Consider the following 111178-nt stretch of genomic DNA (forward strand, 5'->3'; position numbering starts at 1 on the left):
TCTGGGAGTTGACGATGATGTCGACCACATCCATGCCCTTGACCACTTTGGCGAACACCGCATAACCGGCATCGCGACCCGGGTCGAGGAAGGCGTTGTCAGCCACGTTGATGAAGAACTGGCTGGTGGCCGAATCCGGGTTCGAGGTGCGGGCCATCGACAGCGTGCCACGCACGTTATGCAGGCCATTGCTGGCTTCGTTCTTGATCGGCGCCTCGGTCGGCTTTTGCGACATCTGCTGGGTGAACCCGCCACCCTGGACCATGAAGCCCGGGATCACGCGGTGGAAGATCGTGTTGGTGTAGAAGCCTTTGTCGACATAGGCGAGGAAATTCTTGGTACTGATCGGCGCCTTGACCGGGTCCAGTTCGATTTCAATGTCGCCGTTGGTGGTGGAGATCAATACGTGTGGCGCCTTGGAAGGCTCGGCGGCCATCAGGTTGGCAGCGAACAGAACGGAACCGGCAAAAAAGGCGATTTTTTTCAGCATGGGTCAGTGATCCTGGGTAGTGGTTTCGACTGTCTCTAGAAAATCGAGCAGGGTGGTATTAAAGACTTCGGGTTGGTCCAAGGGCGTGGCATGGCGGGAATCCTCGATCACCACCAGTCGCGCATCGGGCAGCAGTTTTACATAGTTTTCTTTCTGGGCCACGGGGGTGTAGTCGTGGTCGGCGCTGATGACCAGGGTTGGACAGGTAATCCTCGAAAGTCGTTCCTGTACGCCCCAGCCCACAATCGCATCGAAGCTGGCGAGATAAGCACGTTTGTCGTTTTTTGCCCAGCGTTCGGCCATCTTGCGGCGCAGGTCGGCCTGTGCCGGTTTTGGGAACAGCCGGTCGCCGAGTGCCTTGCCGATGGTGGCGAGGCTGAGCACACGGGCGAGCGTCCAGCGCCTGGCCCACCACCAGTACTCCTGGGCACTGCGTACCTTGACCTGTGGCGCGCTGTTGACGATGCACAGGCTCTTGACCCGGCCGGGTTCGTCCACCGCCAGCTGGAACGCGATCATGCCGCCCATGGACAAACCCACCACATGGGCGGGCGGCAGATCCAGGTGCTCGATCAGGGCGACCAGGTCGTAGGTGAACCCTTCGATGCTATAGCGCTCCCGAGGCTTGTCCGAGCGCCCATGACCGCGCACATCCACCACGATCAGGCGGTAGTGGCGGGCCAGCGCTGGCACCTGCAGTTCCCAATCCTGGCTGCTGGAGCCCAGGCCGTGGATCAGGATCAGCGGCGTGCCGTGGCCGTATTCCTCATAGTGCAGGCTGCAGCCTTCGTGGTCGAACCAGGCCATGCATGAACTCCGTTTCAGGCTTGCTGGGGGGCGGCGAAGGGCGCGTCCAGAGGGGCGGTGTCAAAGGTGCGCAACAGCTCCACGAGGATCTGCGTCGCCGGCCCCAAGGGTTTGTCCTTGTTTGAATACAGGTAGAACGTGGGGTGGCGGCTGCCGCCCTGTTCCAAGGGTAGCTGCTTGAGCACGCCTTCGGCGAGTTCACGCTCGATCATGTGCCGTGGCAGCCAGGCAAAGCCCAGGCCGCTGCCGACAAACGCGGCGGCGGTGGCCAGGCTGCCGACGGTCCAGCGTTGTTCGGCGCCGAGCCAGCCTACATCCCGGGGTTGCTGGCGGCCGGAGTCGCGGATCACCACCTGCATCTGGCTTTCCAGGTCCTGGAAGTTCAACTCGCGGTTCATGCGGTGCAAGGCGTGCTCGGGGTGGGCCACGGCGACGAACTCCACGTCGCTCATTTCGGTGCCCAGGTAGCCGGGGATGCTGAAGCCGCAAATCGCCAGGTCGGCCACGCCTTCCATCAACAGCTCTTCGACGCCGGACAGCACCTCTTCACGCAAACGCACCCGGCAACCACGGCTCTGCGGCATGAACGCGGTGAGTGCGCGTACCAGGCGCGCGTTGGGGTAGGCCGCATCGACGACCAGCCGCACTTCGGCTTCCCAGCCCTGTTCCATATGGTGGGCGAGGTCTTCCAGCTGGCTGGCGTTTTTCACCAGTTGCCGGGAGCGGCGCAGCAGCACTTCACCTGCGTCGGTGAGTACCGCCTTGCGCCCGTCGATGCGCAGCAGCGGCACGCCGAGTTGGTCTTGCATACGGGCCACGGTGTAGCTCACCGAGGACTGCGAACGGTGCAGCGCTTCCGCTGCCTGGGCGAAGCCGCCGTGGTCGACGACGGCTTGCAGCGTGCGCCATTGATCGAGGGTAACGCGGGGCGCTTTCAAGATGTGTTCCTCTTGTCCTAAGCTGGCGGTCCCTATTGGAGACTGCCGAATGAGAAAATTCTGTTGTGTGTTGCTGACGCTGCTGCCGATGAGCGCGTTTGCCTACCCCATCGACGTGACGAAAAAGATCGACGGCGTGAGCATCGATTACACCGCCTCCGACGTGGACGGCGATATCAGCTCGATCCAGCTGAATAACTACGGCACCCAGGACGCCGTGTGTTCGGTAACGTTCACCAACGGCCCGGAATCGCCGCGTCGTCGCACGGTTACGGTGCCGGCGGGGAAAAGCACCAACACCACGGTCAAGTTCAACCGCGCCATTATCAAGATGCGTATCGCGTTGGCCTGCGCGCCGAAATAACACAGCAGCGGAGCATGCCCATCGGGATACTCCGCTTATAAACAAATTTATAGATGGGTTATAGCAGTTTTTTGCGCTTTTTTATCGAATTGGCTCTGTCTAATCTCCACTCCATCGACTTACAGCAATTACAGATGGAGCCTACGAAGCCATGTCCAATGTTCTGATCATCGAAAGCAGCGCCCGCCAGCAGGATTCGATCTCCCGCCAACTGACCCAGCAGTTCATCAGCCAATGGCAGGCCGCCCACCCGATGGACCGGATCACGGTACGTGACGTGGCGCTCAACCCGGTTCCGCACCTGGACGCCAACCTGCTCGGCGGCTGGATGAAACCGGCGGATCAGCGCAACGGTAACGAACAGGCTTCCCTCGACCGCTCCAACGAGTTGACCGACGAACTGCTGGCCGCCGACGTGCTGGTGATGGCCGCACCGATGTACAACTTCGCCATCCCCAGCACCCTCAAGGCCTGGCTGGATCACGTGTTGCGGGCGGGTGTGACCTTCAAGTACACCCCCACCGGGCCGCAAGGTTTGTTGACCGGCAAGCGTGCCATTGTGTTGACCGCGCGGGGTGGCATCCACACCGGCGCCAGTTCCGATCACCAGGAACCGTACCTGCGCCAGGTCATGGCCTTTATCGGCATCCACGATGTCACTTTCATTCACGCCGAAGGGGTGAACCTGAGCGGGGACTTCCAGGAAAAGGGCATCAACCACGCCAAGGCCCAGCTGGTACAGCTCGTGGCATGAGGTGGTTGATCCTTTAATCGTCAGATAATCGCGCGGTGTTTATATCGCTCCACGCCAACCCTTCAAGTACGCGTACGAACCTCCCTTTGCACTTGTTGCTCCTGAGTGCTCCTGCCCGACTGCCGCTTTAGCGAGGTCGGGTTTTTTTTGCCCCGAGTTTCTTCAATCGCCGAAAACCTTTAATGTCCCGCCCATTCGATGCGAGGCGCACATGGGCTATCTACTGGTTGTCACCCTGATTCAGGCATTTTCCTTCAGCTTGATCGGCGAATACCTCGCCGGTCACGTCGACAGCTACTTCGCGGTGCTGGTGCGTGTCGTGCTGGCCGGGCTGGTATTTATCCCGCTGACCCGCTGGCGCTCGGTCGAACCTGCCTTTATGCGCGGCCTGCTGGTGATCGGCGCGCTGCAGTTTGGCGTGACCTATGTGTGCCTGTACCTGAGCTTTCGTGTGCTCACGGTGCCGGAGGTGCTGCTGTTCACCATTCTCACGCCGTTACACGTGACCTTGATCGAGGATGCACTCAACCGGCGCTTCAACCCGTGGGCACTGGTTGCTGCCCTGGTGGCAGTGGCGGGGGCGGCGGTGATTCGCTTCGACCAGATCACCCCGCACTTCCTGATGGGCTTCCTGCTGCTGCAACTGGCTAACTTCACCTACGCCGCCGGGCAAGTGATGTACAAGCACCTGGTGGCACGCTACCCGAGTGACCTGCCGCACTACCGGCGTTTCGGTTATTTCTACCTCGGTGCGTTGCTGGTGGTGTTGCCGGCGTTCCTGATGTTCGGCAAGGCCAACTTCCTGCCCGAAGCACCGCTGCAGTGGGGCGTGCTGGTGTTCCTCGGGCTGGTCAGCACCGCGCTGGGGATGTACTGGTGGAACAAGGGTGCCTGCCTGGTGCATGGCGGCACGTTGGCGGTGATGAACAACCTGCATGTGCCGGTAGGATTGTTGCTGAACCTGCTGATCTGGAACCAGCACGAGCCGTTGGGTCGCCTGGCCTTGGGTGGCCTGGTGATCCTGGGGGCGGTGTGGATAAGTCGATTGGGCGTAAAGCCCGCGCCTGGCGTACAGTCTGCGACGTGATCGGTCGAAGGCAAGCGTGAGCGGCAATGAAAGTCTGCTATCGAAAAGAACGGTGTGGGGGCGGCAGAGTGGACAAGATTGATGAACTGATCATTGCAGCCTTGAAGGATGACTCCCGAGTCAGCCTGGCGCAATTGGCGCGGCAAGTTCATAAGTCTCGAACCGCAGTGGAGTCGCGTGTTCAAAAGCTGATTGAGAAAGGCATCATCCTGGGCTTCACCATCAACGTCGCCGAGGGCGATGAGACCCTGCAAGCGGCGTTCTTGATGCTGACGCTCAATGGCAGCAACTGCCATCTGGTGTTTCCGAAGATCCAGCAGTTCAGCCAGGTGGTGCATGCCTATTCACTGTTTGGCGACGTGGACATGATGCTCGACGTTCGGTACAGGAGCTTTGAAGAGCTGATGGTCTTCAAGGACAGCCTGCTGAAGATCGAGCATGTGAAGGAAGTGGTGGTCAACCCGGTGCTGAAGGCCTGGCGCTAGGCGCCGGCCAGCCCTTCATGTGCTGGCTTCAGGCGTGGTCGCGCACGGTTTCAAGAAAATGATGGCTCAGGTTCGGCATTTTCTGGCGCAGGGTGTCCACGAGTTCTTCGATGACCGCCTGGTTGAACTGGAACGATGTGTCGTCGTGCCCCAGGATCACCACCAACAACCTCGACGAGTCTTTTGTCAGCCGGAAGTCATGTGCATCGGCATCCACCTTGCCGATGCTCGCCAACGGCACATCACCGCAGGTATAGACGATATCGCCGACGGGAATCGTGATGGCCTTCTTGGCGAACAGGGGGCGTAGCACCCTCGGCTTTTCCGACCGCATCACGTAGATGTCATCCTTCTGATGATAGGTGTGCACGCCGATGCTGACCCCATGTCGGATCGCGACCGCGTTATAGGCGTCGACGATGTTGTTGATGGGGTACACGCCTTTGGCGATGAAGCGGCGCAGCAGCTTTTCGTTGGCACTCACGGTATTTTCGTAGCCGAGTTTCTTGAGCTGTTTGGCAAACCCTTCGTACACGACGTTCGAGTCCAGCTCGTTAAGGCGCGAGGCCACGTGGTTCAGGTTACTTTGCAGTACCCCGACGAAGCTCTGGTCATCCGACACGGTGATGTCTTCGATCACGGCGGCGCACGCATTATTGATGCCCAGCTCACAGGCTGACTTTCTGATGATCAAACGACTTTTCATAACCTTAGCCCCACAGTTTTTTTCGCAGGTTGGCGGTACTGGTGTCCAGTTGCTGCGCCGAAGGGCTTTGCAGCCAGAACAGCCCTGGACAGGTGGCGAAGTCGATCGTGACCGGCGTGGTATCGCCGGCGCTGATGAAATAACGGTGCCCGCAATAGGCCTCGTCCGCCTGGGCGCTTTGTATGGCCTGGGGTGAGGGAGGAGCGAAGGCATGGCGTTCATCGGAACAGAAGAAACCGATCCGGCCATGGCTGATCTGGCTGACCGCATCGGCCTGGGGGCGTGGGTGGCCGAGGTAGCTGTCGATCGACAGTGACAGCAAGTCGGGGTGATACACCTGCTGGAACAGCAGGGGCGCGATGCCGCCGTGCAAGCGACCGCCGGCCTCGATCATCACCGGCCCGGCCTCTGACCAGATGATTTCCATATGAATCGGCCCGACCCGCACGCCCAGGGCCGCTGCCGCCTGGCGCGCGTAATCGGTCAGCGGTTGCAGTTCTTCAGCCCGCGGGTCGAGGGTGTCGAGGCTTTCGTAGACAAACATGCTGCCGTTCTTCTGGATCTTGGTGTACTTGCAGACGCTGGCAACGACGTAGGTGCCGTCAAAGGCGACCATATCCACCACGTACTCCGGTCCCGCTATGAACGACTGCACGATAAAACCGAGGTTGACTTCGCCCAGGTCGTTTTTCTGCTGCCAGGCCGCGTTTTTCAAGGCGGTCTCCACTTCGCGCTTGCCTTGGGCAAACACCACGCCTTCGGTGGCGGCCGAGTTCAGCGGCTTGACCACATAGGTGGCCGCCTCGTCGAGTTTGGCCAACACTTCGCCGATGCGGCTCGGTGAGCTCAGCAAGTGCGAATCGATGTGGGCCAACTGGTATTTTTTCAGCGCCTGCTGCATGGAGAACTTGTTGCGTCGCAGGTCGCTGGTGATACGGCTATTGCCCGGGATGTCGAGCAGCTCCGTCAGGTAGTCCGTGAGGTAGATCGCGGTTTCGCAACCGGCGATCACGGCGCTCGGTGACAAGGCTTCCAGGGTAATCAACAGGCTCTCTTCCCAGGCATACACCTCATGGAAGTTCTCTGTGATCAGGTCGTTGGTGAAGTGTTCAGGCAAGGCGCGTGTGGAGATCACGGCGATGCACCGTATGCCCTGTGCGTTGAGCAAGGGCGCGTAGAGTTTGCCCGTGGAGAACGGGTCAACGATCAGTACGGTTTTCACGTCGTGCATTCCTTATTCCGTGGTGGCGGTGGGCGCGGCGGCCGGGGTCAGGTTCCACGCCAGTACGGCGGTGGCCAACAGGCCGGCGGAGACGATCATCAACAGGCGGGCGCCTTCGAGTCCGAGAAATCCCGAGGTGGTGAAGAACGTCAGGATCATCGGTGCCGAGCCACTGACCAGCAGGTAGTAGAGCGAACTCTTGGCCGCGATCACATCGGCTACCCGGGCGTTGGGCGCCGACTCGATCAGGGTTTTACGCAGCTGGATCCGCAGGCTGTTGATGCAAAAACCCAGCAGGAAGGCCGCAGCCATCATCACGTAGAGGTTCTGGAAGTAGACGATTGCCACGTCCGCCAGTATCACCAGCGAGATGGCCCCATAGCTGTTGAGCTTGATGCGCGGCAACACGGCGGCGCTGAAGGCGCCCAGGCCGGCCAGGCCACTGGCGACGCCGAACAGGGTGGCATTCCACTCATTGAGCTTTTGAAAAACGATGGGCACCAGGCTGTTGAACGCGCCGATATGGAAGCCGATCATGCTCAACACGATGATCAGAATGTAGAGGTTGCGCGGCAGGTCCAGCGGCCGCGCAGTGGAGGGCCCTGTGGCCTGTTCGGCGGTGTGTTCGTTGGGGTTGTCGGCCACCAGGAGGATGGCCGCGAGCGAGAGGATCGCCGCCAGGCTGATGATCTGCAGTGTCTGGTTGACCGAGAACACATCCACGATCAACCCGCCCAGCAGCGCACCGCCGAAAGCACCGATCTGGATGGAGGTTTGCATCAACCGCGCGCAGGTATCGCTGTCGGTGAGGCCGGCCAGCACCAGCTTGGTATTTTTCGATTCCAGGGTGCTGATGGTGAAGTAGTCGGTGACGCCCACCACGAACGCGATGGCCAGGAAGCCGATCGGCAGCAAGGCGGCCTGGGTAAACGACAGCCCCAGTACTGCGGCGAAGGCCGCCAGGCGAATGTACAGCAGTCGTTTCAGGCTGAGTTCAATGGTAAAGAACTTGCCGATGTACTGTTCGCACAAATAGGGCACCACGGTCGCCACGCACAAGGTGGCGCCGACCAGGAATGTTGAACCGGTGGTCTCCAGGCCGAACCAGACCATCGCGATGACAATCGCCATGTCGAGGCCGGTGAACAGGGTCACGATTGAATAGAACGCGGTCAATGTCGATTTAGTATTCATGGGCTTCATCAGTTGTAGCGGGAGATTTTAAGCAGCGGCACACAGCGCTCGGTGTCGCCGACGACGGTGCTGATCTGGTTCCTGACGCGCACCGTGGGCAGTGCTTTCTTTTCCAGGTTGCAGACCTTGTAGGCGTTGTCGTGCCAGGGACAGATCACGCTTTGGCCGTCGCCTGTCACTTCGCCCATGTGCAGCGGGCCGCCACGATGGGGGCATGCGGTGGGCAGTAATTGCGTCGAATACGCATGACGCTTGAGAAAGTAGGTTCTTTCCCCCACGGCCACATAGTTGGCGTGGGTGATATTCAGGCTGATGGCTTTCATTGGGTTGCCTACTCAGATGGCGGTGACGGTGTACGTGCAGGACGGGCTGGTGATGCGGGTGCCGTGCAGCATTCCCTTGGGAATTACCACGCCTTCGCCGGCCTTGAGGCGCACCGTCAGTTCGGGGCTGGCGACGAACTCCAGCTCGCCTGATTCGACCCAGAACAGTTCGTCATTCGGGTGGGTATGCAGCACCGACAGCTCGTGTTCGGTCTCGGTAATCCTCAGGTCCACCGGTTTGTGGCCCTGGAGCGCCGCTGCCTGTGCGCGATGCTCATCGAACGCGTCATGCCAGTTGATATGGGCATACAACTCTTCGTCGGCGATGTCCTGAAGCAGCCTGAACTCTTCAAAGCCGCGAATAAGGTCGGGGATGATCTGGGGGCCGAACTGCTTGATCATGGGAATGATCAGGCGCTGGAGGGCCATTCTTCCGTGGTGCACATCGATGTGGGCATGCTCATCGAAATAGCCCGTGGAGACGCTGCCGTTGAAGATGGTCTTGATCGCGCGTGACTGGTGCTTGGTGGTCAGCGCCAATGTAGCTTCGGTGTAGTACATGGCGCCGATATAGCGGAAAAGCTCGCCATGGTTGGCCGATACGTAGTGGAAGTAGTTGGTGAGCGACAGCGACGCCGGCGTATAGAACTGCCAGTAGTGGTGCACGTGATGGGACATGCCCATGTCCTGGAGCATGTCTTCAAAAATGGTGCTGTGCTTCTTTTTGTCGACGCCGTAGCCATACTCGTCGATCAGGATCTTGAACAATTCGCTGGTGTACACACCGCTGTTGCCCAGTACGTTGCGGGCCATGGCCGATGCTTCACTGAGGAAGTCTCCCGCACATTGCGTCATGAAAAACCTGGCGGCTCGCTCGGGATGGCGGCTGGTGGTCAGCACTTCATGGAGTTTGGACTCGGATCGGGCGACGTCATCCAATACTTTATCGGTGTGGGCGATAAAAGAGTCCAGGCACCAAGGGCCATTGATATGTACTTCTTCCTTGAGCCAGTTGTACAAGTAGTGTTCCAGCAACGGGCGGATCTTTTTGCCACTGGCCGCGTGCTGCGGATCATAGAAACGCTTGAACGCCTTGAAGTCCAGTTCCAATGGCGGCTTGGGCAAGAAGACCAGGTCTTGTTCGTAGATATTCAATAACAACCGCTGTGCCAATAGATGCTGGCTGTTTGAAAGCTGGTCGCTGGTCAGGCAGGTGGTGATGATTGAATCGGTTACGTCCTGCGGCCGCGAAGGGCGCTGGTAGGGGTTTTGGGTATAAAAATCGTGGGGTTGAGCAAAGGCGCCAGCACCACAATAGTGGGTCAATGCTTCGGCATTCGAACTTAATACAAAGTCTGCTGCATTATCGGAAAGCTGAGTTGTCCATAACATGAGGGGGGCCTTTTGCTGGCGTTGTTTGATGGCCAGATGCTAAGGCGTGGATTTTTTTTAAAACAGATTAGAAATAGTGCGCGCAAGTAGTGAAATTCACTAAAGGCGTAGGAGAAATTTTCTTTATGGGGTGGGCCCGTTGAATAATCGGCAGCAGCGGCTATACATAGACGCTGGCTTTTATCGGTCGTGTTTAGATGAATACGGTTGCGCCCATCGTCCTATATAGCGACGAGGCGCTTGCCAGCCCCTCGTCGATATCGTTGTCACTACGCCGGGGTTTCCAAGGTTCGGGCAGTGCCTGCCAGGGCCAGTATCCCGGTGCGCAAGTCGGTGCCGCTGGGTTGCTGGTACAGGTTCAATCCGAACTCCGGCAACACGGCCAGCAGGTAGTCGAAAATATCCCCCTGGATCCGCTCGTAATCGGCCCACACGGTGGTGCGGGTAAAGCAGTAGATCTCCAGCGGCACGCCCTCGGCGGTGGTTTGCATCTGGCGCACCATGCAGGTCATGTTCGGCTGGATATCCGGATGGCTTTTGAGGTAGGCCAGGGCATACGCGCGGAAGGTGCCGAGGTTGGTCATGCGCCGGCGGTTCGCCGACAGTTGCGCGCTGTGGCCCTGGGCTTCGTTCCAGGCCTTGAGTTCGGCCTGCTTGCGCCCGATGTAGTCGGTGAGCAGGTGCACCTGGGTCATGCGCACTTCTTCATCGTCACGCAAAAAGCGCACGCCGCTGGCATCGATAAACAGGCTGCGCTTGATGCGTCGCCCACCCGAGGCCTGCATGCCGCGCCAGTTCTTGAACGATTCCGACATCAGGCGCCAGGTCGGGATGGAGACGATGGTCTTGTCGAAGTTCTGCACCTTGACCGTGTGCAGGGTGATGTCCACCACATCGCCATCGGCGCCGACCTGGGGCATTTCGATCCAGTCGCCGACACGCAGCATGTCGTTGCTGGTCAACTGCACGCTGGCGACGAACGACAACAGCGTGTCCTTGTAGACCAACAGGATCACCGCCGACATCGCACCCAGGCCCGACAGCAGCAACAGTGGCGAACGGTCAATCAGGGTCGCGACGATGATGATCGCGCCAAACACGTACAGCACCATCTTCGCCAACTGCACGTAGCCCTTGATCGAGCGGGTACGCGCGTGTTCGGTGCGCGCATAGATGTCCAGCAGGGCGTTGAGCAGGGCGCTCATGGCCAGCATCAGGAACAGGATGGTCAGGGCCAGGGCCACATTGCCGATGAACAGGATGGCGGTCTTGCTCAGGTCCGGCACCAAGTACAGGCCGAACTGGATCACCAGCGACGGCGTCATCTGCGCCAGGCGGTGGAAGACTTTGTTGTGCCGCAGGTCGTTGAGCCAGTGCAGCGCCGGTTGCCGGCCAAGCAATTTGACGGCGTGGAGGATGAGGTAACGCGCCACACGTCCGAGCAGCAGGGCCACCACCAGCAACACCAGGAAACCGAGGCTGGCATGCAGCAGCGGGTGTTCGTCGAGGGTGCCCCAGAGGTCTTGGACGTTGAGCCAGAGCTGTTTGATATCCATGGATGAAACCGATTCTTCTGTAAGACAAGACGGCGCGATTAGAGCATTTAAGTGCAACAAAGTTGATGCCGTGGACAAATGCTCTGACAAAAAAGCAACTGATTAGCGCCGTTCGCGTAAAGACACTCGGTTTGGACGCCCGAAACCGGTACCCTATGCAGCTGATTTTTTGTATTTCTTCGAGGTAGCACCCGTGTTTTCCCAATTCGCCCTGCACGAACGCCTGCTCAAAGCCGTGGCCGAGCTTAAATTTGTCGAGCCTACGCCTGTGCAGGCAGCGGCCATCCCGCTCGCGCTCGAAGGGCGTGACCTGCGGGTGACGGCTCAAACCGGGAGTGGCAAGACCGCCGCTTTCGTGCTGCCGATTCTTAACCGCCTGATCGGCCCGGCCAAGGTCCGCGTCAGCATCAAGACCCTGATCCTGCTGCCGACCCGCGAGCTGGCCCAGCAGACCTTGAAGGAGGTGGAGCGCTTCTCGCAGTTCACCTTCATCAAGTCCGGCCTGATCACCGGTGGCGAAGACTTCAAGGTCCAGGCCGCCATGCTGCGCAAGGTGCCGGACATCCTGATCGGCACGCCTGGGCGCATGATCGAGCAACTCAATGCCGGCAACCTTGACCTCAAGGAAGTCGAGGTGCTGGTGCTCGACGAAGCCGACCGCATGCTCGACATGGGCTTTGCCGACGACGTGCAACGCCTGGTGGCTGAATGCGTGAACCGCCAGCAGACCATGCTGTTCTCCGCTACCACCGGTGGTTCGACCCTGCGCGAGATGGTCGCCAAGGTCCTGAACAACCCTGAGCACCTGCAGGTCAACAACGTCAGCGACCTGAACGCCACCACGCGCCAGCAGATCGTCACCGCTGACCACAACGTGCACAAGGAACAGATCCTCAACTGGTTGCTGGCCAACGAGACCTATCAGAAGGCCATCGTGTTCACCAATACCCGCGCTGCCGCCGACCGCATCTACGGCCGCCTGGTAGCCCAGGACTACAAGGCGTTCGTGCTGCACGGCGAGAAAGACCAAAAGGACCGCAAACTGGCGATCGACCGTCTCAAGGCCGGCGGCGTGAAGATCCTGGTCGCCACCGACGTCGCCGCGCGCGGCCTGGACGTGGACGGCCTGGACATGGTCATCAACTTCGACATGCCCCGCAGCGGCGACGAATACGTGCACCGTATCGGCCGTACCGGGCGTGCTGGCAACGATGGCCTGGCGATCTCGCTGATCTGCCACGGCGACTGGAACCTGATGTCAAGCATCGAGCGCTACCTCAAGCAGTCGTTCGAGCGCCGCACCATCAAGGAAGTCAAAGGCACCTACACCGGGCCGAAGAAGGTCAAGGCATCGGGCAAGGCCGTTGGCGTGAAGAAGAAAAAGACCGACGCCAAGGGCGAGAAGAAAAAGGCCGGTGCCAAGTCGCCGACCAAGCGCAAGATCGCCAACCGGCCGAAGACCGACAACCTGTCGCTCGTCAGCAAGGATGGCATGGCGCCGCTCAAGCGTCGCAAGCCAGAAGCACCCGCTGCCGAGTAAGGCGTGAGGGATGTGAAAAAACCGGACGTTGTCCGGTTTTTTTATGGCCTCAGTTTTTCGCTTTGGCCGCCGCTTCTTTCAATTCCTTGAGGCGGGCGTCGATCAACTGGCACTTGTCGGGAAACTCCGCGCTTTCAGTATCCAGGTCCATCTTCTGCAGCTCGTCGTTCATCTCCTTGGCCCTGGTCGGGTTCTGCTCGGTGAGTTTGGCCACTTCCTGGGCCAGTTGCTCGCGCTTGGCCGTGGCCTCTTCCGGGGTGCAGGCCCAGGCGGGCAGGGCGGTGAGCAACGTGGCGGCGATGGCCAGGTTCATCAGGGTTTTCATGGTCGGACCTCCTTGGCGGTGATGCTCAGTTGAGGGGGCGAACGTCTGGAAAGTTCAGAGAAATGACGCCCGTCGGTTGGTATGAACGGCCACAGCCCCATAGGGTCACTCCTACAGACGGGCTACTTTCCTTAGGCCTGCAGGAGGAATCAGGATGACGACTTACAACTGGGATCTGATCGAACGTCTGCTGCATGAAGTGCAGAACGGCGAGGGCAGTTTTGCCCCGCGCAAATATGCCGAGCAGGAAGCGGCCGAGAAGGCCACGGCGGGCGAGTCCACCGGTAACCTGGATGCGCTGAAAAAGACCGCCGCGGACTATGAAGCGCTGTTGTTCAAGCGTGGGTTTATCGAGTCGCGGCCTGAGGAAGAAGGCGGTAACGGAGAGAATTTCATTCTGACCGCACTGGGCGCGCAGCTGTTGGCGCTGATCGACAGCTCCATCCCGGGCAATGATCATCCGCGCCAGGTGCTGGATGAGCAGGCCGATGCGTTGGACCCGGCGACCTTTGCAGAAGTGGCCTCCAAAGCGCAGATCGCCTGACCCCTCCATGCCCCGGCACCCAGGCGGTGCCGGGCACGCCGAAACTGTCGGATCGGTAATCTGCCGCTAAGGTTGCTGACAGCCGGCGCCCCCTAATCTGCTGCCATTCAACTGACGGACTTGAATCGGCATGCACTCTACTACCTCCAGACGAACCTTCGTCAAAGGCTTGGCCGCCGGCGGCCTGCTCGGCGGGCTCGGGCTATGGCGCACGCCGGTATGGGCGCTGACAAGTGCGGGCGAGCCCACCGTGCTGGCGGGCAGCGAATTCGCTCTGTTTATCGACCAGACGCCGGTCAATCTCACGGGTCAACAGCGCACCGCGTTGACCATCAATGGCAGCCTGCCCGGCCCGTTGCTGCGCTGGCGTGAGGGCGACACCGTGACCCTGCGCGTGCACAACCGCCTCAGCGAGCCGACGTCGATCCACTGGCACGGCATCTTGTTGCCGTCGACCATGGACGGCGTGCCCGGCCTGAGTTTCAAGGGCATCGAGCCGGGTGGCGTGTTTGTCTATCAGTTCAAGGTCAGACAGCACGGCACTTACTGGTACCACAGCCATTCCGGGTTCCAGGAGCAGCAGGGGGTGTACGGCCCGCTGGTCATCGAGCCGTTGGAGCCCGAGCCCTTCACCTGCCAGCGCGACTACGTGGTGATGCTCTCGGACTGGACCGACGAAGATCCCGTCGCCCTGATGAAGACCCTCAAGAAGCAGTCCGATTACTACAACCGGCATAAGCCCACCGCGGGCGATTTCGTACGGGATGTGGGCAAGCAGGGCTGGTCGGCCACCGTCAGCGACCGGCTGATGTGGGCGCAGATGAAGATGAACCCTACCGACCTTGCGGACGTCAGCGGCCAGACCTACACCTACCTGCTCAACGGCCAGCCCCCCGGCCTCAACTGGACCGGGGTATTTGAGGCCGGGGAGAAAATTCGCCTGCGCTTTATCAACGGTTCGGCGATGACCTATTTCGATGTGCGCATCCCGGGGCTGAAGATGACCGTCATCGCCGCCGATGGCCAGTCGGTCAAGCCGGTCAGCGTCGATGAGTTCCGCATTGCGGTCGCCGAAACCTTCGATGTGCTGGTGGAGCCCACGGCAACGGCCTACACGCTGTTTGCCCAGTCCATGGACCGCACGGGTTATGCCCGTGGCACGCTTGCCCGCCAGGCGGGGGCGACGGCGCCCGTACCGGCGCTTGAGCCGCGCCCGTGGATAACCATGGACGACATGGGCATGGGTGGGATGGATCACGGCGCCATGGCGGACATGCCGGATATGGCGGGCATGGATCACAGTGCGATGGGCGCGATGTCGATGCAGAGCCACCCGGCCAGCGAGCAGAACAACCCTTTGGTGGACATGCAGGCGATGAGCCCGGTGCCCAAGCTCGACGATCCCGGTATCGGCCTGCGCAACAACGGTCGGCGAGTGCTGACCTACGCCGACCTGCACAGCACCTTTGAGGACCCCGATGGCCGCGACCCCGCGCGCACCCTTGAATTGCACCTCACCGGGCATATGGAGAAGTTCGCCTGGTCATTCAATGGTGTGAAGTTCTCCGATGCCGAGCCCTTGCAACTGACCTATGGCGAGCGCGTCCGGCTGGTGCTGGTCAACGACACGATGATGAGCCACCCGATTCACCTGCACGGCCTGTGGAGCGACCTTGAGGATGAAAACGGCCAGTTCCAGGTCCGCAAGCACACCATCGACATGCCGCCGGGCTCGCGCCGCAGTTACCGCGTGACCGCCGATGCCCTGGGGCGTTGGGCCTATCACTGTCACCTGCTGTACCACATGGAAATGGGCATGTTCCGTGAAGTGCGCGTGCATGAATGAGGAAGCGAGCATGAACCGTCGGGTTTTATCTGTGTGTATCGCGCTGGCCGGGTGGGCATTCGGCTCGCCGGCGCAGGCCGAGGAGTTTCAAGGCATGAGCCCGGCGGTTCCGGCGCTGAGCGAAAGCCGTACGCCGATCCCGCTGCTCACCGACGCTGATCGCGCCGCCGTGTACAACGCGCCGGGCGGGCATGTGGTGCATGACAGCGGCATCAACTCGATGCTGCTGGTCAACCAGCTGGAATGGCAAGGCGGCGGTGGCGGTGGTGCGCTGAACTGGGACATCAAGGGCTGGCTCGGTGGTGACATCGACCGCCTGTGGCTGCGCAGCGAAGGCGAGCGCAGCGCCGGTCGCACTGACAGCGCCGAAGCCCAGGCGTTGTGGGGGCACGCCATCAGCCCTTGGTGGGACCTGGTTGGCGGCGTGCGCCAGGACTTCAAGCCCGCAGATAGCCAGACCTGGGCGGCGTTCGGCCTGCAGGGCATGGCGCTCTACGACTTCGAGGCCGAGGCGACGCTGTTTGTGGGTGAGTCGGGCCACACCGCGGCACGTCTGGAAGGGGACTACGACATCCTGCTGACCAACCGCCTGATCCTTCAGCCGACGGCCGAACTCAATTTTTATGCGCAGAACGATCCGCAGCGCCGGGTGGGCGCAGGCCTGTCGGAAAGCGAGCTGGGCCTGCGCTTGCGCTACGAGGTGCGCCGGGAGTTGGCGCCTTACGTGGGGGTGAGTTGGAACCGCAGCTATGGGCGGACGGCGCAGTACGCTCGCGACGAAGGCGAAGACATCAGCCAGCTGCGCTGGGTGGTCGGTGTGCGCCTTTGGTTTTAACCGGTTTCTTATTCCTATAACTCGCCGCCTTGAGCGGCCTGGAGCCTTGCATGTCGATGTTGAAAACCGCGTTAACAGGGGGGGCGCTGTGGGTCGGATTGATGATCAGCCTGCCGGCCTCGGCCCATCCGAAACTGTTGTCCTCCCTCCCTCCAGCCGGGGCCCAAGGTGCCGCGCCGGCCGTCATTGAACTGCGCTTTTCGGAGAACCTGCTGACGCAGTTTTCCGGGGCCAGGCTGACCATGACCGATATGCCCGGCATGCCCAATTCGCCGATGCCCATCAAGGCCAGTGTCGCGGCGAGCACCGACCCCAGGGTGATGCTGATCAAGCCGGCCTCTGCACTGGCTACCGGCACCTACCGGGTCGATTGGCGCGCAGTGTCATCCGACACGCACCCGATTACCGGTAACGTGGTGTTCAGCGTCCAGCCATGAGCGAATTGACCCAAGTCACACTGCGCTTTGCGCTCTATCTTGACCTGATGCTGTTGTTTGGCCTGGGGCTCTTTGGTCTTTACGGGCTCAAGGCGCCGGAGCGCGTGCTGCTGAATTTGAGGGGCCTGCTGCGGCTGACGGCTGGCGTCGGGATAGTGCTGTCGATGGCGTCGCTGTTGACGCTGGCCCAGGCCATGAGTGACGCAACGGATTGGCAGACGCTGTGGCCGCATCTGCACATGATGCTCTGGCAGACCGACCTGGGCGTGACGTGGTGGCTACGGATGGCGGCGCTGGTGGTGGCTGCGCTTGGCACTCGCCTGCCATTGGCCACGTTGTCGGGCGCCGCCGCGTTGGTGACGCTGGCGTGGACCGGGCACGGCGTGATGCATGAAGGCACGCTGGGTGTGTGGCACATCCTCAGCGACGGCGCGCATCTGTTGGCGGCCGGCGGCTGGGTCGGGGCGTTGGCGGCGTTCGGGTTGTTGTCGAGGCGCACGTCTTTGCACGATGCTTATCACGTTCGGGTGCTGGCAAGGGCGCTGAAGGGGTTCGAGCATGTGGGAGCGGGATTTGTCGCGGTGCTGATCGGCACCGGTGTGGTCAACTATCTGCTGGTGGTCGGGCTGAATCTGGAGGGCCTTACCGGCGGTGTCTACGCGATCCTGTTGTGCCTGAAGCTGGGACTGTTTGGCTTGATGCTGGGGCTGGCGGCGCTCAATCGTTTCCACCTGACGCCGCTTCTGCAACGGTCCGTGGCGACCGGTGATTATGTCGCTGCCATGGCTGCGCTACGGCGCAGCATGGTGCTGGAGATGGGGGCAGGGGCGCTGGTCCTCGCGCTGGTGGCCTGGTTGGGCACCCTGGCGCCCAATTAGGACTGCGCGCTTTTCAGGCATTTGAGCGCCTGGAAGTCACTGCGGACCTTGTCGATTTTCTGGGTGAGTTTCAGCCGTTGCGGCACGCTGCTGTCGGCCATGACGTCGATGATCAGGCTGCGCGCGGCGGCTTCGGTCTGGGCATACGCCGCGCGATACTCCGGTGTCCACAGGCTTTCGCGGTCCACCAGCAGTTGCTGGATTTTCTGCGGGAAATCGGTGCTGTGGCGTTGCTGCACGGCGTCGATGAATTGGGCCTGCCAGTGGGCACGGTTGCCGATCCACTGCTCGTTCTGCTCGCCCAGGCTGATGGACCAGGCCATGACCCGGTTCTTCTGGCTATCGCTCAGTGGCCCCATCCACGCATCCAGACGCTTGTTCATACGCTCGGCGCGGTCCTGGATCTGCTTGGCCAGCGGCGGCTTGAGGTATTCGTCCTGGCGTTTGCGCAAGTCCTTGGCCAGGGCATCGTTCATGTCGTTGACCTGTTGGTCATCCAGTCCTTGTAACAATTCAATCGCGGACGGGGTGATTTCCCGCGCCACCTCGGCAATCGCCTGCTTGGCCTCAACCGTGCGGGTTTGCAGCGCTGCATCGGTGACCTGGTTGCTCTCGACCATTGCTTGCAGGCGGTCGAGCCAGTCGAGGTAACCCGGCAATTGTGTGGTGCAGTGCCAGGCCAGGTGGTCCTTGAGCTTGTCGTTGAACCAGCTCTTCTGCCCGGCGTTCATGTCCAGGTAGTCGTTGAGGGTCCAGGGGATGATCACGTCCAGGTTGCGGTAGGCCAGGCCCACACGGTTGCAGCCGGCTAGCACCAGGCTCAGGGTCAGGAATACCACCAGCAGTTTGAGCCGATGCAACATGGGCGTGTCCTTGCGCAGAGGGGAGTTAATGCATGTGAACCCGCGGCGCACGCGACAGTTCAGCCCATCAATAAAACGACCGCACCGCCTTCAGGGTCAACAGGCCATCGCATTGCGAATTGTGTCCGGAGTAGGCCGAACAATCGCCACCGCTGAGGCTGGAGTCGCTGTAGATCAGGTCCAGGTCGATGCCTTTCCAGGCGCGGGAGAACTGTACCGACCAGTCGCTGAAGCTGCTGATGGTGCCGCCCTCTACCGAAGCCGGCGTGCCCAGCTGATGGGTGGTGTATTTCATGCTGACGCCGATGCCGAAGGGCTGGGTACCGCCGAGGTCGGCGAACAGCGTGCTGTCCTGGCGGTCCGGGTCGTTGCTGAAGGAAGCGCCGAAACGATTGCCGAGTAGATTCAGACCGCCGTAGAACTCCTGGCTGTCGAGGGGGCTGAGCTTGGGGTAGCTGTAGTGGATCAGGCCGACTTCATAGCCCAGGGTCTGGTCGAAAGGGTGCTTGAACCCCATGTACGAATCGACTTCGAGAGTGCTGGCCGAGGACAGGCCCATGTTCGGCGAAAACTGGCCGAAGTACAGGCCGCTGTCATGGCTCAGGTCCAGCCCGCCATGGAACGAGTCACTGCCCGGCGAGGTCGGCTTGACCAGGCCCTGGGCCATGCTGCGGCTGGGGGTGGTGCCCAATTTCAGGTCGAAGTCGCCCAGTTCACGCTGGAAAATCTGCGCTTCGGCGAGAGGGCTGGCCGCCAGGATACTGGCCACGAAAATGCAGCGTTTAAGCATGCTTCACTCCATGAAAAGCGAGGAGCAGTAACGGAAAAATAGGGCAGATGCCCGTGCTAGACGTGTGCAAGCATACCGGCGAATGTCAGGAGGTGAGGCCCGTTCGTCGATTTGCACGTTCTGAAGGTGACGCGAGAGGGTATTTCGGGCTCTAGTCCTAGCGCCTTGAAGGCAAGACGCTTAGGGACCAGATGTGCTGCGCGGTATTACTTTTTACCCAGGCTGATCTGCTTGGACGGGCCGAAAGTCTGGCCGCTCACGCCCTTGGCAATTTGCTGGATTTCGCCACCGGACTTGAGGAAAGCAGCAATCTGGCTGTTGATCGATTCGCTGGTTTCAACGGCGGGAGCTGGCTTTGCTTTGCTGTTGGATGCTTTTACACGCATGGCGGCCACTAACCTGTAGAAAATTAACTTGGCCAGGCATCGTACAGGAAATACTTGACAATTGCTCGGTAAATATCCCCCGGGAATAAGAGCGGCAGCTGAAAACAGCCAAAGTTTATTTTTGATATTAGCCCCTAACTTACTGTTTTAACTCGAAACCACGGACTGAGCCGGCACCGGCGGCGTGGCAAAACTCAGCCGAATGATCGGACGAGCGGGGCGCTGCCACTGGAACGCCAGGCAAACCCGCGATTTTTCAGGCGCACGCGCGTGGCAAGCGCAACTCGGGTAGAATGCCGCCCACGCAATGAGGGTATTGGAAATGGCTTTAGTCGGGCGCTACAACAGCTTGCAAGTGGTTAAACACACTAACTTTGGTTTGTACCTCGATGGGGCGCAAGATGGCGAAATCCTCTTGCCTAATCGGTATATCCCCAAAGATATTCCCAGTGAAGATGAAGACTGGCTTAACGTTTTCATTTATCTGGACAGCGATGACAAACTTATCGCCACTACCGAAAAACCGAAAGTTCAAGTCGGCGAATTTGCCAGTTTGAAAGTCGTGGAAGTCAACAGTATTGGCGTGTTCCTCGACTGGGGCTTGCCAAAGGATCTGTTGCTGCCGTATTCGGAAGAGAAACGTCAGCTGACCGCCGGTGAATACTGCGTGGTGCATGTCTACCTCGACAAACACACCAAGCGTATTACCGCGACCGCGCGCCTCGACCGCTACCTGGACAAGACGCCGGCCAACTACGTCGTGGGCCAGGAAGTCGACCTGCTGGTCGCCGAAGCCACCGACATGGGCTTCAAGGCGATCATCAACAACAAGCACTGGGGCCTGATCCACAAGAACGAAGTGTTCAAGTTTCTGCGCCCGGGCAAGGAAGAGAAAGGCTTTATCAAAGAGATCCGCGCCGATGGCAACATCAGCCTGAGCCTGCAACCGGTCGGCCAGGAAGCGGCGTCCAGCCTCAACTCGAAGATCCTCGCCAAGTTGCGTGAAAACAACGGCAGTTTGCCGGTCAGCGACAAGAGCGACCCGGCGGTGATCAGCAACTTGTTTGGCGTGAGCAAGGGCAACTTCAAGAAGGCCATTGGTGCGCTCTACAAGCAGGGCCAGATCGTGATTCACGCGGATCGCATTGAACTAAGCTGAGTGCGGTTTGCTCTTCTGTAGGAGCGAGCTTGCTCGCGAAAAAGGTCCATCCGACACCGTGATGCGCCTGGAATATTTTCGCGAGCAAACTCGCTCCTACAGAGGCTGCATCAATGTCCAAGAAGTCTGTCTTCGCCTACCTCGGCACCTTGCTTGCCTTCCTGATCCTCGACGGCCTCTGGCTTGGCGTCCTCATGGGCCCGACCTACAAATCCCTGCTGGGTCCGCTGATGCTCGATCAGCCTCGCCTGTTGCCCGCAGTGCTGTTCTATCTCCTGTATGTCCTCGGTTGCGTGGTGTTCGTGGTCTTGCCCAGTGCCAGCTGGCAACGCGCGGCCCGACTGGGTGCGTTGCTGGGCGTGGTGGCCTACGGCACCTATGACCTGAGCAACTGGGCCACGCTGCAAGGCTGGTCCGGCGGGTTGGCGGTGATGGACATGGCCTGGGGCGCCTTCCTCACATCGGCTTGCTGCACGGTCGGGTACTTGTGTGCACATCGGGTGCACCGGTGATTGTGTACAGGATTAATCTGCACCGTTGCTGAGCGCAGTCCCCGTTACTAAAGCTCTGTGTAGCCCTTTGGAACGCGGTTTTAGAGGGATTGTGTGCTATTGGCACGTATTCTGCTGACTGTCTCGTATACAAACCATGCCGCCTCCCGTATGCACCCCGTGACGGAAGCGCAGGCCGGTATGACGAGGAGCCCGCGATGACCGAACAATTGCCCAAAGGCTACAGCCCCCGCCTGTACAACCAGGACCTGGGGCCGCTGCCGCAAAAGTGGACCTGGTACAACATCTTTGCCTTCTGGATGAGTGACGTGCACAGCGTGGGTGGCTATGTGTTCGCCGCCAGTCTGTTTGCGCTGGGGCTGGCCAGTTGGCAGGTATTGATTGCCTTGCTGGCAGGCATTTGCATTGTGCAATTGATTGCCAACCTGGTGGCCAAGCCCAGCCAGCAGGCCGCCGTGCCCTATCCAGTGATCTGCCGGCTGGCGTTTGGCGTGTTCGGCGCGAACATTCCCGCCGTGATTCGCGGCTTGATTGCGGTGGCTTGGTACGGGATTCAGACCTACCTGGCGTCGAGTGCCCTGATCATTGTGGTATTGCGCTTTTTCCCACAGATGGCGGTGTTTGCAGAGCCGCATTTTGCCGGCCTGTCTTACCTGGGCTGGTTTGGTTTCCTCAGTTTATGGGTGTTGCAGGCGGCCGTGTTCTGGGCCGGCATGGAGTCCATCCGCCGCTTTATCGATTGGGCGGGGCCGGTGGTCTATGCGGTGATGTTTGCCCTGGCCGGCTGGATCGTCTGGAAGGCAGGGTGGGCGAATATCAGCTTTACCCTGGCGGAAAAATCCCTGTCGGGCTGGCAGGCGTTCGGCCAAGTGATCGTGGCGACGGCGCTGGTGGTGTCGTATTTTTCCGGGCCAACCCTGAATTTCGGTGATTTCAGCCGTTATTGCCGCAGCATGCAGGACGTGCGGCGTGGCAACTTCTGGGGCCTGCCGGTGAACTTCCTGGCGTTTTCCCTGGTGACCGTGGTGATCGTCTCGGGCACCTTGCCGGTGTTTGGCGAAATGCTCCATGACCCGATCGCTACCGTCTCGCGCATTGATAACAGCATGGCGGTGCTGCTGGGCGCTTTTGCATTTGTGACTGCCACCATCGGCATCAACATCGTTGCCAACTTCGTGTCCCCGGCGTTCGACTTCGCTAACGTCGCACCGAGCAAAATCAGCTGGCGCGCCGGTGGCATGATCGCCGCGGTGGCGTCGATCTTCATCACCCCGTGGAACCTGTTCAATAACCCGCTGATGATCCACTACACCCTGGATATTCTCGCGGCCTTTATCGGCCCGCTGTTCGGGATTCTGCTGGTGGACTTCTACCTGATCAAAAAGCAGAAGATCGACGTGGACGCGCTGTTCGATGACAGCCCGAGCGGGCGCTATTACTTCGACGGCGGTGTGAACTGGACGGCGGTCAAGGCCCTGGTGCCTGCGACACTGGTGGGTGTTGCGATTACCTTCACGCCGGCGTTGCAGGGCATGGCTAACTTTGCCTGGTTCACCGGCTGCTTCCTGGGTGGGCTGTTTTTCCTGGTGTTGGCGCGGCGTGAGCAGGTTCGTGCGCCGGCACCGTTGGTCGCCGGCTGACCAACACCCCTCCCGCCACTGACAGGCCTGCACCGGCAATCACCAACGCCGGTTGCAGGCCACCGCTCAGGTGGCTGCTCACCGACGCCAGCAACGGCCCACTCAATTGGCCGATGGCAAAGCTGGCGGTCAGCAGCCCGGTGTTGCGCTGATAGCCGTGGGGCGCAACGTCCCGCAGGCGCGCCATCACCAACTGCATGCAGGCCAGGAACGGCCCGCCGCACAGCAACACCCCCAGCGCCAGGCCCCAACCGTTGCCCAGCAGGCAGGCGAATACCCCGGCCGCCTGCAGCCACAACGTGGTCATCAGCCAGCGGCGGGTGGTGTCCGGGTCCTTGGGACGCAGGCTTGCGACCACTACCCCAATCGCCGCGGCCAAACCAAAGCAGGGCCAGAACAGATCAGCCTGCCAGGCGCCCTTGAATTGCGCGCTGGCCATCTGTGACAGGAAGGTCGCCGGAATGATGTAGCCCAGGCCGAACAACACGTAGATCCAGCACAAGTGAGTAATGCTGCCGTTGCTGGCCGTGTCGGCGCGGCTTGCAACAGGCGCAGTGACGGCGGACGGCTGTGGCAGGAAGGGCAAGATTGCCAGCAGCATCACCAGCGCCACTACGCCGTAGATCAGCCACAAGGTTGCAGAGCTTTGGCCCAACAGGTTGGAGCCCAGCGCCAGCAACCCGGTCAATACAATCCCCAGCCCCGGCCCGGCGAACACCAGGGCGCCCAGGCGTGCACGCCCGGCGGCAATCGCCAGCGGCTGGCTCAGGCTGGTGATCATCACCAATGCCCAGGCACTTGCAACGCCGGTACCGAAGCGCAACAGCATGTGTGGCCAGAAACCCTGGGCCCAGTACGACGCCAGGGTCAGCAGCATGCACAACCAGAGCCCGCCATACAGGCGACCCCGCACATGGTGATGGCTGCGCGCAAAAATCGAATCCACCGCGCCTACGAAGTAGCCCAGGTAATTGGCCGCTGCGATCAGTCCGGCGCCGGTCAGGTCGATCTGGCCTTCACTGAGCAAGTGGGGCATTTGCGGGGTAAGGGCGAAGCGGCCAATGCCCATGGCCATCATCAGGGCGATAAAGCTGGCGAGTAAGCGGGTGAGGGGTGACATGGTCGGGTGTCCTGCTGGTAAGCGAATACCGTCAGGCTAGAGCGGATTGACTTTCTGTAAAAATGAATAATAGTGAGTAACTTGTTCAGTTTTGGAGAAAGCCATGGAGTTCAGTCAATTGCGCATCTTCCAGGCCGTGGCGGAAGAGGGCTCCATCACCCGCGCTGCCGAGCGCCTGCATCGAGTGCCGTCGAACTTGTCGACCCGGCTCAAGCAGATGGAAGAACAGCTTGGCGTGGAATTGTTCGTGCGCGAGCGCCAGCGCTTGCAGCTTTCTCCGGCGGGCAAGGTGTTGCTGGACTACAGCACTCGTCTGCTGGCGCTGCATGATGAAGCCCATGGCGCCGTGCAAGGCGGGCAACCGGCCGGCAATTTTGTACTGGGCAGCATGTACAGCACGGCAGCAGTGCATTTGCCGAAGCTGCTGGCGTGCTATCACAAGGCGTATCCGATGGTGAACCTCCAAGTGCTGTCGGCGCCCAGCGGTGAACTGCTCGAAGGGTTGATCACCGGTCGCCTGGACGCCGCATTTGTGGACGGGCCCATCACGATTGCCTCCCTGGACGGTGTGGCCCTGTGCGAAGAACGCCTGGTGCTGATATGCGAAGCCGACCACCCACCGGTGCGCGGGCCACAGGATGTTGCTGGCCGTTCGGTGTTCACTTTTCGCCGCAGTTGCGCCTACCGCACGCGGCTGGAAACCTGGTTTTCCCACGAGCACGTCGCCATGGGGCGGGCGATTGAGATCGAGTCTTACCAAGGCATGCTCGCCTGTGTCATCGCCGGTTCAGGGGTGGCGCTGATGTCCGAATCCATGCTCGACAGCTTGCCAGGCAAGGACAGCGTGTCCGTTCATCCGCTGACAGGGCAATTTGCCACTGCGACGACCTGGCTGATGTGGCGAAAGGGTATGCTCGGCGCTAACCTCAACGCATGGATCGACCTGCAGCAAGAGGGCAGGGCCGAGGTCCTGCAAGACGCACGTGCGATTGCTTGAGCGATCCGTCAGGATTTGCATCAATTCAGTAACAGTTCGTTGTGGTTTCATTCAAGCAATACGTAGGACTTAGGGCTACTATCAATGTAGGAAAAGGCGACAGAACTTGCGCCGACCAGCATTTCCCTCAAAGGGGGCAAACCATGAAAGAGAAAATCCAGAACTGGCTCCACGACCTTGGCGTTGCATTGGGCTTGATCGAGCCACCCCTGCAACCGGTGCCGATTCGTACCGATGACGAGCAGCGTCGTCCTCGCCGCAGATAATCTCTGGCTGAAGCAGGATTAAAGGTGGGGGCGAGTAAGCCCGCTCCCACCGTTTATTTTGCGCCAGGCAAAACCAGCGGGCGTGACATCCCACGTCGCAGCGTCCATGCAGAACTTTTAACGCCAGCCATGCTCTTCGCCGCCCAAGTCACCCTTGCCTCGGGCCTGCGCGATAGCACCCTCACGCCCTAACACTCACTCGCCTCAGTGTCTGAACAATCGTTCGGATGCGAGCGTCTGCTTTCAGGAACTGCCTGTCATCCCTCGGTAACCTAGGCAAGTAGTCCGAATCCATGCAGGTCAGTCAGGCCTCTGACCTTCACGTGTCGGAATCAGGCTACTTGTTCATCAGAATTGGCTGGCTTATTCAATTCAAACCATGAGCGTAGGTTGAGTTCCTCAACGGCCTTCCAATAACGCCCACCTTTATTGAAGGGCTCTCTGCGAGGCATCAGTCCGTCAGAAGTGTTGGAGACACAGCTATGAGGCTCTCTTCCATTCAGCCAGTCGCCGCGTCACTCATCGCCATAACCGGAAATATCCTGCATCTCGCACCGGTGTCGAGAGCCTGGAAAGCTCACGCACCCAGTAACGTGGTGTTCTTTCCCCCGACATTGACCAAACACGATCTGCTCATACAGATCGGTCTCCTGAGTCCATCGGCGATCATTGTCGGGGACCAGGCGATCGATGCAGACGTCATCGCTCAATGGCGCATATCCCACCCGTTTGGCGACCTCCATTTGATCCGCAGAGGTACGAGCCTGGATAAGGTGCGACTGGACCTTTGCGGCTCCAACGACATCCGCGTAGTCAATACGCCGGGGGTCAACGCGCCACATGTCGCCGCCTATATGGCGCGCTGGCTGACACTGGCCGATGGCTCCCTGCCGCGCGACATCTGTGTGCTGGGATACGGCAACGTGGGCAGGGAGCTGGTCAAGTTGTTGCTTGATCGAGATCCGGAGGTTCGGATCAAGGTATTGGATCGACATGGTCAGAGGCCGGACACTCTCGGCAGAGCCTATTCCGACAGCCGAGTGTCCTTTGACGTGGACTGGTTCGAGGTGCTGGAGGGGGCTCGTGCCGTCGCTATCTGTTTATCCCTGAATGATGAGTCCACCCATCGCATTGATCGGGCCCTTATTCAGTGCCTGCACAGACAGGCTCGTCTGGTCTGCGTCGCCAAGCCGGATGTCTTCAGCGATGACGCTTTGCGGGCCCTGGCAACGGCTGAAGCTATCCAGCTTGTATTGGACTACGGGCCTGGGACACTGGATGCATTTCGGGTGCGCGCGCAGGCACTCGGCTGCAGTGTCTCCAAGTGGCGCAAACCGGCGACCCTGACAACCCAGGCGGCAATGACTGAAGCCTGCCATGGCGACCTTGACTATGCTGTCTCGATTCAACTGAGCCTGACCGCCTTGCGCTGCCTGGTCCGGCGCAAACTTGCCCACTCATTGATGATCCCCGCGCAACAGGCAGATGCCGGCGCGCCGCGCGTATCGATCATCGGTCGAGGCATCAACGGCCTGCTCCAAGCCGTGATGTTCCGCCTGGCCAATTATCAGGTCTCGGTCTACGGAGGACATCAGCAGAGCGATGGCGCCAGTCATAAGCAGGTGAACATGCGCCACCTTTCAGCCACGGAGACGACTGCAAAGCCGCTGGACAACGCTTATCTGACGCCTGGAAACCAGTACCTGGCCGTGGAGTGCAACCGTGCAGGCATTGAGCTGTTTGAAAAGTTTCTGGCCGACAATCCATCAATTGACGCATCGGGCGACGATCTGGGCATTGCGCATTTGATGGATGAGATAGAGGCGCTTTTGCGGCGCGCTGGGGTTTGGTTCCTGCCCCAGCATCTGAGTCCGGCCCGCATTGCTGAACTGAGCAGAGAACAGTTCGTCGTCACGGCCATGGAAGGAGAGGAGCCTGATGGACTGTCGATAGTTTATTGCTCCGCCTACAACCGCATTGCCGCCGGCGGAACGTATGCCGGGGGCACCACCCAGGGATTGGTGTGGGCCTCCTTGGTCGAGGAAATCATCCAGACTAAGGCGCCAGCAGTTTCCACAATGTACTCATGATAAAAAACGGGCGCGACATCCGACGTCGCGCCCGCTGAAGAAACCGCTCTAAATCCCGCTCTATCTCAAACCGCGCTGGCCGCGACCCCCTCTGGCCGGCGTGACAACACACTCACCAGCACAAAACTCACCAGCGCCACTGCCAGGCTGTAGTAGATCGGCGTGTTCGCATCCAGGCCATCCTTGAACATGAACACCAGCGCCGTTACAAAACCCAGGCTCATGGAGGTGATTGCCCCCGACGTGGTCGCGCGCTTCCAGAAGATCGCGCCGATCAGCGGGATCAGCATGCCACCCACCAGCAGGTTGTAGGCCAGGGTCAGGGCGCTGATCACGTCATTGACCACCAGTGCGATGCCCAGCACGACGATACCGGTCAGCATCGTGAACAGGCGGTTGATTGCCAGGCTCGATTGTCTGCCGCCGCGCAGGCGTGGCAGCAGGTCTTCGGTCAATACGGTGGAGGCGGCGAGCAAGCCGGCGCTGGCGGTGGACATCATCGCCGCCAGTGCCGCCGCGATCACCAGGCCGCGGATGCCGTCCGGCAGCGAGACTTTGACGATGGCCGCGAACGCGTTGTTGACGTTGTCCAGGTCCGGAATCAGCACATGGGCCGCCATGCCGATCAGCGCACAGGCGAGGCCGTAAAGGATGCAGTAGAAGCCGGCGAAAGTGCCTGCGTACTTGGCGACCTTTTCGTCGCGGGCGGTGAACACCCGCTGCCAGATGTCCTGGCCGATCAGGATGCCGAAGAAGTAGATCATGAAGTAGGTGATGATCGTGTCCCAGCCGATCGCGGTGAAGCTGAAGCTCGATGCCGGCAGCTTGGCCACCAGCTCATCCCAACCGCCGACGCGGTACAGGCAGATCGGCAGCAGGATAAACATCAGGCCGACGGTCTTGATTACGAACTGCACGATGTCGGTGAGGGTCAGGGACCACATGCCGCCGATGGTCGAGTAGACCACCACCACACCACCGCCCAGCAACACCGAAATCCAGAACGGCAGGCCGAACAGCACTTGCAGCACCGTGCCGATGGCCAGGATCGAGGTCACGCCGATCATCAGCGCATAGGCCAGCATGATCACCGCACTCGCCTGGCGGGCCATGGGGTTGTAGCGTTTTTCCAGCACCTGGGTGACGGTGAAGATTTTCAGCTTGAGCAGCGGCTTGGCCAGGAACAGGTTCAGCGCGATGATCCCCATGCCCAACGCCGCACACAGCCAGAAGCCGGAGATGCCATGCACATAACCCAGGCGCACGGTACCGACGGTGGATGCACCGCCCAGTACCGTGGCGGCCATGGTGCCCATGTACAGCGACGGGCCCAGGTTGCGACCGGCCACCAGGTAGTCTTCGTGGGTCCTGGCGCGGCGCATGCCGTAATAGCCGAGCACGAGCATGCCGGCGGCGTAGATGAGTACGACGAATAAATCCAAAGCCATGACGGCGGGTCTCCGATTATTGTTTTAGGTAACAGGCGAACTTGTTGTGGGAGCGGAGCCTGCTCCCGCAGGGCTGCGAAGCGGACCCTTGGGGCCATACACCGAAGCCGGCTCCGGAAACACACGCAACAACGTCAGGTACACCACCGACGCCAACCCCAGCGTCACCGGCAGGCTGATATCGATGCCATCGGCCAGGTTGCCCAGCGGCCCGACAAACTGCCCCGGCAAGTTGACGAAGCACAGGCCCACCAGCGCACTCGGAATCCAGGCCCCCAGCCCGCGCCAGTTCCAGCCATGGCTGAACCAGTAGCGGCCGCCGGTTTCACCCCGGGTAAACACCTGCAGGTCATCGGGGCAGTAGAAGCCGCGACGCACGATCAGGCCGATGATCATCATCACCATCCATGGCGTGGTGCAGGTGATGATCAGCACGGCGAAGGTCGACACGCTCTGCACCAGGTTGGCGGCGAAACGTCCGATAAAGATGAAGGCAATCGACATCACCCCGATCAGCAGCGTGGCCTTGACCCGCGACAGCAGGCGCGGGAACACGCTGGACATGTCCAGCCCGGTGCCATACAGCGAGGTGGTGCCGGTGGACATGCCGCCAATCACCGCGATCAGGCACACCGGCAGGAAGAACCAGGTCGGTGCCACCGCCAGCAGACCGCCGACGTAGTTGTTGGCCGCGATGTAGTCCGGCGCCTTGATCGCCACGATGGTGGCGGTGGTCAGGCCGAACAGGAACGGGATCAAGGTGGCGATCTGTGCCAGGACTACCGCCAGCATGATGCGCATTTTCGGCGTCTCACGCGGGATATAGCGTGACCAGTCACCCAGGAACGCCCCGAAGGAAATCGGGTTGCTCATGGCCACCAGCGCCGCGCCGATAAAGGCCGCCCAGAAGCCGGTCTGGCCCAGGGCTACGGTGCCGGCGAAGTGGCTGTCGAAGGTCGGCGCGAACGCGAAGATGCCCAACAGAAACAGCAGGCTTGCCGCCCAGACCGCAATGCGGTTGACCCACAGCATGAAGCGAAAGCCGTAGATGCACACCGTCAGGACAAGCATGGCGAATACGCCGTAGGCCAGGCCCAGGGTCAGGTCGGTTTCCGGCAGGCCGATCAGCCGTTTCGCACCGCCGACCAGCGCATCGCCTGAACTCCACACCGACAGTGAGAAGAAGGCAATCGCCGTCAGCAATGACAGAAACGAGCCGACAATCCGCCCGTGCACGCCGAAGTGCGCACCGGAAGACACTGCGTTGTTGGTGCCATTGATCGGCCCGAACAGGCCCATCGGCGCCAGGATCAACGCACCCACCAGCACACCCAGCACAATCGCCCAGACGCCGGCCTGGAACGACAGGCCGAACAACACCGGAAAGGAACCGAGCACGGCGGTGGCAAAGGTATTGGCGCCGCCAAAGATCAGGCGGAACAGATCCTTGGGGGTGGCGGTACGTTCGTTGTCCGGGATCTGTTCGACCCCGTTGGTTTCTATTGTGCGAATACTTTTATCGTTGTTTTTATTATTCATGATCAGCTCCGATCACATTGGCTAAGGGGACGGCAGCCCTTCCGGCATAGCGGACAAATGTTCGTGACAGGCCAGCCACGGGCCTTCTTGTTGTTCTGTGCGAGATCCTTGGCGTTTGAAGACAATGGTCTCGCGTTCCTGGCTAAAGAATTGCTCCCCGTTCATGCGCAGCTCGGTGGCCACGTCATGGATAAATATCGCCACGTCACCCTGCAGGCTGACCACGGCGTTACTTGAGGTGCAGGACAGCACCTCAAATCCTTCATCCCGGCGCCAGCTGTCCCACAACGCCTGGTAGGCATCGCGACTGAGCAGCGGTTGGGGGAGGGTGTAGAACACAAAGCTGGCATCGGCCGTGAACGCGCCGAAGTAGGCGGCGCGGTCGTTGCGCGCAAAGGCCGACACCAGGTCGGCGGCGGCTTTCAATACCTGCGGCACGCTCATCAGCGGTGCGCCACGCCAGGCAGTACGCAGAGCATCTCGTACAGCAGGTTGGCGCCCAGCAGCGAGGTGTTGCCGGTGGTGTCGTAGGGCGGCGAAACTTCTACCAGATCGCAACCAACCAGGTCGAGGCCCTGGCAGCCACGGATGATTTCGATCGCCTGGATGGTGGTCAGCCCGCCGATTTCCGGGGTGCCGGTGCCGGGCGCCCAGGCCGGGTCGATGCCGTCGATGTCGAAGCTCAGGTACACCGGGCCGCCGCCGACTTTTTCCCGCACCTCGGCCATCAGTGGCGCGAGGGAGTGGTGCCAGCATTCTTCGGCCTGCACTACGCGAAAGCCCTGTTTGCGGCTCCAGTTGAAGTCTTCGGCGGTATAACCCTGGGCGCGCAGGCCGATCTGCACCACGCGGTCGCAATCGAGCAGGCCTTCTTCCACGGCGCGGCGGAAGGTGGTGCCGTGGGCGATTTTCTCGCCGAACATATGGTCGTTGACGTCGGCGTGGGCATCGATGTGCACCAGCCCGACCTTGCCGTGTTTCTTGTGGATCGCCCGCAGGATCGGCAGGGTGATGGTGTGGTCGCCGCCCAACGTCATCGGGATCACGTTGTGCTCGAGAATCTCATCGTAGGCCTCTTCGATGATGCGCACGGCGTCCAGCAGATTGAAGGTGTTGATCGCCACGTCGCCAATATCCGCCACTGACAGCGAGTCGAACGGCGCGGCACCGGTGGCCATGTTGTAAGGGCGGATCATCACCGACTCGGCGCGGATTTCACGCGGCCCGAAGCGGGTACCGGCGCGCAGCGAGGTGCCGATGTCCAGGGGCACGCCGATAAAGGCCGCATCCAGGCCCTTGGCCGATTGCAGGTGGGGAAGACGCATCATGGTGGCGATGCCGGCGAAGCGCGGCATTTCGTTGCCGCCCAGTGGTTGGTGGAAAATCTTGTCCACGGGATTGCCTCATCGTTGTTGTGTTTATCAGGGGCCGATTCTGCGAAAAGCGCAGGAAGGGAAGAATCGGCAGGGGCAAATACTTAGTTCAGGTTTTTCTAAACTAATGCGGGCAGGTAGACTGCCCACATCTACACCCGGAGCCGACCATGGCCAGCGCCTTGCCCGACCTGAAACTCCTGCGCATCTTCGTCAGCGTCGTGCGCCACCAGGGGTTCGCCAATGCCCAGCACGAACTCAACCTGTCCACCTCGGCCATCAGCACCTACATGAGCCAGTTGGAAAGTGCGTTGGGCCTGGTGCTGTGCCATCGCGGGCGGGGTGGGTTCAGCCTGACCAGCAAGGGCGAGCTGTTTCACCAGGAAACCTTGCGCCTGCTCGGCGAACTGGAAGGCTTCGAGCAATACGCCGCCGCGCTCAAGGGCGAGCTGCGCGGGACGCTCAAGCTCGGCGTGCTCGACTCTACAGTGAGCGACAAGGCCTTGCCGTTCGCCGAGGTTATCGGCGCCTACAGCCTGGAGCACCCGGCGGTGCACCTGAATCTATCGGTGATGAGCCCCTACGAACTGCAACTCGGCGTGCAGGACAACCGCCTGGACCTGGCCATCGGTGCCTTCTCCAACCGCATGAGCGGGCTGATCTACATGCCGCTGTACCGCGAGCAGCACTGGTTGTATTGCAGCACCCGCCATCCGTTGTTCAGCGAACGACGCATCCCCGAGCAGGTGATCACCCAGCAGCGCATGGTCGGGCGCGGCTACTGGAGCCAGGCCGAACTGGCGCGCCACGGCTTCAAACACAGCGCCGCCACGGTGGAAAGTATGGAAGCGCAGCTGATCCTGGTGCTCTCGGGTGCCTACATCGGCTACCTGCCCGAGCACTACGCCCAGGCCTGGGCCGACAAGGGCGACCTGCGCGTATTGCTGCCGGCGACCTTCGGCTACCAGGCGCCGTTCTCGATGATCATGCGCCGGGGTCGCAGCCGCGAACCGCTGATCCAGACCTTCCGCGATCTACTCAAAGCCCAGCTCAACCAGGCCTGAACAACCATGTCCCGACCCCACTGTTCCCGCTGCCTCAGGCCCGCCGCCCATTGCCTGTGCGCGCTGATTCCCAGCCTCGACAGCCGCACACGTGTGCTTGTTTTGCAGCACCCGAGTGAGGTCAACCATGCGCTCAATACCGCGCGGCTGGCGGCGTTGGGATTGAACAATGCGCAGTTGGTGGTGGGCGAGGTCTTTGATGACTTGCCGACCCTGTTGAACCCGCCCGGCTATCAGGCGCGGCTGTTGTTTCCGGCTGACGATGCACAGCCGCTGCAAGCCTATGCTCCCGGCGATCAGCCGTTATTGTTAGTGGTGCCCGACGGCACCTGGCGCAAGGCGCGCAAACTGCTGCACCTCAATCCTTTGCTGGCGGCGCTGCCTCGGGTGACGCTGGTCGAGGGCGCCGTGTCCCGCTATCGACTGCGCAAGGCGCCGGGGCCAGGGGCGTTGTCGACGGTGGAGGCGATTGTGCAGGCGTTGCAGGTGCTGGAGGCGCCGGTGTCGTTCGAGCCGTTGCTCAAGCCGTTTGATGCATTGATCGAAGGGCAGATTGCGGCGATGGGGGAGGAGGTCTTTCGGAGAAATCATGGCGATGGGCATTTGCGCTAGGCGGGATATCGAGGCGCGGCCATCGGGGCAAGCCCCCTCCCACATTCGACCGAGTTCCAGCATGAGAATGCGGTCCAGTGTGGGAGGGGCTTGCCCCCGATGGCCATAGGTATCTACACAACTCTTAAAGGCTGACACATAACTCTGTGGTGAGCGGGGCAAGCCCGCTCACCACAGAAGCCTAATTGCCATAGATTCCGTATTCACTGGAAGTTGTGTAGATACCCATGCCCCGATGGCGCCCGCCCAGCCAGCACCTCCCTCGCTTATTCCTTTAAGCCATAAGCACCACACTTTGCGTGATATGGCCAGCCGACCTTTCCCGGTATGATGTTCGCCCCCGCAGTCTGGATTGCGAATACGCCATGACCTTGCAGTACCCTACAATCGCCGATTGCGTCGGCAACACGCCCCTGGTCCGCTTGCAACGCATGGCGGGTGAAACCAGCAATACCCTGTTGCTCAAGCTCGAAGGCAACAACCCGGCCGGCTCGGTAAAAGACCGCCCGGCGCTGTCGATGATCACCCGCGCGGAACTGCGCGGGCAGATCAAGCCCGGCGACACCCTGATCGAAGCCACCTCGGGTAATACCGGGATCGCCCTGGCCATGGCCGCCGCGATCAAGGGCTACAAGATGGTGCTGATCATGCCCGACAACGGCAGCGCCGAGCGCAAGGCGGCGATGACCGCCTATGGCGCCGAGTTGGTGCTGGTCACCCAGGAAGAAGGCATGGAAGGCGCCCGCGACCTCGCCGAGCGCATGGCCGCCGAAGGCCGTGGCCAGGTGCTGGACCAGTTCGCCAATGGGGACAACCCCGAAGCGCACTACACCACCACCGGTCCGGAAATCTGGCGCCAGACCCAGGGCACCATCACCCATTTCGTCAGTTCCATGGGCACCACCGGCACCATCATGGGCAACTCGCGCTACCTCAAGGAGCAGAACCCGGCGATCCAGATCGTCGGCCTGCAACCAATGGAAGGCGCGGCGATCCCAGGCATTCGTCGCTGGCCCGAAGAGTATTTGCCGAAGATCTACAACGCGACGCGCGTGGACCGCATCATCGACATGGCCCAGCGTGAAGCCGAAGACACCACCCGCCGCCTGGCGCGTGAAGAAGGCATCTTCTGCGGCGTGTCGTCCGGCGGCGCCGTGGCGGGTATGTTGCGCTTGTCCAAGGAAGTGGAAAACGCGGTGATCGTTGCGATCATCTGTGACCGAGGCGACCGTTACCTGTCGACCGGCATTTTCGACGAACCCAACTGATGGCCAAGCACGAGAGAGGCCTGCGCTTCCAACCGACGGGCGGCAGCCGGGCCCCACAGATTCCCGTGGGCAAGAAGCAACGCCTGACCATCGAGCGCCTGGCCAACGACGGCCGCGGCATCGTGTTCTTTGAAGGCCGCACCTGGTTTGTCAACGGTGCGCTGGCCGGCGAAGAGGTTGAAGCGCGAGTGTTGGGCACCCACGGCAAGGTGGTCGAGGCCCGCACCGAGCGTGTGTTCACGGCCAGTGAACTGCGCCGTCCGGCACCGTGCGCGCACTTCGGTCGCTGTGGCGGTTGCAGCGTGCAGCACTTGCCCCATGCCGAACAACTTGCCCTGAAACAGCGCATGCTCGCCGAGCAACTGTCCCGCGTGGCCGGTGTCGAACCGCAGGAGTGGGCCGCTCCATTGAGTGGGCCGGAATTCGCTTACCGGCGCCGCGCCCGGGTGGCGGTGCGTTGGGATGCCAAGGCGAAGAAGCTCGAGGTGGGTTTCCGCGCCGTGGCCAGCCAGGACATCGTCGCCATCGATGATTGCCCGGTGCTGGTACAGGCCTTGCAACCGATCATGCAGCGCCTGCCGAACATGCTGCGCCGCCTGAGCAAACCTCAGGCCCTGGGGCATGTGGAGTTGTTCAGTGGTTCGTCCGTCGCCGTGTTGCTGCGGCATATGGCGCCGTTGTCGGGGGCGGACCTGCTGATCCTGAAAGAATTCTGCAGCTTCCATGACGCCCAGCTGTGGCTGCATGGTGAAGGTCAGCCGGAACCGATTGAGCCCGATCAGTCACTAGGGTTTCGATTGGACCCATGGGACTTGGAGTTGGCGTACCGACCGGGGGATTTTGTCCAGGTCAACGCCGCGGTCAACGAGGCGATGGTTGCCCAGGCCCTGGACTGGCTGGCGCCGCAACCTGATGAGCGGGTGCTGGACCTGTTCTGCGGCCTGGGCAACTTTGCCCTGCCGCTGGCGAAACAGGTGTGCGAAGTGGTGGCGGTGGAAGGTGTGCAGACCATGGTGGACCGGGCTGCACGGAACGCCATCAGCAACAATTTGCATAATGCGCAGTTTTTTCAGGCCGATTTGTCCCAGCCTTTGAATGACGTGGAATGGGCCAAACAGGGCTTTTCTGCGGTACTCTTGGACCCACCCCGCGATGGTGCCCTGGAGGTTGTGCGCAAGCTCGCCACCCTGGGGGCCAGGCGCCTGGTGTATGTGTCCTGCAACCCGGCGACGCTGGCGCGGGACACGGTTGAGCTGGTCAAGCAAGGCTACCGGCTAAAACGTGCCGGGATCCTCGACATGTTTCCGCAGACAGCGCATGTCGAGGCCATGGCGTTATTTGAAGCGGGCTAGGATGCCCGTTTAATCCGACTGGCCTGCGTTCTCCAAGGCCTATGATCTGCCGCGGAGCTCGCAGTAAAAAGGTCGGCGATGATTTTGGCGCATCCAAGGTGCGTCATAGGGAAGGTAAGCAAGATGGTACAGGTGAGAGCACACCAGCCGATCAACACCGACGGCAGTATCAATCTCGAGGCATGGCTGGATCATGCCATCAGTGTCGACCCGGCACTGGACCGTGAAGCCTTGAAAGCAGCCTGCGAGTTCGCTCGTGAGTCTGAGCAACAAGACAATGCAGCGAAGAACCTGTGGGCCGAAGGCACTTCCAGCTTTCGCACCGGGTTGGAAATCGCCGAGATCCTTGCCGATCTCAAGCTGGACCAGGACTCGCTGATCGCCGCCGTGCTCTATCGCGGCGTGCGCGAAGGGCACATCCAGTTGCCGACCGTCAGCCAGCGTTTTGGCGCGGTGGTGGCCAAGCTGATCGACGGCGTGCTGCGCATGGCCGCCATCAGCGCCAGCCTCAGCCCGCGCCAGTCCATGGTGCTGGGCACCCAGGGTCAGGTGGAAAACCTGCGCAAGATGCTGGTGGCGATGGTCGACGACGTGCGTGTCGCCCTGATCAAGCTGGCCGAACGCACCTGCGCAATCCGTGCGGTGAAGACCGCGGACGACGAAAAGCGCAACCGCGTTGCCCGCGAAGTCTTCGACATCTACGCGCCCCTGGCCCACCGCCTGGGTATCGGCCATATCAAGTGGGAGCTGGAGGACTTGTCCTTCCGCTACCTCGAACCTGATCAATACAAACAGATCGCCACGCTGCTGCACGAGCGGCGGCTCGACCGTGAGCGCTTTATCAGCGACGTGATGGGCCAGTTGCGCGCCGAGCTGCAGGCCACCGGGGTCGATGCCGACATCAGCGGCCGCGCCAAACACATCTACTCGATCTGGCGCAAAATGCAGCGCAAGGGCCTGGCCTTCAGCCAGATCTACGATGTGCGTGCGGTGCGCGTGCTGGTGCCGGAAATGCGCGACTGCTACACCGCGCTGGGTATCGTCCATACGCTGTGGCGGCACATTCCCAAGGAGTTCGACGACTACATCGCCAACCCCAAGGAAAATGGTTATCGCTCGCTGCATACCGCGGTGATCGGCCCCGAGGGCAAGGTGCTGGAAGTGCAGATCCGCACCCACGCCATGCACGAAGAGGCAGAACTGGGCGTGTGCGCGCACTGGCGCTACAAGGGCACCGACGTCAAGGCCGGGTCCAACCAGTACGAGGAGAAAATCTCCTGGCTGCGCCAAGTGCTGGAATGGCACGAAGAACTCGGCGACATCGGCGGCCTGGCCGAACAGTTGCGCGTGGATATCGAGCCGGACCGGGTCTACATCTTCACCCCCGACGGCCATGCCATCGACTTGCCCAAGGGCGCCACGCCGCTGGACTTCGCCTACCGCGTGCACACCGAGATCGGCCATAACTGCCGAGGTGCCAAGATCAACGGGCGCATCGTACCGCTCAACTACAGCCTGCAAACCGGCGAGCAGGTCGAGATCATCACCAGCAAGCACGGCACGCCGAGCCGCGACTGGCTGAACCCGAACCTGGGCTACATCACCACATCGCGGGCGCGGGCGAAGATCGTCCATTGGTTCAAGCTGCAGGCGCGCGACCAGAACGTCGCCGCCGGCAAGACCCTGCTCGAACGCGAGCTGGGCCGCCTGGGCCTGCCCCAGGTGGACTTCGACAAGCTGGCCGAAAAGGCCAACATGAAGATCGCCGAAGACATGTTCGCCGCCCTCGGTGCCGGCGACCTGCGCCTGGCGCAACTGGTCAACCTGGCCCAGCAACTGGTCGAGCCGGAGCGCGGCAACGAACAACTGGAGCTGATCCCACGCAAGGCCACCGGCTACAAGCCCGGCAAGCGCGGCGATATCCAGATCCAGGGCGTCGGCAACCTGCTGACGCAAATCGCCGGCTGCTGCCAGCCGTTGCCGGGGGATGCCATCGTCGGCTACATCACCCAAGGCCGTGGCGTAAGCATTCACCGCCAGGACTGCGCCTCGGTGCTGCAACTGGGCGGGCGCGAGCCGGAGCGGATTATCCAGGTCAGCTGGGGTCCGGTGCCGGTGCTCACCTACCCGGTGGACATCATCATCCGTGCCTACGACCGTTCCGGCCTGCTGCGCGACGTCTCGCAAGTGCTGCTCAATGAGCGCATCAACGTGCTGGCGGTCAACACCCGCTCGAATAAAGAGGACAACACCGCGTTGATGTCCCTGACCATCGAGATTCCGGGGTTGGACGCGCTGGGGCGGCTGCTGGGGCGGATTTCCCAGTTGCCGAACATCATCGAGACACGGCGTAACCGCACACCATGATGTATTCACTTGAAGACCTGCTGCACCTGATGAACCGCCTGCGGGACCCGCAATACGGGTGCCCGTGGGACATCAAGCAAACCTACGCGACCATTGTCCCGCACACCCTGGAAGAGGCCTACGAAGTGGCCGACGCCATCGAACGCGGCGACTTTGATCATCTGCAGGGTGAGTTGGGCGACCTGTTGTTCCAAGTGGTGTATTACAGCCAGCTGGCGCGGGAAGAGGGGCGTTTCGAATTTGCCGGGGTGATCGACAGCATCACCCGCAAACTGATTCGCCGCCATCCCCATGTGTTCCCGACCGGCGATCTGTATGCGCCGATGGATATTCCTCAACTGAGTGAAGAACAGGTCAAGGAACGTTGGGAGCAGATCAAGGCCGAGGAGCGTGCGGAAAAATCCGACGCGCCGGAGCAGCTGTCCCTGCTGGACGATGTGCCCAGCGCCTTGCCGTCCCTGTCCCGGGCCGCCAAATTGCAGAAGCGCGCCAGCCAGGTCGGCTTCGACTGGCCATCGGCGTTGCCGGTGGTGGATAACGTGCGCGAAGAGCTGGACGAAGTGCTCGAAGCCATGGCCGACAACGACCCGGAGGCCATCGCCGATGAAGTCGGTGACCTGCTGTTCGCGGCGGTCAACCTGGCCCGTCACCTCAAGGTCGACCCGGAAACCGCGCTGCGTGGCGCCAATGCCAAGTTCGAGCGACGCTTCCGATTTATCGAACAGGCATTGCGCGACACCCACCAACCCATAGAAGATTGCACCCTCGAAGAGTTGGACGCCCTGTGGGGCGAAGCCAAACGTCAGGAAAAGAACGTGTCCAGCTGCGGTTGAGCAGTTGCCTAAGTGAGTAAGCACCATGAGCCTTTCCCTTCGCGACCAGTTGCTCAAAGCAGGTCTGGTCAACCAAAAGCAGGCCAAGCAGGTCGGCAAAGAGAAACAGAAGCAGCAGCGCCTGGTCCACAAGGGCCAGATCGAGGCCGATGACACCCAGGCGCGCCTGGCCGCCGAAGCGCAGGCCGAGAAGGTCAAGCGTGACCAGGAGCTGAACCGCCAGCAACAGGAAAAAGCCGAGGCCAAGGCCCGTACGGCCCAGGTCAAGCAACTGATCGAGACCTCGCGCCTGCCTAAGCTCACGACCGAGGACTACTACAACTTCGTGGATGACAAGAAGGTCAAGCGCCTGTCGGTCAACACGTTGATGCGCAACAAGCTGAGCAACGGCTCCCTGGCCATCGTGCATCACGGTGGCGGCTACGAGGTGATCCCCCGTGAAGCCGCGCTGAAGATCCAGGAGCGCGCCCCGGAACGTATCGTGCAGCTCAATATCCTCACCGAAAGCCAGGTGCCGGATGAGGATGATCCGTACGCGGCCTACCAGATCCCGGATGATTTGATGTGGTAAGGCTGTAGCTACGAATTGTGGTGAGCAGGCTTGCCCTGCGTTGGGCTGCGAAGCAGCCCCAGAACACACAAACCCCGCTCAAAAGGCGGGGTTTGTGTTTTATAGGCCCCCCAGCTGCGTGGGGCTGGGGGGCCTACAGGATTTTGAAGTTTCAGGAGCTTTGCGCCTGGCGTTTCATCTCAAGGGCTTCGAGCTCGTTTTTATAATTATGAGCGTCGCTCTCGTTATGAAACATGCCGACCAGCAGGTCTTGTTGGTGGACATCCCAGATGTGAATCCCATGGCCCAGCGCTTCGTGGGACATATGTTCGTCGTCGCGTTCAGTTACTTTTACAGTCATCTGCTTGCTCCAATTTCTGGTGGGTATGCGGCAAGTCGTCGCAGGTCTTTTTATACGGTTTGTTAGCTTGCTAAGTAAACCGCTTTAGAGGTTTATGACAGAAGTTTCATGTTGGGCTCCCGATGACGGCAGACACTTGAACCCAAAACCCCCAGACGAAAAAAAGCCCCGCATTCAGCGAGGCTCTTCTCAGCTCATCAATCCAATCAGCTGCCCTTGATGGCTTTGCCGTCAACGGTACCGTCTTGCAACATGATGTTGTATTCCTTGCCGTCGGTTTCCACCTGACGCAGGGCTACCAGGATGCCACCCAGGTCCTTGGCGAACCACATCTGGGTGATGCGCTTGCTTTGAGTCGGGTCGCGTACGCGCTCGACCTTGATCGCGTCAATGCTGCCGACCTTGGTCTGGACCTTTTCCGGGCCGATCACACGGAAGTCGTAGGTGTCGACGTCGGTGCCTTCAACCACGTTGTAGCTCATGCTTTTCTTGCCGGCTGCCACGTCGCGCTGCAAGGCCAACTGGTAGGTCGACTTGTCGAGCATGCCGCTTTGCAGGGGCACATTGACCGGGTCTTTGTTTTCAAAACCCGTGACTTTCTTGGTCGACGGGTCGAAGTCCAGGTTGATCTTCTTGGTCTTGCCCAGGCCGCCGCGTTCGAAGGCGTAGCTCTTCGGTTGCAGGGTGTCCTTGTCGAACAGGATCACACTGGTTTCGGTCAGGCTGGCGATCATCATGGAAGCCTTGAAGTTCAAGGTCCAGGTGCCGTCACCGTTCTTGGTCAGGCTGCGTTCTGCCGAACCACTCATGGGCAACTGTTTCCAGTCGGCGGTGTAGCTGGCGGAGAACGGGTGTAGATCTGCCGCTTGCACGGCAGGCAAGGCGAACAGCGCAAAAGCGAAGAGCAAGGCGCGACGCATAAAATCTCCTAGGTTCGAATCAAGTGGCCGCTGGCCGCAAGTAACTGACCGTCCAATAATGCACCCTGGTCACCAAGAATCAACCGCCCCTCGGCAAACCAGCGCACAGCCAGCGGGTAAATCCTGTGTTCCTGGGTATGAACCCGTTGCGCAAGGGTCTGCGCCGAGTCGTCAGACTCTACCGGAACCACTGCCTGTACGACCAGAGGCCCGCCATCGAGTTCCTCGGTGACGAAGTGCACGCTGCAGCCATGCTCGCTGTCACCGGCATCCAGGGCGCGTTGGTGCGTGTGCATGCCTTTGTACTTGGGCAGCAGGGAAGGGTGGATATTCAGCAGGCGCCCTTCGTAGTGCCGCACGAAGCCAGGGCTGAGAATGCGCATGAAACCGGCCAGTACCACGAGTTGGGGGTTGAAGGCGTCGATCAGTTCGACCAAGGCGCTGTCGAAGGCCTCGCGGCCTTCGAAAGCCTTGTGATCCAGCGAGCGGGTTTCGATACCCGCGTCCCTGGCGCGTTGCAGGCCGTAGGCGTCGCTGCGGTTGGAGATCACCGCAGCGATGCGCACCGGGCTGTCGCCGGTGCGCGTGCTGTCGATCAGGGCCTGCAAGTTACTGCCGGTGCCGGAAAGCAGCACCACGACATCACAGGTCCGAGGCATCAGTGAGCCTTGAGGTTCTTCAGTTCAACCTGAGCCGCGCCTTCGGCAGCGGTGGCGATCTGGCCGATGACCCAAGGCTGCTCGCCGGCTTCACGCAATACGTTCAGCGCGGTTTCAACGTGTTCCTGCGCCACGCAGATCACCATGCCCACGCCGCAGTTCAGCACGCGGTGCATTTCGGTTTCATTGACGTTGCCTTTTTCCTGCAGCCAGTCGAATACCGCAGGACGCTGCCAGCTGGCCACGTCGACGATCGCCTGGGCGCCTTTTGGCAGTACGCGCGGGATGTTGTCCAGCAGGCCGCCGCCGGTGATGTGGGCCATGGCCTTGACCGCGCCGGTGTCCTTGATCAGCTTGAGCAGTGGCTTGACGTAGATGCGGGTCGGGGCCATCAGCAGGTCGGTCAGCGGCTTGCCGTCGAGCTGGATGTTCTCGATGTCGGCACCGGACACTTCGATGATCTTGCGGATCAGCGAGTAGCCGTTGGAGTGCGGGCCGGAGGATGGCAGGGCGAGCAGGGCGTCGCCGGCAGCCACTTTGGAGCCGTCGATGATCTCGGCTTTTTCCACCACGCCGACGCAGAAGCCGGCCAGGTCGTAGTCTTCGCCTTCGTACATGCCTGGCATTTCAGCGGTTTCGCCGCCGACCAGGGAGCAACCCGACAGTTCGCAGCCGGCGCCGATGCCGGTCACCACCTGGGTGGCGGTCTCGACGTTCAGCTTGCCGGTGGCATAGTAGTCGAGGAAGAACAACGGCTCGGCACCGCATACCACCAGGTCGTTGACGCACATGGCCACCAGGTCGATGCCGATGCTGTCGTGCTTGTTCAGGTTCAGTGCCAGGCGCAGCTTGGTGCCCACACCGTCGGTACCGGAAACCAATACAGGCTGCTTGTAGCCGGCCGGGATCTCGCAGAGGGCGCCAAAACCGCCCAGGCCGCCCATGACTTCGGGGCGCGCAGTGCGCTTGGCAACGCTCTTGATGCGTTCGACCAATGCTTCACCGGCGTCGATGTCTACACCGGCGTCCTTGTAGCTCAGGGAGGGTTGCTTGCTCATGATCCAGGCCTTTAGGGGGGATTCAGGGGTAACGACCGAGCGGGCGGGCACTTTTGGTAAAAGGCCCAGCCGTTGACGGTCTGCGAAGGCGCGCGATTTTATCAGGCTTGAGGGGCAGCGGCCATCCTCGGGCCGACGGGCAGGGCAGATAGATTTAAAAAAGCAGGTTAAAAAAATGCTGATCGGGTCTGTTCAGGCACGTATTAAGGTATAGCCTTTAAACCGCTGTCGTTAATGACATGGCGAAAACTTACCAGGACCCCGTGAATGTTTTAGTTGTCGCTGTGGTCACAGCCTGGCTATACCGATTTCACGCGGTCTGTTCCAGCCGCTAAATTTGTCGTTCGGGAATCTTCCATGCGTCTGTGTAATGTCTTTTTTGTAGGCTGCTTGTCGTTGATCAGCCTGGCGAGTCATGCCGAAACCCTCAATGGCCTGTACCAGGTACTCGAACCCGTCAGCAGCCAATCGCCGCAAGAGCGCGACCAGGCGACCCAGCGCGCGGTGGAGACCCTGGTGATCCGCCTCACCGGCGACGCCAAGGCTGCGCAAGGCCCGGGCCTGGCGGCGATTCGCAAGGATCCGCAGCAAATCATCACTCAATACGGTTACGACGCCGGCCCGCCCGAGAGCCTGCAAGTGGACTTCGACCCGGTCAGCACTGATCGCGCCTTGCGTGACGCCGGCCTGTCGATCTGGGGCAGCAATCGGCCATCAATCCTCGGCTGGTGGCTGAACGACTCCACCGAAGGCAGCAGCCTGGTCGGCGATGGCCAGGCCGCTGCCCAGGCGCTGCGCCGTGCGGCACAGCACCGCGGCTTGCCATTGCGCCTGCCCCTGGGGGACCTGGATGAACAGGTGGTCGCCACCGCGCCGAATCTTGAAAACGCCGATGCCACGCCGTTGCGCGCCGCGTCCGAGCGCTACGGTGCCGACGCCTTGCTGGCCGTGCATGCACGCCAGGAAGGCAATCAATGGCAGGCCAAATGGCGCCTGTGGCTGGGTGACAAGAGCGAGCAGGGCGCCGCGCAAGGCACCGACACGGGCGCGCTGGCCGATGCAGTCATGCTGGCGGTCAGCCAAAAACTGGCGCCGCGCTTTGCGGTCAAGCCCGGTGTGAGTACCGAGCAACTGCTGGAAGTGCAGGGCATGAACCTGGAGCGGTACGCGGCCCTGGGGCATCTGCTTGAGCCGTTTGGCGGTCAGCCGCAATGGGTGGATGGCAATCGTATTGTGTATCGGGTCAACGGCAGCGCCGATCAGTTGCGTACCCAGTTGAGCCTGGCCAAGTTGCAGGAAGTGCCTGCCGGTGAGGCCCCGGCGCAGCAGCCTGCGGTCGATGGCACACAACCGGCAGCGGCACCTGCGCCCCAGGCGCAACTGCATTTTCGTTGGTAAAAGTTCTTCCTATATAGATAGAAGCAAATAATGGAGTGGTTTATGGCGGATACGCGTCGTTGGGTGTGGCTTGGCGGGATCGTCCTGCTGTGCGTTTTTGTGTTCCTGCTGCATTCGATCCTGACGCCGTTCCTGGTTGCGTTGCTGCTCGCCTATCTGTTCGATCCTGTGGTGGATCGCCTGGAAAAAGCCGGTCTGTCGCGGACCTTGGGCGTGGTTGCGGTGTTTGCGTTGTTCACATTGATCATCACCGCGCTGGTGCTGGTGCTGGTGCCGATGCTGGCCAAGCAACTGTTTCGTCTCTATGAGCTGGCGCCGCAGATGCTCGACTGGCTGCAGCACACGGCGATGCCGTGGGCCCAGGCCAAGTTGGGCCTGTCGGATGGCTTCTGGAAGTTCGACAAGGTCAAGGCGGCGATCAGCGAGCACATGGGCCAGACCACCGATATTGTGGGGGTGATCCTCAGCCAGGCGACCGCCTCCAGCCTGGCGCTGATCGGCTGGTTGACCAACCTGGTGCTGATCCCGGTGGTGGCGTTCTACCTGCTGCGCGATTGGGACATCATGATGGCCAAGATCCGCAGCCTGCTGCCCCGCAACCGTGAAGAGCGCATCGTGGCCCTGGCCGGCGAGTGCCATGAGGTGCTTGGCGCCTTTGTGCGTGGGCAGTTGCTGGTGATGCTGGCACTGGGGATCATCTACGCGGCGGGCTTGATGGCCATCGGCCTGGAGCTGGGCCTGTTGATCGGCCTGATCGCCGGCCTCGCCGCTATCGTGCCGTATATGGGCTTTGTGATCGGTATCGGTGCGGCGTTGGTGGCTGGCCTGTTCCAGTTTGGCGGCGACCTGTACCCGATGCTGGGGATTGTCGCGGTGTTCATGGTCGGCCAGGCCTTGGAAGGCATGGTGCTCACGCCGTTGCTGGTGGGGGACCGGATTGGCCTGCACCCGGTGGCAGTGATCTTTGCGATCCTGGCGGGCGGCGAACTGTTTGGTTTTACCGGCATTCTGCTGGCACTGCCGGTGGCGGCGGTGATCATGGTGCTGGTGCGTCATGTGCACGATCTGTACAAGGATTCCGACGCCTATACGGGGGTCGAAGACCCCGACCTGTAACCGCTGCGTCATAAACCCGGCTTCGGCCGGGTTTGTTGTTTATGGGGCTATGGCGTCAAACAATCCGCTTAAAACCGGCAAGTTAACGCAAACCTTTGATTTTGCTTGTGGTCTGCTGCATTGTGCGCCCGGCGTCACGGGTATAAACTTTGCAAACTTTACACAGAGGCCACTAACGGTTCGATGGGAGCCGTTCAGTCAGCATGAAACCGATTCAGCTGCCCTTAGGTGTGCGTCTGCGTGATGACGCTACCTTTATCAATTACTACCCAGGCGCCAATGCCGCTGCACTCGGCTATGTCGAGCGGCTCTGCGAAGCCGACGCCGGGTGGACCGAAAGCCTGATCTATCTGTGGGGTAAACACGGCGTAGGGCGTACCCACCTGTTGCAGGCCGCTTGCCTGCGTTTCGAGCAGATGGGCGAGCCGGCGGTTTACCTGCCCCTGGCCGAGTTGATGGATCGCGGCATCGGGATCTTCGACAACCTTGAGCAATACGAACTGGTGTGCCTGGACGATCTGCAGGCAGTGGCCGGCAAGGCGGATTGGGAAGAGGCGCTGTTCCATCTGTTCAACCGCCTGCGTGACAGCGGCCGGCGCTTGTTGATTGCGGCCTCCACCTCGCCACGGGAGTTGCCGGTGAAGCTGGCCGACCTCAAGTCGCGCCTGACCCTGGCGCTGATCTTCCAGATGCGCCCACTCTCCGACGAAGACAAACTGCGTGCCCTGCAATTGCGTGCATCCCGTCGCGGCCTGCACCTCACTGATGAAGTCGGGCGCTTTATCCTCACCCGTGGCACCCGCAGCATGAGCGCGTTGTTCGATTTGCTCGAGCAGCTCGATCAGGCCTCCTTGCAGGCTCAACGAAAATTGACGATCCCTTTTCTCAAGGAAACGTTGGGCTGGTAACTGGTTGAATCTACGGGGTTCGGCAATTTACAGGCGCCAGAAATCCTGCGTTTAAGCCACGTTGGCTACGCATGTGAACCGATAAATGGAATTACGGCTTAGATGTCATAGTCCAATCGCGAAGTCACATAGATCACGATTGAATTTGCAAATCGATGTGATAGAAGGCATAGTCTCGACTTCTTTACATACCAGCCACGGTCGTGCCCATGCTAAATCGCTTCGCACCCCTCGTGCCCCTCGCACTCGTTACCCTGTTGTTTGGTTGCGCCTCCCACCCTCAACAGGTGGTTGAGCAGCAAAAACCTCAACAACAGTCCCAGGCAAAATTCGTTGCTGCACAGTCTGCTTCTGTCTATGAAGAAGAGGTGGCAACCGAAAAGGAACTGGCCGATTTTTCCGGCAACAAGCCTTACCAGCTTCCAGTCCTGGCCGACAGCATCCTCGAACGCGGCATGTCCCTGATCGGTACCCGTTACCGTTTCGGCGGTACCTCTGAAGCCGGTTTCGACTGCAGCGGTTTCATCGGCTACCTGTTTCGTGAAGAAGCTGGCATGAACCTGCCACGCTCCACTCGCGAAATGATCAACGTGAAAGCACCGTTGGTCGCGCGCAACAACCTCAAGCCCGGTGATCTGCTTTTCTTCAGTACTGCAGGTCGTGGTCGCGTCAGCCACGCCGGTATCTACCTGGGTGATAACCAGTTTATCCACTCCAGCAGCCGTCGCAGTGGCGGTGTTCGAGTCGACAGCCTGGGTGACAGCTACTGGAGCAAAACCTTCATCGAAGCCAAGCGCGCACTCGCCATGGCCCCGACTACGGTTACCGCCAGTAAGTAAGCTTAAAGTGATACTTGAAGTTTGACGTGTAAGCGTTAGAATCCCTGGACATTGTTGTAATCCGTTCGCGCGAGCTTTGCTTGCGCGTTCTGGTTTTCAGCGTTCGGCAGCGATAGCCGCATCCAGACCAGGATTGTTCTGCACATGTCGACCTCAGCCCGCCTGCTCCTTATTCTCTGCGCCGCGCTTATCAGCGCCTGCGCCAGCCGGCCGCCACCCGCTCCCGTTGCGGTCAAGCCCAAGCCGGTATTCAACTATTCCACCCAGAATTTCTCGCCTGCGGCCGAAGACGTGCTCTTTCGTGCACTGGGCCTGGTCGGCACGCCTTACCGTTGGGGCGGCAACACGCCGGACTCGGGTTTCGATTGCAGTGGCCTGATCGGCTTCGTCTTCCGCGACGCCGCCGGCATCTCCCTGCCGCGCACCACTCGCGAACTGATCGTGATGCGCGCCCAGGATGTCAGCGAGCAGAACCTGCAGACCGGCGACCTGCTGTTCTTCGCCACCGGTGGCGGCTCCCAGGTCAGCCACGCCGGGATTTACGTGGGCGAAGGTCGCTTTGTGCATGCGCCGCAGACCGGCGGTACGGTCAAGCTGGACACCTTGTCCAAGGCGTATTGGCAGAATGCCTATCTGAGCGCCAAGCGTGTGTTGCCAGCAAACCTGGCACGTAATCCCTGAAATCAGCGATAAGCTTCAAGTCGTAAGCTGCAAGAGGGTGCAATGCCACCTTGCAGCTCCACGCTGAAGCTTGCGGCTTCGCTACCTAGTGGCCGACACCCGCCACACCTTATTCCCCACATCATCCGCCACCAGCAAATCCCCTTGCTGATCGATCACCACGCCCACCGGCCGGCCCATGGCGTTCTCATCTTTATCGAGAAACCCGGTCAGCACGTCCACTGGCTGCCCTTTAGGCTGGCCTGCCTCGAACGGCACGAAGATCACCTTGTAGCCACTGTGGGGCTTGCGGTTCCATGAGCCATGCTGGCCGATGAACGCGCCGTTGCTGAACGGCGCCGGGAGTTTGCTGCCCTCGGCGAACGTCAGTCCCAAAGACGCGGTGTGCGGCCCTACCGCATAGTCCGGCACGATTGCCTTGGCCACCAGGTCCAGGTTCTGCGGCGTGACGCGTACATCCACATGCTGGCCGTAATAGCTGAAGGGCCAGCCATAGAACCCGCCATCCTTGACCGAGGTGATGTAGTCGGGCACCAGGTCGCTGCCGATCTCGTCGCGCTCGTTTACCGCTGTCCATAGCTTGCCGCTCTGGGGTTCCCAGGCCATGCCGTTAGGGTTACGCAGGCCGGAAGCGATGATGCGCTGCTGGCCGCTGGCGCGATCCACTTCCCAGATAGCCGCCCGGCCCTGTTCCGCCTCAAGGCCGTTCTCACCGACGTTGCTGTTGGAGCCGACGCTCACGTACAGCTTGCTGCCGTCCTTGCTGGCGATCACGTTCTTGGTCCAGTGGTGATTCAGGGGCCCGCCCGGCAGGTCGACCACCTTGGTGCCAGGTGCCTTGATCGCGGTTTCGCCCGCTTGATAGGGAAAACGCAGCAGCTTGTCCGAATCGGCGACGTACAGGTCATTGCCGACCAGTGTCATACCGAAGGGCGAGTTGAGGTTTTCCAGGAACACCGTACGGGTCTCGGCAACCCCATCGTGATCGGCGTCGCGCAGCAGGGTAATACGATTGGGGCTCGGCACCCCGGCACCGGCGCGGCCCATGACCTTCTCCATGACCCAGCCGCGAATGCCCTTGGAATCATCCGGCTTGGGCGGCGCATTGGTTTCTGCCACCAGCACATCGCCGTTGGGTAGCACATACAGCCAGCGCGGGTGGTCCAGGCCTTCGGCGAACGCCGCCACTTGGGTGCCGGCCGCCGCCGTTGGCTTCACGCCCTCCGGCCAGCCGATAGCCGGGGCAATGTTCACCGTGGGAATCAGGGTTTTGTTCGGCTCGGGTAGCTGCGGCGACGGCCCGGTGCCGTCGGACACCTGCAGGGTGGAGCTTTCACCGCAGGCCGCGAGGGTGCCGGCGAGCATGATGAGTAGGGCGAGTCTGGTTTTATGCATGGTGTTCTCCTTGATACCTGTAAGGGTAGAGGAGGGCGCTGGTGCGATGGTTCAAGTGCAAGGCCAGCTTTAATTGACGCTCCACCCCCAACCCACTAACCTTCGCGGCTTGTTTCAGGTGCTCTGTGACCCATGGGTCGACCGAGTGAAACAGGGAAGCCGGTGAGCGAGCGCACTTGTACACAGTGCTGCCGCGATTCCGGCGCTGCCCCCGCAACGGTAAATGAGTCAAGACGGTGCCTTTTGCCACTGTATCGCCCGCGATATGGGAAGGCGCGCCGTCGGCGTGTTCGCTCTGTCGATGAGCCAGCGCACCACTCATGAGCCCGGAGACCGGCCTGGATCATCCAACAGCATCACGGTGGGCGATGCTTGGCTGTCTGTTTTTTCCTGCCTGCCGTTTTTGTCCAGCCCCAACGGAGAGCTGCCATGACCGATACCCCCGACCGCGACGAACGCCACCTGGCGCGCATGCTGCGCAAAAAAGCCGTGATCGACGAGCGCATCGCCAATTCCCCCAATGAGTGCGGCTTGCTGCTGGTGCTGACCGGCAACGGCAAAGGCAAGAGCAGCTCGGCATTCGGCATGCTCGCGCGCGCCATGGGCCACGGCATGCAGTGCGGTGTGGTGCAGTTCATCAAGGGGCGCAACAGCACCGGTGAGGAGTTGTTCTTCCGTCGCTTCCCCGAGCAAGTGCGTTTCCACGTGATGGGCGAAGGCTTCACCTGGGAGACCCAGGACCGCCAGCGCGATATCGCTGCCGCCGAAGCCGCCTGGGCCGTGTCTCGCGAACTGCTGCAAGACCCGCGCATCGGCCTGGTGGTGCTGGATGAGCTGAACATCGCCCTCAAGCATGGTTACCTCGACTTGGACCAGGTCCTCAGCGACCTGCACGCGCGTCCGCCGATGCAGCACGTGGTCGTCACCGGCCGTGGCGCCAAGCCTGAATTGATCGAAATGGGCGATACCGTCACCGAAATGGGCATGCTCAAGCACGCGTTCCAGGCCGGGATCAAGGCACAGAAGGGCGTCGAACTTTGAATCAGCCCCGTCACTGCCCGGCCGTCCTGATCGCTGCACCGGCGTCCGGCCAGGGCAAAACCACCGTCACCGCCGCGCTGGCCCGTTTGCACCGCAACCTGGGGCGCAGGGTACGCGTGTTCAAATGCGGCCCGGATTTCCTGGACCCGATGATCCACGAGCGCGCCAGCGGTGCGCCGGTATATCAATTGGACATGTGGATGGTGGGCGAGCAGGAAAGTCGCCGCCTGCTGTGGGAAGCGGCGGGTGAGGCCGACCTGATCCTGATCGAAGGCGTGATGGGCCTGTTCGATGGCACACCGTCCAGCGCCGACCTGGCGCGGCATTTCGGCGTGCCGGTGCTCGGTGTGATCGACGGCACCGCCATGGCCCAGACGTTTGGCGCCCTGGCCCTGGGCCTGGCGCGCTATCAGCCGGACCTGCCGTTTGCCGGGGTGCTGGCCAACCGCGTCGGCACCCTGCGCCATGCGCAGTTGCTGGAAGGCAGCCTCACCGAAGGCTTGCGCTGGTATGGCGCCCTGTCCCGCGAAACCGGGATCGAACTGCCCAGCCGCCATTTGGGCCTGGTGCAGGCCAGCGAGCTGAATGACCTCGACGTGCGCCTGGACGCCGCCGCCCAGGCCCTGGGCAGCAGCTGCGAAGTCGCATTGCCGCCACCGGTGACCTTCGCCGCGCCGGAAGTGATCATGGCCGAACCATTGCTGGCCGGTGTGCGCATTGCGGTGGCCCGTGACGAAGCCTTCGCCTTCACCTATGGCGCCAGCCTCGACCTGCTGCGGGCGATGGGGGCCGAGTTGCACTTCTTCTCGCCGATCCATGATCGCCAGCTGCCCGAGGCTGACAGCCTGTATTTGCCCGGCGGTTACCCGGAATTGCACCACCAGGCGCTGTCGCAAAACACGCCGATGCTTGACGCCATTCGTAACCATCATGCCGCCGGCAAACCCTTGCTCGCCGAGTGTGGCGGCATGCTCTACCTGCTGGACTCGCTCACCGATGTCGACGGCACCCGCGCCGAACTGGTCGGCCTGCTGCAAGGCGATGCGGTGATGCAAAAGAAACTCGCGGCCCTGGCCCTGCAAAGTGTCGAACTGCCGGAAGGCGTGCTGCGCGGGCACACGTACCACCATTCCCTGACCAGCACCGAGTGCCAGCCGATTGCCCGTGGCCTGAGCCCGAACGGTGGGCGCGGTGCCGAAGCGGTGTTCCGGCACGGGCGGATGACGGCCTCTTACGTGCACTTCTATTTCCCGTCGAATCCGACGGCGGTAGCCGCGTTGTTTGCCCCGGACCGAGCTGAAACCCCATCCACTGTGGGAGGGGGCTTGCCCCCGATAGGGCCATGACCGACAACGCTTTCCCCCAGGCCGACCGCGACGCCGTCTACCGCGCCATCGCCGAACGCCGCGACATGCGCCACTTCAGCGGCGGCAGTGTCGCGCCCGAATTGCTGCATCGCCTGCTCCAGGCCGCGCACCAGGCGCCCAGTGTCGGCCTGATGCAGCCCTGGCGGTTTATCCGCATCAGCGACCGCGCGTTGCGCAGCCGGATTCAACAGTTGGTGGAAGAAGAACGCGTGCGCACCGCCGAGGCGTTGGGCGAGCGCTCCGATGCGTTCATGAAGCTCAAGGTCGAAGGCATTCACGACTGCGCCGAAGTGCTGGTGGCGGCGTTGATGGATGATCGCGAGCGCCACATCTTCGGGCGGCGCACCTTGCCGGAGATGGACCTGGCGTCGCTGTCCTGTGCGATCCAGAACCTGTGGCTGGCCGCGCGGGTCGAGGGGTTGGGCATGGGCTGGGTCTCGCTGTTCGAACCCCAGGCCCTGGCCGACCTGCTGGGCCTGCCGCCCGGTGCGAAACCCCTGGCGGTCTTGTGCCTGGGGCCGGTGACGGAGTTTTACCCGGCACCGATGTTGCAGCTCGAAGGCTGGACCGAGCCTCGGCCGTTGAGTGACATGGTGTATGAAAATGCGTGGGGAGTGAGTCAATGAGTGTGGCCTTGCTGTGTGTCGCAGCAGTGGCGCTGGATGCGCTGCTGGGCGAGCCCAGGCGCTGGCATCCGCTGGTGGCGTTCGGCAATTTTGCCGGGCGCATCGAGCAGCGTTTCAACAGCGGTGGCCGGGGCTGGCGCAGCCATGGCGTGACCGCGTGGGTTATCGCCGTGGTGCCATTGACCCTGCTGGCCACCGCGTTGTCGTGGGCGCCGTATATCGGCTGGGTCCTGGAGATCCTCGCGTTGTACTGCGCCCTCGGCATGCGCAGCCTCGGCGAGCATGTGATCCCGGTGGCCCAGGCCCTGCGCAGCGATGACCTCGACGCGGCCCGCACACGGGTGAGCTACCTGGTCAGCCGCCAGACCAGTGAACTGGATCGGACTGAAGTCGCCCGTGCCGCCACCGAATCGGTGCTGGAAAACGGCAGCGATGCGGTGTTTGCCGCGTTGTTCTGGTTTGTCGTCGCCGGCGTACCGGGCGTGGTGCTCTACCGCCTGAGCAATACGCTCGACGCGATGTGGGGCTATCGCAACGAACGCTTCGAGCGTTTCGGTTGGGCCGCGGCCAAGATCGACGATGTACTCAACTATGTGCCTGCACGCCTGGTGGCCTTGACCTACGCCGTGCTGGGCAAAACCCGCCTGGCCCTCAAATGCTGGCGCACCCAGGGGCCGACCTGGGACAGCCCCAATGCCGGGCCGGTGATGGCATCCGGCGCTGGCGCGTTGGGCGTTGAGCTGGGTGGCGCCGCGATTTACCAAGGCGAGGTGCACCAGCGTCCGCCACTGGGCGAAGGCCCGGCGGCGGATGCCGACTCTATCGACCGCGGCTGGCAACTGGTGCAGCGCGGCGTATGGTTGTGGTTGCTGATTCTCTGCGTGGGGGGGCAATTTTATGCTTGAGCACGGTGGCCGGCTGCGCAAGGCAGCGATTCAGTACGGGATTGCCGAGGCCGATTGGCTGGACCTGTCTAGCGGCCTCGCACCCTGGCCATGGCCGATCCCGGAGATTCCGCTGCGGGCCTGGGCGCGCTTGCCGGAGTCCGACGACGGCCTGGAACAGGCGGCCAGCGAGTATTACGGCGCCGCGCATCTGCTGCCGGTGCCCGGCTCCCAGGCGGCGATTCAGTTGCTGCCGCGCCTGCGCCGTGCCGGCAAGGTCGGCGTGCTGTCGCCGTGCTACGCCGAACATGCGGAGGCCTGGCGGCGTGCCGGCTACGTGGTGCGTGAAGTGCAGGAGCAGGAAGTCGACTTCTTCCTCGACGTCCTCGACGTGCTGGTGGTGGTCAATCCCAATAACCCCACCGGACTGAGCCTGGCTCCGCAACGCCTGCTGGACTGGCACACAAGGCTGGCCCAGCGCGGCGGCTGGCTGGTGGTGGACGAAGCGTTCATGGATGTCACCCCGCAGTTGAGCCTGGCGAGCCAGGCCCATCAGGTCGGCCTGATTGTGCTGCGTTCGTTCGGCAAGTTTTTCGGCCTGGCCGGGGTGCGCCTGGGCTTTGTGCTGGCCGAGCGCAGGCTGCTCAAGTTGCTGGCCGAACAGGTTGGGCCCTGGGCTGTCAGCGGGCCGACGCGGGTACTGGGCCAAGTGTGCCTGCGCGATACTGCCGGTCATGCACGGCAGCGGGCACGCTGCATCGAGGCCGGCCAGCGTTTGTTTGAACTGCTCGAGCGTCGTGGCTTTCAACCCCAGGGCGGCTGCGCGTTGTTCCAATGGTTGATCACCCCGCACGCCGAGCGCATGCACGAATTCATGGCCCAGCGCGGCATCTTGCTGCGCCTGTTTGTGCACAACAGCAGCGTGCGGTTTGGCCTGCCCGGCACCGAGGCCGATTGGTCGCGTCTCGACGAAGCGCTGGCTGCCTACAAGGACGCCTCATGAGTACGCTGATGGTGCAAGGCACCACCTCCGATGCCGGCAAAAGTACCCTGGTGACCGCGTTGTGCCGTTGGCTGGTACGCCAGGGCATTGCCGTGGTGCCGTTCAAACCGCAGAACATGGCGCTCAACAGTGCGGTGACGGCCGAGGGCGGCGAGATCGGTCGTGCCCAGGCGGTGCAGGCCCAGGCGGCCAACCTGGCGCCCCATACCGACATGAACCCGGTGCTGCTCAAGCCCAACAGCGACACCGGCTCCCAGGTGATCATCCATGGCCGCGCCGTGACCAGCATGAACGCGGTGGCCTATCACGACTACAAAGCCATCGCGATGCAGGCGGTGCTGGCTTCCCACGCGCGGTTGAGCGAAGCCTACCCGGTGGTGATGGTGGAAGGCGCAGGCTCCCCGGCGGAGATCAACCTGCGCGCCAACGACATTGCCAATATGGGCTTCGCCGAGGCCGTCGACTGCCCGGTGCTGCTGATTGCCGACATCAATCGCGGCGGGGTGTTCGCCCATCTGGTCGGCACCCTGGAATTGCTCTCTCCCAGCGAACAGGCGCGGGTCAAGGGCTTCATCATCAACCGCTTTCGCGGCGACATCGCACTGCTGCAACCCGGCCTGGATTGGTTGCAGGCACGCACCGGCAAACCGGTGGTGGGCGTATTGCCCTACGTGATGGACCTGCACCTGGAAGCCGAGGACGGTATCGACCAACGCCAGATCGACAAGGCGGCGCAGGTGCTCAAGGTGGTGGTGCCGGTGTTGCCGCGCATCAGCAACCATACGGATTTCGATCCGCTGCGCCTGCATCCCCAGGTGGACTTGCAGTTCATCGGGCCGGGCCAGCCGATTCCGGCCGCCGACCTGGTCATCCTGCCGGGCTCGAAAAGCGTGCGCAGCGACCTCGCGTACCTGCGTGCCCATGGCTGGGACACCGCCGTGGCGCGGCACTTGCGCTACGGCGGCAAGGTGCTGGGGATTTGCGGCGGGCTGCAGATGTTGGGCGAGCAGGTGCATGACCCGTTGGGCTTGGAAGGGGGGGCGGGTTCCAGTGAGGGGCTGGGGTTGTTGGCGTTCAGCACGACCTTGGAAGAAGAGAAGCAATTGCGCAATGTGCGTGGGCGGTTGGTGCTGGAGGATGCTGAGGTCAGTGGGTATGAGATTCATGCAGGGGTGACGTCGGGCGATGCGCTGTCTCATGCCGCCGTGGTGCTGGACGACGGGCGTAGTGATGGGGCTTTGAGTGCTGACGGGCAGATCCTTGGTACGTATCTGCATGGTTTGTTCGAGACGCCGGCGGCTTGCAGTGCCTTGTTGCGTTGGGCTGGGTTGGAGGATGTGCAGGAAGTGGATTATCACGCTTTGCGCGAGCGGGACATTGAGCGGTTGGCGGATTTGGTGGAGAACCATTTGGACACCGATTTGTTGCGTAGTCTGTGTGGGGTTTAAGGGTGTACACACGGTTCAAATGTGGGAGGGGACTTTCGGTGTACATATCCATTCCTGCGGTAACGGCCACTTATGGTTCCGCTCTTACAGCGGCTCACTTTTGGAAAGGCCCAAAAGTAAGCAAAAGGCCTTCGCCCCACCACTCGGCACCTCGCTTGGGCTCGGTGTGCCCGAACGCAGGCTTGAATCCGTGGGCCGCCGCAATGGGCCATCCCTGGCCCAGTGCGGCTAACCCGGCGTCCTGCCGGGTTACCCACGGATTCAAGCCTGCGTTCGGCCAGCGTGGTTTACGGGGCGACTTCAGATCAAAAGCAGGATCAAAAACGACTCGCTTCGCATCGTGGAGTGGTGGGTGGGGAGGGGGGGTCTCATGCTTCAACTGATTTTAGGTGGCGCTCGTTCCGGTAAAAGCCGCTTGGCCGAAAAGCTCGCCAGCGACAGCGCTTTGCCCGTCATTTATATCGCCACCAGCCAACCGCTTGACGGCGAGATGAATGCCCGCGTTGCCTTGCATCGCGAGCGTCGCCCTGATCACTGGGGTTTGATCGAAGAACCTGTCGAGCTGGCGCGTGTGCTACGCGAAAACGCTGCGCCCGGTCGTTGCCTGTTGGTGGATTGCCTGACCCTGTGGCTGACCAATCTGCTGATGCTCGAAGACGCGCAGCGCCTGGCGTTCGAGCGCGATCAATTGCTGGAAAGCCTGGCCGTGCTGCCGGGTGAAATTATTTTTGTCAGCAACGAGACCGGTCTGGGTGTCGTGCCGCTGGGCGAATTGACTCGCCGCTATGTGGATGAAGCCGGTTGGCTGCATCAAGCCTTGGCCGAGCGCTGTCAGCGTGTTGTCCTGACGGTTGCCGGCCTGCCCCTGACGTTGAAAGGTACTGCGTTATGACTGACACCTGGTGGCTCAACCCTTGTAAGGCCATTGACGCCTCGGCGTACGAACAAGCCCTGGCGCGCCAGCAGCAATTGACCAAGCCGGCCGGTTCCCTGGGCCAGCTGGAAGCGCTGGCGGTGCAATTGGCCGGCTTGCAGGGCCAGGTTAAACCGTCGGTGGACCGGCTGTGGATTGCCATCTTTGCCGGTGACCATGGTGTGGTTGCCGAGGGTGTATCGGCATTTCCCCAGGAAGTGACCGGGCAGATGCTGCATAACTTTGTCACCGGTGGCGCGGCCATCAGTGTATTGGCGCGGCAACTGGATGCGCAGTTGGAAGTGGTCGACCTCGGTACGGTGACCCCTTCGCTGAGCCTGCATGGCGTGCGTCACCTGAATATCGGCGCGGGCACCGCCAATTTCGTCAAGGGCCCGGCAATGACCGGTGCCCAGTGCCGATTGGCATTGCAGGCGGGTCGCGACAGTGTGCTGCGCGCCCGTGAAAGCGGTGCGCAGTTGTTTGTTGGCGGCGAGATGGGCATTGGCAACACCACCGCCGCCAGTGCGCTGGCCTGCGCCTTGCTCGATTGCCAGGTGACCGAGCTGACAGGCCCGGGCACCGGGTTGAATGCCCAAGGCGTCAGTCACAAGGTGGCGGTGATCGAACGCGCGCTGGCCGTGCATGCGGCGCAGCGTGGGGATGCGCTGCACACCCTGTGCAATCTCGGTGGCTTTGAAATCGCTGCCCTGGTGGGCGCTTATCTGGCCTGCGCCCAGGAAGGCATCGTGGTGCTGGTGGATGGGTTTATCTGCACCGTCGCGGCACTGGTCGCCACGCGCTTGAACCCGGCGTGCCGCGAATGGCTGCTGTTCGGCCACCGCGGCGCCGAGCCTGGCCATCGCCATGTCTTGCAGAGCCTCGATGCACAACCGTTGCTGGAACTCGGCCTGCGCCTGGGCGAGGGCAGTGGCGCGGCGTTGGCGGTGCCATTGCTGCGCCTGGCCTGTGCGCTGCACGGGCAGATGGCGACGTTTGCCGAAGCGGCCGTGGCAGACCGTCCGGCATGACCTTGCACCTGGACCTGTTGCGCCATGGCGAAACCGAACTGGGGGGTGGCCTGCGCGGCAGCCTGGACGATGCATTGACCGCCAAGGGCTGGGAACAGATGCGCGCCGCTGTGGTGGCACAGGGGCCCTGGGATCGGCTGATCAGCTCGCCGCTGCAACGCTGCGCGCGGTTCGCGGATGAACTGGGCGCGCGGCTGAATGTGCCGGTGAGTCTGGAAAAGGACCTGCAGGAACTGCACTTCGGTGCCTGGGAAGGGCAAAGTGCGGCAGCGCTGATGGAGACCGACGCCGAAGGCCTGGGCCGGTTTTGGGCCGATCCCTATAGCTTCACGCCGCCCCAGGGCGAACCGGTCAGCGCGTTTTCCCTGCGGGTTTTGGGCGCCGTCCTGCGCCTGCATAAGGCGTATGCCGGTGAGCGTGTGCTGTTGATCAGCCACGGCGGGGTGATGCGTTTGCTGTTGGCCCACGCTCGGGGGCTGCCCCGTGAGCAGTTGCTGAATGTCGAAGTCGCTCATGGTGGGTTGTTCAACCTGCAGGTCGGCGCCGATGGCGTGTTGAAGGAAGGAATCTGAGCATGCTGCCGTTCTGGATCGCCGTGCAGTTCCTGAGCAGTTTGCCGATTCGCCTGCCGGGTATGCCGCAACCGCAGGAACTGGGGCGCTCGTTGCTGTTTTATCCTGTGGTCGGGTTGCTGTTCGGCGTGCTGCTGTGGGGGCTCAATACGCTGTTGATCGGATCACCGCTGTTGTTGCACGCCGCGCTGCTGCTGACGGCCTGGGTGTTGCTCAGTGGCGGCTTGCACCTCGACGGCCTGGCGGACAGCGCCGATGCCTGGCTGGGTGGCTTCGGCGACCGCGAGCGCACCCTCAGCATCATGAAAGACCCGCGCAGCGGGCCGATTGCGGTGGTCACCCTGGGCCTGGTGTTGCTGCTCAAGTTCACCGCGCTGGTGGCTTTGATCGAACAGCGCAACGGTGTGGCGTTGATTCTCGCGCCGTTGATCGGCCGCGCGTCGATGCTGGGGTTGTTTCTCACCACCCGTTATGTGCGAGCGGGTGGGTTGGGCCAGGCGTTGTCGGATCATTTACCGCGCGTCGTCGGGCAACAGGTGCTGATCCTCAGTGGCCTGGCCTGCATCCTGATCGGTGGTTTCAGCGGGGGGCTCGCTGTGCTGCTCGCGGCCGTGTGTTTTATCGGCCTGCGCCAACTGATGGTCAATCGCCTCGGCGGCACCACCGGCGATACCGCTGGCGCGCTGCTGGAGCTGCTGGAAGTGGCTGTTCTGGTCGGTTTGGCGTTGTAACACTTTCTTGCATTTCCTTAATCGCGGGTATATACACGTTCCATGCTTGCCTCCCAATGTTTATGTACCAACCTGCGACGTGCCGCCCGTGGCGTCAGCAGGCACTACGACGGCGCCCTCGACGGCTTCGGGATCAACGTCGCCCAGTATTCCTTGCTGTGCAACCTGCAGCGCCTCGATCAACCGAGCATTTCCAGCCTGGCCGACGCCATGGGCCTGGATCGCAGCACCTTGGGGCGCAACCTGCGGGTGTTGGAAGGTGAGGGCCTGGTGCGGATGGTAGAGGGCGATGACCTGCGCAACCGCCTGGTGCTGTTGACCGCCGCCGGTGAAGAGCGCCTGGCGGCAGCGTTACCCGCCTGGGAGGCGGCGCAACAGAAATTGGTCGATCAACTCGGCGCGGAAAAACGCGAAACCCTGTTGGCCTTGCTGGATGAACTCGCCTGAACGCGGGTTTGTTCGAACACAAGCGGGTATATACCCGCGAACGGAGAATAAGAAATGACGTCGATGTGGCGCACCAGTGGTTGGATCCTTGTAGGGAGTGCGCTGATCCTGGCGTTGTCCTTGGGCGTGCGGCACGGGTTCGGCCTGTTCCTGGCGCCGATGAGCAGCGAATTCGGCTGGGGCCGTGAGACCTTTGCCTTTGCCATCGCCTTGCAGAACCTGATCTGGGGCCTGGCGCAGCCCTTTACCGGTGCCCTGGCCGACCGGTTCGGCGCCACCAAGGCGGTATTTGTCGGCGGGGTGTTATACGCCGCGGGCCTGGTGTTGATGGGCCTGTCGGATTCGGCGTGGTCATTGTCCTTGAGTGCCGGCCTGCTGATCGGGATTGGCCTGTCGGGTACATCGTTTTCGGTGATTCTGGGCGTGGTCGGCCGCGCCGTGGCGCCGGAAAAGCGCAGCATGGCCATGGGCATTGCCAGTGCCGCCGGTTCGTTTGGCCAGTTCGCCATGGTGCCGGGCACCTTGGGCTTGATCAGTTGGCTGGGCTGGTCGGCCGCGTTGCTGGCGCTGGGCCTGATGGTGGCGCTGATCCTGCCGCTGGTGAGCATGCTCAAGGATCGCCCGCTGCCGGTCATGGCCGGCCAGCAGACCCTGGGTGAAGCCTTGAAGGAAGCCTGCTCCCACTCCGGGTTCTGGCTGCTGGCCTTCGGCTTTTTCGTCTGCGGTTTCCAGGTGGTGTTTATTGGTGTGCACCTGCCGGCCTACCTGGTGGACCAGCACTTGCCGGCCACGGTCGGCACCACGGTGTTGGCGTTGATTGGGTTGTTCAATATCTTCGGCACCTATACCGCCGGCTGGCTTGGCGGGCGCATGTCCAAGCCGCGCCTGTTGACCGGGTTGTACCTGCTGCGCGCGGTGGTGATCATCCTGTTCCTGTGGGCACCGGTGACCGAAGTCACGGCCTACCTGTTCGGCATGGCCATGGGCTTTTTGTGGCTGTCCACGGTACCGCTGACCAACGGCACGGTCGCCACATTGTTCGGAGTGCGAAACCTGTCCATGCTCGGTGGGATCGTGTTCCTTTTCCACCAGCTCGGCTCGTTCCTTGGTGGTTGGTTGGGCGGGGTGGTCTATGATCGAACCGGTAACTACGATTTGATCTGGCAAGTGGCGATCCTGTTGAGCGTGCTCGCCGCAGCCCTGAATTGGCCGGTACGTGAGCGGCCGGTGGCGCGATTGCAGGCGCAGATGGAGATGGCATGAGTTCGACCTGGTATTGGTTTGGCGGGGCAATCGCGGCCGCACTGTTGCTGGCCCTGGCCTGGTGGGGCTGGCAGCGCGGTGGCCTGGCGTTGATGCAACTGGGTATGTCGATCTGTTAAGTTCGGTGCCTGAACTCTTTAAAGGACGTTTCGACATGCAGATGCGCTGGCTGGCTGTACCTGTGCTGATGGCTGCTTTTGGCGGCGTGGCGTTGGCTGCCGATTGCCCGCCGTTGCTGGAGGGTCAATTGCCCAAGTTGCGCGCCAAGGAATCCATCGACCTGTGCCAACGTTTTGCCGGCAAGTCCCTGGTGATCGTCAACACGGCGAGCTTTTGCGGGTTCGCGCCGCAATTCAAAGGCCTCGAAGCGCTGTATCAGCGCTACAAGGATGAAGGGTTGGAGGTGATCGGCGTGCCATCCGATGACTTCAAGCAGGAAGCCAAGACCGGCGAAGAAACCGCCAAGGTCTGCTACGTGAACTACGGCGTGACCTTCACCATGACCGAGCCGCAGAAGGTCAAGGGGCCGGACGCGGTGCACCTGTTCAAGGTATTGGCGCAGCAGAGCAATGCGCCGAAGTGGAATTTCTACAAGTACGTGGTGGACCGCCAGGGCAAGGTGATTGCCGATTTCTCCAGCCTCACCAAGCCGGACAGCCCCGACCTGATCAAGGCGGTGGAGCAGGCGATAGCGTCCAAACCCTGATTATCGGGCACTGAAAAGCCCCGCCTCCCTTGCAGGAGAGCGGGGCTTTTTTACACCCGTGCGGATCAGAAGGTGTAGGTCATGCCCAGGCCGAAACCGTTGGCACTGTTTTCGTACTTGGCGCGGTAACTGGCTGTCGACGGGGCGTTAGCCGTCTGGTTGATCTTGACGTCTTCTTCTTTCAGGTACGAATACGCCAGGTCGACGGTCATGTTATCCATGACTTTGTAGCCCAGGCCCACGCTGAAGATCGTACGGTCGCCCGTCGGGATGCGCGGCGAACGATCGGTGTTGTTGGCCGGGGATTGGTCGAAGGTCAGGCCGGTACGCAGCACGACTTGCTTGGTCAACTGATACGAGGTACCCACGGCGTAGGCCCAGGTGTCGTGCCAATTTTGTTCTTCAGTGATAGAGCCCAGTTGGCTTGGCGCCAGTAAGCCGCCTGCAGCTGTTACGCCTTCGTTGTTGACGGTGATCTCTTTCAGGCGACTCCAACGCGTCCAGGTTGCACCGCCGTAGAGTTTCCAGGCGTCGGTCAGGTCTTGGGTGACCGACAGGTCGTAGGACTCTGGGGTGTCGATTTTCAACGAAGCGTCGTAACGGTTGTTACGCAGGAACGGTTGAGTGGCCGCTGGGCCGCTGACCGTGGTGTGGCCTTCCAGCTTGTACTTGACCTTCGAGTGGTAGGTCAGGCCCACGCGAGTGGTGTCGGTGGCCTGGACCAATACGCCGACGTTGAAACCCAGGGCGGTATCGTCACCCTTGATTTTGACGTTGGTGTCGGAGGCAAGCGGGCTGAGGGTCTTGTCCGACTCAAGCACACCGGAAATCCGGTTGATGGTCGGGCCAAAGCCGATGGATACACGATCATTGAACGCATAGCTGACAGTGGGCTGGAAGGTCATGACCTTCACTTCGCTCTTGCTGCCGAAGCCGCGACCCTGGAAGCCGTTTTCATAGTCGGTCACCAGGCCGAACGGTGCGTATACACCGAAGCCGATAGCCCACTGATCGTTGAGTTTGTTGGTGTAGAAACCGAATGGCACCGCGGTGAACGGAACCATGTCGCCTTTGTTGGAACCGCGAGAGTTGCCACCGGTATTGCTGATATCGGTCGACGCATCAATGGCAGCGACACCACCGGTGATTTGTTGGCCATTCAGACGGGACATACCGGCCGGGTTACCGTAGACAGTGCTTGCATCATCGGCAGAAGAAGAGCGACCTGCGAAACCCGTACCCATCCCGCTGACGCTCTGTTCGTTCAGTGCGAAACCGCTTGCGAACAGTTGGGAGGATGCCATGGCAACGGCGAGGCTAAGTGTGGTCTTGAGCATTACTTTTTTCATTATTAGAACTCCGTGGTGATCACCGCAGCGGAAAGTATCAATAAAATTAACATCGCGCTATAGGCTGTAATGCAGGAGATAGAGCGGTTTTGTAGGACAATCCGACCAAAATTCGGCTTTTTTGCCGAATCTTGCAAATTGCCCGGTCAGCAGGCCACGTGATTCAAGGGCGAAACACAGGTTTGCCAGGCCTGGGTGAAATCCCGCAGCCTTCCTTGAGGATGAAATATTTCTTTCCAGATACGCGCCATGGCTAAAACATCACCGGGTGGTGGCAGGGCGGGGCTGTGTTGTTCGACCAGGAGCCAGGCGATGGCCGTGGCATAACGCAGGTTTACGGTGAGTTCCAGTTGGGGCGCACTGAGAAAGGCGTGTTGGCTGGCGAGCCCGCGTACCAGGCTGGCACGCTCGGGATCGAGCGCCAGGTAGTTATCCCACAAGGCGCGATGGCGAGGTTCGGTGATGCTGTACAGGCCGTGGCCGCGTCGATCATGCAGGGCAGAACCCAATTCCGACTGGCTGGCGGCGATACCCAGCAGCAGTGACTCAGCCGTTGGGCTCTGCTGGCCGAGGTACGTCAAGGTCGGCCGGATCACATAGCGACACAATTCACTGGCTGCGATACCCATACATGCCTCAATCCGTGAAAAGGGTCGACGAGCCCTGAGAAAGGGGGCTTGGCAGCAGTGGATCGGCTCTCAGGCTCGTCGGAAGCGGATCATGCCGCTTGAGTTGAAGTGTAGTGTCATATTCATGAGGTAAAGGACTGTTTTTAAAACATCTTCTTCAACCAGTTATAACGTTTATATCGATTTGAACTTAGTGCAAATACTCGAGGCAAGAATGACGGGCAATAAAAAACCCTGTGTTTTAAACAGGGTTTTTTGTGTTTCAGCGACTCGGGTCGATCAGGCAACCAGTGCCTGACGGGTACGCTCGATCACGGCCTGCAGCGGTTCAGCGCTGGAGTATTGATCGGGGTACAGGCGTTCGCTGTGACGGGCGATGCCGTGTTCGTTGACCAGGGTGAAGCTGAAGCAGCCTTTGCGAGCGGCCATGATCAGGCAGTTCATTGGGGCAAAAGCGTTGGTGAGGGTGCGAATGGCATCCTGAGTGTGGATAGCGGACATATTATTGGTGTTCCTACAAATGACACGGATAAGAACCGTGCAACGTTAAAACGTTCCAGTAACGTTGATCACCATTGATCAAACGAAGAACCCGACTGGAACAAAGCAGCCAGTTTGAAGCGCTGATTAAGTTAGGCGCGCTTGGGCTGGCAGGTAGGTACTTAGGAGGGCAGGCAACACAACAAGGGCAAAGGTTCTGGGCCCGGGGTGAAGATCCTGATCAATTTGCAGGTTGGTTCGGTCAGAGTATTAAAACTTCGCGGCACCCTTTGCTTGTTCAAAGGCAGTGTCGTCGCAAGTGATACCTGGAAACCATCGAGGTGGTCGATCCCGTGTTGTTCAGGGGAGTTGTTCGACCAGAATTGACTTTCAGCTTGGTACTAACGCTGCGGATAGTAACGGATTGAAACAGGCAATGGAAGCGTGCTAGTCAAAAAACTTCAATCAGCCGCCCAGCAGGCCGCGATACACCAGCACCGTGACGGCGGCGGCCAGGGAACAACCCAACCCATAGGCGGCCAGGGTCAGGCGCAAGGATTGGCCGGTCTCGACCATCTTCATCACATCGCCCATGTCATCGATACGCCCTTCACCCAGCTCGATGCACAGGCTCACGGCGGTGAACGCGGCCGATAGCAGGATGGCGATGGCAAACAACGCCCCATCCGGGGATGGCAGTACGACATTTATCCCTAATGAAATGGCACAGATGGCCAGTAACAACACGGCGAATAACAGCATTCCTTTCATCGGCCCACTCAGCGTTGTGTTGTCCGTCGGGCAGTGTGGCGAGCTGGCAAAGATTTGAAAAGTCCCTGTTTTGCCTCGGCGGTAACATTTTTGAAGGCTATCGCTTCAAAAAAAGCCGGGGATATAACCATCGGATCGGTACTTGTGCACATTAGTTGCGGCGTGTGTAACCTGGCTGTCAATCGCTGGACAGGGCCGCCATTTGCCTGCAATGGAAATTTAAGTCAATGAAAAATCTGGCTTTTTTTTATTGGTGAAAAAATCGTCAGTTTGACTGTGGGCCCCGTTCCATGGGCCTTTGCGCGAGTTAAAGGCTGGTTGTCCACTGAGTTATCCACAGCTTCTGTGGATTGTCCCAAGCGCTTGCTCTAGAACGGGCGTGCCGGGTTTTTTCAGCTTTACCTGTGCGAAAAAAAGAGTAGAGTGGCGCGCCTTCCGTTCTGTCCCACAGTGCTTTATGAAGTTTCGCTTAGTATCACCTTCTGTTACCGATACCTCCCAGACTGTTACCGCACCCAAGCGTTTTTCCTTGAAAGTCGCCCTGTGGTTGCTCGACAGCCCACGCCTGGGCCATAGCACCAACATCAAACACTTCGCCGGGCGCTTGCTCAAGCAGCCGGCCCGTGAGGGCGTAGTGGCTGCGCAAAGCCGTCTGGGCCAATTGATGTGCCGCGAGTGCGGCAACGCCCGCGACCGCCGCATCGGCCACGATCTGCTGCGCCTGGCCGCCCGTGCCGGTGACCGCCGTGCCCAACGGGAACTGGGTCAGGTCGAAGACTGAGCTGTCCTCACGCTCTACGCTTGGTTAACCTTGCTCCTTTTCGGTGATGGCAGAAATGGCTATGGTTTTTGACTGGACCAGTGTTGCCCTGGGCCTGGCTGGCGCCACAGTGCCTTTATTGGCGGTGTGCTGGCAGATTCAGCGGCGGTTGACCGCGCGGACCACTGGCTGGGAGCTGCTCGAAGAGCGCCTGGCCACTGCGCAACTGGCCCAGGAGGGCCTCGCCGCTCAACTGGATGCCAGTCGCGATGAAATCAGCGATCTGAGCCAGGCCAACGCCGCCAAGCAAGCTGACCTGGCTGCAGTGCGCCGCGAGGTCGAGCTGTTGCAGATCGATCGCGACAACGCCCGCGACGCCGCCCACGCCTGGAACCTTGACCGCAGCGCCAAGGAAACCGAATTACGCCGCCTCGACGCACTGTCGGCCGCCTTGCGCGCCGAACTGCGCGAGCAGCAGGAAAGCCATCAGCAGCGCCTCGCCGACCTGCAAGGCTCGCGGGACGAGTTGCGTGCGCAGTTCGCTGAGCTGGCCGGCAAGATCTTCGATGAGCGCGAGCAGCGCTTTGCCGAGACCAGCCAGGAGCGCCTGGGCCAGTTGCTCGATCCCTTGAAGGAACGCATCCAGTCCTTCGAAAAACGCGTGGAAGAGAGCTATCAGAACGAGGCTCGCGAGCGCTTTTCCCTGGCCAAGGAGCTTGAACGCCTGCAGCAGCTGAACCTGCGTCTGTCAGACGAAGCCACCAACCTGACCCGCGCCCTCAAGGGCCAGAAAACCCAGGGCAACTGGGGCGAGCTGATCCTCGAACGGGTGCTGGAGCACGCCGGCCTGGAGAAGGGCCGCGAGTACCAGACCCAGGTCAGCCTCAAGGGGCCGGACGGCGAGCGTTTCCAGCCGGATGTGCTGATCATGTTGCCCGGTGACAAGCAGGTGGTGGTGGACTCCAAGGTCAGCCTGACCGCGTACCAGCAGTATGTCGCAGCGGATGATGAGGTGATCGGCCAGGCAGCCTTGAAGCAGCACGTACTGTCGCTGCGCAATCACGTCAAAGGCTTGGCCGGTAAGGATTACAAACGCCTGGAAGGCCTGCACAGCCTGGATTTCGTGTTGTTGTTCGTACCGATCGAAGCCGCTTTTTCCGCGGCCTTGCAGGCCGAACCGAATCTGTTCCAAGAAGCTTTCGACCGGCATATCGTGATCGTCAGCCCAACGACGCTGCTCGCCACCCTGCGGGTGATCGACAGTCTCTGGAAGCAAGAGCGTCAAAGCCAGAACGCCCGCGAAATCGCCGAACGCGCCGGGTGGCTGTACGACAAGTTCGTGCTGTTTATCCAGGATCTGGATGAGGTGGGCAATCGTCTGCAGCAGTTGGATAAGGCTTACAGCGCGGCGCGGAACAAGCTGACAGATGGGCGCGGAAACCTGGTCAGTCGCACCGAGCAATTAAGGTTGCTCGGTGCGCGTGCCAGCAAAAGCCTGCCGGCGGATTTGCTGGAGCGGGCGATGACCGACGCCGACGGCGTCGCGCACCTGCCCGAATAAACACAATCCGAAAGGTGGAAGGGGTGTAGCCCCCTCCCACATGTTGACTGAGTACATCCGGTTTATAGCGGTAAGTGTCGACTCAGCAACGCCCGCAGCGCGGCGGGCTTCACCGGTTTGGCGAGGTAATCCAGCCCCGCCGCATGCACCTCTGCCACCATCTCCGGGCGGCCGTCGGCACTGATGACCACGCCGGGAATCGGCTCCGCCATTTGCGCCCGCAGCCAGCCCATGAGCTCGGTGCCAGTCTCACCGTGGTCGAGGTGGTAATCCACCAGTGCCAGTTGCGGGCGTACGCCTTGCTCCAGCAGCGCCGCACATTGGGCCTGGTCGGTGGCGGTCCACACTTCACAGCCCCAGCGTGTCAGCAGGCTGCGCATACCGATCAGGATGCTCTCTTCGTTGTCCACGCAGAGTACTTGCGCGCCGCTTAACGGCAGGCCGTTCTCCTGGGTAGGCTTGACCTGCGGACTGGCCTGGTTGCGTGCCAGCGGCACACGCACGCTGAACACGCTGCCCTTGCCGGGCCATGAGCGCACGCTCAGGCGATGGCCCAGCACCCGGCACAGGCCGTCGGCAATCGCCAGACCCAGGCCCAGGCCTTTCTCGGCGCGGGTCTGGTGGCTGTCCAGGCGTTTGAACTCTTCGAAGATCACCTTCTGTTTATCCAACGGGATGCCAGGGCCTCGGTCCCAGACTTCCAGGCACAGCTCGCCCTTGCGCCGACGTACGCCCAGCAGCACCGGGCCGTCGGCATACCGGAAAGCGTTAGTCAGAAAATTCTGCAAGATCCGTCGCAGCAACTTGATGTCACTGTCGACGCGCAAGCGGCTGCCGCGCAGGCGAAAACGCAGGCCTTGTTCCTGGGCCAGGGCCTTGAATTCCGCGCCGAGGGTGTCGAACAGTTCGTTGAGCACAAAGGGCTGGCGCTGCGGGTTGATCTTGCCGTTTTCCAGGCGCGAGATATCCAGCAGGTCGCTGATCAGGTCTTCGGCCGAACGCAGCGAGCTGTCCAGGTGCTGTACCAGTTGCCGGGCTTCGCTGGACAGGCCGTCGTTCTGGTGGGAAAGGGCAGCGGAGAACAGGCGGGCGGCGTTCAGCGGTTGCATCAGGTCATGGCTGACGGCCGCGAGGAAGCGCGTCTTTGACTGGCTGGCGGACTCGGCAACGCCCTTGGCATCGGTGAGCGCCACATTGAGCTGCGACAGTTCGTGGGTGCGCTCGGTCACCCGTTGCTCGAGGCCTTCGTTGGCCTCGGTGAGTGCCTGCTCGGCCTCGCGGAACGCGGTAATGTCGGTGAAGCTCATGACGAAGCCGCCGCCGGGCATCGGGTTGCCGATCAGCTCGATCACCCGCCCATTCGGGAACAGCCGCTCTGAGGTATGCGCGCGGCCCTGGCGCATCCAATGCAGGCGGCGCGCCACGTGGACCTCGGCTTCCCCCGGCCCGCACAGGCCGCGCTCGGCGTTGTAGCGGATGATGTCGGCAATCGGTCGGCCTACGCTGATCAGCCCGTCCGGGTAATTGAACAACTCCAGGTAACGCCGGTTCCAGGCCACCAGCTTGAGGGACTGGTCCACCACACTGATGCCCTGGGTGATGTTCTCGATAGCGCCCTGCAGCAATGCGCGATTGAATTGCAGCACTTCCGAGGCTTCGTCGGCGATACGTACGACGTCCTCGAGCTGCATTTCCCGCCCCTCGATCGCCGCTTTCACCACGGCCCGAGTCGAGGATGCGCCGAGCACACCGGCCAGCAATCGCTCGGTGTGTGCGATCCAGTCGTTGTCGGCATTCTGGTTGGGGTTAAAGCCTTTGCCCTGGCGATAGGCGAAGCGGATAAAACTCTGCTGGGCCCGTTCTTCGCCGACAAACCGCGCGGCCAGGCTGAGCAGGTCGCTGATCTGTACCGACAGCATCGAGCGGGCATTGGCGCGCTGGCTGATTTCCTGGCCGATAAAGCGCCCGGCTTGCCAGTGTTCCGAGACACGTGTGCGCGACAGCATCGACACCCACACGAACAGCGTGAAGTTACCGGCCAGGGAGAACACGGTGCCCAGGGTCAGTGAGGTGACGGACAAACCGAGCGGCTGCGAATGCATCCACGTCAGCCCCGGGAAAATGGCGAGGGACCAACCCAGGCTTTTCGCGGTAACCGGCAGGACCAAGGTGTAGAACCACAGGAACGTACCCGCCGCCAGCCCCGCAAATACACCGCGTCGGTTGGCTTGCTTCCAATACAGTGCGCCAAGCATGGCCGGGGCCAGTTGAGTCACCGCGGCAAACGCGATCTGGCCGATGGTCGCCAGGCTCGCGGTGGAGCCCAGCAGGCGGTAGCTGACATACGCCAGCAGCAGGATGATCACGATGCTGACCCGGCGCACCGACAGCATCCAGTGGCGGAACACTTCGAACGGCCGCTCGGCGCTGGAACGGCGCAGCAGCCAGGGCAGCAGCATGTCGTTGGAGACCATGGTCGACAAGGCGATGCTCGCCACGATCACCATGCCGGTGGCCGCCGACGCACCGCCGATAAACGCCAGCACGGCGAGGGCCGGGTGGGCTTCGGCCATGGGCAGGCTGATCACGTAGGAGTCCGGCAGCACCGAGCCGGGCAGCATCATTTTGCCGCCCAAGGCGATCGGCACGACAAACAGCGCGGCGAGGATCAGGTAGGCCGGGAACACCCACTTGGCCAGGCGCAGATCCTGGGGGTCGATGTTCTCCACGACCGTCACATGGAACTGCCGAGGCAAGCAGATGATCGCCATCATGGCGACGCCGGTCTGTACCACCATCGACGGCCAGTTGATGGTTTCCTTCCAGTATTCCTCCAGGCGTGGCGCGAGCATCGCCTGGCTGAACAGGTCGCCGAAACCGTCGTACAGGCCGTAGGTCACAAACGCCCCGACCGCGAGAAAGGCGAACAGCTTCACCAACGATTCAAACGCAATCGCCAGCACCATGCCGCGGTGGTGTTCGGTGGCGTCGAGGTTGCGGGTACCGAACACAATGGTGAACAGCGCCAGCACCAGGGACACGATCAGCGCCGTGTCCTGGGCTCGGGTGCCGGTGGTATCGGCACCTGCGCCAATCAGCAGGTTGACCCCCAGCACAATGCCTTTGAGTTGCAGGGCGATATAAGGCAGCACGCCCACCAGGCAGATCAGCGCGACCACCACCGCCAGGGACTGGGATTTGCCATAGCGTGCGGCGATGAAGTCGGCGATGGAGGTGATGTTTTCCTGCTTGCTGATCAGGATCATCTTCTGCAGGACCCAGGGTGCCAACACCAGCAACAGCACCGGTCCCAGGTAGATCGGTAAGAACGCCCACAGCTGTTCGGCGGCCTGGCCTACGGCGCCGAAGAAGGTCCAGCTGGTGCAGTAGACGGCCAGCGACAGGCTATAGACCCAGGCACGCATGCGCGGCGGCAGCGGCGCACGGCGGCGGTCACCGTAGAAGGCGATGGCAAACATAATGGCCATATAGGCCAGGGCAACGGCGGCGATCAGCCCGCTGGACAGCGTCATGGTAACTCCGAGCATGAGAACACCCAGGCATTCCAGGCCCGGTTGGACAGTCTCGCATGATGCCTGGGGTTAGTCAGTGTCGACCAAGGTCGTGTGGGATCTAATGTCGCAGGGGGCGCTCAGCGCGGTGGCAAGGTTTTCTGGCGCAGGATGTAGATTGTCACCAGCACGGCGCTGGTCAGCATGAAGCCACGTGCCCATGGCAACGGCACCAGGTAGCAGGAAAAACCGATACTCAGCCACATCAGGCCGATGGCGTAGAACTTGCCCTTGAGCGGGATGCCGTTGCCGTCCAGGTAGTCACGAATCCAGGGGCCCAGGCGCGGGTGTTCCACCAGCCACTGATAGAAACGCGGGGAGCTTCGAGCGAAGCAGGCGGCGGCGAGCAGGAGGAAGGGGGTGGTCGGCAATACCGGCAGGAAAATACCGATCACTCCCAACGCTACGCTCAGCCAGCCGATGGCCAGCAGCACGTAGCGCAGGAGCAGCGAGCGATTGCCCATGGGTGTCACGGGCAAGCGACTCAGTGGTGGCGTGGCTTGAGGATCGCCGGTTTTTCGTCAGGGGCGTTGCACAGCAGGTACAGGGCGGTCAGCGCTTCGGGGATCTGTACGATCATGTCGTCCATCAGGTTGGCGTCGGCGGCGATGTCGGAAAATTCAGCTTCTTCCTCAAACAGCCCCGAGCCGACCATGATCGGCAAAAGCATTTCGCTGACTTCTTCCTCGGCGGTTTCGAACCAGGCGGCTTCACGCAGGAACACACCTTCCATGAAGCCGATGCACCAGCCGCGCAGGTCGGAGTCGTCCGGCTCCTCGCCCAGGTCCAGCTCGCACGGCAACTCGAACTCTTCATCGGAGGCCAGTTGGCGAGAGATGTGGGCCTTGAGGGCCAGCAGGGTGGATTCGATTTCTTCGCGCTGGGCGGCGTCGGCGTAGTGCGGCTCTTCGGCGAACAGTGCGTCGATCCATTCACGGTCGGGAACGACCTCGGAGCAGATCGACAGGGCGGTCAGGTAGCCGTGGGCGGCCACGTAGTCCAGCGCCTCGTCATGCAGCTCATCGGCGTCGAGGAAGGCTTGCAGGCGGGTTAGTTGCTCAGCGAAGGACATTGAAGGACTACCTTGGGAATAAACGATGCTGAATTCTAGGCTTTCTTGCGCGCCCAAGCCAGTCGGCGTGCATATTTGCCAGGTTTTAGAGACGGGCTGCAATTCGTCAGCGGCGCCCTTTGCCGGATGACGCTCGGGTATACTGCCGCGTTTTGTGATGCCCCTGCAGGCCAAGCGCCAGGTCGAGAAAACTTCGCTTACGGATTATTTTCCGTGAGCCCGTATTTTTTCGACCAGCCTGTACAGAGGGATTTCGGCACTATTTTGTTGGAGTTATACATGCTCGATCAGGCTCAACGCGTCCTCAAGGACATCTTCGGCTACGACAGCTTTCGTGGCCGCCAGGGTGCGATCATTGAGCGCGTGGCCAAGGGCGGTGATGCCCTGGTCCTGATGCCTACCGGTGGTGGCAAGTCGTTGTGCTTCCAGGTGCCGGCGTTGTTGCGCAACGGGCTGGCAGTGGTGGTGTCGCCCCTGATCGCGTTGATGGACGACCAGGTTGCGACCCTGGAAGAACTTGGCGTCGCTGCCGCCGCCTTGAACTCCACCCTCAGTGCCGAGCAGCAACGCGACCTGGCCGCGCGGATCAAGCGCGGTGAAGTGAAGATGCTTTATCTGGCACCTGAGCGCCTGGTGCAGCCGCGCATGCTGGCGTTTTTGCAGAGCCTGGAAATTGCCCTGTTCGCCATCGACGAAGCCCACTGCGTATCGCAATGGGGGCATGATTTCCGCCGCGAATATTTGCAGCTCGGTCAACTGGCGGAGCTGTTCCCGGACGTCCCGCGCATCGCCCTGACCGCCACGGCCGACAAGCGCACCCGTGAAGAAATCGTCGAGCGCCTGCACCTGCAGAACGCCGAGCGGTTCCTGTCGAGTTTCGACCGGCCAAATATTTTCTACCGCATCGTACCCAAGGAGCAGCCGCGCAAGCAGTTGCTGGCATTCCTTTCCGAGCGACGCAGCGATGCGGGCATTGTCTATTGCCTGTCGCGCAAGAAGGTCGATGAAGTGGCCGCGTTCCTCTGCGAGCAGGGCTACCCGGCGCTGCCGTACCACGCCGGACTGCCCAACGAAACGCGCGCTGCCCACCAGAAGCGTTTTCTCAACGAGGAAGGCCTGATCATGGTGGCCACCATCGCGTTCGGCATGGGCATCGACAAATCCAACGTGCGCTTCGTGGCCCATATGGACCTGCCCAAGTCCCTCGAGGCCTATTACCAGGAGACCGGTCGTGCCGGCCGTGATGGCCTGCCGGCGGATGCCTGGATGGTCTACGGCCTGCAGGACGTGGTGATGCTCAAGCAGATGCTGCAGAACTCCGAAGGCGATGAGCGCCACAAGCGCCTGGAGCAGCACAAGCTCGACGCGATGCTCTCGTTGTGTGAAGAGACCCGCTGCCGCCGCCAGACCTTGCTGGCCTACTTCGACGAGGACATGCCGCAACCGTGCGGCCACTGCGATAACTGCATCGATGGGGTGCAGACCTGGGACGCCACCGAGCCCGCCCGCCAGGCGTTGTCGACGATCTATCGCACCGGCCAGCGTTATGGCGTCGGTCATCTGGTGGATGTATTGCTGGGCAAGGACAACGAAAAAGTACGCAGCTTCGGCCACGAGAAACTCTCGGTCTACGGCGTCGGCAAGGCCCGTGCCGAGGGCGAATGGCGTTCGTTGTTCCGACAGATGGTCGCGCGCGGTCTGGTGGACATCGATATCGAAGGGTATGGCGGCCTGCGCCTGAACGACAGCTGCCGGCCGTTGCTCAAGGGCGAGGTGAGCCTGGAGCTGCGCCGCGACCTAAAGCCGCAAACCACCGCCAAGACCAGCACCAGCCAGGCCAGCCAGCTTGTACGGGGCGAGGAGCGCGAACAGTGGGAAGCCCTGCGTACCCTGCGACGCAAACTGGCCCAGGAACACAGCGTGCCGCCGTACGTTATTTTTCCCGACTCCACGTTGCTGGAGATGCTGCGCGAGCAGCCCACCACCATGGCCGAAATGGCGCGGGTCAGCGGCGTCGGTGCGCGTAAGCTGGAGCGCTACGGCCAGGCGTTCCTCGAAGTGCTCGGTGGCCAGGCCGAAGCGCCGAAGGAAATCGCCGATATTCGCCATGAACTGATCAGCCTGGCCCGCGCCGGCATGACCCCGATCCAGATCGCCGGCCAGCTGCAATGCTCGGAGAAAAACGTCTACACCTTGCTGGCCGAATCCATCGGCAAGCAGCAGTTGTCCCTGGAGCAGGCCCTTGATTTGCCGGAGGATTTGCTCGGCGAGATCCAGGACGCATTCCTTGACGGAGAAGGCGAATTGCCACCGGTTGCGGAGATTGCACCGCTGTTTACCGGGCGTGTTCCTGAGGGGGTTTTGTACTGCGTGCGGGCCGCTTTGCAGTCTGAATTCGAAATTTAGTGTGCCAATTACGACAATGTAACGAATCAGTACATAGCAACTCTTGCCTAGTGACATGGCTCATGCTTAGCTGACTAATAATTAGCCATACTTTATTTTCAGTCTAAACCATGAGTTTTTTATGCCGTTAACCGATCAACACCGTTTTGGCATGCAACTGGCGCAAATGTCCCGAGGTTGGCGCGCCGAGCTCGACCGCCGTTTGGCCGGGCTGGGCCTGTCCCAGGCGCGCTGGCTGGTGCTGCTGCACCTGGCCCGTTTTGAAGAAGCTCCCACCCAGCGTGAGTTGGCGCAAAGCGTCGGTGTAGAAGGGCCGACCCTGGCCCGGTTGCTCGACAGCCTCGAAGGCCAGGGCCTGGTGCAACGCCAGGCCGTGGTGGAAGACCGTCGCGCCAAGCGCATCTTGCTATGTGACACCGCCAAGCCGTTGATCGAGCAGATCGAGACTATTGCCACGGCTTTGCGCCAGGAACTGTTTATGGGCGTTGACGAAGAAGATATGCGTGTCTGCATGCGGGTGCATGGGCACATTCTGGCGAACCTGGAAAAGTCCTGATCCCAGGTGAAGTGACGATCAAAATGTGGGGGACTTGCTGTGGTGAGCGGGCTTGCCCCGCGCTGGGCTGCGAAGCGGCCCCAATGAGCCCGCCGCGATTCTTCAGAAAAACCGCAGGGCCTGGTTTCAGGGCCGCTCCGCAGCCCAGCGCGGGGCAAGCCCGCTCACCACAATTAATAGCCGCTCCAACACGGGTGCAGCGTTGTATCAGAACGTCTGCCCCAGGTTCAGGTACACCGCCTTCTGATTATCATCGTTGAAGCCATAGCTGAAATTCAGCGGCCCCAGCGGTGTATCAAACCCGAGGAAAATACTCGCGGCGTTGATATAGCCGCTGTCGAATTCATTGTCGTTGTTCCATGCCCGGCCGCGTTCCAGGGACGCGCCCAGGTACAGCGGGAAATCCAGCGGCAGGTAGGAGCGCGGTGTCAGCCGGCGGTAGTACACCGCGCGCATCAAGCTGATGTTCTGCCCGGATATCGCATCCTGGCGGAAGCCCGACAACTGCCGCGCACCCCCCAGCAGGAAGCTGGAAATCACCACGTCCGAATCATCCAGGGTACGCCCGTAGCGCCCGCCCAGTACCAGGGTGTCCGGACCATGGCTCATGGCCTTGTCCAGCTTGAACTCCCATTGTCGATAGCGCTGGTCCGAGCCCAACCCCGGTTCGAATTCGCGAAACGCCAAGCCAATGTCCTCGCCGCTGTGGGGGAAGTACACGTTATCCAGGGAGTCGAATGAATACTTCAGTTCATAGAAGCCTTCGCTGAAGCTCACACTTGGCAGGTCGCGGTCGCCGATGCGCACATCCGCCTTGCCCCAGGCCTCGCCGACGCCGAAGCGGATCTCGCCGCTGTTGCCGATCTGCCGCCCCACGTTGAGGCCGAAGCCGTAGCGTTCCAGGCGGTATTCTGAGATGGGGTCGTTGTCCAGGATCAGCTCGACGTTCTGTGCCTGGGCGCTGATATACGGCGCGACAAAATAGCGCGAACCGGTATCCATCGGCTGGTAGAACTCGCTGTAAAGCTCCTGCCGATCACCGATCTGTACCCGCGTCAGCCACTCGGCGCCCAGGCGATTGATGCCGTTCATGCGGTAGCTGGCGCCGAGGTTGAAGGCGCTGTCGCCGCGCATGTCGTCCGACAGGTTCAGGCCCAGGCGCAGGTAGTCGGTGCCGCTGCGTTTGCCGCGCGCGCTGATCACCAGGGTGTTGTCCTGGCCCTTTTTCACCACGCGGTATTGCACCTGCTCGAAGTAATCCAGGCCATACAGGGTGCCCATGTCGGTCTGCAGGCGGCCAAGTTCCAGCGGTTGGCCCAACGGTTGGCGGATGTAGTAGCGGATCACGTCGTCGCTGACCTTCGAGTCGTTCTCCACCTTGATCGCGGTGATCACCGGGGTGCGTTCGCCCGGGGTACGCGCGGCTACCAGTTGCGGGTCGATCGGCTCGGCGGGGCGCAAATGGGCCAGGCGAACGTCAAGGGCGCGGGTGGCGCGGTAGCCGGCATCGATCATGTCCTTGGCGCGGCCGAAATCCGTCACGCCATAGGCGGCCAGGGGCGGCTGGATCAGTACGTCCTTGGGATGCAGGGCCTTGAGTTGTTCTTCGGAGTTGCGCCGGGTCATCAGGGTGATGGACTGGTTGAGCACGTCCACCACCGTTGCCAGTTGCTTGCGTGAACGCAACGGGGTGCCGATGTCGACCACGATGGCGATGTCCACGCCCATCTCACGCGCCACATCCAGTGGGATGTTATCGGTCATGCCGCCATCCACCAGCAGGCGGCCATCCAGCTCCACCGGCGCGAACACGGCCGGGATCGACATGCTGGCGCGGATCACCTGGGGCAGGTGGCCCTTGCTGAATACCACTTTCTCGCCGGTGGTGATGTCGGTGGCCACGGCGCGAAAGGGGATCGGCAGCTTGTCGAAATTACGCGTGTTGCTGGTGTGGGCGAACATGCTTTCCAGCAGCAGCGCCAGGTTCTGGCCCTGGATCACGCCAAGGGGCAGGCCGAGGCTGCCGTCATCGCGGAAGCTGAGCTTCTGCTTGACCAGGAAATCCCGGTCATCCTGCTTGCGTCGAAACGGCACGTCTTCCCGTGGCGGTGCGTCGGACAGCGCCTGTTGCCAGTCGATGCCCAGGGCCAGTTTTTCCAGCTCATCGATCTTGTAGCCCGACGCATACAGCCCGCCAATCACCGCGCCCATGCTGGTGCCGGCAATCGCGTCGATATGAATACCCTGTTCCTCCAGGGCCTTGAGCACGCCGATATGGGCCAGGCCTCGGGCGGCACCGCCGGACAACACCAGGCCGATTTTGGGGCCGGGCGTCTCAACGGCGTCGGCAAGAAGCGGGAGCAGGCACAGGAACAGGCAGGACAACAGGCGGCGCATCATGAATCTCGAGGCTGGGCGATAAAGGCCGGTATTATAGCCATCCGATCCACCGAGCCCGTTACGCCAGGAGCCTCTCAAATTATGTCGCTGAGCAAACCCGAGATTGTCATCACCTATTGCACCCAGTGCCAGTGGCTGCTGCGCGCCGCGTGGCTGGCGCAGGAGTTGTTGAGTACGTTTGCCGATGACCTCGGCCGGGTGGCGCTGGAACCGGCCACCGGCGGTGCGTTTCGGATCACCTGCGACGGTGTGCAGATCTGGGAGCGCAAGGTGGATGGTGGCTTCCCTGAAGCCAAGGTGCTCAAGCAGCGGGTGCGCGACCAGGTCGACCCACACCGCGACCTGGGCCACAACGACCGTACGCCATGAAGGTCACCGCCACATCAGGGCGGTGACCCCTCAGTGCGCCGCTATTTGGCGGCCATCTTGCTTTTGATGAAGCCCACGACCCAGGTCAGCACCAGGCCGCCCACGCCGCCGCCGACGATATTGCTGCCGACCGCCGCCACATCCAGCGCCTCGCCGCCCGATGTGCCGGTCAGCGCGGCCACGACCTGGCCCAGCACGAGCCCGCCGACACCCCCCAGCATGGTATTGAGCCCGGTGCCCAGGCTTTGTTTGGTCATGCCGGCCAAATTGCCACCGACGGCACCGCTGATGATCTGAACCAACAAGCTGATGAACATTTCCATGATGAAACCCCTGCATCGCGTTGATGGAGTGACCACTCGCGTGCAGCAACTGCAGAAAACACCATGGCTGTCGTCGAGGAGTCTTTATCCGTTGAACGACGGCTGACTGTTGCGGATGTTTAAAGTATAGATCAGGCCGTTGCAGCGGGCTGTCTGGCCTGGCTGGCGCTGCCCATCAGCCCGGAAAGCACGATGGCGACGATGATCAACGCGCCGCCCAGCAACATGCGCAGGGTCGGGGTTTCGGCAAACAGCAGCCAGGCCACGGTGATGCCGTAGACCGGCTCCATGGCGAACACCACCGAGGCGGTGCGCGCCTTGATCACCGCGAGGCTGGCAACAAACAGGCTGTGGGCCAGGCCGGTGCAGAACACCCCAAGCAGGCCGATCCACAACCAGTCCAGCGCGCGCACGTCCGCCAGCCCCGGCGCGGCCACGGGCAGCAGGCACACCGCGACCACCACGTTCTGGCACAGCGCTGCCTGCACGGCGGGAATCCGTCCGGAGCTGGCGCGGTTGTTCAGCGACAACAATGAGAACAGCAAACCCGAGACAATCCCCCAAAGCAGGCCGCCCGTGGCTTCGCTGGCGAGATTGAAGTCCGGCGTCACCAGCACCAGGCCAACGGTGACCAAGGCCACCAGCACGATTTCATTGGCGCGGATACGCTCGCGGAAGATCAGCCCTTCGAGGATCACGGTAAACGCCGGGAATGCGGTGAACCCCAGCGTGGCGACGGCTACGCCGGCGACCTTGACGGCAATGAAGAACGTCACCCAATGCGCCGCCAGCAACACGCCGCTGACCAGCAGGCGGCGCCAGTCCTGCAGCGCCAGGGTTTTCCAGGGGGCGTTGCTGGCGAAGCGTGCAAACACTGCCAGGGCAATCACGGCAAACGCGGCGCGCCCGAAGACGATGATGGCCGGGGAGGCGGCCGCCAGCTTGCCGAATACGCCGGTGAGGCCAAACATCAGTGCGCCGATATGCAGGGCGCCGAGGGCTGAGCGGGGAGTCATTGCGATCCTTGAACCAACGGGAGTGACAGGTTCGCAGTCTAGAGGGTGCCGGTGTGTGCGTCTGTCGTGGGACTCGCGATTTTTAGCGCAAGGCTCGCCCTATGTGGCGCGCCGCAACGCGCCGGGAGAGGCGCCGAATTCGCGCAGCATAGCGGCGGCAAAGGCACTTTGTGAGGTGTAGCCAACCCGCACGGCGATTTCACCGACGGGCAGCGGCGTCTCGCGCAGCAGGTTCAGGGCCAGTTGCAGGCGCCGGCTGCGGATGTAATCCATGGGCGTCTGCCCGCATTCGGCGATGAAGCGCGCATGCAGGCGCGCCACCGATAGGCCGGCGATACGCGCCAGGTCGGCGACCTGCAACGGATGGGCGACGTGTCGCTCGATATGCGCATTGAATGCCGCATACGGCAGGCGGCGGCCCGGCAGTTGCGGGGCCTGCGGATGATTGAGGCTGGCCAGCAACAGCACCGCACCCTGTTGGACGATCAATGGATCATCCACGGGGCTGTGCGCCAGCCATTGCACCAGTTGGTGCTGCCGGGAATCCAGGGCCACGCGTGCCGGTTGATCGAGCAGGCGGCGGCTGGCGTCGGCGTGTTCGCCCAGGGATTGCAGGAGCCAATGCTCCGTGGGCACATCCAGCACCAGGCAACGGCTGCCATCGCGACTGCCACAGGCGTGGTGGGCGGAGAAGGGCAGCACCATCACGCTGCTTTCGCGCACCTGGCTGCCACGGCCGTCGACTTCCAGGTCCAGGTGGCCGGACAGGCCGAACACCAACTGCGCATGGTCATGGCTGTGGGCGATGGGCGCTTCGAGGTAGTGGCGTAGCGTGAGCGACGGTCTCATCGCGGTCTCCTGGGCGGCAGGGCGCCAGTCTACAACGCTTCGCGGCCGGCGGGCGCTGTCATCGGACTGACGCACGACTGTCATGGGCTATTAATCGCCAGGGCGCAAGCTCGCGAAAACAGCGTCGAGGGATGCCCATGACCAGTGCCGAGTTCACCAAGCCCAGCCGCAAGCAGCGGGTTCGTACCCTGTGGATTTCCGACGTGCACCTGGGCACCCGGGATTGCCAGGCCGAACACCTATCGCAGTTCCTCAAGGGCTACCACGCCGATAAGGTCTACCTGGTGGGCGATATCATCGACGGCTGGAAAATGCGCGGCGGCATGTATTGGCCCCAGGCCCATACCAACGTGATCCGTCGCCTGCTGACCATGGCCAAGCGCGGTACCGAGGTGATCTACGTCACCGGCAACCACGACGAGTTCCTGCGCCGCTACTCCAAGCTGATCCTGGGCAATATCCAGTTGGTGGATGAGGCGGTGCACGTGACGGCCGACGGTCGCCATCTGCTGGTGATCCACGGCGACCAGTTCGATGTGATCACCCGCTATCACCGTTGGCTGGCGTTCCTGGGCGACTCGGCCTACGAGTTCACACTCACCTTGAACCGCTGGTTGAACCACTGGCGCGCCCGCTACGGCTATGGCTACTGGTCTTTGTCGGCGTACCTGAAACACAAGGTCAAAACCGCCGTGAGCTTTATCAGCGATTTTGAAGAGGCCATCGCCCACGAAGTGACCCGGCGCGAGTTGCATGGCGTGGTGTGCGGGCATATCCACCATGCGGAGATTCGCAAGGTGGGCGAGGTGGATTACCTCAACTGCGGGGATTGGGTGGAGTCGTGCACGGCGTTGATCGAGCACTGGGACGGGAGCATCGAGTTGTATCGGTTGGCGGATGCCCAGGCGAAAGAAGCGCAGTTGAAAGCTGAGATGATCACAAACTGAAGGCCAACCACAGTCCAACTGTAGGAGCGAGCTTGCTCGCGAAAAACGTCAACGATAACGCGTGCAGCCTGAATAGGCGCGGTGCTTATGAGTTCTTCGCGAGCAAGCTCGCTCCTACGATTGGTTTTGTGTTTCTTCAGTGGGAGACGTCGGCGATGGCTTCGGCCAGAAGTGTCAGGCGTGTCGCATCGATCCCCGCCACGTTGGCCCGTCCCGAACTGACCATGTATACGCTGTGCTTCTCGCGCAGTTGCTTGACCTGCTCGGCACTCAAGCCGGTGTAGGAAAACATCCCGCGTTGCGCCCCGATGTGCGCAAACCGCTCCGATAAACCGTGGGGCGCCAACGCCTCCACCAGTCCTGAACGCAACTGCGCGATTCGCGCACGCATGGCTTCGACTTCCTCGCTCCACTGCTTTTTCAGCTCGGCATCCCCCAGGATGGTCGCGACCACCGCCGCACCATGGTCCGGCGGCGTCGACCACAGGTTGCGCGCGGTATTCGCCAGTTGGCTGCGTACATCCTTCAGCTTCTCGGCATCCGCCGCGCACACGATCAACGCGCCGACACGGTCGCGGTACAGGCCGAAGTTCTTCGAGCAGGAGCTGGTGACCAGTACTTCCGGCAGTTCAGCCGCAAACAAGCGCACCGCCCAGGCGTCCTGCTCCAGGCCGTCGCCAAAGCCCTGGTAGGCGAAGTCGATCAGTGGCAGCAACTGGCGCTCACGCACGATGTGCAGTACCTGGCGCCAGTCATCCTGGGACAGGTCGAAGCCGGTCGGGTTATGGCAGCAGGCGTGCAGCAAGACCACGTCGCCCTTGGGCACGGTGGAGAGGGTTGCCAGCATCGCCGCCACATCCAGGCGGTTATCCGCGCCCACGTAGGGGTAATGGCTGACCCTGAGCCCGGCCTTGGCAAAGATGGTTTCGTGGATCGGCCAGGTCGGGTCGCTCAACCACACGCCACGGCCGGGCAGGTTGTGGGCGATAAAGTCGGCGCTCAGGCGCAGGGCGCCGGTGCCGCCTGGGGTCTGGGTCGCGCCGGCACGGTGTTCGCGCAGTAGGGCGGAGTCGGCGCCCAGCACCAGTTCGCTGATCAGTGTGCCGAAGGCTGCATCACCGTGGCCGCCGATATAGGTCTTGGTGGCCTGGGTGTCGACCAGGCGCTGTTCGGCGCGCTTCACCGAAGCGGGAATCGGCGTCAGGCCCTGGTCGTCCTTATAAACGCCCACGCCGAGGTCGAACTTGTGCGGGTTGGCGTCCTGGGCATACAGGTCCATCAAGCCGAGGATCGGGTCGCCGGGCACGCGGCCTATGGCATCGAAATGCATTACTTGCGGCCCTCGGCGTCCTTGGCCACTTCGTCGGTGCGCGCGGCCATGATGAAGTCGTTGCGGTGCAGGCCCTTGATGGAGTGGCTCCACCAGGTCACGGTGACCTTGCCCCACTCGGTGAGCAGGCCTGGGTGATGGCCTTCGGCTTCGGAGATTTCACCCATGGCGTTGGTAAAGGCCAGGGCGAACTTGAAGTTCTTGAACAGGAAAACCTTTTCCAGCTGCATCACGCCGTCGCGCACTTCGATGTTCCAGTCGGGGATCTGCTTGAGCAGCACCGGCAGTTCTTCATCGCTGACTTGCGGGGCATCGGCGCGGCAGGCTTCGCAGTGGGCTTGGTTCAAGGTGGTCATGTGGTGGTGTCCTGAATTCGAGTGTTTAAAAACGGTCGTCAGTGGCGTCACCCTAAAGCAACGCGGGGCCAGGGAACAGACTCACCTGGCCTTAAAAGCTGAGGCTCACGCGGCTTTGGGCTTGGGTGGGAACTTCGGCGCGTGCAAGCCCAACTGCATACCGTGCTCGACCATGCCCATGATGTCTTCCTGCGCCACTTCGAACAGGCGCTTGAGGTTGGGCAATACGAAATACAGCGGTTGCAGGATGTCGATGCGATACGGGGTGCGCATCGCTTCCAGCGGGTCGAAGGCTTGATGTTCAGGCTGGTCGGACAGGCAGTACACGCTTTCCTTGGGCGACGACAAAATCCCGCCACCGTAGATACGCCGGCCGTCGGGGGTATCCACCAGGCCGAACTCGATGGTCATCCAGTACAGGCGCGCCAGGTATACCCGTTGCTCCTTGCTGGCCGCCAGGCCGAGCTTGCCGTAGGTGTGGGTGAACTCGGCAAACCACGGGTTGGTCAGCAGCGGGCAGTGGCCAAAGATCTCGTGGAAAATATCCGGCTCTTGCAGGTAATCCAGTTCTTCGCGGGTACGAATAAAGGTCGCCACCGGAAACTGCTTGTTGGCGAGTAATTCGAAGAAGGTCTGGAAGGGGATCAGCGCCGGCACGCGAGCGACTTGCCAGCCGGTGGTCGCGGCCAGCACCTGGTTGATTTCACCCAGTTGCGGGATGCGATCCAAGGGCAGGCCGAGCTTGTCGATGCCGTCCAGGTACTCTTGGCACGCGCGGCCCTCGATCACTTTCAACTGGCGGGTGATCAGGGTGTTCCACACCGCGTGTTCTTCCGGCGGGTAGTGGATAAAACCTTGCGCATCGGGCTCGCGGGCCACGTAGTGCGTCTGCTTCATACGGCTCTCCTGCTAGGCATTCGTTCTTGTTATGTCCTGGAATGAGCCTATTGATACGCCGTGCGGGGCAAGATTCCATCGGCTTCAAAAGCGCTCATGTAGGAAAATTTACCGATTTTCGTAAAGTATTCGTTACGCTTGCTTGGCTCAATACGGTATTGGGCTGGGAAAAGCCCCCAAGCTGTCACATAATCTTGACGACTATCTGCGCCCAGCGAAAAAAAGACGCGGCGCCTACCCACTTTTCGAGCCTTTTCATGCGTATCAAAGTGCACTGCCAGAACCGCATCGGCATCCTGCGGGACATCCTCAACCTGTTGGTGGAGTACGGCGTCAACGTCGCCAAGGGTGAGGTGGGTGGCGAGCATGGCAACGCCATTTACCTGTTCTGCCCAAACCTGGTGAACATGCAATTCCAGGCGCTGCGCCCGCAGTTCGAGGCGATTGCCGGGGTGTTTGGCGTTAAACGGGTAGGGCTGATGCCCAGTGAGCGTCGACATATGGAGCTCAATGCGCTGCTCGGTGCGCTTGAGTTTCCGGTGCTGTCCATCGACATGGGCGGCTCCATCGTTGCCGCCAACCGTGCGGCCGCGCAGTTGCTCGGGGTACGGGTGGACGAGGTGCCGGGCATTCCGCTGTCGCGCTACGCCGAGGATTTCGACTTGCCGGAACTGGTGCGCGCGAGTAAATCGCGGATCAATGGCCTGCGGGTCAAGGTCAAGGGTGACGTGTTCCTGGCGGATATCGCACCGCTGCAATCCTCCGAACATGACGACAGCGAAGCCATGGCCGGTGCCGTGTTGACCCTGCACCGTGCCGACCGTGTGGGTGAGCGTATCTACAATGTGCGCAAACAGGAGCTGCGCGGTTTCGACAGTATTTTCCAAAGCTCCAAGGTCATGGCCGCCGTGGTGCGTGAAGCCCGGCGCATGGCGCCGTTGGATGCGCCTCTATTAATAGAAGGCGAAACCGGCACCGGCAAAGAGTTGTTGGCACGCGCTTGCCACCTGGCCAGCCCGCGCGGGCAATCGCCGTTGATGGCGCTGAACTGCGCCGGGCTGCCCGAGTCGATGGCCGAGACCGAATTGTTCGGCTACGGCCCCGGCGCTTTTGAAGGCGCGCGGGCCGAAGGCAAGCTCGGGCTGCTGGAGCTGACGTCAGGCGGTACGTTGTTTCTCGATGGTGTCGGGGAAATGAGCGCGCGCTTGCAGGTGAAATTGCTGCGCTTCCTGCAGGACGGCTGCTTTCGGCGCGTGGGCAGTGACGAAGAGGTGTACCTGGATGTGCGGGTGATCTGCGCCACCCAGGTGGACCTGTCCGAACTCTGCGCCCGTGGCGAATTCCGCCAGGACCTCTATCACCGCCTCAACGTGCTGTCCTTGCATATCCCGCCCCTGCGCGAATGCCTCGACGGCCTTGCTCCCCTGGTCGAGCACTTTCTCGACCAGGCCAGCCGGCAGATTGGCTGCCCGCTGCCCAGGCTGGCGCCTGCCGCCATGGACAAGCTCAGCCACTACCACTGGCCGGGGAATGTGCGGCAGCTGGAAAACGTGCTGTTCCAGGCGGTATCGCTGTGTGACGGCGGGACGGTCAAGGTCGAACACATCCGCCTGCCGGACTACGGCGTGCGCCAACCCCTTGGCGACTTTTCCCTGGAGGGCGGTTTGGAGGCGATCGTCGGACGCTTCGAGAAGGCGGTGCTGGAGAGCCTGTATGCCGAGCATCCCAGCAGCCGGCAGTTGGGGAAACGCCTGGGGGTGTCACACACCACCATCGCCAATAAGTTGCGTGATTACGAAATCCTCAAGGCGGACAAATAACCAACTGCCCCTCCCGCATTGGTTCTCTGTCACCCGTAAGACGGGTACTTGCCGTAAGCGGCATAAGTCCGCCGTTTTTTCGACTATCTCCAGTCCTTCAAATCCTGCTGCTTGCCCGCAAACCCCAGTCCCGCCTGGACTTTCCCCTGTTTTTAAAAGTTGGTTCGCAAATTGCTTAAGCCTCATCAGTACAGCGGTGGGCGGCAAGCCTGCGTCAGAAAGAGGAAAGAGCGTGGACAAGTACCTTTATGTGGCAATGACCGGCGCCAGCCAGAATGCACTGGCGCAGAAGGCCCATGCCAACAACTTGGCGAACATTTCCACCAACGGTTTTCAACGTGACCTGGAACAGGCGCGTTCGATGCCGGTGTTCGGTGACAGCTTTCCGGCGCGTGCGTTTGCCATGACCGAACGTCCCGCTACCGACTTCAGCCCTGGCGCCATGATCGAGACCGGTCGCGACCTGGATGTGGCGGTGAACGGCAATGGCTGGATGGCGGTGCAAACCCCGGATGGCGGTGAAGCCTACGTGCGCAGTGCCAGCATGAACGTCGATGCGCTGGGTGTACTGCGCGCCGGCAACGGCATGCCGATCATGGGCAACGGTGGCCCGATCGCCGTGCCGCCGCAGCAGAAAATCGAAGTGGGCGCCGATGGCACCATCAGCATCCGCGCCATGGGCGAAGGCCCGCGGGTGATGGCTGAAGTGGACCGCATCAAGCTGGTCCAGCCCGACCTCAAGAATATGAATAAAGGCCTGGATGGCACCATCCATACCAAGGATGGCCAGCCGGCCGTCGCCGATGCGAACGTCACGCTGACCTCGGGTTTCCTGCAGGCGAGCAACGTCAACGCGGTTGAAGAAATGACCGCGGTCCTGGCGCTTTCCAAGCAGTTCGAGTTGCACATCAAGATGATGAACAGCGCCAAGGAAGACGACCAGGCCATGACCCGCGTAATGGCGATGAGCTGATAGCCGCGTTATTGACCGACTACTAATTTTTGCAGCGCAGCGCCAACAAACAGGCGCACGAAGGAGAACAGCATGCTTCCGGCTCTATGGGTTGCCAAAACAGGCCTGTCCGCCCAGGACACCAACCTGACCACCATTTCCAACAACTTGGCCAACGTGTCGACCACGGGTTTCAAACGTGACCGCGCCGAGTTCCAGGACTTGCTCTACCAGATCAAACGCCAGCCAGGCGCCCAGTCGACCCAGGACAGCGAATTGCCGTCGGGCCTGCAACTGGGTACCGGTGTGAAGATCGTCGGCACCCAGAAGAACTTCAACGCCGGTAACCTGCAGCAGACCGGGCAGCCGCTGGACATGGCCATCAACGGTAAAGGGTTCTTCCAGATCCTGCAGCCGGATGGGACCACTTCCTACACCCGTGACGGTACCTTCCACCTGGACTCCAATGGCCAGATCGTGACGGCCAACGGTTTCGCCCTGGAACCGGCTATCGTCGTGCCGAACAACGCCCAGACCTTCACCGTCGGCAACGACGGCACCGTGTCGATCACCGTGGCCGGTAACCCGGCGTCGCAAGTGATCGGCAACCTGCAAACCGCCGACTTCATCAACCCGGCCGGCCTGCAGGCGATGGGTAACAACCTGTTCCTGGAAACCGCTTCCAGCGGCGCGCCGCAAATCGGCACCCCTGGCCTGAACGGTTTCGGCACCACGCTGCAAAGCACCCTGGAAACCTCCAACGTCAGCACCGTTGAAGAGATGGTCAACATGATCACCACTCAACGCGCCTACGAGATGAACTCCAAGGTGATTTCCACCGCCGACCAGATGCTTTCGTTCGTAACGCAGAATCTGTAATCAAGTCTATGGGGCGCTCCTGAGAGCACCTGCAACACCGTGAGGTAAGGGTCATGAATCGCTATGTTTCCGTTCTGGCATTGAGTGGGATTGCCGTGCTCGCGGGCTGTGTCGCCCCGACGCCAAAACCCAATGACCCGTACTACGCGCCGGTGTTGCCGCGCACCCCACTGCCGGCGGCGGCCAACAACGGTTCGATCTACCAGGCCGGTTTCGAACAGAACCTGTACAGCGACCGCAAGGCGTTCCGGGTCGGTGACATCATCACCATCACCCTAAACGAACGCACCCAGGCCAGCAAGAATGCCAACTCCCAGGTGGGCAAGAACAGCACCGCCAGCCTTGGTTTGAGTTCTCTGTTTGGCGCCGTGCCCAACGTCAATAACCCGTTGAGCGACGGTGACCTGACCTTGAACGCCGGCTACAGCGGCAGCCGCGCTACCGACGGCAAGAGTGCGGCGGGGCAGGGCAACAGCCTGACCGGCTCGATCACCGTGACGGTCGCTGACGTATTGCCCAACGGCATCATTGCCGTGCGCGGCGAGAAGTGGATGACCCTCAACACTGGTGACGAATTGGTGCGCATAGCCGGTATGGTCCGCGCCGATGATATTTCCACGGACAACACCGTGCCTTCCACGCGGATTGCCGATGCACGCATTACCTATTCCGGTACCGGTGCTTTTGCTGATGCGAGTCAGCCCGGTTGGCTCGACCGTTTCTTCCTCAGCCCGCTGTTCCCTTTCTAGGTGACTACTTTGAAATTCAAACAGCTGATGGCGGCCGCACTGTTGCTGAGCCTGAGCGCAGTCGCCCAGGCCGAACGCCTGAAAGACATCGCCAGCATCTCCGGCGTGCGTTCCAACCAGTTGATCGGCTACGGCCTGGTGGTGGGGCTCAACGGAACGGGTGACCAGACCACCCAGACCCCGTTCACCCTGCAAACCTTCAACAACATGCTCTCGCAGTTCGGCATCAAGGTGCCGGCGGGTTCGGGCAACGTGCAGTTGAAGAACGTCGCGGCGGTGTCGATCAGTGCCGACTTGCCGGCGTTTTCCAAGCCGGGCCAGGTGGTCGACATCACTGTGTCGTCCATCGGTAACTCCAAAAGCCTGCGTGGCGGCACCCTGCTGATGACGCCGCTGAAAGGTATCGACGGCAACGTCTACGCCATCGCCCAGGGCAACCTGGTGGTGGGCGGGTTTGACGCTGAAGGTCGCGACGGTTCGAAGATCACTGTCAACGTGCCGTCGGCCGGGCGTATCCCGGGTGGCGCCACGGTTGAACGCACCGTGCCGAGCGGTTTCAACCAGGGCAACAGCCTGACCCTGAACCTCAACCGTTCGGACTTCACCACCGCCAAGCGTGTAGTCGACAAGATCAACGACATGCTCGGCCCTGGCGTGGCCCAGGCCATCGACGGCGGCTCGATCCGCGTCACCGCGCCGCTGGACCCCAGCCAGCGTGTGGACTACCTGTCGATCCTGGAAAACCTCGAAGTCGATCCGGGCCAGGCGGTGGCCAAGGTCATCATCAATTCGCGCACCGGTACCATCGTGATCGGCCAGAACGTCAAGGTCTCGCCGGCGGCGGTGACCCACGGCAGCCTGACCGTGACCATCACCGAAGACCCGATCGTCAGCCAGCCTGGGCCGTTGTCCAATGGCCAGACGGCGGTGGTGCCACGCTCGCGAGTGAATGCCCAGCAAGAAGCCAAGCCGATGTTCAAGTTCGGCCCCGGCACGACGCTGGATGAGATTGTGCGTGCGGTGAACCAGGTGGGCGCAGCGCCAGGCGACTTGATGGCGATCCTCGAAGCGTTGAAGCAGGCCGGCGCGTTGCAAGCCGACCTGATCGTGATTTAAGGCCATGGCCATGGACATGCGTAACAGCGGCCTGACCAGCACGGCGGATTCGGGTTCGTATTCCGACTTGAATCGCCTGAACCAACTGAAGGTCGGCGACAAGAACAGCGAAGGCAACATGCGCAAGGTGGCGCAGGAGTTCGAGTCGCTGTTCTTGAGCGAGATGCTCAAGTCCATGCGCTCGGCCACCGAGGCCCTGGGCAAGGACAACCCGATGAACACCCCGGCCGCCAAGCAGTACCAGGAAATGTACGACCAGCAACTGGCGGTGTCGATGTCCCGCGAAGGCGGCGGTATCGGCCTGGCCGATGTGCTGATGCGCCAGATGCAGAAGAACAAGCCGGTGGACGCCCAGGCGGCCACCTTGCAGGGCCCGGCGGCGGCCGAGGCGGTCAAGAAAGTCGATGTGCCGACGCAAATTGCCGCCGGTACCCAGGCCGAGGGCCCGCTGGGGCGTTCCAATGGCCAGCGTCCACTGTGGGCCTATCGCGTGGCGGAGCCCCAGGCGGGCGCTGCAGCGGCCCATAGCAATGACATCGCACTGATGAACCAGCGCCGTATCGCCTTGCCGAGCAAGCTCACCGATCGCCTGCTCGCCGGTATCGTGCCGAGCACCGACACCACCACCGTTGCCCAGGCGGCGCCGTTGCGTAACAGCGCGGCCGCCGACAATGTGGTCAACAGCACGGCGCGCACGTTTGCCGTGCCGAGCGGGCGCATGCAGGTCTACGGCCGCGCCGTGGCCCAGCCGCCATTGGCACCGGTGAAGAAGGCGTTCAGCTCCCAGGATGAGTTTGTCGCGACCATGTTGCCGATGGCCAAGGCGGCGGCCGCGCGTATCGGTGTCGATCCGAAGTACCTGGTGGCCCAGGCCGCCCTGGAAACCGGTTGGGGCAAGTCGGTGATGCGCGCCGAGGATGGCAGCAGCAGCCACAACCTGTTCGGCATCAAGGCCGGCCAGAGCTGGCAGGGCGGCCAGGCCCGTGCAATCACCAGCGAGTTTCGTGATGGGGCGATGGTCAAGGAAACGGCGCAGTTCCGGTCCTACGATTCTTACCAGGACAGCTTCCATGACCTCGTGACATTGCTGCAAAGCAATGATCGCTATAAAGATGTTGTGAAATCGGCCGACAACCCGGAACAGTTTGTACGCGAGTTGCAAAAAGCCGGGTACGCCACGGACCCGGCCTACGCCAGCAAGATTTCGCAGATCGCAAAAACCATGAACAGTTACCAGAATTACGCTGCCGCGGGCGCGACCACTCATTTATAAGGTCTGAACCATGAGTTTGCTCAATATCGGGATGTCGGGGCTTAACGCCGCTCAAGGATCGTTGTCGGTCTTGAGTAACAACATCGCCAACGCCAATACCGCGGGTTATTCGCGTCAGCAGACCACCCAGAGCGCAAATGCGTCGAACCAGTATGGCGGCGTGTTCATCGGCAGCGGCACCACCCTGGCCGACGTGCGCCGGGTGTACAACGAATACCTGGACACCGCCTACCAGAACAGCACCTCGCTCAACAGCGATGCCAAGGCTTACCTTGATCAGGTCAGTGCCGTCGACAAGACCCTGTCGGACAAGACCACCGGCATGTCCGCCGTACTCAGTTCATTCTTCGCTGCTGTGCAGACCGCCTCGGCGAACCCCAACGATACCTCGGCCCGCCAGATCCTGCTCACGAACGCCCAGACGCTGAGCAACCGGTTCAACTCCATTTCCAGCCAGTTGAGCCAGCAGAAAGAGACCATTAACAGCCAGTTGTCCTCGATGAGCGATCAGGTCAACCAACTGACTTCGTCGATTGCCTCTCTCAACAAGCAGATCGCCCAGGTGCAGGGTTCGTCGAACACCACCCCGGCCAACCTGCTGGACTCGCGCGCCGAAGCCGTGCGTTCGCTCAATGAGCTGATCGGTGTGACCGCCACTGAGAAGAACGGCGTGTTCAGTGTCAGCACCGGTAGCGGCCAGTCCCTGGTGCTGGGTGATAAGTCCAACACCATTTCCGCCGTACCGAGCAAGAGCGACACCAGCCAGTACACGATCCAGCTCAATGCGGCCGGCGGTACGACGATGGACCTGGGCAACGTGATCAGCGGCGGTAGCATCGGCGGCCTGTTGCGCTATCGCAGCGACGCGTTGATTCCTGCGATCAATGATCTGGGGCGCATCGCGATTGCCACCGCCGATACGGTCAACAGCCAGTTGGGCCAGGGCCTGGACCTCAATGGCGAGTTCGGCGCCTCGATGTTCACCGACATCAACAACGCAGCCTCGGTTGCCCTGCGTAGCCTGGCTGCCCAAGGCAACCTGGGCGACGGTGCCCTGGGCGTGACGATCAAGGACAGCACTCAGCTGACCAACTTCGATTACAAGGTCAGCTTCAACGACGGCACCGACCTCAACAAGGTCACGGTACTGCGTTCCGACGGCAAGGCCATGGGCACCTATGACCTCAGTGCCACGCCGCCTCCGGTCATCGATGGCTTCACCCTGGCGGTCAAGAGCGGTACAGTGCAGGCCGGTGACAGCTTCAAGGTCAGCCCCACCGCCAACGGCGCCAAGGAAATCGGCACGGTCCTCAGCGACCCCAGCAAGATTGCCTTTGCCGCGCCGTTGCAGGGCGAGGCCAGCAAGACCAACCAGGGCACCGGCACCTTCACGCCGCCGACGCTCACCGTGCCCCTGGACATACAGGGTGGTGCCGATACGGCACAACTGCGTACCGGCATCGAATACTCGATGCCGGTGAAGATGGTTTTCGGTAAACCGGCGGCCGATGGCACCCAGCCTTATACGCTGAGTAACGCCCAGGGTGATCCCATCGGTTCCGGCACCATCATTCCGGGACAGGCCAATAAGATCAGCATCAGCGTGCCGATGCGTGATGCCAGCGGTGCCTTGGTGTCGCCAGCCAAGAACTTCAGTTTCGACACCACGGTGGGCGGTTCGCCGGCCAACGGCGACGGCACCTCGTTCTCGTTCAATGCCACCGGCAAGTCCGACAATCGCAACGCCCAGGCACTGCTCGACCTGCAGACCAAGGCAACCGTGGGCCTGGCGGCCGATGGCAGCGGCGGTACCAGCCTGGTGGGCGCCAACAGCAAGCTGGTCTCCACCGTGGGCGCCAAGGCCGCTTCGGCCGGCACTGACAACACCGCTACCGGTGCGCTGCTGGCCGCCAACAAGAACGCGCGCAACTCCGTATCCCAGGTGAACCTGGATGAAGAGGCGGGCGACATGATCAAGTTCCAGCAGTACTACACGGCGTCGTCGCAGATCATCAAGGCTGCGCAAGAAACCTTCAGCACGCTGATCAATAGTCTTTAAGGGAGTCTGGGACGATGCGCATTTCTACACAGCAGTATTACGACACCAGTGCCGTCAAGTATCAGAACAACTATTCCAGCGTTGTGAAGGCCCAGGAACAGGCGAGCTCCGGCGTGCGTGTACAGACCGCTTCGGATGATCCGGTTGCCGCCCAGCGCTTGCTGATGCTGCAACAGCAAAAAGACATGCTGGCCCAGTACAGCGGCAACATCACCAGCATTCAAAATACGCTGACGAACGAAGAAAGCGTGCTGGAGGCGATCAATACCACGATCCAGGCCGGCAGCCAGTTGGCGCTGCGTGCGGGTGGCGTGACCAGCGATGCTGACCGCAAGTCCATTGCGGTCGAGGTGGGCGCGCTTGAAAATCAGCTGTTGGGTTTGCTTAACAGCAAGGATGCGGCGGGCAACTATCTGTTCTCCGGTTCCAAGACCGACACGCCACCGTATTCGCGCAACAATGATGGTACTTATAGCTATCAAGGCGACGAAAACGAGCTGAGCCTGCAGGTTTCCGAGACGCTGAAGGTGCGCACCAGCGATACGGGCAAGACCATCCTGGAAGGCGCGGTCAACACCAGCCGCACCCAAGCCACCTACACGACGCCTGCAACGGTGGATGACCACAAGGTCGCGATCTCGGCAGGCCTGGTAACGTCGGGCATCGATTACACCAAGCAGTTTGCCGACGGCCAGCCCTATAAGGTGACCTTTACCAGTAGCACGCAGTACGTTGTGACCGACAAGGACAACAACGACATTACTTCGCAGCTTCCAGGTAATGGTACGTTCGACTCCACCAAGGAAGGCAGCGCCAGTATCAATGTACGCGGGGTCAAATTCGATATCACCGCAGACCTCACCGGCGTGGCCACCGGGCCGGATGCCGATGCGTTGGTTGCAGGGCGTGAGTTCACCCTGGCCGCCAAGCCGGACGCGTTCAATGTCTCTCGCACCGCAAGCAACACTTCGGCGGCGCAACTGACCAATGCCCGCGTCAGCAGTGCAGCCGACTACTCCAGTACGTTTCCCAACAGCGGCGTACTGATCAAGTTCGACGATGTCGACCCGACTGCTTATAAGGTGTATGCCCAGCCGTATACCCCCGACAGCAAGCCGATTGTCGATAATGGCGTGATCGTCAGCGGTACGCCGCCAGCCAAGGACACGATCACCGCCGCGGGTGTCACCTTCGAGTTGAGCGGTACGCCGAACACCGGCGATCAGTTTTCGGTCGGCAACACCACCCAGAAAACCCAGAATGCCCTCGACACCCTGAGCGAGCTGCGCCAGGCCCTGGAACAGCCGGCGGATGGTATTCCCGGTGCGCGGGTCAAGCTTCAGGACGCCCTGAACGCCGCGGTCAGTAACCTGACCAACTCGGCCGACCAGGTGGACAACGTGCGTGGCTCCATCGGTGCGCGACAGAATGCACTCACGGTGCAGTCCAGTGAAAACACCAGTGTCGGCCTGGCCAACAAGACCACGATGAGTGACCTGGCCAACATTGACATGGGCGAGGCAGCGATCAACCTGACCCTGCAGCAAACCATGCTGGAGGCCTCGCAGCTGGCTTTCGTGAAAGTCTCGCAGTTGAGCTTGTTCAACAAGATGTAAGTGGCGTCAAGTCAAGCGGCCCGCTCTGGAAACAGGGCGGGCCGTTGCCGTTTCTGGGACTTAATTGTTTGAAGGTTTTGCACAAAGCACACACAATTGAGTGACCTGTGAGTCATAAAGCGCATCTTCACTGTATCGTGTGAAAAGGATAAGTCGTCACAGGGTCCTTGCGGGGCGGCTTTCAGCGAGATTTTTATGGGGTTATCCCCTTTATTGTCAGCACTCCAGGCCACGTCTGGGGTGTTCTCCAGCTATTTAGTATTGGGAAGCCACAATGATTGGCATAAAAAGCATCGCCAGTTACGTGCCGGCAGACGGGATCGATAACTACGCCCAGGGTGCCAAGTTCGCCAAGGATGAAGAATTCATCATCGGCAAGATCGGTTCGGCGTTCCTGCCGCGCAAGGAAGCCGCGCAGGAAACCTCCGATCTGTGTGTCGAGGCGGTCAACGCTTTGTTTGCCAACAATCCGGATTTGAAGCGCGAGTCCATCGATGCGCTGATCGTCGTCACCCAGAACGGCGATGAAGAGGGTTTGCCCCATACGGCCGCGATCGTCCAGGACAAACTCGGCCTGCCCACCCACGTGGCGGCGTTTGATATTTCCCTGGGCTGCTCCGGCTACGTCTACGGCATCTACGCGATGAAGGGCTTCATGGAAGCCACCGGCCTGAAAAACGGCCTGTTGGTCACCGCCGACCCGTATTCGAAGATCGTCGACCCGGAAGACCGCAACACCACCATGCTGTTCGGCGATGCCGCCACCGCCACCTGGATGGGCGAAGACGCGCCGTGGTTGCTGGGCAAGTCCAAGTTCGGCACGGACGGTTCCGGCGCACCGCATCTCAAGGTCAGCGATGGCGTGTTCTTCATGAACGGTCGCCAGGTGTTCAACTTCGCCTTGCTCAAGGTGCCCGCGCATTTGCACGAGCTGCTCGACGAGTCGGACCTTGTGGCCGATGACATCGATGCGTTCTGCATTCACCAGGGCAGTGCGGCGATTGTCGACGCCGTGGCCCGGCGTTTCGAAGACGCGCCGGTGGAGAAGTTCATCAAGGACATGGTCGAGACCGGCAACACCGTGTCGTCGAGCATTCCGTTGCTGCTGGAAAAGCATGTGATGGACGCCACCTGGAAGCGCGTGGCAATCAGCGGTTTTGGCGTGGGCCTGTCGTGGGGATCGGCGATTCTCTATCGTCCGTGACGCTTCGATAGACTGCTTTCTGCGTAAAAGCAAACGCCGATGCTCGAAAGAGCATCGGCGTTTTTTATTTGGCGCCAGAAAACCCAATGAAATATGGGTTTTTAGCCGGCGTAAGCCCTTGAATTACAAGGGGTGGCACGGCGCCATTAAAAAAATCAAAAAAAATCCTCAAGCAACCGGCTACCACGACGATAACTATTACGTAGGTTCTCAGGCCACACCCGGCGGTTGCCAGGGCCGGAAGCCGCAGTATCCATCCAACGAGGATTTCGTCATGGCTTTAACAGTAAACACCAACATTGCTTCGATCACTACTCAGGGCAACCTGAACAAAGCCGGCGGCGCCCTGGCCACCTCCATGCAGCGCCTGTCTTCCGGCCTGCGTATCAACAGCGCTAAAGACGACGCAGCCGGCCTGCAGATCGCTAACCGCCTGACCAGCCAAATCAACGGCCTGGGCCAAGCTGTAAAAAACGTGAACGACGGTATCTCCATCGCTCAGACCGCTGAAGGCGCGATGCAGGCTTCGACCGACATCCTGCAAAAAATGCGTACCCTGGCTCTGTCTTCCGCGACTGGTTCCCTCAGCCCTGACGACCGTAAGTCGAACAACGACGAATACCAGGCTCTGACTTCGGAACTGACCCGTATCTCCAACACCACCACTTTCGGTGGCCAGAAGCTGCTGGACGGTTCGTACGGTACCAAGGCCATTCAGGTTGGCGCCAACGCTAACGAAACCATCAACCTGAGCCTGGAAAACGTTGCAGCCAACAACATTGGTTCGCAGCAGATCAAAACCAAGGCCATCGCGCCTAGCGCAACTGGCCTGGCTGGCGGCAGCATCACAGTAACCGGCAACGGCCAAAGCAAAGCCGTTACTTATGCAGCAGGCGCGTCGGCTAAAGACATTGCTTCCGGCCTGAACGGTTCGATCGGTGGCCTGACCGCTACCGCCAGCACCGAAGTCAAGCTGGAAGTGGGTGCCGCAACCCCGTCGAACTTCACTCTGGCTGTTGGTAACAGCGGCGCTGTGAGCTTCGTAGGCGTTACCGATCTGGCTGGCCTGGCTGACCAACTGAAGTCCAACGCTGCCAAGCTGGGTATCAGTGTCAACTACGACGAAGTTAACAAGAGCCTGTCGGTTAAGTCGGATTCCGGTGAAAACCTGTCGTTCGCTGGCGCTGATGCCAACGCTCAGACGAACATCCTGGTTGGCGCGAAAGATGGCGCTGGCGCATTCGCTACCCCGGCTGCTCTGGGTGCTGCTGCAATCGTTGTTACCGGTCAAGTCTCCCTCGACTCGGCTAAAGGCTACTCCTTGAGCGACGCCGGTACCGGTGTTTCGGACTTGTTCTCGGCTGCTACCGTTTCGTCGACCAAAACCTCCATCGCCCAAACCGACGTGACCGACGCTACCAACGCTCAAAACGCCCTGGCTGTTATCGACAAGGCCATCGGCACCATCGACGGCGTTCGTTCGGGCCTGGGTGCTACCCAGAACCGTCTGACTACCACTGCAGACAACCTGCAGAACATTCAGAAGAACTCCACCGCTGCACGTTCCACCGTTCAGGACGTCGACTTCGCTTCCGAAACCGCCGAACTGACCAAGCAACAAACCCTGCAGTCGGCTTCTACCGCGATCCTGTCGCAGGCTAACCAGCTGCCATCCGCTGTACTGAAGCTGCTTCAGTAATCCCAGCGCTTGGTAACTAACGGAAGGGCGCGTCTACGTGCCCTTCCGTTTTTTCGGTTTAGAGGAGATTGGACATGGACATGAGTGTAAAGCTGAACCAGTCTTATCCGCCGGTTGCACCTCAAAGCGCACCTGCCAAGGTAGTGACTGACAACGGTGTCAAGAATGTCCAGGCAACGCCCGCGACCAGCCAAGAGCCCGCACGCGCCGACCTGGAAAAAGCAGTAACCGATATTCGTGATTTCGTTCAGGCTACCCAGCGTAGCCTGGACTTTTCCATTGATGACTCCACCCACCGCGTGGTGGTCAAGGTCATCAATACCGACAATGGTGAAGTGATTCGCCAGATTCCGTCGGAAACAGCCTTGAAGCTGGCACAGAACCTCAGCAGCGCAAGCAACTTGTTGTTTGACGACAAGGCCTGAGCTGGCATGAAACTTGTTGCTGTCTGGTCTTGAGGCGTAATAAGTCAAGATAACGGCAGCCACCGAACAGGAGATAGATGATGGCGGGTTCAACGGTAAGTGGTATCGGTTCGAACATCGATACGCAAGCGATCGTGACATCCTTGGTCAACGCCGAAAAGGTGCCCAAGCAAACGCAGATCAATACCGCGTCTGCGAAGGCGACCACCACGCTGTCTTCGATCGGCAAGGTTCAGGCCGCGCTGGATGCGTTTCGCAGTGCCTTGGACACCATGGCCAAGGACAGCAGTTTCACCGGCTTGACCGGTTCGTCCTCGGATGAAAAGACCGCGACCATGACGGCCAGCAACACGGCCTCGAACGGCAGCTTCCGGCTGGTCGTCGATCAGTTGGCCCAAGCGTCCAAGCTGTCGAGCAAGAACTTCAGCGGTGGCACCTCGACGGTAGTCAACGCGACGGACAAGCCGACGACGCTGACCATCAGTCAATCGGGCAAGTCATACGACCTCAATGTTCCCGCGGGTGCGACCCTGCAGCAGGTGCGTGACTCGATCAATACCCAGTTTGGTACTTCGGGGCTGAGCGCCAACATTCAAACCGACTCCAACGGTTCGCGATTGATCCTGACCTCTACCACCATGGGGACCGGCTCGGACCTTACACTCTCTGGCACTTCGGGCCTCGATGTGGGTGCCACGGTCGTCGATCCGCCCAAGGATGCGCTCTACAGCATCGATGGGGTTGCGTCTGTGTCCAAGTCCAACACCATCACAGGCGCTCTTAGCGGGGTGGATATCAAGCTGGTAGCTGCGTCGACTTACAAGACCAATTCCACCGTCGATAAAAACGTAACGCTCATCACCGTCAGCACCAACAACACCGCACTCAAGTCCGGGGTCAAGGGTTTCATTGATACCTACAACGCCCTGATCACTGCCATGAACGCCGAAACCAAGGTCACCACGAACCTGGACGGCAGCACTACAGCGGCAGCGTTGACCGGCGACTCGACCATGCGTTCGTTGCAGAGCGCTATCCGCAATGAGTTCAACGCGCTGTCGGGCACCGGTGCGTTCAAGTCCCTGGCGCAGTTCGGCGTGACCACCAGTTCGAGCACGGGTCTGCTGGCGATCGATGACAAGAAGTGGGACGCGGCGGTTAAAACCAACGGCGCCGACATCAACAGCATGTTCAGCGGTAAGGACGGCATGCTGGCACGGATGAAAAGCGCCACGGATGACTTTGCCAAATCCACTACCGGCATTCTGGCGACCCGCTCGACGTCCTTGTCCGACACGCTCAAGGACCTGACCAAGCAGCAGTCGACGCTGGACGAGCGCATGACCCTGCTCACCAGCAGCCTGTCGGCCAAGTACAACGCCATGGACACCCTGGTCGCCCAGTTGCGCCAGCAAAGCACCAGCGTGATGACCACGCTCAATGCCTTGAACAATCCAAAGACCAATACTTGATCCCCTGCCGAACAAAAAAAGGCCAGGCAATCTGCCTGGCCTTTTTTATCGCGGGACGACGGGGGCTAAAGCTTTTTGCAAACCCGTCGACATATTGGTTACTAGAATCCTTTTCGCTGTCGCCTGTCACGAGGTAGAAACATGAATCCCATGAGAGCCCTTCGCCAATACCAGAAGGTCAATTCCCATGCCCAGATCTCTGAAGCCAGCCCGCATCGCCTGGTGCAGATGCTGATGGAGGGCGGCCTGGACCGCATGGCCCAGGCCAAGGGTGCGCTGGCTCGTGGCGACATCGCCCAGAAGGGCCTGATGCTGGGCAAGGCCATCGATATCGTGATCGGCCTGCGCGACGGCCTGAATGCTGAAAAGAGTGACAACCCGGCTTACGTCCAGCAGTTGGAAAGTCTGTATGCGTACATGACTAACCGCCTGATGGAAGCGAACCTGCATAACGATGCCGACATGATCGACGAAGTCGCCCGTTTGCTGATTACCGTGAAAGAAGGCTGGGATGCCATCGCCGCGCCACAGGCTGCAACCGAGTAAGGCGCAGCAAAGAAGGGCCTGAGGGCCTTGAGGAATACGTCATGAGCCAAGCACTGCAACGCATTGATGAAACCCGTGAAGCGCTGATCGGCGCGCTGGCAGACCGTAACTGGGACGCCATTGGCGAGCTGGACATGGGCTGTCGCAACGTGATCGACGAGGTGCTCAGCGAAGCGCCGGTGGATGAGGATGCGTTGCGTGAAAAGCTTGAGAGCCTGTTGGCGGTATACCAGCAGTTGCTTGAGGTGACGACGGGCGAGCGCCAGGCGATTTTTGAAGAGATGTCGCAGATCAACCAAGCGAAGAACGCGTCAAAGGTTTACCATTTGTTCGGCTGAACAGACGCAGTTAATCCGAACGGCGCGTCATAAATTTGACCGTGCCAGCTTTTTTGACTTAACTAGTGCTGTTTTCAGATTTCAGACGTCTATAAAGTAAGAAGTCTTACGGCCGTCTCGATTGCCCTTACACTGGGCAGAGCGTTTTACTAGGGAAGTTGCTATTGCATGTGGCGTGAAACCAAAATTCTGCTGATCGATGACGATAGCGTCCGCCGCCGCGATTTAGCGGTGATTTTGAATTTTCTTGGCGAAGAAAATCTGCCCTGCGGCAGCCATGACTGGCAGCAGGTAGTCAGCTCATTGTCATCGAGCCGTGAAGTCATTTGTGTGCTGATCGGGACGGTAAACGCTCCTGGCGCTGTTTTGGGCTTGTTAAAGACACTGTCAACCTGGGATGAGTTCCTTCCGGTGTTGCTAATAGGCGATATTTCTTCTGTCGACCTGCCCGAAGACCAGCGCCGTCGTGTGCTTTCCACCCTGGAAATGCCGCCCAGCTACAGCAAATTGCTCGATTCCCTGCACCGTGCCCAGGTCTATCGCGAGATGTACGACCAGGCCCGCGAGCGCGGTCGCCACCGCGAGCCCAACCTGTTCCGCAGCCTCGTCGGCACCAGCCGCGCCATCCAGCACGTGCGCCAGATGATGCAGCAGGTGGCCGATACCGACGCCAGCGTGCTGATCCTCGGCGAGTCGGGCACCGGCAAGGAAGTGGTCGCGCGCAACCTGCACTATCACTCCAAGCGCCGCGACGGGCCTTTTGTGCCGGTCAACTGCGGAGCGATCCCGGCAGAGCTGCTTGAAAGCGAACTATTCGGTCACGAGAAGGGCGCCTTTACCGGGGCGATCACCAGCCGTGCCGGGCGTTTCGAGCTGGCCAACGGCGGCACCCTGTTCCTCGACGAAATCGGCGACATGCCGCTGCCGATGCAGGTCAAGCTGCTGCGCGTCTTGCAGGAGCGCACCTTCGAGCGCGTGGGCAGCAACAAGACCCAGAGCGTCGACGTGCGCATCATCGCCGCGACCCACAAGAACCTCGAAAGCATGATCGAGGTCGGCAGCTTCCGCGAAGACCTGTACTACCGCCTCAACGTATTCCCGATCGAGATGGCCCCGCTGCGTGAGCGCGTGGAGGACATCCCGTTGCTGATGAACGAACTGATCTCGCGCATGGAGCACGAAAAGCGCGGTTCGATCCGCTTCAACTCGGCCGCGATCATGTCCCTGTGCCGCCACGGCTGGCCGGGCAACGTCCGTGAACTGGCCAACCTGGTGGAGCGCATGGCGATCATGCATCCCTACGGTGTGATCGGCGTGGTCGAGTTGCCGAAGAAGTTCCGCTACGTCGACGACGAAGACGAGCAACTGGTCGACAGCCTGCGCAGCGACATGGAAGAACGGGTTGCCATCAACGGCCACACCCCGGACTTCGGCTCCACCGCCATGCTGCCGCCCGAAGGCCTGGACTTGAAAGACTACCTCGGTAACCTCGAGCAGGGGCTGATCCAGCAGGCCCTGGACGACGCCAACGGCATCGTCGCCCGTGCCGCCGAGCGCCTGCGCATCCGTCGAACCACCCTGGTGGAGAAGATGCGCAAGTACGGAATGAGCCGCAAAGAAGGTGATGAACAGGCAGATGATTGACGCCTGTTTTCCAAGCCGCTGATATTTCAGCGGTTTTTTTTCGGCACAACTATTGCTACAGCCCTCGCAACGTTCCGTTTAACTGACGGTCAGCCAAGCGAGAGAGCATCATGCCCCACGCCGCCCAACTATCTTCGGCCCCTGCCATCCAGGGGCTGGTTCCGCCTGTCGAGCCGCCGACCCGCCAGGGTCTTGAGCAGGCGTTCTCGCAGTTCAGCCAGATGTCGAGCCAGCTGACCGACTCTTACAGCCTGCTGGAAGCCCGGGTCTCCGAGCTGAAAGGCGAACTGGCGGTAGTCAGCGCCCAGCGCATGGAAGAGTTGGCCGAAAAAGAGCGCCTGGCCAACCGTTTGCAAAACCTGTTGTCGCTGTTGCCCGGTGGCGTGATCGTCATCGATGAAGAAGGCCGCGTGCGTGAAGCCAACCCGGCGGCCTGCGACATGCTCGGCCTGCCGCTGGAAGGCGAGCTGTGGCGCCATGTCATCACCCGCTGCTTTGCGCCGCGTGAGGACGATGGCCACGAAATCTCCCTGAAGGACGGGCGCCGCCTGTCCATCGCCACCCGTTCCCTGGATGCGGAGCCGGGCCAGTTGGTGCTGCTTAACGACCTGACTGAAACCCGTCATCTGCAAGACCAGTTGGCGCGCCATGAGCGTTTGTCCTCGTTGGGGCGGATGGTCGCTTCGTTGGCGCATCAGATCCGTACGCCGTTGTCGGCCGCGTTGATCTACGCCAGTCATTTGACTGATGAGCAATTGCCCGCCGCCACGCACCAGCGCTTTGCCGGGCGCCTGAAGGAGCGTCTGCATGAGTTGGAGCACCAGGTCCGCGACATGCTGGTGTTTGCCCGCGGCGAATTGCCGCTGACCGACCGCGTGACGCCGGCCCAACTGATGCAGGCCCTGCAAGCGGCGGCCGCTGCCCATATCCAGGACGTGCACGTGCGTTGGCAGTGCGACAGTCACCTCGGCGAGCTGCTCTGCAACCGCGAGACCTTGGTGGGCTCGCTGCTCAACCTGATCGAAAACGCCACCCAGGCCAGCGGCCCCGGCGCGCGGCTCAAGGTGCACCTGTACAACCGCGAGCAAACCCTGCGCCTGTGCATCAGCGACAGCGGCAGCGGTATCGACCCGGTGGTGCTCAAGCGCCTGGGTGAACCCTTTTTCACCACCAAGACCAACGGTACCGGCCTGGGCCTGACCGTGGTCAAGGCGGTGGCGCGTGCCCATCAGGGAGAATTGCAGCTGCATTCCCGCGTTGGGCGTGGCACCTGTGCATTGATGACCTTGCCGCTGTTTTCATGCGCGGCAAGCGCGGAGTAAGGATATGGCTATCAAGGTTTTGTTGGTGGAAGACGATCGCGCCCTGCGTGAAGCATTGGCTGACACGCTGTTGTTGGCGGGCCATGACTATCGGGCGGTCGGTTCTGCCGAGGACGCCTTGGACGCGGTGGAGCAGGAAGCCTTCAGCCTGGTGGTCAGCGACGTGAACATGCCCGGCATGGACGGCCATCAGTTGCTCGGTCTCTTGCGTGCGCGTCAGCCGCAACTGCCGGTGCTGCTGATGACCGCCCATGGTGCGGTGGAGCGTGCCGTGGACGCGATGCGCCAGGGCGCCGCGGATTACCTGGTCAAGCCCTTCGAGCCTAAAGCCCTGATCGAACTGGTGGCGCGCCACGCCCTGGGGGTGATCCCGGCCAACGAAGGCGAGGGCCCGATCGCCTTCGAGCCGGCCAGTGCACAATTGCTTGAGTTGGCGGCCCGTGTGGCGCGCAGTGATTCCACCGTGCTGATCTCCGGCGAGTCCGGCACCGGTAAAGAGGTGCTGGCGCGTTATATCCACCAGCAGTCGACCCGCGCCCAGCAACCGTTTATCGCCATCAACTGCGCGGCGATCCCCGACAACATGCTTGAGGCCACCCTGTTCGGTCATGAGAAAGGTTCGTTCACCGGTGCCATCGCGGCCCAGGCGGGCAAGTTCGAACAGGCCGATGGCGGCACCATTTTGCTGGATGAAATCTCGGAAATGCCCCTGGGCCTGCAAGCCAAGTTGCTGCGGGTGCTGCAAGAGCGGGAAGTGGAGCGGGTTGGCGCGCGCAAGCCGATCCAGTTGGACATCCGTGTGGTCGCCACCACCAACCGGGACCTCGCCGGCGAGGTGGCGGCGGGGCGCTTCCGGGAAGACCTGTTCTATCGGCTTTCGGTGTTCCCCCTGGCCTGGCGCCCGCTGCGTGAACGCCCGGCAGATATCATTCCGCTGGCCGAGCGCCTGCTGAACAACCACGTCAAAAAAATGAAGCACGCCCAGGCGCGGCTGTCGGCGCAAGCCCAGGCCTGCCTGGTGAGTTATCCATGGCCCGGCAACGTGCGGGAATTAGATAACGCCATCCAGCGCGCCCTGATCCTGCAGCAAGGCGGCTTGATCCAGCCCCAGGATTTCTGCCTGGCCATGGGCAGTGGTGCGGCGCCATTGCCCTCGTTGGCGCCTGCGCCGGTGGTTGCAGAGGCTGAGTCTGCCGGTGCCCTGGGCGACGACCTGCGTCGCCGCGAATTCCAGATGATCATCGACACCCTGCGCGCCGAGCGCGGCCGACGCAAAGAGGCCGCGGAGCGCCTAGGCATCAGCCCGCGCACCCTGCGCTACAAGCTGGCGCAGATGCGTGACGCCGGAATGGATGTGGAAGCGTATCTATTCGCCACGTAACCGGTAAGAAGGTCGACAAGGTTTGTCGCCTTTTCTTACGAGTTGATGCGGATCTGGCACCCTTGTTGCTACCTCCCCTAGTAATCGCTGCGTAGTGTCAAAAAATTGCAGGTTGGAGAGAGAAGGTCATGAGCCAGGGTATTGAGTTCAATCGGTTGATGTTGGACATGCGCGCCATGCAGATGGATGCCATGGCTCAACCGAAATCCGTCGCGCCAGCGCCGGAATTGGGCCAAAGCAGCTTCGCCGACATGCTCGGCCAGGCCATCAACAAAGTCAGTGACACCCAGCAAGCTTCCAGCCAGTTGGCCACTGCGTTCGAAATCGGCAAAAGCGGCGTGGACCTCACCGATGTGATGGTCGCCTCGCAAAAGGCCAGCGTCTCCTTCCAGGCCCTGACCCAAGTGCGTAACAAGCTGGTTCAGGCCTATCAAGACATCATGCAGATGCCGGTTTAAGGGCGAGATTTAAGTCATGGCAGAAGCAGTCTCCGACAACGTACCCGCTAAGACAGACGGCAAGCCGCCGCTGTTTGGCCTGTCGTTCCTGGAAAACCTCTCGGAAATGACCATGCTGCGTCAGGTGGGCCTGATGGTCGGCCTGGCTGCCAGCGTGGCGATTGGTTTTGCCGTGGTGTTGTGGTCGCAGCAACCCGATTACCGGCCGTTGTACGGCAGCCTGGCGGGTATGGATTCCAAGCAGATCATGGAAACCCTTGCCGCCGCCGACATCGCCTACACCGTGGAGCCCAACTCCGGCGCGTTGCTGGTCAAGGCCGACGATGTGGCCCGTGCGCGCATGAAGCTGGCCGCCGCCGGCGTGACCCCGTCCGACAGCAATATCGGTTTCGAGATCCTCGACAAGGACCAGGGCCTGGGGACCAGCCAGTTCATGGAAGCCACCCGCTACCGTCGTGGCCTTGAAGGCGAGCTGGCGCGCACCATTTCCAGCCTGAACAACGTCAAGGGTGCCCGCGTGCACCTGGCGATCCCGAAAAGCTCGGTGTTTGTGCGCGACGAGCGCAAGCCAAGTGCTTCGGTACTGGTCGAACTGTTTTCCGGCCGCTCCCTGGAGCCTGGCCAGGTCCTGGCGATCATCAACCTGGTGGCCACCAGCGTTCCCGAACTGAGCAAGTCGCAGATCACCGTGGTCGACCAGAAGGGCAACCTGCTGTCCGACATGGCCGAAAACTCCGCGCTGACCCAGGCCGGCAAGCAGTTCGACTACAGCCGCCGCATGGAAAGCATGCTCACCCAGCGTGTGCACAACATCCTGCAACCGGTGCTGGGCAATGACCGCTACAAGGCGGAAGTGTCTGCCGACGTGGACTTCAGCGCCGTCGAGTCGACCTCCGAGCAATTCAACCCGGACCAGCCGGCCCTGCGCAGTGAGCAATCGACCAGCGAACAACGCACCGCCAGCAATGGCCCGCAAGGTGTGCCGGGTGCCCTGAGCAACCAGCCGCCGGCCCCGGCCTCGGCGCCGCAAACCACCGGTGGCGCCGCAGCCACCGCTGGCGCGATCCAGCCTGGCCAGCCACTGTTGGATGCCAACGGCCAGCAGATCATGGACCCGGCCACCGGCCAGCCGATGCTCGCGCCGTACCCGGCGGACAAGCGTAACCAGTCCACCAAGAACTTCGAACTCGACCGTTCCATCAGCCACACCAAGCAGCAGCAGGGTCGCGTCAATCGCCTGTCGGTGTCGGTGGTGGTGGATGACCAGGTCAAGGTCAACGCCGCTGACGGTGCCGTAACACGTGCACCGTGGAGCGCCGACGAATTGGCGCGCTTCACACGCCTGGTGCAGGACGCCGTTGGTTTTGACGCCAGTCGGGGTGACAGCGTCAGCGTAATCAACATGCCGTTCTCCGCCGAGCGTGGCGAAGTGATCGCCGAAGCGGCGTTCTACACCCAGCCGTGGTTTTGGGACATCGTCAAGCAAGTGCTGGGTGTGTTGTTCATCCTGGTGCTGGTGTTCGGTGTGCTGCGCCCGGTGCTCAACAACATCACCGGCAACGGCAAGAAACAACTGGCGGCCTTCGGTGGCAGCGATGTCGAATTGGGTGGCATGGGCGGCCTGGACGGCGAACTGGCCAACGACCGCGTCAGCCTCGGCGGCCCGCAAAGCATCCTGTTGCCGAGCCCGAGCGAAGGCTATGACGCTCAGTTGAACGCAATCAAAAGTCTGGTAGCAGAAGACCCGGGCCGTGTGGCCCAGGTCGTGAAAGAGTGGATTAACGCAGATGAGTGATCGAGCCGCTGTTGCCAAGCTCTCCCGGGTCGACAAAGCCGCAGTCCTGCTGCTGTCCCTGGGGGAAACCGACGCCGCCCAAGTGCTGCGCCACATGGGCCCCAAAGAGGTCCAGCGGGTGGGCGTGGCCATGGCGCAAATGCGCAATGTGCACCGCGAGCAAGTCGAGCAGGTGATGAGCGAGTTCGTCGAGATCGTCGGCGACCAGACCAGCCTGGGCGTCGGCTCCGACAGCTACATCCGCAAGATGCTCACCTCGGCCCTGGGCGAAGACAAGGCCAACGGCCTGATCGACCGCATCCTGCTGGGCGGCAACACCAGTGGCCTGGACAGCCTCAAGTGGATGGAACCGCGCGCGGTCGCCGACGTGATCCGCTACGAGCACCCGCAGATCCAGGCAATCGTGGTGGCCTACCTCGACCCGGACCAGGCCGGTGAAGTGCTTGGCCACTTCGACCATAAGGTGCGCCTGGACATCATCCTGCGCGTGTCGTCGCTGAACACCGTGCAGCCGGCGGCCCTGAAGGAACTCAACACGATTCTCGAGAAACAGTTCTCGGGCAACTCGAACGCCTCGCGGACCACCCTGGGTGGTATCAAGCGCGCGGCCGACATCATGAACTTCCTCGACAGCTCGGTCGAAGGCCAGTTGATGGACTCGATCCGCGAGATCGACGACACCCTGTCCGGCCAGATCGAAGACCTCATGTTCGTATTCAACAACCTCTCCGATGTCGACGACCGTGGCATCCAGGCGTTGCTGCGCGAAGTGTCCTCCGACGTGCTGGTACTGGCCCTCAAGGGCTCGGACGAAGGCGTCAAGGAGAAGATCTTCAAGAACATGTCCAAGCGTGCCTCCGAGCTGTTGCGCGACGACCTGGAAGCCAAGGGGCCGGTGCGCGTCAGCGACGTGGAAACCGCCCAGAAAGAAATCCTCACCATTGCCCGCCGTATGGCCGAAGCCGGAGAAATCGTTCTCGGTGGGAAGGGCGGCGAAGAAATGATCTAAGGCGCTCTCCATGTCGAACAAAGATGAGGCGCCCAGCGATCTGATTCGCGCACGGGACGTCGGTGGGTTCGACATCTGGTCGTTGCCCAGCTTCGATCCGCATGTGCCCGAGCCCGAGCCGGAACCGGTTGAAGAGCCGCCGGTGGAAATGGAAGAAGTGCCGCTGGAGGAAGTCCAGCCACTGACCCTGGAAGAGTTGGAAAGCATCCGTCAGGAGGCCTACAACGAAGGCTTTGCCGCTGGCGAGAAAGACGGTTTTCGCAGCACCACCCTCAAGGTGCGCCAGGAAGCCGAGGCGGCGCTGAGCGTCAAGCTGGCCAGCCTGGAGCGCCTGATGGGCAACCTGTTCGCGCCCATCGCCGAGCAGGATTCGCAAATCGAAAAAGCCATGGTCGGCCTGGTGCAGCACATCACCCGCCAGGTGATTCAGCGCGAACTGGTGCTGGATTCCAGCCAAATCGAAAGCGTGATGCGCGAAGCCCTCAAGTTGCTGCCCCTGGGCGTCGGCAATGTGCGGCTGTACATCAACCCGCAGGACTTCGAACAGGTCAAAGCGATGCGCGAGCGCCATGAAGAAACCTGGCGCATCGTCGAAGATGCGGCGCTGCAGCCCGGCGGTTGCCGGGTCGAGACCGAGCACAGCCGTATCGATGCCACGGTGGAAACCCGCATCAGCCAGATCATGGCCAAGCTGCTTGATCAACAACACGAGCAGGCGCTGAACCCGGCCGAGCCGGACCTGAGCGTGGACCTGGACGCCCCCGATGCGCCTTGATCGCACCAGCTTCGCCAAGCGCCTGGGCGGCTATGCCGAGGCCACCGAATTGCCCGGCCAGCCAATCCTCGAAGGGCGTCTGTTGCGCATGGTCGGCCTGACCCTCGAAGCCGAGGGCCTGCGCGCCGCCATGGGCAGCCGTTGCATGGTGATCAACGACGACAGCTACCATCCGGTGCAGGTCGAAGCCGAAGTGATGGGTTTTTCCGGCAACAAGATTTTCCTCATGCCCGTCGGCAGCCTGGCCGGCATCGCCCCCGGCGCCCGCGTGGTGCCCCTGGCCGACACCGGCCGCCTGCCCATGGGCATGAGCATGCTCGGCCGGGTGCTGGACGGCGCCGGTCGCGCACTGGACGGCAAGGGCGGCATGAAAGCCGAAGACTGGGTGCCGATGGACGGCCCCACCATCAACCCGCTCAACCGCAACCCCATCAGCGTGCCGCTGGACGTGGGGATTCGCAGCATCAACGGTTTATTGACGGTCGGCCGTGGCCAGCGTCTGGGCCTGTTCGCGGGTACGGGTGTGGGTAAGTCGGTGTTGCTCGGCATGATGACGCGCTTTACCGAGGCCGACATCATCGTGGTGGGCCTGATCGGCGAGCGGGGCCGCGAGGTGAAGGAGTTCATCGAACACAGCCTCGGCGAAGAAGGCCTCAAGCGTTCGGTGGTGGTCGCATCCCCAGCGGACGATGCACCGTTGATGCGTCTGCGCGCGGCCATGTACTGCACGCGCATTGCCGAATATTTTCGCGACAAGGGCAAGAACGTCCTGTTGCTGATGGACTCGCTCACCCGTTTCGCCCAAGCCCAGCGGGAAATCGCCCTGGCCATCGGCGAGCCCCCGGCCACCAAGGGCTACCCGCCGTCGGTGTTCGCCAAGCTGCCCAAGCTGGTGGAGCGCGCCGGTAATGCCGAGGCCGGTGGCGGCTCGATCACCGCGTTCTACACCGTATTGTCCGAAGGCGATGACCAGCAGGATCCCATCGCCGACTCGGCGCGGGGCGTGCTCGACGGCCACATCGTGCTGTCGCGGCGTCTGGCCGAGGAGGGGCACTACCCGGCCATCGACATCGAAGCGTCCATCAGCCGGGTCATGCCGGCGGTGGTCACGCCGGAGCATATGGCCCGCGCGCAGCAGTTCAAGCAGCTGTGGTCGCGTTATCAACAGAGCCGCGACTTGATCAGCGTCGGCGCCTACGTGGCCGGCGGCGACCGCGACACCGACCTGGCGATCGCCCTGCAACCGCAGTTGGTGACTTACTTGCGCCAGGGCCTCAACGACAAGATCAGCATGGGTGAAAGCGAAGCGCACCTGGGTTCGATCTTCGCCCCTGCGCCGGGCGGCTAAGCCATGGCCAACAGCCGCGCTGCGCGCCTGGCCCCGGTGGTCGACATGGCCGAAAAAGCCGAGAAAACCGCGGTCCAGCGCCTGGGGTATTTCCAGGGCCAGGTGCGTTTGGCGGAAAGCAAGCTGGGCGACCTGGAGCGCTTTCGTGGCGAGTACCAGCAGCAATGGATCGAACGCGGCACGCAAGGTGTATCGGGGCAATGGCTGATGGGTTACCAGGGCTTTCTCAATCAGCTGGAGACGGCCGTCGGCCAGCAGCGCCAAAGCCTGGCCTGGCACCAGAACAACCTCGACAAGGCCCGCGAGAGCTGGCAGCAAGCCTTCGCCCGCGTCGAGGGCCTGCGCAAACTGGTGCAGCGCTACATCGACGAAGCGCGGGCATTGGAAGACAAGCGCGAGCAGAAATTGCTCGACGAATTGTCCCAGCGCCTGCCGCGCCAATCACAATACTGACGGTTGCCCGCCTGCCACATTTGGTCTGTCGTGTTGCTGGTATCCCATTCGCCTGCTACACCTTGTGTCTATGCCTATGACAAGGAAGCAGTCGCATGTCAATCGAGTCAGAAGTATCCCTGGACGGGAAGAAGTTGACGATCGCAATCAAGGGTCGGTTCGATTTCAGCAGCCACCAGGCGTTTCGTGAGGCTTACGAGCGTTTCTACAAGGTGCCTGAGTCGTATGTGGTCGATCTGAAGGAAACCACTTATATGGACAGTTCGGCCCTGGGCATGCTCCTGCTGTTGAGGGACCATGCCGGCGGCGAGGAGTCGGAGGTCCAGGTGATCAACACCAACTCCGATGTGCGCAAGATCCTCGCCATCTCCAACTTCGACAAATTGTTCGACATCAATTGAGCGCCCTGGCCCCCGCGGTTGAGCCGCTGACGATCCTGATCGCCGAAGACAGTGCCGCCGACCTGCTGTTGCTGTCGACCATTGTGCGACGCCAGGGGCACCAGGTGCTCACTGCAACCAATGGCGAGGAGGCCGTTGAACTGTTCGCGCGCGAGCGTCCGCAACTGGTGTTGATGGACGCGATCATGCCCGTGATGGATGGCCTGGCCGCCGCGCGGTGGATCAAGCAGTTGGCGGGGGAGGAGCTGGTGCCGATCATCTTCCTCACGTCCCTGCGCGAAAGTGCCGCCCTGGCCGAGTGCCTGGATGCCGGCGGCGATGATTTCCTGCCCAAGCCCTACAACCAGCTGATCCTGGCGGCCAAGATCAACGCCATGGACCGCCTGCGCCGGCTGCAGGCGACGATGCTGCAGCAGCGTGACCAGATCGCCAGGCACCATGAGTACCTGTTGCGTGAGCAGCGGGTGGCCAAGGCGGTGTTCGATAAAGTCGCCCATTCCGGCTGCATCAACGCGGCGCCGAATATCCGCTACCTGCAATCGCCTTATGCGCTGTTCAACGGCGACCTGCTGCTGGCGGCATATACGCCGTCGGGCGACATGCACGTGCTGCTCGGCGATTTCACCGGCCATGGCCTGCCGGCGGCGGTGGGCGCCATGCCCCTGGCGGAGGTGTTCTACGGCATGACTGCCAAGGGCTACGGCCTGGCGCAGATCCTGCGGGAGATGAATGCCAAGCTCAAGCGCATCCTGCCGGTGGATATGTTCTGCTGCGCCACCCTGCTGTGCCTGAGCACGCAGCGACGGGTGGTGGAGGTGTGGAACGGCGGCATGCCCGAAGGCTATGTGCATGAAGTCGCCAGCGGCAAGCGCGTGCCGCTGCAGTCGCGGCATTTGCCGTTGGGGGTGCTGTCGGCTGAGGCGTTTGATGATCGCACCGAGGTCTGGCCCATGGCGCTGGGTGACCGCGTGTTCCTGCTCTCCGATGGCGTGCTGGACACCGCCGACGCCAACGACCAGCTGTTTGGCGTCGAGCGCTTGCAGCAGGTCTTTGCCGCCAACCGTGAGCCCGACCGGCTCTTCGACGACATCGAGCAGGCCCTGGCGGCCTTTCGCGGTGTGACGCGGGATGATGTGAGCATGGTGGAAATCACACTGCGTCCCGGGCAGCCGCTGCGGGCCACCGGGCCGTTGTATGCCGACAGCGGCCAGTCGTGCCCGCTGGATTGGTCGGTGAGTTTCGAATTTCGTGCCGAAACCCTCAAGCGTTACAACCCCTTGCCCTACCTACTGCAACTGCTGCTGGAGATCCAGGGGCTGCGCGAGCAGAGCGGGGCGCTCTACAGCGTCATGGCCGAGTTGTATTCCAATGCGCTGGAACATGGCGTGCTGGGCCTGGACTCGCGGCTCAAGCGCGATGCCCGGGGCTTTGCCGAGTATTATCGCCAGCGCAATGACCGCCTGGCGCAGCTGAACAGTGGTT

Annotated in this window: 110 protein-coding genes and 1 riboswitch (2 of these 111 only partly in view); of the genes, 73 read left to right on the forward strand and 37 right to left on the reverse strand. The window is 61.3% G+C overall.

Features of this window, described 5'->3' with window-relative positions; translation table 11 throughout:
• The 3 genes in view from PspCFBP13509_RS12145 to PspCFBP13509_RS12155 are tightly spaced (at most 14 nt apart) and all read right to left on the reverse strand, a layout consistent with a single transcriptional unit that may run on beyond the window.
• Nucleotides 1-490, reverse strand: the 5' portion of a protein-coding gene (locus PspCFBP13509_RS12145; protein WP_027603757.1) for a peptidylprolyl isomerase. It extends 74 nt beyond the left edge of the window; 490 of the gene's 564 nt are visible here — the first part of the coding sequence; its start codon is at nt 488-490; its stop codon lies off the left edge, out of view.
• Nucleotides 491-493: 3 nt separating this feature from the next.
• Nucleotides 494-1297 carry an alpha/beta fold hydrolase gene (locus tag PspCFBP13509_RS12150; protein ID WP_065924715.1) on the reverse strand — a complete coding sequence of 268 codons (804 nt, stop codon included), beginning with the start codon at nt 1295-1297 and terminating at the stop codon, nt 494-496.
• Between the two features lie 14 nt (nt 1298-1311).
• Complete coding sequence (locus PspCFBP13509_RS12155; RefSeq protein WP_137212100.1) at nt 1312-2235, reverse strand: LysR family transcriptional regulator; 924 nt, start codon at nt 2233-2235, stop codon at nt 1312-1314.
• Nucleotides 2236-2284: 49 nt separating this feature from the next.
• Here PspCFBP13509_RS12155 and PspCFBP13509_RS12160 point away from each other — a divergent pair, with 49 nt between their 5' ends.
• The 4 genes from PspCFBP13509_RS12160 (at nt 2285) to PspCFBP13509_RS12175 (ending at nt 4925) form a co-directional block, all read left to right on the forward strand.
• Nucleotides 2285-2599, forward strand: a complete 315-nt coding sequence (locus tag PspCFBP13509_RS12160) for a hypothetical protein (protein WP_027603760.1) — start codon at nt 2285-2287, stop codon at nt 2597-2599.
• Nucleotides 2600-2750: 151 nt separating this feature from the next.
• Nucleotides 2751-3353, forward strand: coding sequence for an FMN-dependent NADH-azoreductase (locus tag PspCFBP13509_RS12165; protein ID WP_065924713.1), 603 nt, complete (start codon nt 2751-2753; stop codon nt 3351-3353).
• 211 nt (nt 3354-3564) lie between these two features.
• Nucleotides 3565-4440 (forward strand): carboxylate/amino acid/amine transporter, encoded by an 876-nt coding sequence (locus PspCFBP13509_RS12170; protein ID WP_065924712.1) that lies wholly within the window; start codon nt 3565-3567, stop codon nt 4438-4440.
• Nucleotides 4441-4508: 68 nt separating this feature from the next.
• Nucleotides 4509-4925 (forward strand): Lrp/AsnC family transcriptional regulator, encoded by a 417-nt coding sequence (locus PspCFBP13509_RS12175; RefSeq protein ID WP_027603763.1) that lies wholly within the window; start codon nt 4509-4511, stop codon nt 4923-4925.
• Between the two features lie 28 nt (nt 4926-4953).
• Here the strand turns inward: PspCFBP13509_RS12175 and PspCFBP13509_RS12180 are convergent, their stop codons facing one another.
• The 6 genes from PspCFBP13509_RS12180 to PspCFBP13509_RS12205 all read right to left on the reverse strand — a co-directional run bounded on the left by PspCFBP13509_RS12180 (nt 4954) and on the right by PspCFBP13509_RS12205 (nt 11318).
• Nucleotides 4954-5631, reverse strand: a complete 678-nt coding sequence (locus PspCFBP13509_RS12180) for a phenylalanine--tRNA ligase beta subunit-related protein (RefSeq protein ID WP_027603764.1) — start codon at nt 5629-5631, stop codon at nt 4954-4956.
• A 4-nt stretch (nt 5632-5635) separates the two neighbouring features.
• The gene (locus PspCFBP13509_RS12185) at nt 5636-6862 is read right to left on the reverse strand and encodes an ATP-grasp domain-containing protein (RefSeq protein ID WP_242001065.1); all 1227 of its coding nucleotides are present in this window, start codon (nt 6860-6862) and stop codon (nt 5636-5638) included.
• Between the two features lie 3 nt (nt 6863-6865).
• The gene (locus PspCFBP13509_RS12190) at nt 6866-8047 is read right to left on the reverse strand and encodes an MFS transporter (protein WP_074847434.1); all 1182 of its coding nucleotides are present in this window, start codon (nt 8045-8047) and stop codon (nt 6866-6868) included.
• Between the two features lie 8 nt (nt 8048-8055).
• Nucleotides 8056-8370 (reverse strand): Rieske 2Fe-2S domain-containing protein, encoded by a 315-nt coding sequence (locus PspCFBP13509_RS12195; RefSeq protein WP_065924709.1) that lies wholly within the window; start codon nt 8368-8370, stop codon nt 8056-8058.
• Nucleotides 8371-8382: 12 nt separating this feature from the next.
• Nucleotides 8383-9762: an iron-containing redox enzyme family protein gene (locus tag PspCFBP13509_RS12200; protein ID WP_242001066.1), complete on the reverse strand. Its 1380-nt coding sequence runs from the start codon at nt 9760-9762 to the stop codon at nt 8383-8385.
• A 269-nt stretch (nt 9763-10031) separates the two neighbouring features.
• Nucleotides 10032-11318 (reverse strand): mechanosensitive ion channel family protein, encoded by a 1287-nt coding sequence (locus PspCFBP13509_RS12205; RefSeq protein WP_065924707.1) that lies wholly within the window; start codon nt 11316-11318, stop codon nt 10032-10034.
• A gap of 193 nt (nt 11319-11511) precedes the next feature.
• On the opposite strand from PspCFBP13509_RS12205, the gene PspCFBP13509_RS12210 reads away from it, so the two are divergent.
• On the forward strand, nt 11512-12858 hold the full coding sequence (locus PspCFBP13509_RS12210; protein WP_027603770.1) for a DEAD/DEAH box helicase: 1347 nt from the start codon (nt 11512-11514) through the stop codon (nt 12856-12858).
• A 49-nt stretch (nt 12859-12907) separates the two neighbouring features.
• Here PspCFBP13509_RS12210 and PspCFBP13509_RS12215 read toward each other — a convergent pair whose 3' ends face one another.
• A complete protein-coding gene (locus PspCFBP13509_RS12215) occupies nt 12908-13183 on the reverse strand; it encodes a hypothetical protein (protein ID WP_137212101.1) in 276 nt (91 codons plus the stop codon).
• Nucleotides 13184-13337: 154 nt separating this feature from the next.
• Here PspCFBP13509_RS12215 and PspCFBP13509_RS12220 point away from each other — a divergent pair, with 154 nt between their 5' ends.
• From PspCFBP13509_RS12220 to copD, 5 genes are all read left to right on the forward strand, one after another.
• Nucleotides 13338-13727 (forward strand): hypothetical protein, encoded by a 390-nt coding sequence (locus PspCFBP13509_RS12220; protein WP_017134854.1) that lies wholly within the window; start codon nt 13338-13340, stop codon nt 13725-13727.
• 130 nt (nt 13728-13857) lie between these two features.
• Nucleotides 13858-15573 (forward strand): copper resistance system multicopper oxidase, encoded by a 1716-nt coding sequence (locus tag PspCFBP13509_RS12225; protein WP_137212102.1) that lies wholly within the window; start codon nt 13858-13860, stop codon nt 15571-15573.
• 10 nt (nt 15574-15583) lie between these two features.
• Entirely contained in the window at nt 15584-16408 is an 825-nt protein-coding gene (locus PspCFBP13509_RS12230; protein ID WP_065946855.1) for a copper resistance protein B, read from the forward strand.
• A 50-nt stretch (nt 16409-16458) separates the two neighbouring features.
• Nucleotides 16459-16845: a copper homeostasis periplasmic binding protein CopC gene (gene copC, locus PspCFBP13509_RS12235; protein ID WP_027603774.1), complete on the forward strand. Its 387-nt coding sequence runs from the start codon at nt 16459-16461 to the stop codon at nt 16843-16845.
• On the forward strand, nt 16842-17723 hold the full coding sequence (gene copD, locus PspCFBP13509_RS12240) for a copper homeostasis membrane protein CopD (protein WP_137212103.1): 882 nt from the start codon (nt 16842-16844) through the stop codon (nt 17721-17723). The genes copC and copD overlap by 4 nt, the downstream gene beginning before the upstream one ends.
• On the opposite strand, the gene PspCFBP13509_RS12245 is transcribed toward copD, so the two are convergent.
• The 3 genes from PspCFBP13509_RS12245 to PspCFBP13509_RS12255 all read right to left on the reverse strand — a co-directional run bounded on the left by PspCFBP13509_RS12245 (nt 17720) and on the right by PspCFBP13509_RS12255 (nt 19762).
• The gene (locus PspCFBP13509_RS12245) at nt 17720-18586 is read right to left on the reverse strand and encodes a DUF6279 family lipoprotein (RefSeq protein WP_137212104.1); all 867 of its coding nucleotides are present in this window, start codon (nt 18584-18586) and stop codon (nt 17720-17722) included. The two genes, copD and PspCFBP13509_RS12245, sit on opposite strands and share 4 nt — an antisense overlap.
• Nucleotides 18587-18653: 67 nt before the next feature.
• Nucleotides 18654-19376 carry a TorF family putative porin gene (locus PspCFBP13509_RS12250; protein WP_027603777.1) on the reverse strand — a complete coding sequence of 241 codons (723 nt, stop codon included), beginning with the start codon at nt 19374-19376 and terminating at the stop codon, nt 18654-18656.
• 206 nt (nt 19377-19582) lie between these two features.
• A complete protein-coding gene (locus tag PspCFBP13509_RS12255) occupies nt 19583-19762 on the reverse strand; it encodes a hypothetical protein (RefSeq protein ID WP_003193095.1) in 180 nt (59 codons plus the stop codon).
• Nucleotides 19763-20084: 322 nt separating this feature from the next.
• Here PspCFBP13509_RS12255 and PspCFBP13509_RS12260 point away from each other — a divergent pair, with 322 nt between their 5' ends.
• From PspCFBP13509_RS12260 to PspCFBP13509_RS12270, 3 genes are all read left to right on the forward strand, one after another.
• Entirely contained in the window at nt 20085-20921 is an 837-nt protein-coding gene (locus PspCFBP13509_RS12260; RefSeq protein WP_027603778.1) for a CvfB family protein, read from the forward strand.
• Nucleotides 20922-21034: 113 nt separating this feature from the next.
• The gene (locus PspCFBP13509_RS12265) at nt 21035-21433 is read left to right on the forward strand and encodes a DUF2177 family protein (protein WP_137212105.1); all 399 of its coding nucleotides are present in this window, start codon (nt 21035-21037) and stop codon (nt 21431-21433) included.
• A 197-nt stretch (nt 21434-21630) separates the two neighbouring features.
• Nucleotides 21631-23073: an NCS1 family nucleobase:cation symporter-1 gene (locus tag PspCFBP13509_RS12270; protein ID WP_065924700.1), complete on the forward strand. Its 1443-nt coding sequence runs from the start codon at nt 21631-21633 to the stop codon at nt 23071-23073.
• Here PspCFBP13509_RS12270 and PspCFBP13509_RS12275 read toward each other — a convergent pair.
• A complete protein-coding gene (locus PspCFBP13509_RS12275) occupies nt 22985-24193 on the reverse strand; it encodes an MFS transporter (protein ID WP_074847429.1) in 1209 nt (402 codons plus the stop codon). The two genes, PspCFBP13509_RS12270 and PspCFBP13509_RS12275, sit on opposite strands and share 89 nt — an antisense overlap.
• Nucleotides 24194-24296: 103 nt before the next feature.
• On the opposite strand from PspCFBP13509_RS12275, the gene ptrR reads away from it, so the two are divergent.
• The 3 genes from ptrR (at nt 24297) to PspCFBP13509_RS12285 (ending at nt 27546) form a co-directional block, all read left to right on the forward strand.
• Nucleotides 24297-25190, forward strand: coding sequence for a putrescine utilization regulator PtrR (gene ptrR / locus PspCFBP13509_RS12280; protein WP_065924698.1), 894 nt, complete (start codon nt 24297-24299; stop codon nt 25188-25190).
• A gap of 143 nt (nt 25191-25333) precedes the next feature.
• Nucleotides 25334-25456, forward strand: coding sequence for a PA1414 family protein (locus tag PspCFBP13509_RS31960; protein ID WP_003193089.1), 123 nt, complete (start codon nt 25334-25336; stop codon nt 25454-25456).
• Nucleotides 25457-25938: 482 nt separating this feature from the next.
• The gene (locus PspCFBP13509_RS12285) at nt 25939-27546 is read left to right on the forward strand and encodes an NAD(P)-dependent oxidoreductase (protein ID WP_137212106.1); all 1608 of its coding nucleotides are present in this window, start codon (nt 25939-25941) and stop codon (nt 27544-27546) included.
• A 65-nt stretch (nt 27547-27611) separates the two neighbouring features.
• Here the strand turns inward: PspCFBP13509_RS12285 and PspCFBP13509_RS12290 are convergent, their stop codons facing one another.
• From PspCFBP13509_RS12290 to speB, 4 genes are read right to left on the reverse strand one after another with little or no spacing between them, the layout of a single operon-like run.
• A complete protein-coding gene (locus PspCFBP13509_RS12290) occupies nt 27612-28994 on the reverse strand; it encodes a sodium:solute symporter (RefSeq protein WP_065924696.1) in 1383 nt (460 codons plus the stop codon).
• A gap of 24 nt (nt 28995-29018) precedes the next feature.
• Nucleotides 29019-30533: a purine-cytosine permease family protein gene (locus tag PspCFBP13509_RS12295; RefSeq protein WP_065946849.1), complete on the reverse strand. Its 1515-nt coding sequence runs from the start codon at nt 30531-30533 to the stop codon at nt 29019-29021.
• 21 nt (nt 30534-30554) lie between these two features.
• Nucleotides 30555-30977 carry a YybH family protein gene (locus tag PspCFBP13509_RS12300; protein WP_137212107.1) on the reverse strand — a complete coding sequence of 141 codons (423 nt, stop codon included), beginning with the start codon at nt 30975-30977 and terminating at the stop codon, nt 30555-30557.
• Nucleotides 30977-31927 (reverse strand): agmatinase, encoded by a 951-nt coding sequence (gene speB / locus PspCFBP13509_RS12305; RefSeq protein WP_027603787.1) that lies wholly within the window; start codon nt 31925-31927, stop codon nt 30977-30979. The genes PspCFBP13509_RS12300 and speB overlap by 1 nt, the downstream gene beginning before the upstream one ends.
• 149 nt (nt 31928-32076) lie before the next feature.
• On the opposite strand from speB, the gene PspCFBP13509_RS12310 reads away from it, so the two are divergent.
• The 7 genes from PspCFBP13509_RS12310 to PspCFBP13509_RS12345 all read left to right on the forward strand — a co-directional run bounded on the left by PspCFBP13509_RS12310 (nt 32077) and on the right by PspCFBP13509_RS12345 (nt 39973).
• Nucleotides 32077-32970, forward strand: a complete 894-nt coding sequence (locus tag PspCFBP13509_RS12310) for a LysR family transcriptional regulator (RefSeq protein WP_065924693.1) — start codon at nt 32077-32079, stop codon at nt 32968-32970.
• A gap of 6 nt (nt 32971-32976) precedes the next feature.
• On the forward strand, nt 32977-33582 hold the full coding sequence (locus PspCFBP13509_RS12315; protein ID WP_137212108.1) for a tRNA-uridine aminocarboxypropyltransferase: 606 nt from the start codon (nt 32977-32979) through the stop codon (nt 33580-33582).
• 365 nt (nt 33583-33947) lie between these two features.
• Nucleotides 33948-34850, forward strand: a complete 903-nt coding sequence (cysM, locus tag PspCFBP13509_RS12325; protein ID WP_015885254.1) for a cysteine synthase CysM — start codon at nt 33948-33950, stop codon at nt 34848-34850.
• Nucleotides 34850-36202 carry a 23S rRNA (uracil(1939)-C(5))-methyltransferase RlmD gene (gene rlmD, locus PspCFBP13509_RS12330; RefSeq protein WP_137212109.1) on the forward strand — a complete coding sequence of 451 codons (1353 nt, stop codon included), beginning with the start codon at nt 34850-34852 and terminating at the stop codon, nt 36200-36202. The genes cysM and rlmD overlap by 1 nt, the downstream gene beginning before the upstream one ends.
• A gap of 123 nt (nt 36203-36325) precedes the next feature.
• Nucleotides 36326-38569 (forward strand): GTP diphosphokinase, encoded by a 2244-nt coding sequence (gene relA / locus PspCFBP13509_RS12335; protein WP_027603791.1) that lies wholly within the window; start codon nt 36326-36328, stop codon nt 38567-38569.
• Nucleotides 38569-39402 carry a nucleoside triphosphate pyrophosphohydrolase gene (mazG, locus tag PspCFBP13509_RS12340; RefSeq protein ID WP_137212143.1) on the forward strand — a complete coding sequence of 278 codons (834 nt, stop codon included), beginning with the start codon at nt 38569-38571 and terminating at the stop codon, nt 39400-39402. The genes relA and mazG overlap by 1 nt, the downstream gene beginning before the upstream one ends.
• Before the next feature lie 25 nt (nt 39403-39427).
• Nucleotides 39428-39973: a DUF2058 domain-containing protein gene (locus PspCFBP13509_RS12345; RefSeq protein ID WP_010208656.1), complete on the forward strand. Its 546-nt coding sequence runs from the start codon at nt 39428-39430 to the stop codon at nt 39971-39973.
• Between the two features lie 151 nt (nt 39974-40124).
• Here the strand turns inward: PspCFBP13509_RS12345 and PspCFBP13509_RS12350 are convergent, their stop codons facing one another.
• From PspCFBP13509_RS12350 to purM, 4 genes are all read right to left on the reverse strand, one after another.
• Nucleotides 40125-40313 carry a hypothetical protein gene (locus PspCFBP13509_RS12350; RefSeq protein ID WP_065924914.1) on the reverse strand — a complete coding sequence of 63 codons (189 nt, stop codon included), beginning with the start codon at nt 40311-40313 and terminating at the stop codon, nt 40125-40127.
• A gap of 206 nt (nt 40314-40519) precedes the next feature.
• Nucleotides 40520-41233, reverse strand: coding sequence for a DUF3108 domain-containing protein (locus PspCFBP13509_RS12355; protein WP_027603794.1), 714 nt, complete (start codon nt 41231-41233; stop codon nt 40520-40522).
• An 8-nt stretch (nt 41234-41241) separates the two neighbouring features.
• Nucleotides 41242-41892: a phosphoribosylglycinamide formyltransferase gene (gene purN, locus PspCFBP13509_RS12360; protein WP_065924915.1), complete on the reverse strand. Its 651-nt coding sequence runs from the start codon at nt 41890-41892 to the stop codon at nt 41242-41244.
• The gene (purM, locus tag PspCFBP13509_RS12365) at nt 41892-42950 is read right to left on the reverse strand and encodes a phosphoribosylformylglycinamidine cyclo-ligase (protein ID WP_014719398.1); all 1059 of its coding nucleotides are present in this window, start codon (nt 42948-42950) and stop codon (nt 41892-41894) included. Before purM ends, purN begins: the two co-directional genes overlap by 1 nt.
• A gap of 357 nt (nt 42951-43307) precedes the next feature.
• Here purM and PspCFBP13509_RS12370 point away from each other — a divergent pair, with 357 nt between their 5' ends.
• The 5 genes from PspCFBP13509_RS12370 to PspCFBP13509_RS12390 all read left to right on the forward strand — a co-directional run bounded on the left by PspCFBP13509_RS12370 (nt 43308) and on the right by PspCFBP13509_RS12390 (nt 47892).
• A complete protein-coding gene (locus PspCFBP13509_RS12370) occupies nt 43308-44348 on the forward strand; it encodes a DUF2066 domain-containing protein (RefSeq protein WP_137212110.1) in 1041 nt (346 codons plus the stop codon).
• A gap of 42 nt (nt 44349-44390) precedes the next feature.
• A complete protein-coding gene (locus PspCFBP13509_RS12375) occupies nt 44391-45464 on the forward strand; it encodes an AI-2E family transporter (protein ID WP_065940599.1) in 1074 nt (357 codons plus the stop codon).
• A gap of 203 nt (nt 45465-45667) precedes the next feature.
• Nucleotides 45668-46372, forward strand: coding sequence for a DnaA regulatory inactivator Hda (gene hda, locus PspCFBP13509_RS12380; protein WP_137212111.1), 705 nt, complete (start codon nt 45668-45670; stop codon nt 46370-46372).
• 209 nt (nt 46373-46581) lie between these two features.
• Entirely contained in the window at nt 46582-47211 is a 630-nt protein-coding gene (locus tag PspCFBP13509_RS12385; protein ID WP_027603799.1) for a C40 family peptidase, read from the forward strand.
• Between the two features lie 144 nt (nt 47212-47355).
• The gene (locus tag PspCFBP13509_RS12390; protein WP_027603800.1) at nt 47356-47892 is read left to right on the forward strand and encodes a C40 family peptidase; all 537 of its coding nucleotides are present in this window, start codon (nt 47356-47358) and stop codon (nt 47890-47892) included.
• Nucleotides 47893-47973: 81 nt separating this feature from the next.
• On the opposite strand, the gene PspCFBP13509_RS12395 is transcribed toward PspCFBP13509_RS12390, so the two are convergent.
• The gene (locus tag PspCFBP13509_RS12395) at nt 47974-49287 is read right to left on the reverse strand and encodes a PQQ-dependent sugar dehydrogenase (protein ID WP_137212112.1); all 1314 of its coding nucleotides are present in this window, start codon (nt 49285-49287) and stop codon (nt 47974-47976) included.
• 99 nt (nt 49288-49386) lie between these two features.
• A riboswitch (cobalamin riboswitch) is annotated at nt 49387-49643 on the forward strand.
• Between the two features lie 73 nt (nt 49644-49716).
• Here PspCFBP13509_RS12395 and cobO point away from each other — a divergent pair.
• The 14 genes from cobO to PspCFBP13509_RS12465 all read left to right on the forward strand — a co-directional run bounded on the left by cobO (nt 49717) and on the right by PspCFBP13509_RS12465 (nt 61319).
• Nucleotides 49717-50328 carry a cob(I)yrinic acid a,c-diamide adenosyltransferase gene (gene cobO, locus PspCFBP13509_RS12400; protein WP_137212113.1) on the forward strand — a complete coding sequence of 204 codons (612 nt, stop codon included), beginning with the start codon at nt 49717-49719 and terminating at the stop codon, nt 50326-50328.
• Nucleotides 50325-51674, forward strand: a complete 1350-nt coding sequence (locus PspCFBP13509_RS12405; protein ID WP_065946845.1) for a cobyrinate a,c-diamide synthase — start codon at nt 50325-50327, stop codon at nt 51672-51674. The genes cobO and PspCFBP13509_RS12405 overlap by 4 nt, the downstream gene beginning before the upstream one ends.
• Nucleotides 51671-52321, forward strand: coding sequence for a 5,6-dimethylbenzimidazole synthase (gene bluB / locus PspCFBP13509_RS12410; protein WP_065946844.1), 651 nt, complete (start codon nt 51671-51673; stop codon nt 52319-52321). Before PspCFBP13509_RS12405 ends, bluB begins: the two co-directional genes overlap by 4 nt.
• Nucleotides 52318-53226, forward strand: a complete 909-nt coding sequence (cbiB, locus tag PspCFBP13509_RS12415; protein WP_137212114.1) for an adenosylcobinamide-phosphate synthase CbiB — start codon at nt 52318-52320, stop codon at nt 53224-53226. The genes bluB and cbiB overlap by 4 nt, the downstream gene beginning before the upstream one ends.
• On the forward strand, nt 53219-54208 hold the full coding sequence (gene cobD / locus PspCFBP13509_RS12420; protein WP_137212115.1) for a threonine-phosphate decarboxylase CobD: 990 nt from the start codon (nt 53219-53221) through the stop codon (nt 54206-54208). The genes cbiB and cobD overlap by 8 nt, the downstream gene beginning before the upstream one ends.
• Nucleotides 54205-55656 carry a cobyric acid synthase gene (locus tag PspCFBP13509_RS12425; protein WP_065946843.1) on the forward strand — a complete coding sequence of 484 codons (1452 nt, stop codon included), beginning with the start codon at nt 54205-54207 and terminating at the stop codon, nt 55654-55656. The genes cobD and PspCFBP13509_RS12425 overlap by 4 nt, the downstream gene beginning before the upstream one ends.
• 370 nt (nt 55657-56026) lie before the next feature.
• On the forward strand, nt 56027-56548 hold the full coding sequence (gene cobU / locus PspCFBP13509_RS12435; protein WP_092355238.1) for a bifunctional adenosylcobinamide kinase/adenosylcobinamide-phosphate guanylyltransferase: 522 nt from the start codon (nt 56027-56029) through the stop codon (nt 56546-56548).
• Nucleotides 56545-57600: a nicotinate-nucleotide--dimethylbenzimidazole phosphoribosyltransferase gene (cobT, locus tag PspCFBP13509_RS12440; protein ID WP_137212116.1), complete on the forward strand. Its 1056-nt coding sequence runs from the start codon at nt 56545-56547 to the stop codon at nt 57598-57600. Before cobU ends, cobT begins: the two co-directional genes overlap by 4 nt.
• Entirely contained in the window at nt 57597-58172 is a 576-nt protein-coding gene (gene cobC / locus PspCFBP13509_RS12445) for an alpha-ribazole phosphatase family protein (protein WP_065924927.1), read from the forward strand. The genes cobT and cobC overlap by 4 nt, the downstream gene beginning before the upstream one ends.
• A gap of 2 nt (nt 58173-58174) precedes the next feature.
• The gene (locus PspCFBP13509_RS12450) at nt 58175-58903 is read left to right on the forward strand and encodes an adenosylcobinamide-GDP ribazoletransferase (RefSeq protein ID WP_074847416.1); all 729 of its coding nucleotides are present in this window, start codon (nt 58175-58177) and stop codon (nt 58901-58903) included.
• A 42-nt stretch (nt 58904-58945) separates the two neighbouring features.
• A complete protein-coding gene (locus PspCFBP13509_RS12455) occupies nt 58946-59350 on the forward strand; it encodes a MarR family winged helix-turn-helix transcriptional regulator (RefSeq protein ID WP_065946841.1) in 405 nt (134 codons plus the stop codon).
• A gap of 63 nt (nt 59351-59413) precedes the next feature.
• Complete coding sequence (locus PspCFBP13509_RS12460) at nt 59414-60613, forward strand: MFS transporter (protein WP_161985728.1); 1200 nt, start codon at nt 59414-59416, stop codon at nt 60611-60613.
• A complete protein-coding gene (locus PspCFBP13509_RS31965; protein ID WP_256097712.1) occupies nt 60610-60732 on the forward strand; it encodes a hypothetical protein in 123 nt (40 codons plus the stop codon). The genes PspCFBP13509_RS12460 and PspCFBP13509_RS31965 overlap by 4 nt, the downstream gene beginning before the upstream one ends.
• A 35-nt stretch (nt 60733-60767) precedes the next feature.
• Complete coding sequence (locus PspCFBP13509_RS12465; protein WP_137212118.1) at nt 60768-61319, forward strand: glutathione peroxidase; 552 nt, start codon at nt 60768-60770, stop codon at nt 61317-61319.
• 65 nt (nt 61320-61384) lie between these two features.
• On the opposite strand, the gene PspCFBP13509_RS12470 is transcribed toward PspCFBP13509_RS12465, so the two are convergent.
• From PspCFBP13509_RS12470 to PspCFBP13509_RS12490, 4 genes are all read right to left on the reverse strand, one after another.
• Nucleotides 61385-62668 (reverse strand): OmpP1/FadL family transporter, encoded by a 1284-nt coding sequence (locus tag PspCFBP13509_RS12470; protein ID WP_065924931.1) that lies wholly within the window; start codon nt 62666-62668, stop codon nt 61385-61387.
• Nucleotides 62669-62814: 146 nt separating this feature from the next.
• A complete protein-coding gene (locus PspCFBP13509_RS12475; RefSeq protein WP_065946840.1) occupies nt 62815-63297 on the reverse strand; it encodes a hypothetical protein in 483 nt (160 codons plus the stop codon).
• Nucleotides 63298-63576: 279 nt separating this feature from the next.
• Nucleotides 63577-63798 (reverse strand): hypothetical protein, encoded by a 222-nt coding sequence (locus tag PspCFBP13509_RS12480; RefSeq protein ID WP_010563939.1) that lies wholly within the window; start codon nt 63796-63798, stop codon nt 63577-63579.
• 444 nt (nt 63799-64242) lie between these two features.
• On the reverse strand, nt 64243-64548 hold the full coding sequence (locus PspCFBP13509_RS12490) for a hypothetical protein (RefSeq protein WP_065924933.1): 306 nt from the start codon (nt 64546-64548) through the stop codon (nt 64243-64245).
• A 457-nt stretch (nt 64549-65005) separates the two neighbouring features.
• Here PspCFBP13509_RS12490 and PspCFBP13509_RS12495 point away from each other — a divergent pair, with 457 nt between their 5' ends.
• Entirely contained in the window at nt 65006-65329 is a 324-nt protein-coding gene (locus PspCFBP13509_RS12495) for a hypothetical protein (RefSeq protein WP_065924934.1), read from the forward strand.
• A 175-nt stretch (nt 65330-65504) separates the two neighbouring features.
• Nucleotides 65505-66869, forward strand: a complete 1365-nt coding sequence (rmuC, locus tag PspCFBP13509_RS12500) for a DNA recombination protein RmuC (protein WP_174562748.1) — start codon at nt 65505-65507, stop codon at nt 66867-66869.
• Nucleotides 66870-66931: 62 nt separating this feature from the next.
• On the opposite strand, the gene PspCFBP13509_RS12505 is transcribed toward rmuC, so the two are convergent.
• The 3 genes from PspCFBP13509_RS12505 to PspCFBP13509_RS12515 form a co-directional block, all read right to left on the reverse strand.
• The gene (locus PspCFBP13509_RS12505; protein ID WP_137212119.1) at nt 66932-70402 is read right to left on the reverse strand and encodes a hybrid sensor histidine kinase/response regulator; all 3471 of its coding nucleotides are present in this window, start codon (nt 70400-70402) and stop codon (nt 66932-66934) included.
• Between the two features lie 119 nt (nt 70403-70521).
• Nucleotides 70522-70905: a YbaN family protein gene (locus PspCFBP13509_RS12510; protein ID WP_065946837.1), complete on the reverse strand. Its 384-nt coding sequence runs from the start codon at nt 70903-70905 to the stop codon at nt 70522-70524.
• A gap of 20 nt (nt 70906-70925) precedes the next feature.
• Nucleotides 70926-71513: a UPF0149 family protein gene (locus PspCFBP13509_RS12515; protein ID WP_027603822.1), complete on the reverse strand. Its 588-nt coding sequence runs from the start codon at nt 71511-71513 to the stop codon at nt 70926-70928.
• Nucleotides 71514-71792: 279 nt separating this feature from the next.
• On the opposite strand from PspCFBP13509_RS12515, the gene recQ reads away from it, so the two are divergent.
• Both recQ and PspCFBP13509_RS12525 read left to right on the forward strand, forming a co-directional pair.
• Nucleotides 71793-73919, forward strand: a complete 2127-nt coding sequence (recQ, locus tag PspCFBP13509_RS12520) for a DNA helicase RecQ (RefSeq protein ID WP_137212120.1) — start codon at nt 71793-71795, stop codon at nt 73917-73919.
• Nucleotides 73920-74040: 121 nt separating this feature from the next.
• Nucleotides 74041-74475, forward strand: coding sequence for a MarR family transcriptional regulator (locus PspCFBP13509_RS12525; RefSeq protein WP_065924937.1), 435 nt, complete (start codon nt 74041-74043; stop codon nt 74473-74475).
• A gap of 207 nt (nt 74476-74682) precedes the next feature.
• Here PspCFBP13509_RS12525 and PspCFBP13509_RS12535 read toward each other — a convergent pair whose 3' ends face one another.
• Entirely contained in the window at nt 74683-76872 is a 2190-nt protein-coding gene (locus tag PspCFBP13509_RS12535) for a patatin-like phospholipase family protein (RefSeq protein WP_137212121.1), read from the reverse strand.
• Between the two features lie 84 nt (nt 76873-76956).
• On the opposite strand from PspCFBP13509_RS12535, the gene PspCFBP13509_RS12540 reads away from it, so the two are divergent.
• Complete coding sequence (locus PspCFBP13509_RS12540) at nt 76957-77244, forward strand: SelT/SelW/SelH family protein (RefSeq protein WP_137212122.1); 288 nt, start codon at nt 76957-76959, stop codon at nt 77242-77244.
• 41 nt (nt 77245-77285) lie between these two features.
• Here the strand turns inward: PspCFBP13509_RS12540 and PspCFBP13509_RS12545 are convergent, their stop codons facing one another.
• From PspCFBP13509_RS12545 to PspCFBP13509_RS12555, 3 genes are all read right to left on the reverse strand, one after another.
• Nucleotides 77286-77567: a hypothetical protein gene (locus tag PspCFBP13509_RS12545; RefSeq protein WP_027603827.1), complete on the reverse strand. Its 282-nt coding sequence runs from the start codon at nt 77565-77567 to the stop codon at nt 77286-77288.
• A gap of 131 nt (nt 77568-77698) precedes the next feature.
• On the reverse strand, nt 77699-78583 hold the full coding sequence (locus PspCFBP13509_RS12550) for a DMT family transporter (protein WP_065946835.1): 885 nt from the start codon (nt 78581-78583) through the stop codon (nt 77699-77701).
• A 99-nt stretch (nt 78584-78682) separates the two neighbouring features.
• Complete coding sequence (locus PspCFBP13509_RS12555) at nt 78683-79432, reverse strand: helix-turn-helix transcriptional regulator (RefSeq protein ID WP_137212123.1); 750 nt, start codon at nt 79430-79432, stop codon at nt 78683-78685.
• 137 nt (nt 79433-79569) lie between these two features.
• On the opposite strand from PspCFBP13509_RS12555, the gene PspCFBP13509_RS12560 reads away from it, so the two are divergent.
• Nucleotides 79570-80379, forward strand: coding sequence for a UDP-2,3-diacylglucosamine diphosphatase (locus tag PspCFBP13509_RS12560; protein ID WP_065924942.1), 810 nt, complete (start codon nt 79570-79572; stop codon nt 80377-80379).
• Nucleotides 80380-80515: 136 nt separating this feature from the next.
• Here PspCFBP13509_RS12560 and PspCFBP13509_RS12565 read toward each other — a convergent pair whose 3' ends face one another.
• From PspCFBP13509_RS12565 to phhA, 3 genes are all read right to left on the reverse strand, one after another.
• Nucleotides 80516-81709: an amino acid aminotransferase gene (locus PspCFBP13509_RS12565; RefSeq protein WP_065946833.1), complete on the reverse strand. Its 1194-nt coding sequence runs from the start codon at nt 81707-81709 to the stop codon at nt 80516-80518.
• A complete protein-coding gene (locus PspCFBP13509_RS12570; protein WP_010208721.1) occupies nt 81709-82065 on the reverse strand; it encodes a 4a-hydroxytetrahydrobiopterin dehydratase in 357 nt (118 codons plus the stop codon). Before PspCFBP13509_RS12570 ends, PspCFBP13509_RS12565 begins: the two co-directional genes overlap by 1 nt.
• 105 nt (nt 82066-82170) lie before the next feature.
• Nucleotides 82171-82962, reverse strand: a complete 792-nt coding sequence (gene phhA / locus PspCFBP13509_RS12575; RefSeq protein ID WP_065924944.1) for a phenylalanine 4-monooxygenase — start codon at nt 82960-82962, stop codon at nt 82171-82173.
• A 257-nt stretch (nt 82963-83219) separates the two neighbouring features.
• Between phhA and PspCFBP13509_RS12580 the strand changes: the two genes are divergently transcribed.
• The 25 genes from PspCFBP13509_RS12580 to PspCFBP13509_RS12700 form a co-directional block, all read left to right on the forward strand.
• Complete coding sequence (locus PspCFBP13509_RS12580; RefSeq protein ID WP_074847412.1) at nt 83220-84782, forward strand: sigma-54-dependent transcriptional regulator; 1563 nt, start codon at nt 83220-83222, stop codon at nt 84780-84782.
• Between the two features lie 232 nt (nt 84783-85014).
• Nucleotides 85015-85755: a flagellar basal body rod protein FlgF gene (locus tag PspCFBP13509_RS12585; RefSeq protein ID WP_090400044.1), complete on the forward strand. Its 741-nt coding sequence runs from the start codon at nt 85015-85017 to the stop codon at nt 85753-85755.
• 72 nt (nt 85756-85827) lie between these two features.
• Nucleotides 85828-86613: a flagellar basal-body rod protein FlgG gene (flgG, locus tag PspCFBP13509_RS12590; protein WP_027603835.1), complete on the forward strand. Its 786-nt coding sequence runs from the start codon at nt 85828-85830 to the stop codon at nt 86611-86613.
• Between the two features lie 53 nt (nt 86614-86666).
• On the forward strand, nt 86667-87362 hold the full coding sequence (gene flgH, locus PspCFBP13509_RS12595; RefSeq protein WP_065924947.1) for a flagellar basal body L-ring protein FlgH: 696 nt from the start codon (nt 86667-86669) through the stop codon (nt 87360-87362).
• Nucleotides 87363-87389: 27 nt separating this feature from the next.
• Complete coding sequence (locus PspCFBP13509_RS12600; protein WP_033901075.1) at nt 87390-88478, forward strand: flagellar basal body P-ring protein FlgI; 1089 nt, start codon at nt 87390-87392, stop codon at nt 88476-88478.
• Nucleotides 88479-88482: 4 nt separating this feature from the next.
• The gene (gene flgJ / locus PspCFBP13509_RS12605) at nt 88483-89751 is read left to right on the forward strand and encodes a flagellar assembly peptidoglycan hydrolase FlgJ (RefSeq protein WP_065924948.1); all 1269 of its coding nucleotides are present in this window, start codon (nt 88483-88485) and stop codon (nt 89749-89751) included.
• Between the two features lie 10 nt (nt 89752-89761).
• Nucleotides 89762-91810 (forward strand): flagellar hook-associated protein FlgK, encoded by a 2049-nt coding sequence (flgK, locus tag PspCFBP13509_RS12610; protein ID WP_065924949.1) that lies wholly within the window; start codon nt 89762-89764, stop codon nt 91808-91810.
• Nucleotides 91811-91824: 14 nt separating this feature from the next.
• On the forward strand, nt 91825-93426 hold the full coding sequence (locus PspCFBP13509_RS12615; RefSeq protein WP_065924950.1) for a flagellar hook-associated protein 3: 1602 nt from the start codon (nt 91825-91827) through the stop codon (nt 93424-93426).
• A 274-nt stretch (nt 93427-93700) separates the two neighbouring features.
• The gene (locus PspCFBP13509_RS12620; protein WP_074847410.1) at nt 93701-94630 is read left to right on the forward strand and encodes a ketoacyl-ACP synthase III; all 930 of its coding nucleotides are present in this window, start codon (nt 93701-93703) and stop codon (nt 94628-94630) included.
• Between the two features lie 274 nt (nt 94631-94904).
• A complete protein-coding gene (locus tag PspCFBP13509_RS12625) occupies nt 94905-96329 on the forward strand; it encodes a flagellin N-terminal helical domain-containing protein (RefSeq protein WP_074848224.1) in 1425 nt (474 codons plus the stop codon).
• Between the two features lie 74 nt (nt 96330-96403).
• Complete coding sequence (locus PspCFBP13509_RS12630) at nt 96404-96754, forward strand: flagellar protein FlaG (RefSeq protein WP_065924952.1); 351 nt, start codon at nt 96404-96406, stop codon at nt 96752-96754.
• Between the two features lie 80 nt (nt 96755-96834).
• Nucleotides 96835-98226, forward strand: a complete 1392-nt coding sequence (fliD, locus tag PspCFBP13509_RS12635; protein WP_065924953.1) for a flagellar filament capping protein FliD — start codon at nt 96835-96837, stop codon at nt 98224-98226.
• A gap of 141 nt (nt 98227-98367) precedes the next feature.
• Complete coding sequence (fliS, locus tag PspCFBP13509_RS12640) at nt 98368-98772, forward strand: flagellar export chaperone FliS (protein ID WP_065924954.1); 405 nt, start codon at nt 98368-98370, stop codon at nt 98770-98772.
• Nucleotides 98773-98813: 41 nt separating this feature from the next.
• Nucleotides 98814-99110, forward strand: coding sequence for a flagellar protein FliT (gene fliT, locus PspCFBP13509_RS12645; protein WP_027603846.1), 297 nt, complete (start codon nt 98814-98816; stop codon nt 99108-99110).
• 168 nt (nt 99111-99278) lie between these two features.
• The gene (locus PspCFBP13509_RS12650) at nt 99279-100754 is read left to right on the forward strand and encodes a sigma-54 dependent transcriptional regulator (protein ID WP_027603847.1); all 1476 of its coding nucleotides are present in this window, start codon (nt 99279-99281) and stop codon (nt 100752-100754) included.
• Between the two features lie 110 nt (nt 100755-100864).
• The gene (locus PspCFBP13509_RS12655; protein WP_137212124.1) at nt 100865-102076 is read left to right on the forward strand and encodes a sensor histidine kinase; all 1212 of its coding nucleotides are present in this window, start codon (nt 100865-100867) and stop codon (nt 102074-102076) included.
• 4 nt (nt 102077-102080) lie between these two features.
• Nucleotides 102081-103457 (forward strand): sigma-54-dependent transcriptional regulator, encoded by a 1377-nt coding sequence (locus tag PspCFBP13509_RS12660; RefSeq protein ID WP_065924956.1) that lies wholly within the window; start codon nt 102081-102083, stop codon nt 103455-103457.
• Between the two features lie 128 nt (nt 103458-103585).
• Nucleotides 103586-103915 (forward strand): flagellar hook-basal body complex protein FliE, encoded by a 330-nt coding sequence (fliE, locus tag PspCFBP13509_RS12665; RefSeq protein ID WP_005790083.1) that lies wholly within the window; start codon nt 103586-103588, stop codon nt 103913-103915.
• Nucleotides 103916-103931: 16 nt separating this feature from the next.
• Nucleotides 103932-105710 (forward strand): flagellar basal-body MS-ring/collar protein FliF, encoded by a 1779-nt coding sequence (gene fliF / locus PspCFBP13509_RS12670; RefSeq protein WP_065924957.1) that lies wholly within the window; start codon nt 103932-103934, stop codon nt 105708-105710.
• Nucleotides 105703-106719: a flagellar motor switch protein FliG gene (gene fliG / locus PspCFBP13509_RS12675; RefSeq protein WP_017527617.1), complete on the forward strand. Its 1017-nt coding sequence runs from the start codon at nt 105703-105705 to the stop codon at nt 106717-106719. Before fliF ends, fliG begins: the two co-directional genes overlap by 8 nt.
• Nucleotides 106720-106729: 10 nt before the next feature.
• Entirely contained in the window at nt 106730-107494 is a 765-nt protein-coding gene (fliH, locus tag PspCFBP13509_RS12680; RefSeq protein ID WP_074847408.1) for a flagellar assembly protein FliH, read from the forward strand.
• Entirely contained in the window at nt 107484-108842 is a 1359-nt protein-coding gene (gene fliI / locus PspCFBP13509_RS12685) for a flagellar protein export ATPase FliI (protein ID WP_027603852.1), read from the forward strand. The genes fliH and fliI overlap by 11 nt, the downstream gene beginning before the upstream one ends.
• A 3-nt stretch (nt 108843-108845) precedes the next feature.
• On the forward strand, nt 108846-109295 hold the full coding sequence (fliJ, locus tag PspCFBP13509_RS12690) for a flagellar export protein FliJ (RefSeq protein WP_027603853.1): 450 nt from the start codon (nt 108846-108848) through the stop codon (nt 109293-109295).
• Nucleotides 109296-109390: 95 nt separating this feature from the next.
• Nucleotides 109391-109696 carry an STAS domain-containing protein gene (locus PspCFBP13509_RS12695; protein WP_027603854.1) on the forward strand — a complete coding sequence of 102 codons (306 nt, stop codon included), beginning with the start codon at nt 109391-109393 and terminating at the stop codon, nt 109694-109696.
• A protein-coding gene (locus PspCFBP13509_RS12700) for an ATP-binding SpoIIE family protein phosphatase (protein ID WP_065924959.1) crosses the window boundary here: on the forward strand, nt 109693-111178 show its 5' portion. 233 nt of this gene lie beyond the right edge of the window; only the first 1486 of its 1719 coding nucleotides appear in the window; it begins with the start codon at nt 109693-109695; the stop codon falls past the right edge of the window. Before PspCFBP13509_RS12695 ends, PspCFBP13509_RS12700 begins: the two co-directional genes overlap by 4 nt.

Source organism: Pseudomonas sp. CFBP13509, assembly GCF_005233485.1.
Taxonomy (GTDB): domain Bacteria; phylum Pseudomonadota; class Gammaproteobacteria; order Pseudomonadales; family Pseudomonadaceae; genus Aquipseudomonas; species Aquipseudomonas marginalis.

Bases quoted from the DNA above. Each gene is read 5' to 3' on its own strand.
- PspCFBP13509_RS12150 (WP_065924715.1), bottom strand. From the start codon at position 1,297: ATGGCCTGGTTCGACCACGAAGGCTGCAGCCTGCACTATGAGGAATAC.
- PspCFBP13509_RS12160 (WP_027603760.1), top strand. From the start codon at position 2,285: ATGAGAAAATTCTGTTGTGTGTTGCTGACGCTGCTGCCGATGAGCGCG.
- PspCFBP13509_RS12165 (WP_065924713.1), top strand. From the start codon at position 2,751: ATGTCCAATGTTCTGATCATCGAAAGCAGCGCCCGCCAGCAGGATTCG.
- PspCFBP13509_RS12170 (WP_065924712.1), top strand. From the start codon at position 3,565: ATGGGCTATCTACTGGTTGTCACCCTGATTCAGGCATTTTCCTTCAGC.
- PspCFBP13509_RS12180 (WP_027603764.1), bottom strand. From the start codon at position 5,631: ATGAAAAGTCGTTTGATCATCAGAAAGTCAGCCTGTGAGCTGGGCATC.
- PspCFBP13509_RS12185 (WP_242001065.1), bottom strand. From the start codon at position 6,862: ATGCACGACGTGAAAACCGTACTGATCGTTGACCCGTTCTCCACGGGC.
- PspCFBP13509_RS12190 (WP_074847434.1), bottom strand. From the start codon at position 8,047: ATGAATACTAAATCGACATTGACCGCGTTCTATTCAATCGTGACCCTG.
- PspCFBP13509_RS12195 (WP_065924709.1), bottom strand. From the start codon at position 8,370: ATGAAAGCCATCAGCCTGAATATCACCCACGCCAACTATGTGGCCGTG.
- PspCFBP13509_RS12200 (WP_242001066.1), bottom strand. From the start codon at position 9,762: ATGTTATGGACAACTCAGCTTTCCGATAATGCAGCAGACTTTGTATTA.
- PspCFBP13509_RS12205 (WP_065924707.1), bottom strand. From the start codon at position 11,318: ATGGATATCAAACAGCTCTGGCTCAACGTCCAAGACCTCTGGGGCACC.
- PspCFBP13509_RS12215 (WP_137212101.1), bottom strand. From the start codon at position 13,183: ATGAAAACCCTGATGAACCTGGCCATCGCCGCCACGTTGCTCACCGCC.
- PspCFBP13509_RS12220 (WP_017134854.1), top strand. From the start codon at position 13,338: ATGACGACTTACAACTGGGATCTGATCGAACGTCTGCTGCATGAAGTG.
- PspCFBP13509_RS12225 (WP_137212102.1), top strand. From the start codon at position 13,858: ATGCACTCTACTACCTCCAGACGAACCTTCGTCAAAGGCTTGGCCGCC.
- PspCFBP13509_RS12230 (WP_065946855.1), top strand. From the start codon at position 15,584: ATGAACCGTCGGGTTTTATCTGTGTGTATCGCGCTGGCCGGGTGGGCA.
- copC (WP_027603774.1), top strand. From the start codon at position 16,459: ATGTCGATGTTGAAAACCGCGTTAACAGGGGGGGCGCTGTGGGTCGGA.
- copD (WP_137212103.1), top strand. From the start codon at position 16,842: ATGAGCGAATTGACCCAAGTCACACTGCGCTTTGCGCTCTATCTTGAC.
- PspCFBP13509_RS12245 (WP_137212104.1), bottom strand. From the start codon at position 18,586: ATGTTGCATCGGCTCAAACTGCTGGTGGTATTCCTGACCCTGAGCCTG.
- PspCFBP13509_RS12250 (WP_027603777.1), bottom strand. From the start codon at position 19,376: ATGCTTAAACGCTGCATTTTCGTGGCCAGTATCCTGGCGGCCAGCCCT.
- PspCFBP13509_RS12255 (WP_003193095.1), bottom strand. From the start codon at position 19,762: ATGCGTGTAAAAGCATCCAACAGCAAAGCAAAGCCAGCTCCCGCCGTT.
- PspCFBP13509_RS12260 (WP_027603778.1), top strand. From the start codon at position 20,085: ATGGCTTTAGTCGGGCGCTACAACAGCTTGCAAGTGGTTAAACACACT.
- PspCFBP13509_RS12265 (WP_137212105.1), top strand. From the start codon at position 21,035: ATGTCCAAGAAGTCTGTCTTCGCCTACCTCGGCACCTTGCTTGCCTTC.
- PspCFBP13509_RS12270 (WP_065924700.1), top strand. From the start codon at position 21,631: ATGACCGAACAATTGCCCAAAGGCTACAGCCCCCGCCTGTACAACCAG.
- PspCFBP13509_RS12275 (WP_074847429.1), bottom strand. From the start codon at position 24,193: ATGTCACCCCTCACCCGCTTACTCGCCAGCTTTATCGCCCTGATGATG.
- ptrR (WP_065924698.1), top strand. From the start codon at position 24,297: ATGGAGTTCAGTCAATTGCGCATCTTCCAGGCCGTGGCGGAAGAGGGC.
- PspCFBP13509_RS31960 (WP_003193089.1), top strand. From the start codon at position 25,334: ATGAAAGAGAAAATCCAGAACTGGCTCCACGACCTTGGCGTTGCATTG.
- PspCFBP13509_RS12285 (WP_137212106.1), top strand. From the start codon at position 25,939: ATGAGGCTCTCTTCCATTCAGCCAGTCGCCGCGTCACTCATCGCCATA.
- PspCFBP13509_RS12290 (WP_065924696.1), bottom strand. From the start codon at position 28,994: ATGGCTTTGGATTTATTCGTCGTACTCATCTACGCCGCCGGCATGCTC.
- PspCFBP13509_RS12295 (WP_065946849.1), bottom strand. From the start codon at position 30,533: ATGAATAATAAAAACAACGATAAAAGTATTCGCACAATAGAAACCAAC.
- PspCFBP13509_RS12300 (WP_137212107.1), bottom strand. From the start codon at position 30,977: ATGAGCGTGCCGCAGGTATTGAAAGCCGCCGCCGACCTGGTGTCGGCC.
- PspCFBP13509_RS12310 (WP_065924693.1), top strand. From the start codon at position 32,077: ATGGCCAGCGCCTTGCCCGACCTGAAACTCCTGCGCATCTTCGTCAGC.
- PspCFBP13509_RS12315 (WP_137212108.1), top strand. From the start codon at position 32,977: ATGTCCCGACCCCACTGTTCCCGCTGCCTCAGGCCCGCCGCCCATTGC.
- cysM (WP_015885254.1), top strand. From the start codon at position 33,948: ATGACCTTGCAGTACCCTACAATCGCCGATTGCGTCGGCAACACGCCC.
- rlmD (WP_137212109.1), top strand. From the start codon at position 34,850: ATGGCCAAGCACGAGAGAGGCCTGCGCTTCCAACCGACGGGCGGCAGC.
- relA (WP_027603791.1), top strand. From the start codon at position 36,326: ATGGTACAGGTGAGAGCACACCAGCCGATCAACACCGACGGCAGTATC.
- mazG (WP_137212143.1), top strand. From the start codon at position 38,569: ATGTATTCACTTGAAGACCTGCTGCACCTGATGAACCGCCTGCGGGAC.
- PspCFBP13509_RS12345 (WP_010208656.1), top strand. From the start codon at position 39,428: ATGAGCCTTTCCCTTCGCGACCAGTTGCTCAAAGCAGGTCTGGTCAAC.
- PspCFBP13509_RS12350 (WP_065924914.1), bottom strand. From the start codon at position 40,313: ATGACTGTAAAAGTAACTGAACGCGACGACGAACATATGTCCCACGAA.
- PspCFBP13509_RS12355 (WP_027603794.1), bottom strand. From the start codon at position 41,233: ATGCGTCGCGCCTTGCTCTTCGCTTTTGCGCTGTTCGCCTTGCCTGCC.
- purN (WP_065924915.1), bottom strand. From the start codon at position 41,892: ATGCCTCGGACCTGTGATGTCGTGGTGCTGCTTTCCGGCACCGGCAGT.
- purM (WP_014719398.1), bottom strand. From the start codon at position 42,950: ATGAGCAAGCAACCCTCCCTGAGCTACAAGGACGCCGGTGTAGACATC.
- PspCFBP13509_RS12370 (WP_137212110.1), top strand. From the start codon at position 43,308: ATGCGTCTGTGTAATGTCTTTTTTGTAGGCTGCTTGTCGTTGATCAGC.
- PspCFBP13509_RS12375 (WP_065940599.1), top strand. From the start codon at position 44,391: ATGGCGGATACGCGTCGTTGGGTGTGGCTTGGCGGGATCGTCCTGCTG.
- hda (WP_137212111.1), top strand. From the start codon at position 45,668: ATGAAACCGATTCAGCTGCCCTTAGGTGTGCGTCTGCGTGATGACGCT.
- PspCFBP13509_RS12385 (WP_027603799.1), top strand. From the start codon at position 46,582: ATGCTAAATCGCTTCGCACCCCTCGTGCCCCTCGCACTCGTTACCCTG.
- PspCFBP13509_RS12390 (WP_027603800.1), top strand. From the start codon at position 47,356: ATGTCGACCTCAGCCCGCCTGCTCCTTATTCTCTGCGCCGCGCTTATC.
- PspCFBP13509_RS12395 (WP_137212112.1), bottom strand. From the start codon at position 49,287: ATGCATAAAACCAGACTCGCCCTACTCATCATGCTCGCCGGCACCCTC.
- cobO (WP_137212113.1), top strand. From the start codon at position 49,717: ATGACCGATACCCCCGACCGCGACGAACGCCACCTGGCGCGCATGCTG.
- bluB (WP_065946844.1), top strand. From the start codon at position 51,671: ATGACCGACAACGCTTTCCCCCAGGCCGACCGCGACGCCGTCTACCGC.
- cbiB (WP_137212114.1), top strand. From the start codon at position 52,318: ATGAGTGTGGCCTTGCTGTGTGTCGCAGCAGTGGCGCTGGATGCGCTG.
- cobD (WP_137212115.1), top strand. From the start codon at position 53,219: ATGCTTGAGCACGGTGGCCGGCTGCGCAAGGCAGCGATTCAGTACGGG.
- PspCFBP13509_RS12425 (WP_065946843.1), top strand. From the start codon at position 54,205: ATGAGTACGCTGATGGTGCAAGGCACCACCTCCGATGCCGGCAAAAGT.
- cobU (WP_092355238.1), top strand. From the start codon at position 56,027: ATGCTTCAACTGATTTTAGGTGGCGCTCGTTCCGGTAAAAGCCGCTTG.
- cobT (WP_137212116.1), top strand. From the start codon at position 56,545: ATGACTGACACCTGGTGGCTCAACCCTTGTAAGGCCATTGACGCCTCG.
- cobC (WP_065924927.1), top strand. From the start codon at position 57,597: ATGACCTTGCACCTGGACCTGTTGCGCCATGGCGAAACCGAACTGGGG.
- PspCFBP13509_RS12450 (WP_074847416.1), top strand. From the start codon at position 58,175: ATGCTGCCGTTCTGGATCGCCGTGCAGTTCCTGAGCAGTTTGCCGATT.
- PspCFBP13509_RS12455 (WP_065946841.1), top strand. From the start codon at position 58,946: ATGCTTGCCTCCCAATGTTTATGTACCAACCTGCGACGTGCCGCCCGT.
- PspCFBP13509_RS12460 (WP_161985728.1), top strand. From the start codon at position 59,414: ATGTGGCGCACCAGTGGTTGGATCCTTGTAGGGAGTGCGCTGATCCTG.
- PspCFBP13509_RS31965 (WP_256097712.1), top strand. From the start codon at position 60,610: ATGAGTTCGACCTGGTATTGGTTTGGCGGGGCAATCGCGGCCGCACTG.
- PspCFBP13509_RS12465 (WP_137212118.1), top strand. From the start codon at position 60,768: ATGCAGATGCGCTGGCTGGCTGTACCTGTGCTGATGGCTGCTTTTGGC.
- PspCFBP13509_RS12470 (WP_065924931.1), bottom strand. From the start codon at position 62,668: ATGAAAAAAGTAATGCTCAAGACCACACTTAGCCTCGCCGTTGCCATG.
- PspCFBP13509_RS12475 (WP_065946840.1), bottom strand. From the start codon at position 63,297: ATGGGTATCGCAGCCAGTGAATTGTGTCGCTATGTGATCCGGCCGACC.
- PspCFBP13509_RS12480 (WP_010563939.1), bottom strand. From the start codon at position 63,798: ATGTCCGCTATCCACACTCAGGATGCCATTCGCACCCTCACCAACGCT.
- PspCFBP13509_RS12490 (WP_065924933.1), bottom strand. From the start codon at position 64,548: ATGAAAGGAATGCTGTTATTCGCCGTGTTGTTACTGGCCATCTGTGCC.
- PspCFBP13509_RS12495 (WP_065924934.1), top strand. From the start codon at position 65,006: ATGAAGTTTCGCTTAGTATCACCTTCTGTTACCGATACCTCCCAGACT.
- PspCFBP13509_RS12505 (WP_137212119.1), bottom strand. From the start codon at position 70,402: ATGACGCTGTCCAGCGGGCTGATCGCCGCCGTTGCCCTGGCCTATATG.
- PspCFBP13509_RS12510 (WP_065946837.1), bottom strand. From the start codon at position 70,905: ATGGGCAATCGCTCGCTGCTCCTGCGCTACGTGCTGCTGGCCATCGGC.
- PspCFBP13509_RS12515 (WP_027603822.1), bottom strand. From the start codon at position 71,513: ATGTCCTTCGCTGAGCAACTAACCCGCCTGCAAGCCTTCCTCGACGCC.
- recQ (WP_137212120.1), top strand. From the start codon at position 71,793: ATGCTCGATCAGGCTCAACGCGTCCTCAAGGACATCTTCGGCTACGAC.
- PspCFBP13509_RS12525 (WP_065924937.1), top strand. From the start codon at position 74,041: ATGCCGTTAACCGATCAACACCGTTTTGGCATGCAACTGGCGCAAATG.
- PspCFBP13509_RS12535 (WP_137212121.1), bottom strand. From the start codon at position 76,872: ATGCGCCGCCTGTTGTCCTGCCTGTTCCTGTGCCTGCTCCCGCTTCTT.
- PspCFBP13509_RS12540 (WP_137212122.1), top strand. From the start codon at position 76,957: ATGTCGCTGAGCAAACCCGAGATTGTCATCACCTATTGCACCCAGTGC.
- PspCFBP13509_RS12545 (WP_027603827.1), bottom strand. From the start codon at position 77,567: ATGGAAATGTTCATCAGCTTGTTGGTTCAGATCATCAGCGGTGCCGTC.
- PspCFBP13509_RS12550 (WP_065946835.1), bottom strand. From the start codon at position 78,583: ATGACTCCCCGCTCAGCCCTCGGCGCCCTGCATATCGGCGCACTGATG.
- PspCFBP13509_RS12555 (WP_137212123.1), bottom strand. From the start codon at position 79,432: ATGAGACCGTCGCTCACGCTACGCCACTACCTCGAAGCGCCCATCGCC.
- PspCFBP13509_RS12560 (WP_065924942.1), top strand. From the start codon at position 79,570: ATGACCAGTGCCGAGTTCACCAAGCCCAGCCGCAAGCAGCGGGTTCGT.
- PspCFBP13509_RS12565 (WP_065946833.1), bottom strand. From the start codon at position 81,709: ATGCATTTCGATGCCATAGGCCGCGTGCCCGGCGACCCGATCCTCGGC.
- PspCFBP13509_RS12570 (WP_010208721.1), bottom strand. From the start codon at position 82,065: ATGACCACCTTGAACCAAGCCCACTGCGAAGCCTGCCGCGCCGATGCC.
- phhA (WP_065924944.1), bottom strand. From the start codon at position 82,962: ATGAAGCAGACGCACTACGTGGCCCGCGAGCCCGATGCGCAAGGTTTT.
- PspCFBP13509_RS12580 (WP_074847412.1), top strand. From the start codon at position 83,220: ATGCGTATCAAAGTGCACTGCCAGAACCGCATCGGCATCCTGCGGGAC.
- flgG (WP_027603835.1), top strand. From the start codon at position 85,828: ATGCTTCCGGCTCTATGGGTTGCCAAAACAGGCCTGTCCGCCCAGGAC.
- flgH (WP_065924947.1), top strand. From the start codon at position 86,667: ATGAATCGCTATGTTTCCGTTCTGGCATTGAGTGGGATTGCCGTGCTC.
- PspCFBP13509_RS12600 (WP_033901075.1), top strand. From the start codon at position 87,390: ATGGCGGCCGCACTGTTGCTGAGCCTGAGCGCAGTCGCCCAGGCCGAA.
- flgJ (WP_065924948.1), top strand. From the start codon at position 88,483: ATGGCCATGGACATGCGTAACAGCGGCCTGACCAGCACGGCGGATTCG.
- flgK (WP_065924949.1), top strand. From the start codon at position 89,762: ATGAGTTTGCTCAATATCGGGATGTCGGGGCTTAACGCCGCTCAAGGA.
- PspCFBP13509_RS12615 (WP_065924950.1), top strand. From the start codon at position 91,825: ATGCGCATTTCTACACAGCAGTATTACGACACCAGTGCCGTCAAGTAT.
- PspCFBP13509_RS12620 (WP_074847410.1), top strand. From the start codon at position 93,701: ATGATTGGCATAAAAAGCATCGCCAGTTACGTGCCGGCAGACGGGATC.
- PspCFBP13509_RS12625 (WP_074848224.1), top strand. From the start codon at position 94,905: ATGGCTTTAACAGTAAACACCAACATTGCTTCGATCACTACTCAGGGC.
- PspCFBP13509_RS12630 (WP_065924952.1), top strand. From the start codon at position 96,404: ATGGACATGAGTGTAAAGCTGAACCAGTCTTATCCGCCGGTTGCACCT.
- fliD (WP_065924953.1), top strand. From the start codon at position 96,835: ATGGCGGGTTCAACGGTAAGTGGTATCGGTTCGAACATCGATACGCAA.
- fliS (WP_065924954.1), top strand. From the start codon at position 98,368: ATGAATCCCATGAGAGCCCTTCGCCAATACCAGAAGGTCAATTCCCAT.
- fliT (WP_027603846.1), top strand. From the start codon at position 98,814: ATGAGCCAAGCACTGCAACGCATTGATGAAACCCGTGAAGCGCTGATC.
- PspCFBP13509_RS12650 (WP_027603847.1), top strand. From the start codon at position 99,279: ATGTGGCGTGAAACCAAAATTCTGCTGATCGATGACGATAGCGTCCGC.
- PspCFBP13509_RS12655 (WP_137212124.1), top strand. From the start codon at position 100,865: ATGCCCCACGCCGCCCAACTATCTTCGGCCCCTGCCATCCAGGGGCTG.
- PspCFBP13509_RS12660 (WP_065924956.1), top strand. From the start codon at position 102,081: ATGGCTATCAAGGTTTTGTTGGTGGAAGACGATCGCGCCCTGCGTGAA.
- fliE (WP_005790083.1), top strand. From the start codon at position 103,586: ATGAGCCAGGGTATTGAGTTCAATCGGTTGATGTTGGACATGCGCGCC.
- fliF (WP_065924957.1), top strand. From the start codon at position 103,932: ATGGCAGAAGCAGTCTCCGACAACGTACCCGCTAAGACAGACGGCAAG.
- fliG (WP_017527617.1), top strand. From the start codon at position 105,703: ATGAGTGATCGAGCCGCTGTTGCCAAGCTCTCCCGGGTCGACAAAGCC.
- fliH (WP_074847408.1), top strand. From the start codon at position 106,730: ATGTCGAACAAAGATGAGGCGCCCAGCGATCTGATTCGCGCACGGGAC.
- fliI (WP_027603852.1), top strand. From the start codon at position 107,484: ATGCGCCTTGATCGCACCAGCTTCGCCAAGCGCCTGGGCGGCTATGCC.
- fliJ (WP_027603853.1), top strand. From the start codon at position 108,846: ATGGCCAACAGCCGCGCTGCGCGCCTGGCCCCGGTGGTCGACATGGCC.
- PspCFBP13509_RS12695 (WP_027603854.1), top strand. From the start codon at position 109,391: ATGTCAATCGAGTCAGAAGTATCCCTGGACGGGAAGAAGTTGACGATC.